Here is a 112,831-nt window from a genome sequence, read left to right as displayed (position 1 = left end):
GCGCACCGCATCATCCTTTTTCCCATCCGAGAAGCTGCCATCCCGGTGCGCAATGATTACGCGTGACGTGTCAGCGTTCTGCGAGAACCCGCCCGCCTGCTGAATGAAGTCATCCAGATCCAGGCTCTTGTCATAGGCAACGGCGTTTGGAAAGAGCACCTCGCCGCTGACCATCACAAGACCATCCTTCACAGGTACGCGCAGAATGTCGCCGTTTTCAAGAAGCAGGTCGTTGCGAGCCGTGGATTTGGCAATCAGCGTCTGGCCGGTCGGCTCAATCTTCTTTGCGCGCTCCACCCACTGCAGCATCAGAGCGGCCTCCTCCTTACGAAGTTGAGCCTCCTCCACCGTTCCGGAGCGGGCTGTCAATACGCTGGATTCCAAGGTCTTCAGCGTCGTGCCGAGCAACGCCTTCTGGCGCTCCTTCACGCTTTGGCGGAATAGCTGGATGCTTTCAGGATCCGATTCCGACGTGAACTGGACCTGGCTGAGCACTTGGCCCATGCGAGTGCCATATGGCAAGACGAATTCTTGCGGGCCAGTGTGTTCGCCCTCAACGCGGACAGTGATGGTTCCTGGCCGCTTGTCAGCCGTAAATTCGATCTCGTCGCCCCCGCGCAACTCGATCTGCTTGCCTTGAGAGATGGGGAAATACTCGACATTCCGGACGGCTCCGGTGTTGCGCACCACCCGCACATTGGTCGCTTCAGGCAGAGGCTTGGCCACGCTAACGATCTGGTCGAGGCGAGCCTGGTCGCCCATGAACTCGAATCGCTTCGCGTTTTCTGCCAGACCGCTGACTTTCACGGTCTTCTTGCGAGACTGGACGAAAATGACGTCGCCATTGTTCAGTTGCCGCGAAGTCAGATCGCCTTTCAGCAGGAAGTCATACAAGTTGACGACTTCCAACGTTTGGTTGGCGCGCTTGATCGTGACGTCGAGGAACGAACCCCGATCGGGATCAATGCCTCCAGCCTGGTCGAGATAGCGCAGGACGCTGTCACTCGACGTGCCGTCGTACATGCCGGGTCGCCGAACGGCGCCCGTCACATAAACGCGCACCGGTTGGGCTGCCAGCAGACTGGCATATATCGACACCTTGCTGGCAAAGACCCGGCGCAGCGCATTGCTGATTGCCGTCTGCAGGTTGCCGTTGGTGATGCCCTGCACGCGGAACGGACCGATCTCTGGCAAAAGGATGGTGCCGCTGGCGTCCACGGTCAGCACCGTGTCGACGTTGTAGCCGTTCCAGATCCGCAACTGGATTCGGTCACCAACCGAAACCACATGGCTTGGGTTGAAGATCGACGCGCTGTCGCGGCTGAAGGCGCCAGTGAAGAGCTGTGCCCCAAAGGCGTCGCTTGCCATATTGGCGGTGTAGTCGTTGTTCTGCGGAGCGCTTTCTGGGATGGGCGTTTCGGTCCGGGCGGGAACCACAGGTACGGCGCCAATCGCAGTTGCCCCAGGAGAGATCGGGGTACCGGTAAGCAACGCGCCGCCCTGGGCTGCAAGGGCTGCGTAATCTGTCGTTCCAATAGAGGACCGTGTACCGGCCTGTGCCGACGCACTATTGAAGGCCGCGAATCCTGCGGCGATAACTGTAACGGTGACGATTCTTCTAAGCATGACTAGTCCCGATGGTCGCGGATGATGGCGATCATCAGTTGCACGACGCCTGCAAGCATCAACGCCATCAGGACAAAGACCACGATGTTGTAAATGCGCCTGGGTTGAAGCGGATACTCCGGTCGTGTCGGGCTTTGCACGACGGCCACATTCTTGAGTTTGCGCGTTGCCTCGATACGCGCTTTTTCCAGCGCGCCGATGGCAGTCTTGTAGATGTCAAACGCAAATTCCGCTGCAGCCTGCAGGCGGTCGTGCTCTTCCACGACGCGGTTCAGGCCACGGCCTTTGGTGGAGACCATCCGCCCGCGCTGTTCCGCCATCTGACGCTCGACCGCCGCGATCTGGGCATCAATCTGCTGGATTGCCGGGGACTGCGGCGTAAAGACATCCTTGAGAGAATTCCGCTTGACATGCAGCTCGGCAAGGGTTGCCTCCGCGTTTGCCACAACGATCGAAAGGCTTTCGACTTCGCCGCGCGGCGATACCAGGCCATTGGCGTTCTGGTAGGCAACCAGTGCCTGGCGTGCCGCCTTCAGGCGCTCGCCCTGGTCGTGTACCTGCTTCTCGATATAGATCACCTGCTCGCTGGCGATGCGGTGCGTCATTTCGTTCATGAAGCGTTCGCCGTCGCGTACCAACTCAGTGCTGATCGCGTGAGCCATTTCAGAAGAGTAGGCCTGGACTTTGATATCAAGTACGCGAGCGAAGTCATCGTATTCGACGCTCACGCGTTTAAGGTAGTAATCATGGAAACGCTCAAACGAAGCATCCTCAAACCACAACCGGGACAACGGGTCTCGGCTGCTGTCTGCGTAGTGCTTGCGCAGGCTGAGCCGGTCGTCGAGCTTCTTGAGCATGTCCGCGGAAAGCAGGTATTCGCGCAATAGCAACAGGTCCTGTGGGGCGGTATTCCCAACCAGCAGCGAGGTGAAGTCGGTCGCACTGGCACCCACGCCGTCGCTGCGCTCAATGACAACACGGGCTTCCGACACATAGAGGTCGGAGGCGATCGCGCTCCAGTACACAACGGCGACAAGACAGATGACGATTGCCACCTGCCAGATGCGGTCAAGTCTGTTCATGCGTGTCAGGCGGCCAATTTTCCCTGCGGCACCCGACGTAATCGTCTTCATCATTCGGTAATGCTTTCCCTGTATTCGCGCAGGGCTTCCTCGACGGAATCGAACCAATGCGCACGGCCTTGATGCAGCCAGACCGCCCCTTGGCAGAAGTTCTTAAGTGTGGATTCGCTATGCGAGACCATCACCAGGCCTGCGCGGTCGGCAAGGTCTTCGAAGGCTTTCTGCGACTTGCGCTTGAACGCTGCGTCACCGACCGCCGTCAGTTCATCCACGAGATACGTATCGAAATCAAACGCAAGCGACATGGCGAAGGCCAGGCGCGAGCGCATGCCGGACGAATAGGTCTTCACCGGGTCATCGAAGGCATCTTTCAGTTCCGAGAACTCGTGGACAAATTCGAGCTTGCTGGCGAGGCCGTCGTTGGCGCCATGGATGCGGCAGACGAACTTGGTGTTCTGCCGGCCGCTGAGCGACCCCTGGAATCCACCGGACAAGCCGAGCGGCCAGGAGACCCTGCAGTTGCGCGCGATGCGTCCGCTGTTGGGCTGGTCGATACCACCCACCAGCCGCAAAAGCGTGGACTTGCCCGCGCCATTCGCTCCGATCAGCGCCACCCGACTCTTTGGCGGGATGCAAAGCGACACGCCTTTCAGCACCCACCTGGAGCCATGGGCGGTCCGATAGCGCTTGTAGACATCATTGATTTCTATCATTGCGCGATCAGCCTGCTTGCGTATCGCATATGCAGGGCCAGGCCAAGGAATACCGTGACCAGTGCCCAGAAGGCCAGGAAACCCATGCTTATATGCGCTTCGCCACGGTAAGCAGCGAACCAGCCCGCGCGCATGGCTTCGAGCCCGTGCGTGATCGGGTTCACCAGCACAGCATCGCGCATGCCCAGCGGCAGGCTGGACACCGAATACATCACGGCGGAGAGGAAGTAGAGCGGCGTGAAGGCGATCTTGATCAGCTTTCCCAGACCTGGCAGAAGAACGCCAATCACGGAAAACACCAGGCCAAGCCCCAGCCCGAAAGCCCATAGCAGGAATGCCGACCACATGACGAGCAGCGGGTCGGCCGGTCGCACGTCGATGTCGAATAGAGCAAGCGCGAACAGCAGCACCGCGCCGACCATGACATTCAGGAATGCCTCGACAGTGGCGCGGACCAACACGGTATCGACCGGCCTCACTTGCCGGTAGGAGAACAACGACTGGTTGGCGCTGATGGCATCCATGCCACGTTGGGCGATGTTGCGCACCAGGAAGAATCCCCACACACCGACAAGCACAAACACTTCTACGTTTGCGTCGTGCCGGACCTGATGGCGGATTACCCCAAAGACCACCATCATGAAAACGATGTGAGCGGCAGGCTCAAGCAGGAGCCAAAGCCACGCTGCACGCCCTCCGGCCACGCGTCCAGTCGCCTCGCGCAGGAAAAGCGCGTTCCATACCGAAATCGCAACAGAAAAGTCCGACCTGACGACCGCCCGGGTCATTGCGTACGGCCAGCGTAGTTGAATGCGCGAACGGCCCTACGGCTCAAGCCCGATACAGCAGACGCATCGCGGCCCATCGCGCTGTGATCGCAATGAATTCCGGTTAAGACATAAAAGTCGGTATTCCTGCTAAAGACGGCATCACGCAGTACCGTTCGTCCCCGCGAAACAACATGGGCGTCCGCCCACATCCTGTTTCCCTGACAGGCCTCCCGAGCCCGCAGCGTACTTATCATCCTTCGAACCCCTTGGTGTACTGCGCGGCATGCTATAGAGACGTTGCTGCCGCTTGGAAATGCAGGCCGCGATGGTAAGCACCCAAAGCGCGCAACGCGCCACTGAACGTGCGACAACACACCCCGAACCTGGCCTTATGCTGCCATTGAGCTAGCACCAATACGTTGACTTGAATCCAAATACGAAGCACAGAGAGGACAAGATTAGCGCCGCCGGCTGTCCGAATCGATAGGGCAAATCCGAAACAATGTAATGATTCGCTCGCCTGGCCTAGCGCTTCCCGATGGCGCCAGCTGCTCCCCCCCACAAAGCAAAAAGGCCCGGACGGCAAACGCCGTCCGGGCCCTTCTCAAGTTTTGGTTGAGGCGAGAGGATTTGAATCTCCGACCACCGCAGCCCCAAGCGCTTTGGCTAGCGCCCTTGCGTGTGAGTTGTCCGGGCATGGGGAGCCGCCCCCGTCTTACGGGACGGACTGGCAGGGCTGCTTGATAATCAGCGGCGTAGCGACAAGGAGCGATTCGACGGACTCCTTGTCGCGCCGCAGGCTTTCCACCACAGGAAGTTCGACGTCGTAAGCGCACCGACTCCGGGGCGTCGCGCTTGTCGTTGAGAGTGATATTAGAGAACTTCTGATATGGACGGCACTCGCGACCCTGCCCCACAAATGAAAAACCCGCTTGGCCTTAAGCCAAGCGGGTCTTGTCTGGTCGGGGCGAGAGGATTTGAACCTCCGACCACCTGCACCCCATGCAGGTACGCTACCAGGCTGCGCTACGCCCCGAAGAAAAAGATTATAGCAGACGCATTTCGCGGATGACCAGCGGTTCCACTGAAATTTATGCCCGCCGCGCGATCTGCTGAAGTTGCGCAAGCAGGTGCTGCACCTCGACGAGTTCACTACGCAAATTGGCGATATCCACCGATGGCACTGCGGTCTCGGCCGCAGCTTGCGCTGGCAATTCCTCTTGCTCCAGACTCGCCTGGTGATGAACGTGCCGGCCCTCGTCGAGACGATTGCGCGCACCGTTGATCGTGAAGCCCTGCTCGTACAGCAACTCGCGAATGCGCCGGATCAGCAGGACTTCGTGGTGCTGGTAGTACCGTCGGTTGCCACGGCGCTTGACTGGCTTGAGCTGGGTGAATTCCTGCTCCCAGTAGCGCAGCACGTGCGGTTTGACCGCGCACAGTTCGCTGACCTCGCCAATGGTGAAGTAGCGCTTGGCTGGGATGGGCGGCAGCGCTACGCGCTCGCTGGATTTGTCCGACATGAGTGTTGGTGACAGGCGTCAGGCCATGCCGGCTGATTTGGGTTGGCGCGCCGACCAGCGCGCCATGAAGCATACAGACGCCCGCTGCGGCAAGCAATCCGCCGTTCGGGTGGTGTCTCCGGTCAACCAGAAACGCTCAAACCGGCGCGCTCTTCTACCTGGCTCTTGAGCTTCTGGCTGGCATGGAACGTCACCACGCGACGTGCGGTGATGGGAATCACCTCGCCGGTCTTGGGATTGCGACCTGGTCGCTGCGGCTTGTCGCGCAACTGGAAGTTGCCGAAGCCGGACAGCTTGACACTGTCGCCCTGCTCCAGCGCTTCACGAATAACGTCGAAAAAGGCTTCGACCATGTCCTTCGATTCGCGCTTGTTCAGGCCCACCTGGTCGAACAGCATCTCGGCAAGTTCGGCCTTGGTGAGTGTCGGCACTTCCGTGCCACGGATGTCCGGCATGGAGTCGTCGTCGCGGGAGGAAGGCTGCCGGTCGCTCATCTCGCCCAAAGCTGCTGCGGTCATGGAGTTCGCGTCTCGATCTGTCATGTCGATCGCTCAAGGAATACTGTCTGGCGATCCGCCCGGGTGCATTGCCCGGGCGCCCTGTCTTGTATGCGTGGTGGCAGGTGCTGGTGGTCAGCCGCGCAGGCGAGCCTGGAAGGCTTCGCCCAGTGCGTCGACCATGCAGCGCACCGCGCTGTCGACGGTCTCGTCCTGCAGGGTCGACCCAGTATCTTGCAAGGTCACCCGGAACGCAAGGCTTTTCTCGTCGTCGCCTATCGAGGCCGACGCAGCCTTCGGACGGAACTCGTCGAACAGCACAAGGCTCTGGCAGAAGCGGCCATAGCCCTGCTTGTCGAGCGCTGCACGCATGGTGTCGAGCAGGTCCTGCACGCGCACCGACTGCTTCACCACCACGGCCAGGTCACGCACGACGGCCGGGAACTTCGAGATCTCGGTGTACGCCGGCAGACCGGTTTCACGCAGCGCATCGAGCTGAAGCTCGAACACCACCGGAGCCTGCGTCAGCTCATACTCCTGCAGCCAACGCGGATGCAGTTCGCCGACCACGCCGACCGGCTTGCCATCGACCAGCACGCGCGCTGCACGCCCCGGATGCAAGGCCGGATGCGCGACCGGCTCGAAGCGCGCCACACGCGGGTGGAACAATGCTTCCACGTCGCCCTTGATGTCGAAGAAATCGACATTGCGCGTGGCGATGCCCCACTGCTCTTCGAACGCCGGTCCATAGGCGATGCCGGCAGCTACCATCGGCTGATGATAGCCGGCAACCGTCAGGCCACCATCCTTCACATCCGCGTCGCGATGGAACACGCGACCGACTTCAAACAGACGCACGCGCGCAGCCTTGCGGTTCAGGTTGTAGCGCACCTTGTCGAGCAGCCCGCCGATCAGCGAGGAACGCATCACCGCAAGCTGGCTGGCGATGGGGTTCAGCAGTCGGATCGGATTGTCGTTGGCCGCGAAGTCGCGCTCCCACTTCTCTTCGACGAAAGCGAAGTTGATGACTTCCTGGTAATCGCGCGCCGCGACCGCGTGACGCACGACGTGCGTGGAGCGGCGGCCTTCGTTGGTCGGACGCATTTCGCTTTCCGCGATGGGCGGACGCGCAGGAATGCGCTCGAAGCCGTAGATGCGCGCGACTTCCTCGATCAGGTCTTCCTCGATCTCGATGTCGAAGCGATAGCTCGGCGGCGTCACCTCGAACACCTCGCCTTCTGCACCTTGCTTACGCGTGAACGGCAATTGCAGGCGCTGGAACACGTCGGCCACCACAGCCGACGACAGTTCGATGCCCAGCACACGCTCCGCCCGTGCCAGGCGCAGGCTCACGGGCTTGCGCTGCGGCAGGTTGACGACATGGTCATCGACCGGACCAGCCTGGCCGCCGCAGATCTCCAGGATCAGCGCGGTGATGCGTTCGATATGCTCAACCGTCGTGGCATAGTCCACGCCACGCTCGAAGCGATGCGCCGCATCGGTCGAGAAGTTGTAGCGGCGCGCGCGACCCTGGATGGCCGACGGCCACCAGAATGCGGCTTCCAGGTAGATGTTGGTCGTGTCCAGCGTCACGGCGGTGCTGTCGCCGCCCATAATGCCGGCCAGGCTCTCGATCTCCTTGTCGTCCGAGATCACGCCAACCTGCTCGTCCACCTCGATGGTGTTGCCGTTCAGCAGCTTGATCTGTTCGCCCTTGCGGCCCCAGCGCACGTCGAGTCCGCCGTGGATCTTGTCCAGGTCGAACACGTGCGACGGGCGGCCCAGTTCGAGCATGACGAAGTTGGAGATATCCACCAGCGCCGAGATGCTGCGCTGGCCGGAACGCTCCAGGCGCTGCACCATCCATGCCGGCGTCGCGGCGTGGGCATTCACGCCGCGGATCACGCGGCCCGAGAAGCGGCCGCACAGATCGGGCGCCGACACCTTTACCGGCAGCTTGTCGTCGATGGTCACCGCAACCGGCTTCATGTCCGGCAACGTCAGCGCCGCACCCGTCAGCGCCGCGACTTCGCGCGCCACGCCGTGGATCGACAGGCAGTCAGCCTTGTTTGGCGTGAGTTTGATAACGAAGACCTGGTCGTCCAGGTCGAGGTATTCGCGGATGTTCTGGCCGACCGGCGCGTCTTCCGGCAGCACCAGCAGGCCGCCGTGTTCTTCCGACAGCTTCAGCTCGCGCGCGGAACAGAGCATGCCGTAGCTTTCCACGCCACGCAGCTTGCCCACCTTGATTTCGAACGGCTTGCCATCGGGCTCCGCCGGCGGCAGCACGGCGCCGACCATCGCGCACGGCACCTTGATGCCGGGCTTGACGTTGGGGGCGCCGCAAACGATCTGCAGCGTCTCGCCGGTGCCGACATCGACCACGCATACGTTAAGGCGGTCGGCGTTCGGATGGCGCTCGGTCGACAGCACGTGCGCGACCACGACCTTGTTGAACGGGGGCGCGACCGGGCCGACCTCTTCCACTTCGAGCCCGGCCATGGTCAGGCTGTGCGACAGCGCGTCGGTGGAAATCTTTTCAGGGTTGGCGAAGGTGCGAAGCCAGGATTCCGAGAATTGCATGGCGCTTCTGATCCGGTAAGTATTCTGTGATGTCTTTGACGAAGGGCTGGGCGGCGCTGCGCGTCAGGCGAACTGGCGCAGGAAGCGCACGTCGCCTTCGAAGAACAGGCGCAGGTCGTTGATGCCATAGCGCAGCATCGTCAGGCGCTCCAGGCCCGAGCCGAAGGCGAAGCCGATATAGCGCTCCGGATCCAGGCCCATATTGCGCAGCACGTTCGGATGCACCTGGCCGGAGCCGGAGATCTCCAGCCATTTGCCGTTGCCGAATGCCATGTCGATCTCGGCCGACGGTTCGGTGAACGGGAAATAAGACGGGCGGAAGCGCACCTGGATATCGTCGCGCTCGAAGAACTTGCGCAGGAAATCGGTGTACACGCCCTTCAGGTCCGCGAAGCTCACGTCCTCGCCAATCCACAGGCCTTCGACCTGGTTGAACATAGGCGAGTGCGTGGCGTCGCTGTCGACGCGGTAGGTGCGGCCGGGGCAGATCACCTTGATCGGCGGCATGGCCTTGCCGGCGTACTTCTCGACATGCATCTTGGCGTAGCGCACCTGCATCGGGCTGGTGTGCGTACGCAGCAGCAGGAGCTTGTCGTCGCTGTCGCGGCCGTCGATATAGAACGTGTCCTGCATCGAACGCGCCGGATGGTTATCCGGGTTGTTCAGCGCAGTGAAGTTCATCCAGTCGGTTTCGATCTCGGGGCCGTCGGCCACGTCGAAGCCGATCGAGCCGAAGATCTGTTCCACGCGCTCCCATGTGCGCATGACCGGGTGCAGGCTGCCGCGGCTGACGGCACGGCCCGGCAGGGTCACGTCGATCGCTTCCGCGGACAGGCGCGCGTTCATCAGCGCGTCGGCAAGTGCCTGGCGGCGCGCCGTCAGCGCGGCTTCGACTTGCTGCTTCACCTGGTTGATACGCGCGCCTTCGCTCTTGCGCGTTTCCGGGTCGAGCTTGCCGAGGCCCTTGAGCAGTTCGGTCAGCGCGCCGGTCTTGCCGAGGAACCTGGCTTTCTCGTTTTCGAGCGTGGCGTTGTCGTTGGCGGCGGCGAAAGCGGCCTGGGCGTCGGCGACGATTTGATCCAGATCCTGGGACATGGCGGTCGTGGAAATAGCTTGGCGCCGTGACACGACGTCTGTCGCGGCGCAGGTTGGAGTTCGTTTCGAATGGCGTTTCGGCACTGCCCGTGCGGGGCATCGGAACAATCGCCGAAGCGGCATTCGAAAATGAAAACGGGGCCCTGTGAGAGCCCCGTTTCAGCAGACCTTGCGGTCGGTGCTTGCCCGGCAACCCCTACGGGTTGCCGCAGCCGGCATCAGGCAACGGTGGCTTTCACCTGGTTGACGATGGCAGCAAAGGCAGGCTTGTCGTGAATAGCCATGTCCGACAGCACCTTGCGGTCCAGTTCAATCGAGGCCTTCTTCAGACCGTTCATGAACACGCTGTAGGTCATGCCATGCTCACGCGTCGCGGCATTGATACGCGCAATCCAGAGCGCGCGGAACACGCGCTTCTTGTTGCGGCGATCGCGGTACGCGTACTGGCCAGCACGCATGACCGCCTGCTTGGCGATACGGTAGACATTATTGCGACGGCCGCGGTAACCCTTGGCAGCGTCGATGACTTTCTTGTGGCGGGCCCGTGCAGTAACCCCACGCTTAACTCGAGGCATTGAATACTCCTTTCGCTGTCGTTAGAGGTTATGCGTACGGCATCATTGCGCGCACCGACTTGACGTCCGACTCATGGACGTCCAGGGTGCCACGCAGGTGACGCTTGTTCTTGGTGGTCTTCTTGGTCAGGATGTGACGCTTGAAGGCCTGGCCACGCTTGAACGAACCGTTCGGACGGGCAGTAAAGCGCTTGGAGGCGCTTTTCTTCGTCTTCATCTTCGGCATGAAAAACTCCAGCTCTATGACATGCATGCAGGTGGACGGCTGTCGCCGACGCTTGCAAGACCCGCATCCACTTGTTTTTGCACGGTTCCCCGAAAGGGTTCCGCGCTACTTCCACGCGACACAACGCCGGAATGCCTTGGCATCCCGGCCGCCGCATTGCGCAAAAATTACTTCTTCTTCTTGGGGGCGAGCACCATCACCATCTGGCGCCCTTCCATCTTCGGCATCTGCTCGACCTGGCCGATTTCCTCCAGGTCCGCCTTCAGGCGTTCGAGCACGCGCGCGCCGATTTCCTGGTGCGCCATCTCACGGCCGCGGAAGCGCAGCGTGATCTTGGTCTTGTCGCCGTCTTCCAGGAAGCGCTTCAGGTTGCGCAGCTTGACGTTGTAGTCGCCGTCATCCGTGCCAGGGCGGAACTTCACTTCCTTGACCTGGATGATCTTCTGCTTCAGCTTCGCCTCGTGCGCGCGCTTGGCTTCCTCGTACTTGAACTTCCCGTAATCCATGATCCGGGCGACGGGCGGAGTCGCGTTCGGGGCGATCTCCACCAAATCCAAGTCCTTATCCTCAGCCAGGCGAAGCGCGTCCATGAACTTGACGATGCCAAGCTGCTCGTTATCAACCCCTACCAGGCGCAGTTCGGGCGCGAGGATCTCACGGTTGATGCGGTGACCTTTGTCCGTAGCGATGTTCCGTTACCTCAAGAAGACAAAAAAACAAGCCGTGCTTCCGACCCATCAGGCTTTGCTGGCAACGTCATGTTGCAGACGCTCCACAAACGCGGAGACGGGCATCACACCCAGATCCACATTGCCTCGGGCACGCACGGCCACTTGATTTCCATCTCGCTCCTTGTCGCCCACCACCAGCAGGTAGGGAATCTTCTGAAGCGAATGCTCGCGGATTTTATACGTAATTTTCTCGTTACGCAAATCGGCCTTCGCCCTAAACCCTTGTTTTAGCAGCGATTGCACGACGTTTTCAGCATATTCAGCCTGCGAATCCGCGATATTCATGACCACCACCTGCTCCGGCGCCAGCCAGGCGGGCAGCGCACCTGCATGGTTTTCGAGCAGGATGCCCAGGAAGCGCTCGAACGAACCCAGAATCGCCCGGTGCAGCATCACGGGACGCTTGCGCGAGTTGTCCTCGGAGACGTACTCGGCATCCAGGCGCTCCGGCAGGACCAGGTCCAGCTGCAGCGTGCCGCACTGCCACGAACGGCCAATGGCGTCCTTGATGTGGTATTCGACCTTCGGGCCGTAGAAGGCACCCTCGCCCGGCAACTCCTCCCACTCCACGCCACAGGCGCGCAGCGCGAGGCGCAGGCCTTCTTCGGCGTGATCCCAAACTTCGTCGGAGCCGGCGCGCTGATCCGGGCGCAAGGACAGCTTGACCGCCACGTCCTTGAAGCCGAAATCGTCGTACACCGAGAACGCCAGTTCGTTGAAGGCCTTCGCCTCGGCCACGATCTGCTCTTCCGTGCAGAAGATATGCGCATCATCCTGCACAAAACCGCGCACACGCATCAGGCCATGCAGGGCGCCGGACGGCTCGTTGCGATGGCAGGCGCCGAATTCGGCCAGGCGCAGCGGCAGGTCACGGTAAGAACGCAGTCCGTGGTTGAAGATCTGCACATGTCCGGGGCAGTTCATCGGCTTGATCGCGTAGTCGCGCTTTTCCGATTCCGTGACGAACATGTTTTCCTTGTAGTTCTGCCAGTGGCCGGACTTCTCCCACAGCGAACGGTCCATCACCTGCGGCGTACGCACTTCGTCGTAGCCGGCTTCCGTCAGGCGGCCGCGCATGTACTGCTCGACGGCCTGCCACACCTGCCAGCCCTTCGGGTGCCAGAACACCATGCCGGGCGCCTCTTCCTGCAGGTGGAACAGGTCGAGCGATTTGCCGAGCTTGCGGTGATCGCGCTTCTCGGCCTCTTCAAGCATGTGCAGGTAGGCTTCCTGGTCTTCCTTCTTCGCCCAGGCCGTGCCGTAGATGCGCTGGAGCATCTCGTTGTTGGCATCGCCGCGCCAGTAGGCACCCGCGACCTTCATCAGCTTGAAGACCTTCAGCTTGCCCGTCGACGGCACGTGCGGGCCGCGGCACAGGTCGACGAACTTGCCTTCGCGGTACAGGCCGATCTCCTGGTCCGCCGGAATCGAAGCGATGATCTCGGCCTTGTACTTCTCGCCCATCGACTCGAACAGCGCCACCGCCTCGTCGCGGTTCCACACCTCGCGCGTGACCTTCTCGTCCTTGCGCGACAGCTCCGTCATCTTCTTTTCGATGGCGGCGAGGTCTTCCGGCGTGAAGGGGCGCTTGTAGGCGAAGTCGTAGTAGAAGCCGTTTTCGATCACCGGCCCGATCGTCACCTGCGCGTCCGGGTAGAGTTCCTTGACCGCATAAGCCAGCAAGTGGGCCGTCGAGTGGCGGATGACATCAACGCCGTCGGCATCCTTGTCCGTGATGATGGCCAGCGCCACATCACGATCGATCGAGTAGCTCGTATCGACCAGGTTGCCATCCACCTTGCCAGCCAGCGCGGCCTTGGCCAGGCCCGTACCGATGCTCTGCGCCACTTCGGCAACCGTTACCGGGCCGGGAAACTCGCGACGGGACCCATCCGGCAGCGTGATTGCGATCATTTCGACTCTCCAGGATTCCACCCCGGCGCCTGACGCTCGCGGGCGGATCAAACTGCATCTTTTGTAGCACCGGCCCACCCTGAAAAAGGCGGCGTGCCGGCAACGTTCTTGGTGCTGCCCACAGCAGGCGGCAAGCTTATCAGGCAGCTGGCAGATGACCGACGAGAAAGCAGACGAAAAAAAACGCGGCCAAGGCCGCGTTTCTCTTTGTCAAATCCGGATTCAACCGGGACGGAGGCGCACCTCGACTACTGTCGCTTGCCAGCGGTAGTAGTTCGCGGTGTCATGAACATGATGCCTTTCCGTTCCTTGTGAGGTTGAATCGGACTTGCCGCACTGTGTTGTTGTACTGCCGTACTGCAATTCGTTGGTAGGCTCGATTGGACTCGAACCAACGACCCCCACCATGTCAAGGTGGTGCTCTAACCAGCTGAGCTACGAGCCTAGTGAAGAAGCGATTATAACCTTATTTTCTTCGCGCTTGCAATACCCCCTGCACATCTTCGATCAGGGACAGTGCGCGCTGCAGTTGCGTGGCCTCCGATACCTCAGCCGTGAACTGCATCCGCGCCACGCCCTTGCTCGACAGCGTCTTCACGCCCGTGACGTTGATCTTCTCGCGCGACAGCACTTCGGAGATATCGCGCAGCAGCCCCTGGCGGTCGACGGCCTCGACATGGATATCGACGGGATAGACCGCGTCGCTCTTCTTGCCCCACTCCGTCTGGATGACGCGCTCCGGCGCCCGCGCCGAGAGCTGCTGGAACGTGTGGCAGTTGCGCCGATGGATCGATACCCCGCGCCCGCGCGTGACAAACCCCACGATCTCGTCCGGCGGCGCCGGCTTGCAGCAGCGCGACATCTGCGTCATCAGCGAGTCCACCCCAACCACCAGCACGCCGGTCTTGGCGCCACGCGCAACGCTGGTGGCACGGCTCTTCTTGGTGACGGCGTCTTCTTCGCTGATCGGCGCCTGCACCTCGCCTTCCGGATGCCGCAGCGCGTGTTCCACATGCCGCAGGCTGAACTCTTCCTTCGCCACCGCGGCGAAGAGTTCGTCCGGCGACTTGAAGCCAAGCCGCGTCGCGAGGTCTTCGAGCTTGACAGCGGTCTTGCCCTCGCGCTGAAGGGTCTTGTCGATCAGCACGCGGCCCTGCGCGATAGTCTCCTGCGAGTCCAGCGCGTTGAACCACGCGCGCACCTTCGCACGCGCGCGGCTGCTGGCCAGGTAGCCCAGCTCGGGGTTGAGCCAGTCACGCGATGGCCCGCCCTGCTTCACGGCGATGATCTCGACGGTCTGGCCGTTCTTCAGCGGCGTATTCAGCGGCACCATGGTGCCTTCGACACGCGCGCCGCGACAGCGGTGGCCAAGGTCGCTGTGCAGGTAGTAGGCGAAATCCAGCGGCGTGGCGCCCTGCGGCAGCGCGATCACGCGCGCCTGCGGCGTCAGCACGTAGATGTGGTCGTCGATGGCCGCGTGCTTGAGCTGTTCCCACGGAGATTCATCGTGGGTCACGCTATGGTCGGCATCGTCCTTCCACGCCAGCAATTGCCTCAGCCACGCGATCTTCTCGTCGTAGCTGTCGCTCGCGGCGAACTGTCCGCTATAGCCCTTGCTGCCCGCCTCCTTGTAGCGCCAGTGCGCCGCCACGCCGTACTCGGCGAAGTGGTGCATTTCCTGCGTGCGGATCTGCACCTCGAACGCGCGGCCGTCGTCGCCGATCACCACCGTGTGCAGCGACTTGTAGCCATTGGACTTCGGCCGCGAGATGTAGTCGTCGAACTCGCGCGGAATCGGCTGCCAGATATGGTGGACGATGCCGAGCACCGTGTAGCAGTCCTTGATGTCGTCCACGATCACGCGGAACGCGCGCACGTCATACAGGTCGGCAAAGTCGAGCTCCTTGCCGCGCATCTTCTTCCAGATGCTGTAGATATGCTTGGGCCGCCCGCTTACCTCGGCGCGGATGCCAGCCTCGGCCAGCTCCGCCTGCAGGCGCGCGATGGCGCTGGCGATATACCCTTCGCGCTCGATGCGCTTTTCGTCGAGCAGCTTGGCGATGCGCTTGTAGGTGTCGGGCTGCTCGAAGCGGAAGGCCAGGTCCTCCAGTTCCCACTTCATCTGCCAGATACCCAGCCGATTGGCGAGCGGCGCGTAGATGTCGAGCGTCTCGCGCGCCAGGCCCGGCAGCGGCTCGCGCTTGTGCTGCGCCAGCCAGCGCAGCGACTGCAGCCGCGACGCCAGGCGCACGAGCACGACGCGGATATCCTGCGCGAATGCCAGCAGCATCTTGCGCAGCGCTTCCACCTGTTCGTGCCGGGCCTGCGCCACGTTGCGCGAAGCCTCCTGCACGTCGTGGCCGCCGGCGATGGCGCCGATGCGTAGCAGCTGTCGCACGCCCTTCACCATCCTGCTTACGTCTTCGCCGAATCGCGCTTCGATGTCCGCTTCCGCCGCCGGCGCGAACTCGGCCAGCGGGAACAGGCAGCAGGCGGCGCGCGCCGCGTCGTCCACGCGCAGGCCGTCCAGGATGCGCAGCATCCCTTCCGCATGCGAAAGCACCGGCTCGCCGGTCGGCAGCAAGGCATCGCCCGCCTGCTCGCGCACGTACGCCAGCGCACGTCCGACCATGTCGGCGTCCGGGACGCCGGCAACCTGGCCGGCCAGGTCGGTAGACGTCACCATAGGGTCACCATGTCACGACGCCGTCTTCAGTTGAGCGCAGCGGTCACCACCACTTCGATCAGGTAGTCGGGATTGGCCAGCTTCGCTTCGACGGTCGCGCGCGGCGGCGTGTTGCCCTGCGGCACCCACGCGTCCCACACTTCGTTCATCGCACCGATCAGCCCGATGTCGGTCAAGAAAATCTGGCACGACAGGATGCGCGTCTTGTCGCTGCCGGCCTCCGCCAGCAGGCGGTCGATGTGGCCCAGCACTTCGCGTGTCTGGCCGTGGATATCGGCCTTCGGGTCGACTTCGGGGACTTGGCCAGCCAGATAGACCACGCCGTTGTACACCGCGTATTCGGACAGGCGCTTGCCCACGTGGGCGCGCTTCAGTTCATTGCTGCTCATGACAAATCAAACGCATTCAGGTTGATACAACCGATCCGGCGTCGCGCCGCTCACGCACCGTCCAGGAAAAACTGGCGGGCCACGGCGATCTGCGCCGGATCGACAAAAGTCGGTGCATGCCCCACATCGGGCATTTCCACCGAACTGACATGCTTGCCACGCGCCACCATGTCCGCCACGGTGTCGCGCAGCAGCAGATCCGATTGCGCGCCACGCACGACGAGCACCGGCGCCGTGATGGCCTCGAACATATGCCACAGGGCGGCCTCGCCCGCGGCAAGCTGCTCCGGCGTGGCAGCGCGAAACGGCACGGCCAGTGCCGGATCGTAATGCAAGCCCCATTCCAGGCCCTGTTCGCCTTGCACCGGCTTGAGAATCGCGCCATTCAGTTCGCGCCACTGTTCCGGTGTATGGCGTCCGAATGAAGCGCTGATGGTCTGCAGGTAGGCCAGACCTTCCTCAAAGGTCTTGAAGCGCACCGGCAGCCCGAGATAGGCGCCGATCCGCTCCACGGCCGAGGCCGTGATGCGGGGCCCCACGTCGTTGAGCAGCAGCTTGCGCACGGGCGAGTTGGGCAACCCCGCCAGGCCCATGCCGATCAGGCCGCCCATCGAGGTGCCGAACCAGTCGACCTTCTCCACATTGAGCCTGGCGATCAGCGTCACCATGTCCGCCACGTACTTCGGCACCACGTAGTTGCTGGGGTCGGGCAACCAGTCGGAACGCCCGCGGCCCGCCACGTCGGGACACACCACGCGGTACTCGCCGCACAGCGACTGGGCCAGCATGTCGAAGTCGCGGCCCGTGCGCGTCAGGCCATGCACGCACACCAGCACGCGAGGATTGGCCGGGTCGCCCCATTCGTGATAGGCCATGCGGTGCAGGCCCGCCGGACTGATGCACTGAACAAAGCCGAGGCGCGGACTGGCAGACATCTGAACTCCCTGACGAACCGGCCGCCGCACGGGCGTTGCCGGAGGTTGAGCAAAGCAGGATTGTACGCCGCAGCGGTTACAATGCCACAGCACTACGCGCGCTACGACGCACGCCGCCGCCCTGCCTTGCGCAGCCACACGCGCAGCGTCGCATGGCACGGGCGGAGCGGTTCGGCCGGCCGTGTCCGGCCATCCATTCTCTCGACTCTCGATCTCAACGGAGGCTTACATGCTCAAAGGCAAGACAGCACTGGTGACTGGCTCGACCAGCGGCATCGGACTCGGCATCGCGCAGGCGCTGGCAGCGCAAGGCGCCAACATCATCGCCAACGGCTTTGGTGACGTGGAGGACGCAAAGCGCGAGATCGCGCAGGCCGGCACCGGCATCAAGGTGGGCTACCACGGCGCGGACATGAGCAAGGCGGCCGAGATCGAAGACATGATGCGCTATGCCGAGTCCGAATTCGGCGGCGCCGATATCCTGGTCAACAATGCGGGCATCCAGTTCGTGGCGAATATCGAGGACTTCCCGACCGATCGCTGGGACGCGATCATCGCCATCAACCTGACCTCGGCCTTCCACACCACGCGCCTGGCGTTGCCCGGCATGAAGCAGAAAAACTGGGGCCGCATCATCAATATCGCCTCGACCCACGGGCTCGTGGCATCGGCGCAGAAGTCTGCCTATGTCGCGGCCAAGCACGGCATCGTCGGCCTGACCAAGGTCACGGCGCTCGAAACCGCGCAGACCGGCGTGACCGCCAATGCCATCTGCCCGGGCTGGGTGCTGACGCCGCTGGTGCAGAAGCAGGTCGACGCACGCGCGCAGAAGGAAGGCATCCCGGTCGAACAGGCCAAGCGCGAGCTGGTGATCGAGAAGCAACCGTCGGGCCAGTTCGTCACGCCCGAAGAACTCGGCGCGTTGGCGGTGTTCCTGGCTTCCGAGGCGGCGCGCCAGGTACGCGGCGCGATCTGGAACATGGACGGCGGTTGGGTCGCACAGTAAGTCCGGCCCGCCTGAACGAAAAAGCCCCGCTGCGAAGCGGGGCTTTTTCGTTCAGGCGGCGACGCTTACAGCAGCGTTGCGCCGGTCTTGCTCTGGATTTCCTCGCGGCTCACGCCCGGAGCGGTTTCCACCAGCTTCAGCCCGTCCGCCGTCACGTCGATGACGCCGAGGTCGGTAATGATGCGGTTGACCACGCCCAGGCCGGTCAGCGGCAGGTTGCATTCCTTCAGGATCTTGATGTCCTCGGTGCCGTCCTTCTTCTTGGCGGTGTGTTCCATCAGCACCACCACGCGGCCCACGCCGGCGACCAGGTCCATCGCGCCGCCCATGCCCTTGACCATCTTGCCCGGGATCATCCAGTTGGCCAGGTCGCCCTTCTCGCTGACCTGCATCGCGCCCAGGATGGCCAGGTTGATATGGCCGCCGCGGATCATCGCGAAAGAATCGGCCGACGAGAAAATCGACGAGCCCGGCAGCGTCGTCACGGTCTGCTTGCCGGCGTTGATCATGTCGGCGTCCACTTCGTCCTCGGTCGGGAACGGGCCGATGCCGAGCAGGCCGTTTTCCGACTGCAGCCACACTTCCATGCCTTCCGGCACCCAGTTGGCCACCAGGGTCGGCAGGCCGATCCCCAGGTTCACATAGAAGCCATCCTGCAACTCGGTCGCGGCGCGCGCGGCCATTTCGTCACGTGTCCATGCCATGATGTGTCTCCCTCTTACTTGGCGGCACGCACGGTGCGCTGCTCGATGCGTTTCTCGGGGTTGGTGTTCAGCACCAGGCGCTTGACGAAGATGCCGGCCAGGTGGATTTCATCGGGGTCCAGCTCGCCGGTTTCGACGATCTGCTCGACCTCGGCCACGGTGAATTTGCCGGCCATGGCGCACATCGGGTTGAAGTTGCGCGCGGTACGGCGGAATACCAGGTTGCCGGCCTTGTCGGCCTTCCAGGCCTTGACCAGCGACACGTCGGCGGTCAGCGAGCGCTCCATGACGTATTTTTCGCCATCGAATTCGCGGATTTCCTTGCCTTCGGCCACGATCGTGCCGACGCCGGTCTTGGTAAAGAAGGCCGGAATGCCCGAACCGCCGGCGCGCAGCTTCTCGGCCAGCGTGCCCTGCGGCGTGAATTCCAGCTCGAGTTCGCCGGCCAGGTACTGGCGCTCGAATTCCTTGTTCTCGCCCACGTAGGACGAGATCATCTTCTTGATCTGGCGCGTGGCCAGCAGCTGGCCCAGGCCGAAGCCGTCCACGCCGGCGTTGTTCGAGATGCAGGTCAGCTGTTTGACACCGGTGTCGCGCAGCGCGGCGATCAGTGCCTCGGGAATGCCGCACAGGCCGAAACCGCCCACGGCGATCGTCTGGCCGTCGCGGACGACGCCTGCAAGCGCCTCCGCGGCGCTGGCGTAGACCTTGTTCATGCTTCGCTCCTTCCTCGGTAGTCCCCTGTCGCCTGGCCCGCCGCCGGGTTGTGCGGCGGACGACGCAAGGAAATTGTAACGGTACAATCGGCGGCGGGCGCCGCGCTCTCGTCCGACCGAAAGGATACGCAACCCGCGCCAGCTACGCCATTACGTAAAAATACATAAGCAGATGCCCGCCATCGATTACCAGACCGCTTTCCAGCTCGCCCCGGTGGGCCTGGTGCTGTCGCGCGAACGCATGATCGAGGACTGCAACGACGAGGTTTGCCGCATCTTCGGCACCACGCGGCAGGCACTGATCGGCGAATCGTTCCAGGTGCTATACCCCACGCCCGACGAATTCGAGCGCACCGGCGCACGCATCGTACCGATCATGAACAAGCGCGGTATGTACTCTGACGAACGGATCATGAAACGGGCCACTGGCGAACTGTTCTGGTGCCACGTCACGGGCCGGTCGCTGGATCGCTCGCAGCCGCTCGGGGCAGGGATCTGGACGTTCGAGGATTTATCGCAGAAGCGGCAGGTCACGGCCGAGTTGACGGCGCGCGAACGTGATATTGCAGCGCAGCTCGTGGAAGGCAAGACCAGCAAGCAGATCGGCAAGCTGCTGGCGATCAGTCCGCGGACGGTCGATATCTATCGGGCGCGACTGATGAAAAAATACGGGGCGAGTACGTCGGTGGATCTGGTGCAGCGGCTGGTGAACCACTGAGATAGCGACTGAGGTGGGTTGCTCCCCTCTCCCGCTTGCGGGAGAGGGGTTGGGGGTGAGGGCCGGCGCTTCCACGAAGTCAGGCCTGTCGCATCGAGATACGCCAACCCTCACCCCCGGCCCTTCTCCCATGCATGGGAGAGGGGGGACGTGTCAGGAATTTCGTGTGCTGAGGTCGTTGTAAGAAATCTCAGCCGATGGCGTTGGTGAATCGCTCGCCAAACAGAATGGCGAACTGATTGACTGCCTGCCGCCAGGTGATAGGCGGCATCTTCCAATCCTTTTCGATGTTGCGCAAGGCCAGAAACAACAGCTTGCTGGCCGCTTCGTCGCTGGGGAAGTGGCCTCGATTCTTGACGATCTTGCGCAACTGCATGTGCATGCTTTCAATGGCGTTGGTCGTATATATGATTCTGCGTACTTCCGGTGGATAGGCAAAGAAGGGAATCACTTGCTCCCACTGGCGTTGCCACATGGCCGCGACGGTAGGGAATTTACGACCCCATTCGCCTTGGGAGAAAGCCTCCAGCGCCGCTGCTGCCGCATCGGCCGTGGCGGCCTGATAGATCGGCTTGAGCGCCGCAGCGAGCGGCTTGCGATCCTTCCAACTCGCCAGACTCAGCGAATTGCGGATCAGATGCACAATGCAGGTCTGGATCTGGGCATCCGGATAGACCGCTTCGATCGCCTCGGGAAAGCCGCGCAAGCCATCGACCACTGCGATTAGGATGTCGTTCAAACCGCGGTTCTTCAATTCGTTGAAGACCTTCAGCCAGAACTTGGCGCCCTCGGTTTGCTCGATCCACAGGCCCAGTACTTCCTTGCGGCCGTCGGCCCGAATGCCCAGCGCCAGATAGACCGCCTTGTTCTTGACCGTGCCTTCGTCGCGAATCTTCAGCCGGAGCGCGTCAAAGTACACGATCGGATACATGGCCTCGAGCGGCCGTTGCTGCCATTGCTCGACGTCGGCCAGCACCTCATCCGTGACCGTGGAAATCAGATCGGGCGACACCTGGAGCCCGTATAGCTCCAGCAGATGGCCCTGAATCTCGCGCACGCTCATGCCGCGCGCATACATGCTGATGACGTGGTCGTCGAAGCCTGGAAGCCGGCGTTGATACTTGCCAACCAACTGCGGCTCGAACGTTGCCTGCCGATCGCGCGGGATATCGAGCGTCAGCTCGCCGTTGGGCGTAATGACTGTCTTGGGGCTCTTGCCGTTGCGGTGGTTGCCGGCTTTGCCTTGCTCCGCCTCGCTCTCCAGGTGATGAGTCAGTTCGGCCGCCAACATTCGCTCGGCCAATTGCTTCTTCAACTGCCCAGCCAGGCCTGATTCGCCGAGGATCGACTCGGCATCTTTGTTCTGGACCTGCGCCAGCAGTTGATCGATCAGTTCATCAGGGAACAGCTTGGGTGCCTTCGGGCTCTTGCTCTTCTTGGTCACTGTTGTGTCGGTCATAGGACGTTTCCGTAATCGTCTCATGACCTCGTCACACTAAAAATCTGACAGGCTCGAGAGGGGAGAAACCCGCTCCGTCGCAAGATTCGTCGTTCAGTCCTCAACTATCGTCCGGATCTCCGCCGGCACCGGCACCGACTTCTCCACCGCATAGTCGCACCACACCACCTTCGCCCCGCCTTCGGCCCACACCACATCGGGCATATCGGTACGCACGATCTCCATGCGCGTCTCGAAGCTGGTTCGCCCGAGCTGCCCCGCAAAAACGCGGCATTCGATCGTGCCGGGATAGCGCAACTGCTTCAGGAACGTCATGTGCGCATTGATGATGACCGGCCCCTGCCCCTTCGGATCCTTGCCGCCGCGCCCCAGCGATGCAAACCACTCGATGCGCGCCTGCTCCAGGTACTGGAAGTAGACGGTGTTGTTGACATGGCCCATCGCGTCCATGTCGCCCCAGCGGATCGGCATGACCGCCGTATAGACGTGCTTCATCACGGTCTCCAATGCAACAGGCCCGCCATTCCTGGCGGGCCTGTCCGATGATTTAGCGCTTGGCGATCGAGGCTTCCGCCTTGGTCACCAGGTCCGCGCCGATCTGCTTCTTCCACTTGTCGTAGACCTTGGCGGTCGCCTTGCGGAAGGCATCGTGCTCGGCCGGCGTCAGGTGCGTGACCTTGACGCCGTGGCCTTCCATGTCCTTCCAGGCCGGCGCGCCCGGCTCGGACAGGCCCTTGCGGGCCAGCGCGATTTCCTGCTTGCCGGCGTCGATGGCGGCCTGCTTGACGATCTCGCGGTCAGCCGGCGTCCAGCTTTCCCAGATCTGCTTGTTGACGACGAAGATCAGCGGGTCGGCCACATAGCCCCACGTCGTCACGAACTTCTGGCCCACCGTGTACAGCTTGGCGGCGGCGAACACCGACTGCGGGTTCTCCTGGCCGTCCACGGCGCCCGAGGCCATGGCCGGCTGCGCATCGGCCCAGCTCATCTGGGTCGGGTTGGCGCCCAGCGCATTGAAGGTCTCGATGTACAGCGGCGAACCCACCACGCGCAATTTCATGCCCTTGAGGTCATCCGGCTTGCGGATTTCCTTCTTGGAGTTGGAAACTTCGCGGAAGCCATTCTCGCCCCAGGCCAGCGGCACCACGCCAGCCTTTTCCAGCGTCGTGAAGATCTGCTTGCCGACTTCGCCCTGCGTCAGTGAATCCAGCGCCTTGTAGTCGGGCATCAGGAACGGCAGCGAGAACAGGTTCAGCTCCTTGACCTGCGGCGACCAGTTGATGGTCGAGCCCACGGCCATGTCGATCACGCCCTGGCGGATCGCCGAGAACTCGCGCGTCTGGTCGCCGGCCACCAGCGACGTGCCCGGGTACAGCTTGATGTTGATGCGGCCGTTGGTGCGCTGTTTGACCAGGTCGGCCCAGATCTCGCCGCCCTTGCCCCACGGGAAGGCCGGGCCGAGCACCAGCGACATCTTGTACTCGGGCTTGTAGGTCTGCGCCATGGTGGCGGCGGGCGCGAAGGCGGAAGCGGCGATCGTGGCAGCGATCGACAGCATCAGGGCACGGCGTTTCATCAGGTCTCTCCTCTTGGATCGTTGTTGGTTGCGTGTTGCTTGTTGTTCGTAGTGGCTACGCTTGAATCAATAGCCCAGGTAGTTCGGCAGCCAGGTCGCCAGCGGCGGATAGGCCAGCACCATCAGCATGGCGACGAACATCGCCAGCAGCATCCAGATCACCCAGGGCACGGTCTCTTCCATGCGCACCCGGGCAATCCGGCACGACACCATCAGGTTCACGGCCAGCGGCGGCGTGAACTGGCCCAGTGCCACCTTCAGCGTCAGCACCACGCCGAACCACACCGGGTTCCAGTGGAAGGCGTTGGCGATCGGCAGCAGCAGCGGCACGAAGATCAGGAAGATCGAGATCCCGTCCAGGAACATGCCCACCGTCATCAGCAGCAGCACGATCAGCGCCAGCACGCCGTATTCGCCGAGCCCGGAGTTGGCGATGGCGTGCGCCAGCGGATCGATCACGCCCAGCGTCGACAGCGCATACGCGAAGATGCCCGCCAGCGCGACCACGAGCAGGATCACGGCCGACGTTTCGGCCGCTTCCTGGAAAATCACGAACAGGTCCTTCATGCCGATGCTGCGGTAGATCACCATGCCCACGAACAGGCCGTAGACCACCGCCACCACCGCGGCTTCGGTCGGCGTGAACCAGCCGGCGCGCATGCCGCCCAGGATCAGGAACGGCGCCACCAGGCCCCAGGCCGCCTCGCGCAGGCTCTTCCAGAACGGCGGTCGCGGCAGCGAGGCTTCGATCGCGCCCATATTGTGCTTGCGCGCCAGCCACACCGCCGGCACGATCAGCGCCACGCCGGCGAGCACGCCCGGGACCATGCCGGCCGCGAACAGCGCCGGCACCGATGCGCCCGGCACCAGCACGCTGTAGATGATGAAGGCCACCGAGGGCGGGATCAGGATGTCGGTCGCCGCCGCGGCGCCGACCACCGCCGCGCTGTACGAGCCCGGATAGCCGGCCCGCGACATCGCCGCGATCATCACGCCGCCGACCGCGGCCGCGTTGGCGGGGCCGGAGCCCGAAATGCCGCCCAGGAACATGGCCACCAGGATGGCCACCAGCGGCAGCATCCCCGGCCCGCGCCCGACGATGGCGATGGCAAACGTCACCAGCCGCTGCGCCACGCCGGAACGGTCGAAGATCGAGCCGACCAGCACGAACATCGGAATGGCCAGCAGCGGATACTTGGCCAGGCCCGCGTAGAAGTTCTGCGGCACGGCCAGCAGGCCGAACATCTGGGTATCGAGATTGGACAGGCCGATGGCGATCAGGCCGCCCATCCCGAGCGATACGCCAATCGGCGCGCCCAGCAGCATCAGGCCAATGAAGACCACGAACAGGATGATGGCGATCAGCGTCATGGCTTCTGCCCCTGTCCGTTGCGGCCGGCATGCAATGCCTTGAGCGCGCGCGCATTGCGCAGCATCAGGCCGAATGCGCGCAGCGCAATGCCCGCCGACAGCAACGGCAGCCAGACCGAATACCACCAGCTTGGCACGCCAATGCCCGGCGAGGTCTCGCCGTAGGTGTACTCATCCCACGTAATGCGGGCGCCCAATATGGCCAGCGCGATAAACATCACGGCGACGACCAGCGCCGACAGGACCGCCAGCCGTTTCTGCCGCGCCTGGCTGCCGCGCTCGAAGAAGAACTCGATACGGATATTGCGGTCGCGCGCCACCGCGGCGCTGCCGGCGACCAGCGCCAGCACGATCATCAGGAAAACCGAAAATTCCTCGGTCCAGGCAAATGACTCGTCGGTGAAATAGCGGACCACCACGTTGGCGAAGGTGATGCAGACCAGCAGCACCATCACGACCACGCCGATCCAGTCCTCGATGCGGGGCGAAACCCGGAATTCGGCGTCTTGCGCCTCGTCTGCCGCCTGCGGGATCACCGCGGAATCGACGACGTGTTGCGGCACGGCGTCGCGCCGTGCCTGCTCTTGTTGCTCCATCTCCCCGGCCTCCGGTCCGGGCTGCTCGGGCCGGACGGCCACCACAGCTTATTTGTATGTAAAGACTTAATCTGAAAACATGGCGGATTATGCCAAGACTGGCGCGCGCTGTATCGGGTTTTATTGCCACCTGCGTGGAAGCCGCGCTCGAATATCGCCCAAGGGGACCGGATAAGCCCTGGGCGATGCCAAAACAAAGCGCTGCCCTTCGGCTTTTGGCCTTGGGCAGCGTGTGCCGGCGCGGTGCCGGACGGCCGTCGATCCGGCTCAGACCATGCCGTCGTCGGCGGTAATGACTGCGCCGTTGATGAACTGCGACTGGTCCGAAGCCAGCAGCAACAGCAGGCCGTCGAGGTCTTCAGGCTTGCCCAGGCGCTTGCGCGGCAGCATCTGGATCAGCTTCTGGCCGGCATCGGTGTCCCAGTGATGGTGGTTGATGTCGGTGTCGATATAACCGGGGCAGACCGCGTTGACATTGATGCCATGGCGCGCCCATTCGAGCGCCATGGCCTTGGTCATATGCACCACGGCCGCCTTGCTCATGCAGTAGATGCCGATCTGCGACAGTACCTTCAGGCCCGCGACCGACGCGACATTGATAATGCGCGCCTGCGGCAGCGGGTTGCCGTTTTTCTCGGCTCCCTTGGCGCGCGCCATCATGCGCTTGGCGACTTCCTGTGCAACGAAGAAGGCGCCACGGGTATTGGTGTCGAAGACGAAATCGAAGTCTTCGGCGGTGACATCCGTCAGCTTCTGCGTCGTCGAGACGCCCGAGTTGTTGACGAGAATATCGATGGCGCCCGCCTCGGTTTCCGCGTGCGCAACGGCCGCGCGGATGCTGACCGGATCGGTCACGTCCAGGCGCACCACATGGGCGCTGCCGCCTTCAGCCTCAATCGACGCGCGCAGCTCCTTCAGGCGCTCCGTGCGGCGCGAAGCCAGCACCACCTTGGCGCCGGCGGCCGCGAGAACCGTTGCAAAACGCGAGCCGAGCCCGCTTGAAGCCCCGGTCACGAGCGCGACCTTGCCTTCCAGATTGATCGACAAACCCATATCTACCCCGCGTGCTGGCGTGACCGTGTGGCGCACCCTGCCCAATGAGAATCGGAAGGCAGAATACCAAAAAAAGAACGACCGTTCCAAAAAAATCCTTGCCTGAGGGTGACGAGTCCCGGACAATGCCGGAGATTCTAAGAACTTGGCCCGTAAAGGGAAAGAGGGAAAACGCGCGGAACGGCGCGTCCTGGCGACCTTTCGATGCAAGCCGGTTCATTCGAACAAACAAGGCATTTCCCACAATTGCAGGCAAGGCGCCAAGAAACAGAGGGTTAGAGACAATGGATCAGCAGCAACTCCTGGAGCAGTTCGGGCCACGCGAGGCCATGGAATACGATGTGGTCATCGTCGGCGGTGGTCCCGCCGGCCTGGCCACAGCCATCCGCCTGAAGCAGCTGGCACAGGAGAAAGGCAACGACGTCAATGTGTGCGTGCTTGAAAAGGGCTCGGAGCCCGGCGCGCACATCCTGTCGGGCGCCATCATGGACCCGCGCGCGCTCACCGAACTGTTCCCGAACTGGAAGGAACTGGGCGCGCCGTTGAACCAGCCGGTCACCGAGGACAAGTTCCTGTTCCTCAACGAAGGCGGTTCCAAGGGCACCCCGAACGCGCTGTTGCCGGAATGCTTCCACAACCACGGCAACTACATCGTCAGCCTGTCCAACGTCACGCGCTGGCTCGGCCAGCAGGCCGAAGCGCTGGGCGTGGAAATCTTCCCCGGCTTCCCGGCCGCCGAAGTGCTCTACAACGAAGACCGCTCGGTCAAGGGCGTGGCCACGGGCAATATGGGCATCGGCAAGGACGGCGAGCCCACGGACAACTTCCAGCTCGGCATGGAACTGCATGCCAAGTACACCATCTTCGCCGAAGGTGCGCGCGGCCACCTGGGCAAGCAGCTGATCGCGAAGTACAAGCTCGACGCCGGCAAGGATCCGCAGAGCTACGGCATCGGTATCAAGGAACTGTGGGAAATCGATCCGGCCAAGCACCAGCCTGGCCTGGTGGTCCACACGGCCGGCTGGCCGCTCGATCCGGCTACCTACGGCGGTTCCTTCCTGTACCACATGGAAGACAACAAGGTCGCAGTCGGCTTCGTCGTGGGCCTGGACTACACCAATCCGTGGCTGTCGCCGTTCGAGGAATTCCAGCGCTTCAAGACCCATCCGGAGATCCGCCAGTACTTCGAAGGCGGCAAGCGCCTCAGCTATGGCGCGCGCGCCATCACCGCCGGCGGCCTGCTGTCGCTGCCCAAGACCGTGTTCCCGGGCGGCGCGCTGGTCGGCTGCGACGCCGGCTACCTGAACGCCTCGCGCATCAAGGGCAGCCATGCCGCGATCAAGACCGGCATGATGGCCGCCGAAGCCGCCTACGACGCGCTGCAGGCCGGCCGCCAGGGCGACGAACTGACTGCCTACCCGGCTGCGTTCGAGCAGAGCTGGCTGTACAAGGAACTGCTGCAGGCCAAGAACTTCAAGCAGTGGTTCAAGAAGGGCCGCACCACCGCCACGCTCATGACCGGCATCGAGCAATGGCTGCTGCCGAAGCTCGGCATCCGCAACCCGCCCTGGACCATCCACCGCACCAAGCCCGACCACGTCTACCTGAAGCCGGCGGCCGAGTGCGAGAAGATCGTCTACCCGAAGCCGGACGGCAAGCTGACCTTTGACCGCCTGAGCTCGGTGTTCATCAGCAACACCAACCACGAAGAAAACCAGCCGGCCCACCTGACGCTGAAGGACGCCAGCGTGCCGGTCAACGTCAACTGGGAAAAGTTTGCCGGCCCCGAAAGCCGCTACTGCCCGGCCGGCGTGTACGAGTTCGTGCAGGACGAGACCTCGGGCAAGGAACGCCTGCAGATCAATGCGCAGAACTGCGTGCACTGCAAGACCTGCGACATCAAGGACCCGACGCAGAACATCGTGTGGGTCACGCCGGAAGGCGGTGGCGGTCCGAACTACGTGAACATGTAAGACACCCGCCCGGCCATGCGCCGGGCACCATGCAAAAGAGGCACCTTCGGGTGCCTCTTTGCTTTGGCTTGTACGGTAAGGCTGCGCCGCGCTAGACCGACAGGCCGCTGCCAAGCAGCAATTGCTCGTAGATATAGCACTGCAGCAGCGTCATCTCGCGTTCGGCGAGCACATCGAAGGCAATGCCGAACGCCGGGTAGTCGGCGTCCCCGTGGCTCTCCGCCACGACCAGGGCATCGGCAAGGATCTCGCTGTCGATCGACGTGGTGCGCAAGCGAAAGCGCAGCTGGACCCGGCTGCCGACCGCCGGCGCCGGCCCGGCTGCGTGGACCAGCGCGCCGCCGGTGCTGAGATCCGACACAATCACCAGGCGCGCGGCGCCGTTCGCAAGTTCGCCGGAGAACGCATCGTGGTCACCCTCCTGCGACTGCGTCATGTAGGCAGCCAGCCGGGTCGGCACGCGGGCGGCCTTGCGCACCGGCATCTGGTCGAGCTGCGCCGGCGCCGACAGCACCAGGTAGCGGAACGGACTGCGGCACACCGCCGTGATCGTCGAAGTGAAGCTGTGGATGACACGCCCGGAAAAGCCACGCAGCAGCAGCGTGTCGCCGGCCTGCACCGGCAGGTCCCGGCCGCCCAGCTGGGGCCACGTTACGAACAGGCCTTGCTCGACGAAGCCGATCAGGCGGCTGGCCGCGGCCCGGCTGTTGTCCCCCGGCTGCTTGACGTGCAGCAGCGTCCCGACTTGCAAGCCTAGCGGCCCTGGCGGCGGCAGGTCGGCCGGCGGATGCTCGCCCGAGTCAGCATCCTGACGGCACAGCTGACCATGGCGGAACACCAGCGCCAGGTCGCGCGAGTCGGGGATCACGTTGCCGATGCCCAGCACCAGGTTGCCGCCGCCGTCCAGCAGCGACCAGGGCAACGGCGCCCCCACGGGGAGATCGTTGGGAGAGAGATGGATCATGATGGCTCCGGCATGGTAGGCGGGCAAGGACTGGTCTTTGGTCTGGCAGCTCACTGCTGGGCAGTATTCGCCATCTGATTCATATCGACGGATATCGGCAAACTTTGAGCGGCTTTTTTCAAGCCTTGACGCGCCTACGGTTGAACGGCAAAATTCACCAAAATCTGTCTGACAGCCTGACATCTCAATACCATGGTGGACGTCCTTCCACGCCCGGCCTCGCTGGCCACCCGGATCGCCCAGTCACTGCGCGAAGACATTGCCGCCGGCCGCTTCCTGGCTGGTGCACGGCTGCCAGCCGAATCCGCGCTCGCGGGCACGTTCGGCGTCAGCCGCCCGATCGTGCGCGAAGCCATCGCCCTGCTCAAGGCGGACGGCATTCTGGTGACGCGCAAGGGCGCTGGCGCCTACGTGTCCGAGACGCCGGGCGGCCAGGCGTGGCGTGTCGCGAGCGGGCCGGACGGCGGTCCCAGCCTGCCCCAGTTGTTCGAACTGCGCATGGTGGTGGAGACCGCCTGCGCCGAAATGGCGGCGGCGCGCCGCACCGACACCGACCTGCGGCAGATCCGCGAGGCGCTTGCCGCCATGCAAGATCACGCCGCGGATTTCGCTGCGGCGGCGGCCGCCGATATCGCCTTCCACCATGCCATCGCCCAGGCAGCACACAACCCCTGCTTTACGGGGCTGACCGACTTCGTCAGCCAGCAGATGCTGGCCGCTCGCCAGCGCGCCTGGGAAAACACGGCCCGGTTGCGGGCCGAACATGGCACCGCGCGCGCCGCCGATGCCGAACACGCGGCATTAGTCGAAGCGATCGCCAGCGGCAGCCCGCCCGCAGCGCGGGAGGCCGCGCTTCATCACCTGAGTGCCGCCGCACAGCGGCTGGGCCTGCCGCTGGCCTGATCGAGGCCGGGCGGCAACCGGATACAGCATCAACCAGAATCGAGGAAAGAACATGGAGAACGTGGATTGCGTGGTGATCGGCGCGGGTGTCGTCGGACTGGCCGTGGCCAGGGCACTGGCGATGAGCGGACGCGAAGTCATCATCCTGGAGGCCGAGAACGCCTTTGGCACCATCACGAGCGCGCGCAACAGCGAGGTCATCCATGCCGGCATCTATTACCCGGCCGGCTCGCTCAAGGCCGCCCTATGCGTGCGCGGCAAGGAAATGCTGTACGAATACTGTGCCTCCCACCATGTCGAGCACCAGCGCTGCGGCAAGCTGATCGTGGCGACCAGCGAGGCACAGGTGGCCACGCTCGAAGGCATCCGCGCCAAGGCCGCGGCTAACGGCGTCCATGACCTGCGCTTCCTGACGCGCGCCGAAGCCCAGGCGCTGGAGCCGCAGCTGCAATGCCACGCCGCGCTGCTCTCGCCGTCCACCGGCATCATCGACAGCCACGGGCTGATGACGGCGCTGCTCGGCGATGCCGAAAACGCCGGCGCGATGCTCGCGGTGCAGTCACCCGTATTGCGCGGCGCGATCACGCCCGCAGGCATCGAACTGGAAATCGGGAACGAGGACGGCGGCAGCACTACGCTGCTGGCCCGGACGGTCGTCAACGCAGCCGGCCTGACCGCGCCCGAACTGGCGCGCCGTATCGATGGCATGCCCGAGGCCCATATCCCCCCGCAGTACTACGCCAAGGGCTGCTATTTCACGCTGGCGGGACGCGCGCCGTTCTCGCGGCTGATTTATCCGGTGCCCGAAGCGGCCGGGCTCGGCGTACACCTGACGCTCGACATGGGCGGCCAGGCGCGCTTCGGCCCCAATGTGCGCTGGATCGACGATATCGAATACAGCGTCGATCCCGCCGATGCCGACAGTTTCTACGACGAAGTCCGCCGCTACTGGCCCGGACTGGCCGACGATGCGCTGCAGCCGGGTTATGCCGGCATCCGCCCCAAGATCAGCGGCCCGCATGAAACTGCCGCGGATTTCCGCATCGACGGCCCCGCCACGCATGGCGTGCCGGGACTGGTTCACCTGTTCGGCATCGAGTCGCCGGGGTTGACCTCGTCGCTGGCCATCGCCGAGCGCGTGGCCGCCGAACTGGCCTGAGCCGCGCCCGGCACGGCCGGGTTGCGAAAACTCATCAGCGCGCAGACCGCGCCCGCTGCTGCGGCGGCCGCCGCCAGGCCGAAGGTATGCGCGGGTGCCAGCACCTTCCACGTCCAGCCCATTACCAGTCCGCCGAGCGTGCCGCCGACGCCGTAGGAAATCCCCGTGTACAGCGCCTGCCCCCGCCCCTGCAGCGGCCCCGCGAACCAGTGCTGCAGGCGCTTGAGGCTGGCGCTGTGGTGCGCCGCGAAGGTGGCCGCGTGCAGCACCTGCACGGCGGCCATCAACCACAAGACTTCCGGGAAGTAGCCGGTCAGGCCGAATCGCACCGCGGCCAGCACGAACGTGCCGGCCAGGATCGTCGCGAGCGGCACACGCGCGAACAGCCGGCCCTGGAAGTAGAAGAACACGATCTCCGCCACCACGCCGATGGTCCACATCACGCCGATCGCGAACTTGCTGTAGCCCAGCCGCTCCAGGTAGAGCGAATAGAACACGTACAGCGCCGCGTGCGCGAACATCATCAGGAAAGCGGAAGCGAAGAACCAGGCCACGTCCGGCCGGCGCAGCAGCGGCAACGCGGGCGGTGGCCGCACGCGCGGGCCTTCGTCGGGCGCATCGCGCATGCCGAACACCATCGCCATCAAGATCGCCAGCATGGTGCTGGCCACCCATGGAAAGGCCTGCATGCCGAGCTGCTGGAACAGCGCGCCGCCCGCCAGCACGGCGGCAATGAAGCCGACCGAGCCGAACATGCGGATGCGGCCGTAGCGGTGGTCGAAGGCGCCATAGCGACGCAGCGTGGAAATGGTCAGGGCATCGCCAAGCGGCGACATCGCGCTGGTGATGAGGCTGATGGCGACCATCATCGCCATCATGCCGCCGTAGCTCTCCACCGCTGGCAGCGCCAGGAATGCCACAAGAGCGCCGACCGCCGTCAGCCGCAGGATGCGCACGCGCGTGTGCATCGTGTCCGAGAGCCAGCCCCACAGGTAGGGGCCGAGGATGCGGCTGAACTGGAACGACGCCATCAGCACGCCGATCTGCACGGCCGTGAAGCCGCGCGCCGCGAAGAACAGGCTCACGAACGGCGAGATCACGCCGACGTAGCCGTAGTACCCGAGGTAGAAGAGACCGAAGCGGCCGTAGTCAGGCCGCGCCGGAACGGCGGTGACGGTCTCGGGCGCCGCGCCCAACTCAGCCCGGCTGGCCAGGGGCCTGCGCGGCAATGCGCGGCGTGTCCACCTTGACGTCGCCGCACTGGGCGCGGTGGCGCAGCGCGTGGTCGACCAGTACCAGCGCCAGCAGCGCCTCGGCGATCGGCGTGGCGCGGATGCCCACGCACGGGTCGTGGCGGCCGAAGGTCTCGACGGTCGCCGCATTGCCCGACTTGTCGATGGACTCGCGCGGCGTGCGGATGCTGGAAGTCGGCTTGATCGCCAGCGACACGGTGATGTCCTGGCCCGTGGAAATGCCGCCCAGGATGCCGCCGGCGTTATTGCTGCGGAAACCCTGCGCGGTAAGTTCGTCGCCATGCTCGCTGCCGCGCTGCGACACGCTGTTGAAGCCGGCGCCGATCTCCACGCCCTTGACTGCGTTCAGGCCCATCATGGCGTGCGCGATATCGGCGTCGAGCCGGTCGAACAGCGGCTCGCCCAGGCCCACGGGCACATTGCTGGCGACCACTTCGATGCGCGAGCCGACCGAATCGCCATCGCGGCGCAGCGCATCCATATACGTTTCGAGTTCCGGCACGATATCGGCATTCGCGGCGAAGAACGGGTTCTCCGGCACCTGCGACCAGTCGCTGAACGGCACTTCGATTTCGCCCAGTTGCGACATATAGCCCCGGATCTCCGTGCCGAAATGTTCGCGCAGCCATTTCTTTGCCACGGCGCCCGCGGCCACCACCGGCGCGGTCAGGCGCGCCGACGAACGGCCACCGCCGCGATAGTCGCGGATGCCGTACTTCTGCCAGTAGGTGTAGTCGGCGTGCCCCGGGCGGAAGGTCTCGACGATATTGCCGTAGTCCTTGCTGCGCTGGTCGGTATTGCGGATCAACAGGCAGATCGGCGTGCCGGTGGTCTTGCCTTCGAACACGCCTGAGAGGATCTCGACCTGGTCCGGTTCCTTGCGCTGTGTGACATGGCGCGACGTGCCGGGCTTGCGGCGGTCCAGGTCGCCCTGGATATCGGCTTCGGTCAGCGCCATGCCCGGCGGGCAGCCATCCACCACCGCGCCGATGGCGGGCCCGTGCGATTCGCCGAAGGTAGTGACTGTGAAGAGCAGGCCAAGGGTATTGCCGGACATGATGGAAACCGCACAGGAATTGGGGACGGCCTACATTGTAAGGCCAATGCCCGCCCTTCTGCGCCCGGCCTGGCGCTCAGCGGCGCGGCAGTTCCCCCTGCTGCGCGGCTTCCGGATCGAAATCCGGATAGAACTCCTCGCGCATGCGCGCCACGTAGGCCACGAGGTTGGCATGTCCTTCGGCAGCGGTGCGGATCGGCGTGTCGAACAGCGGGCACAGCAGGCTGCCAGCGAAGGCGAACAGCGTGGCATCGGCGCCGCACGGCCGATCTCCCATCAGGTACGGACGGTCGCCAAGAATGTCGGCAATCGACGTCACGCCCTTGCCGGCCAGCGCAACCAGCTCGTCTTCGCTATGCCGGCCCAAGCCCTGGTTCCAAAGCGTGCGGCGCACCTTGTGACGCACCAGCCGCTCCGCCAGGCCACGTACCGGCGCCGGCACCGCGCGAAAGAACTGCGCCGGGCCACGCTTGAAGTTGGCTTCGTCAAGCCAGCGTATGCGCGCCACGGCCCAGTACAGGTTGTCTTCCATGAGCTTTTCCGCCGCCCAGGCGATGCCGCAATCCGCAGGTGTCAAGCCGGCGTCGAAGTCGATGTGGTACGTCTTCTCGATATGCCAGCGGATCAGCGTGGAGTCCGCCACGATGCGGCCCATGTCGTCCAGATACGGCAGCTTGCCCTTGGGCGCGCGCCGCAGGCTGCCTCGCCGGGTCTGGTAAGGCAGACCGGCCAGCTTGAGCAGCATTTCGGCCTTGGTGACGAAAGGGCTGGCGTCGGGCAGGCCGAAAGCGGGGCCAAAGGTGTAGAGCGTGAGCATGGCAGTACGCGAGCGCGCGCTAGCGCCATTCACCGCGCAGGGCGGTGACCATCTGCTGCAGGCCTTCCGGCGTGGCCTGGTCCGGCGGCACCGGTTCGCCGACGACCAGCTCCAGACGGCTCAGGACGCCGCGCCGGAACGGCCGCGTCATGGCCGACCCGCCCTTGCGCGAGAAAAAGCTGCCCCACAGCCCGCGCAAGGCCATCGGCACCACGGTTACCGGCGTGCGCTGGATGATCTGCTGCACGCCCTGCTTGAACGCGTTGATCTCGCCAGTCGCCGTGATCTTGCCCTCCGGAAAGATGCAGACCAGATCGCCGTCCCGCAACGCAGAGGCCACGTCGTCATAAGCCTTCGCCAGCAGCGCGGGGTCCTCATGGGCGGGCGCGATCGGAATGGCGCGGGCCTGACGGAAGAACCACGACATCAGCGGCACCTTGAAGATGCGATGGTCCATCACGAAGCGCACCGGGCGCGGGCTGGCGGCCATCAGCACCACGGCGTCGGCAAAGCTGACGTGGTTGCAGACCAGCACGGCCGGGCCATCGGCGGGAATCCGCTCGGCATTCACGCGCCGCAGCCGGTAGACCGTATGCACCAGGATCCAGGCCACAAAGCGCAGCAGGAACTCCGGCACCAGCGAATAGATGTAGATCGCCACCAGCGCATTGAGCAGGCCCACCACCAGGAACAACTCGGGAATGCTGAAGCCCGCCTGCGCCATCGCCACGCCCAGCAGCGAAGCGCCGATCATGAAGAAGCTGTTCAGGATGTTGTTGGCGGCAATGATGCGCGCGCGATGCGTGGGCGCACTGCGGCTCTGGATCAGCGCGTACAGCGGCACGCTGTAGAAGCCGCCGAACATGGCCAGCAGCAGCAAGTCGACCAGCACACGCCAGTGGCCCGGCCCCGCGAGGAAGCCGCCAACGCCGGTCAGCGTGCCGCTCGCCTGCCCGTGGCTGGCAAAGTACAGGTCCACCGCGAACACCGTCATGCCGATCGAGCCGAACGGCACCAGGCCGATCTCGACATGCCGGCCCGACAAGCGCTCGCACAGCAGCGAGCCGATGCCGATGCCCACCGAGAACACCGCCAGCAATAGCGTCACCACGTTCTGGTCGCCGCCCAGCACGTCCTTGGCAAAGCTGAAGAACGAGGTCAGGAAGGTCGCGCCCAGGAACCATAGCCACGAAATCCCCAGCAGGCTCAGGAAAACCGTGCGGTTCTCGCGCGCCAGCATCAGGTTGCGCCAGGTCTCCGTGAACGGGTTCCAATTAATGCGCAGGTCGGGCTGCGGCGCAGGCGACACCGGCACGCCGCGCGACACCACGCGTCCGGCCACGGCAAGGCCGACGCAGGCCACGCCGACATAGAGCGGCCCGATCAGCTTGCCGCCCTGCTCCAGCCCGGCCAGTTCGCCACCGAGCAGCGTGCCAAGCAGGATCGCGACAAAGGTCCCCATCTCGACCAGCCCGTTGCCGCCAACCAGTTCGGATTCCTCGAGATGCTGCGGCAGGTAGGCGAACTTGACCGGCCCGAAGAGCGTGGAATGCAGGCCCATCAGGAAGGTGCCCGTGTAGAGCAGCGTGGCGTTGTGCCAGGCGAAGCCGGCGCAGCCGAGCGCCATGATGGCGATCTCGAGCGACTTCACCAGCCGGATCAGGCGCGATTTTTCGATCTTGTCGGCGATCTGCCCGCTGGTCGCCGAGAACAGCACGAACGGCGCGATGAAGACCGCCGAGATCAGGAAGGCGGCGCTGCGGGCGTCCACGCCCTCGAACAGCGCCGTGTGATAGGTCACCAGCGAGGTGAAGGCGACCTTGAAGACGTTGTCATTCATCGCCCCCAGGAACTGGGTCCAGAAGAACGGGGCGAAACGGCGCGCGCCGAGCAGTCGAAACTGGCTGTTTTGGCTCATGTTGGCAGGCTTGGGGCCCGGATGGGTTGGCCCCGGGATTCTGCCGGGGCGGCGTTCCGGCCGCCATCATGCCATCACGATGGCCGGACTGCACCTAGGCCGAGACACACCCGGCCCGGCGTTGCTCAGTCTGCGCGTTCCTGCTCTTCGGGCCAGTCGCGGATATAGGCCTTGAGCATCTTGTTTTCGAAGCTCTGGTCTTCCACCACCGCCTTGGCCACGTCGTAGAACGAAATCACGCCCATCAGCGTGCGGTTGTCGAGGATCGGCAGGTAGCGGGTGTGACGCTCCAGCATCATGCGGCGCACCTCGTTGACGTCGGTCTCCATGGTGCAGGTGAGCGGCGCATCGTCCATCACCTTGCGAATGCTGGTGTTGCCGACACTGCCGCCGTTCCTGGCCAGCGTCTCGATGATCTCGCGGAAGGTCAGCATGCCGACCAGGTCGCCGTACTCCATGACCACCAGCGAGCCGATGTCGTGCTCCGCCATGGTGTGGACGGCTACCAGCAAGGCGGTGTCAGGCGTCACGGTGTAGAGCGTATTGCCCTTGATCTGGAGGATGTCGCTGACTTTCATGTGTGTCTCCGCTACCGGTGCCTGCGGCATGGCGCCCTGCCGGAAACGGGGGGGGCCGAATGCCTTTTTATCTGTTCATGGGATGTCCGGGCAGGGGTTGCCCGTGCGCCGATGCTAGCCCAGATCGCCCGGATAAGTAAAGCACAGGCCGGTTTCCGGGCGGATGACCCCATCGCCGCACGGGCGATGCTACGATGCAGCCCGGAGACAACTCTCGCTCGAATCCCCATGTCCGGTACCCGTTTCGACACGCTGGCGCTGCACGCCGGCGCCGCGCCCGACCCCGCCACCGGGGCCCGCGCCACGCCCATCCACCTGACCACCTCGTTCGTGTTCAAGGACAGCGAGCATGCGGCGTCGTTGTTCAATATGGAACGCGCGGGCCACGTGTACTCGCGCATTTCCAACCCCACCGTGGCGGTGCTGGAAGAGCGCATCGCCGCGCTGGAGAACGGCGCGGGCGCCGTCGCCACCGCCTCCGGGCAGGCCGCGCTGCACCTGGCCGTGGCCACGCTGATGGGTGCCGGCTCGCATATCGTTGCCTCCACCGCGCTGTACGGCGGCTCGCACAACCTGCTGCACTACACGCTGCGCCGCTTCGGCATCGAGACCACGTTCGTCAAGGCGCGCGACATTGACGCGTGGCGCGCCGCCATCCGTCCGAACACGCGCCTGCTGTTCGGCGAGTCGCTGGGCAACCCCGGCCTCGACGTGCTCGACATCCCGACCCTGGCGCAGCTCGGCCAGGACAACGGCATTCCGCTGCTGGTCGATTCCACCTTCACCACGCCCTACCTGCTGCGCCCGTTCGATCTTGGCGCGGGCCTGCTCTACCATTCGGCCACCAAGTTCCTGGGCGGTCATGGCACCACCATCGGCGGCGTGCTGGTCGAAGGCGGCACGTTTGATTTCGAAGCCTCGGGCCGCTTCCCGGAATTGTCGGAGCCGTACGAAGGCTTCCACAACATGGTCTTCACCGAGGAAAGCACGGTCGCGCCGTTCCTGCTGCGCGCGCGGCGCGAAGGCCTGCGCGACTTCGGCGCCTGCATGAACCCGATGGCCGCGTGGCAACTGCTGCAAGGCGTGGAAACGCTGCCGCTGCGCATGGCGCGCCATGTCGAGAACACGCGGCGCGTGGTGCAGTTCCTGGCCTCGAACCCGATGGTCGAGTCCGTCGCCTACCCGGAGCTGGAGTCGCACCCCGACTATGAACTGGCCAAGCGCCTGCTGCCGCGCGGCTGCGGCGCCGTGTTCAGCTTCAACCTGAAGGGCAACCGAGAAGCCGGCAAGCGCTTTATCGAAAGCCTGTCGCTGTTCTCGCACCTGGCCAACGTCGGCGATGCGCGCTCGCTGGTGATCCACCCGGCCTCGACCACGCATTTCCGCATGGACGCTGCGGCGTTGCAGTCGGCTGGCATCACGGAAGGCACGATCCGACTGTCGATCGGCCTGGAAGACGCCGACGACCTGATCGAGGACCTCAAGCGCGGCCTGAAGTCCGCCGAGAAGGCCATGAGCGGCAAGGGAGGGCAAGCCTGATGGAACTGAAGATCGCTGGCCAGCCGGCCTACGCCTACACCGGCGGCAAGCCGTTCGACCCCGCCCTGCCCTGCGCCGTGTTCGTGCATGGCGCGCAGAACGACCACAGCGTCTGGGGACTGCAAACGCGCTGGTTCGCCAACCATGGCTTCTCCGTCCTGGCGGTGGACCTGCCCGGCCACAACCGCAGCAAGGGCGCACCGCTGGCAACAGTCGAAGAGATGGCCGACTGGGTAATGTCGCTGGTGGCCGCTGCCGGCGTGACGGCGCCGGTACTGGTGTTCGGCCACAGCATGGGTTCGCTGATCGCCCTCGAATGCGCGGCGCGGCATGCGCCGTCCGTGCGCGGCATCGCCATGCTGGCAACGGCCTATCCGATGAAGGTATCGGATGCGCTGCTCGACGCCGCGCTCAACCGCGAAGGCCAGGCCATCGCCATGGTCAATGCGTGGTCGCACTCGAGCCTGGCCAACAAGCCGTCATCCCCCGGGCCTGGCGCGTGGATGCAGGGCGGCAGCCAGCGGCTGATGGAACGCGTCGCGCGCAACAACCCGTCGGTCCATGTCTTCCATAACGACTTCACCGCCTGCAACACCTACGCGCATGGCGAGGAAGCCGCGGCGGCACTGTCCTGCCCCGCACTCTTCATCACGGGCAGCAAGGACATGATGACCCCGCCCAAGGCCGCACAGGCACTGGCCGCGAAGATGTCCCATGCCAGCATGGTTTCGGTCCCGTGCGGCCACGCCATGATGGGCGAACGGCCGGACGAAGTCCTCGATGCACTGTCGGGCTTTGCGCGCAAGGTCGTAGCGGCGCGCTGAGCCGTCGCACCGGCGGACGGCCCGCGTGGCGCCGTCCGCGGCTTTTGGCAGTTGCGTCTGGCACTCGTCCCCAGCGCGGGGCCGCGGATGAACGAGAACAGCAAGCGGTCATTGCGGCACAGCGTCACGCGGCAGCCCAGAGCAGGCTATTGAATCGGCCACCGCATTTCGATGACGGAGATAGAGGACCTGTGATTCTCTGACGGCGGTGGTCTGTTCCCGGCCATCTACGGACGTTGGTCCGCACGTGCACTGGGACATTCAAATGTCGATTCCGCAGCAGACAGCGGCCACTCAGGCGGCCCTAGCCAAGTACGTCGGTATCAGTGAAGGCACGCCATAGTCCAGGGCCAGGGGAAAATCCATGGTAAAAATCACTGCGAGGAAAACAGTTCGGTGTTATTCAGTTGTCCTCGGCAAACCAACGCAAAAGCAACTGATTGACTTCCTCCGGGCGTTCGTATTGCACCCAATGCCCAGCGGCTGGCACAAGACACCACTCCCGATTCGGTGAATCGCCTGCAATCTTCTGCGCTGCCTCGACGGGATTTGCCGTTACGTCGTGCTCGCCCCAAATGAGAAGCGTGGGGCCTTGATAGCTATCGAGGGCCGGCTCAAGCAGCGCGCCCCGCGAGATGGCCTTGCTACGAAAACGCGTGGCGAGGCAAGTGTGCTCATGCACGCTCATGGCGAGCGCGTCAATGTTTGCTGCGTCGTGCAGCATGAGCGCCGCAAGGTTATGCCTCAACCCATGCAACATCTGCTCGCGATCTTCCGTACGCCAATTGATCATTTCCATTTTTTGGCGCCGACTTCCTCCGTGCCCCGCCGAGCCCAGGAGCGCAAGCTTGCCAACATTCGGCAATGCTGCAGCCAGACGCGCGGCAACAAGGCCACCAAAGGAGAAGCCTGCCAGCCCGAAATCGTCGGCAGTCCCGAACCATTCTTCGAGACTGCGGGCGACAGTTTCAACAAGCCGCTCAAGGCGGTCGGCAGCGTGCGGATCCCCATCCAGCGCCGCAGAGTCCCCGAAGCCTGGCAGGTCCGGCAACAAGAGCGTGTGCTGCTGGCTGAGCGCTTCTATATTGCGCACCCAGTGCATCCAACTGCCGTGACCGCCATGAATCAGCACCAGCGGCGCCCCCTGGCCGACCTCTCGCCAGACGATCTCGGTGGGTCCCGAGCGGTCCCTGCGGAGCGTCGTCATCGCGCTGATCCGACCGAGGATCTCGTCCGGCCCTGCTGTGGAGGGCACCGCTGTTGTCATCATCATGCCTGCAGGACTAGCGCATCGACCGCCAGCACGCCCTCGCCTTCCGGGAGCACCATGAGCGGATTGACCTCTGCTTCGGCGATGCGAAGCTCAGGCTTCACGGCGAGTTGGGACAAGGCTGATACGGCATTCGCCAGCGCCTCGAGATCGCCCTTTTGCTTGCCACGGAGCCCGGAGACCGTCTTCAGCGCCTTCACTTCGGCGATCATTTCCCGTGCCACGTCAAGCGTCACTGGCGCAAGACGGATGCTCCGGTCACGCGCAACTTCTGCCCAGATGCCGCCAGCAGCAAGCATCACAATCGGACCCGCTTCCGGATCGACGCGATAGCCAACGAGGACTTCGGTCAGTCCCTTGGTCATCGGCTGGACAAGCACCTCGTCACAGCGCTTGTCGCCCGCACGCTCCCGGAGGTTTTCACGCAGCGTCGACAAGGCCGACTCCAGTTCGAGCTGCCCATTGATTCCGAGGACCACGCCGCCCACCTCGGTCTTGTGAGGAATTTCCGGGGAGCACACCTTGGCGACGACCGGGAATGCAAACGGCAGTTGACTCGCCGGACCTGCCAGGGGCATGGTCACCGCCTGTGCATGCGGAACGCCTACCTGGTCGAGAATGGCGTATGCCTGCGCTTCGCTTAATGGCTTCGCATCGGTCAGATCTCCGGTGGCAAGCGGTTGCTTTCCCGGCGTACGGCGCGCAAACAGGGATGCAATGGCATCGGCGCAAGCTTCCGGTGAACGGAAGCAAGGTACACCTGCCTCCGTCAGCGAACGCAGGGCTTCCGGGGCGTCGGGCACAAGCATCGCCGCCAGTGGCTTACTGCTGGAGGCACTGTCGATAATCGGCTTGACAGCCAGGTGCGGTTGGAAGCGAGCGGATGAACCCACCACTGCCAACACGACATCGAATTCGGGCGCTTCGAACATGATGTCGAGAGCGCCCTTCATGACGCTGTAGTTAGTACCAGCCAGGGTCAGGTCCAGTACCCTGCCCGGCGATACTGCAATACCGGCGGCTTCCAGTTTGGCCAACGTTTCCGCGGAAGCAGGCTCTACGACCACATCTCGGATGCCCAGTTGGTCCACCGCCATTGCTGCACCGCCGCCGGTAGTCGTCACAACACCAACCCGGCGCAGCGAAGCATCCTTGGTCGGTAGCGGGATTCGCTTGGCCAAGGGGAATGTCTCCAGCAATGCCTCCAGGATGCCGACACGAGCAATGCCGAGGTCCTTGAGGAAAGCGTCTGCAATGTCATCTTCACCGGCGAGCGCTCCGGTGTGAGTGGCTGCCATCTCCGCTGCGGCAGCAGAGCGACCGAGCTTGTAGGCAATGACCGGCTTGCCGCGCTTTGCCGCCTCAACTGCAAACGCGCGCAGTTGGTCGCCATGACGCAGGCTTTCGAGGAACAGGAGATAACCCTCGATCGAGGGGTCGTCAAGCGTTGCCGAGCAAATTTCGCCAACGCAGAGATCCGCCTCACCGCCAACAGACACGAGACCCGCAAAGCCCACCCCGCGCGCTTTACCACGGGAAACCAGCGAGCCGATCATGCTGCCGCTGTGGGAAGCGACGAACACCTTGCCACTCGGCAGCTCCGGCTCGGCAAATGCGGCATTGGCGGTCAGAACCAGCCCTGCGCTCGGGTTGATGACACCCAGGCTGCTTGGTCCCAGCACGCGGATGCCCGTGTCCTTGCTGAGTTTGCGCAGCGCTTCCTCGCGCGCCGCGCCTTCCGGCCCCGACTCGGAGTACCCGCTGGCCAGGATAGTGACCACCTTCACGCCCAACCTAGCACATTCCGCGACGGCTTCGAGCACCGTGCTGGTCGGCGTCAGAATGAAGACGTGGTCCGGAACCTCCGGCAGCGCAGCCAGGCTTTCATAGGCCGTCTCCCCCTGAACCGTACGACGGTTCGGGTTGATGGGATAGATCTTTCCTTGGAATCGCGCCGCACGCAGGAACTTCAGCGGCCGGCCTGCCGTCTTCCCGGCGTCATCCGAGGCACCATACAGCGCCACACTTTTGGGAGCCAGGAGCGCTTGGGCCAAAGCTGCGTCTGCATGGGTCGAAGCGGAGGTGTTCATACTCAATCCAGTGTCTCTTACATTCTTCTGTTCACACTGCGCGCCGCAAGTATCGGCGTGCAGCCTACTGCGCTAGTTCGGCAACGATCTGCAGCGCTCAACCGGCCTTCGGCGGACGTTGCGAGAAGGTTCGCTCGAACACGCCTTCCGCGATACGGTTCTTCAGCATCTCAATGGAGCCACCGGCAATCATCCAGCCGCGGATGCGACGCAGGCAGTACTCGACGATGGATTCCTGGCTGTAGCCCATGCCGCCCATGATCTGCAGTGCCTCGTTTGCCACGTCCCAGCCCGCCTGATTGCAGGCAAGCTTGGCCATCGCTGTGCTATGCGCCGAAGGCAAGCCATGCTCGCCTTCCATCGCAGCACGGTACAGAAGCAACTGCGCCGACTCGAGTTTCAGCGCCATCTCGGCAAACTTCCACTGGATGCCCTGGAATTCGCACAGCTCGCGACCAAACTGCTTGCGGATCTTCGCGTGTTCCTTGGCGACATTGAAGCAATGACGGCCTAGAGCCAGCGAGCGCGACGAATTGCCCAGGCGCTCGACGTTGAATCCCGAGATCTGCCGCTTGAAACCACCTTCGCCCAGCAGCAAGTTCTCCTTCGGAATACGGCAGTCTTCGAAGTAGAGCTGGCACCACTCTTCGCCACTCATGAATTTCGAAGGCTCGCCAACCTGGAAGCCGGGGGCACCGCGCTCGACCAGAACAGAGCCGATACCACCAACACCCGGACCAAACCGCACGTAAATGAGAAAGAGCTCCGCCTCGGGGCTGTGGGTCGAGAAGATCTTGCTGCCGTTGATGACGTAGTGGTCAACATCAAGGCGTGCGGAGGTCTTGAGCTCAGTCACTGCAGAGCCAGCTTCCGGCTCGGTCATGCCGAGTGCGATCAGCTTCTTGCCTGCCAGCAGGTCAGGGAGAAAGCGTGCCTTTTGCTCTGCGGACGCATACTCGACGAAGGTACGAATGGGGCCAAAGTTGCCCGCCTGCACGATGTCCGCGCTCTTCGGGCAGACAAGGGCTACCTCCTGAATTGCGATCACAGCGTGCATCAGGGTGCCGCCTTGACCACCATCCTCTTCCGGAAACGCGATGCCCAGGAGACCCTGCTCTGCCAGCATCCCTGCAGCATCCCACGGGTACTGAGCCGAATGCGCTCGCTCCAGTGCTCCCGGCGCCAGCTTGTCTTGGGCAAAACGGCGAACGGATTCTGCAAAGGCCTGATGTTCTTCGCTAAGTTCGAAATTCATTTCTGTCTCTCTCGTTGGATTCTTGACAGGTGTCAGGATCGCCCATCGAGGTCGAGTTGAGAACTTCGCGTTTGGATTTTAGCTAGAACAAATTGGAATGCCTGTATTCACGACTGGGACTCGCCGGCTTCCTTGGCCACCGTCTCCAGCAACCAATCGCGGAACGCCACGATTTTTCGCGACTCTCTCTGCACATGAGGACGGACGAGGTAATAGGCTTTTTCCCTGCGATAGGGCAGTTCGAAAGGCCGAATCAACCGTCCGGACTCGAGCTCGGATTTCAGCATGGCCGTCTGACCGATTGCGATGCCAAGCCCGTCAAGGGCAGCCTGCCATGTCATCACGGAGCTACCGAAGCTCATCCGCTCCGTGTCCTGGGCGACGTCAGTCAATTGCGCGAATGCAAGCCAATCATCCCAATCGGCGCGTCGGTAGTGCGACACCAGAAGCCGATGCTTTAGCAGTGACTGCAGCGCCTTGCCCCGCGTTCCTTTGTGGCTTTGGAGGTAAGCGGGCGTGCAAACCGGCTCGATTTCGTCGCCAAACAGCATATCGCTGCTGACCCGAGGCCAGTGGCCGTCCCCAAACTGAATGGCGAGGTCTGCCGGATCCCGGTCAAAGTCCACGTCCGGAATGGCATTGTCGATCCGCACTTCGATACTGGGAAACTGGGCCTGAAAATCCGGCAACCGTGGAATCAGCCACTTGGCTGCGAACGTCGTGTAAGTGCGCACGCGCAAGGCGCCCTGTGAGGTGCTCCTGAGCAGCCGCGCCGTCGCAGTGGCCACAGCGTCAAATGCCGGGACGACTTCATCCGCATAGCTTTGACCCGCACGCGTCAAGCTCACGCCATGGCGCTCCCGACGAAACAGCTCGACGCCAAGATACATTTCAAGGACCGCGATCTGACGGCTGACCGCGGACTGGGAAACGTGCAGCTCCTGCGCCGCGAGCGTCAGGTTCTGCGTTCTGGCCACGACTTCGAAGACCCGCAATGGATTCATCGGAGGAATGCGTCGCGCCATGTCACAGAACCTTGAGGGATGATTTTTTATTATATCTGACCATGCTTGCAGAGTGCATACGCCAAGGCGGCGAGCGCCTGTAATCCTCGCTCTCGATTCACATAAGTGAGTTCTGGCCTTTTTTCCCGGCAGCGCTCTGAACCATTATTTGGCTCATCCGGACGGCAACCACCGCCGACCAGTTTCAGAGGAGTACGTATTGTCAGCGCTGGCCAACGGGCCTGGATGCGCGGCGGACAGATTGCCGGGATTGGCCTTCGCGTAAGCGACGAAATCCTTGAGCGCCTTGTAGGGGCTGGCGGTTGGTACTTCAAGCACCAATGGCGTGATGGCAATCATGCCGACGCCAACAAAGTCGGCCGCGGTAAACGGTCGACGACCAGGCGTAAGGCGAGGCGTGACCGCGAGCTGGCCGGATCAGATCGGACGACGCATCAATGCTCCGCCGAGGCGCGTGACCGGGAAAACCAGCCGAAGATTCGTAGACGGCGCGTCGTCGCCCAGAACAGGGCGCGAAGCGCGGGGCAGTCGCCCGCCTTGTGATGGGCATGCTTCAGGCGATCCAGTGCGAGCGGCGGGCAGATTTCAGCGGCCGCAGCGAACGCGATAAGGCACGTTCTTGGGTGCGCATCTTTCAGATGCAATCGCAGAGCCGCCTCAATCAATGCGGTGTGGTCAGCATCTTGGCGGCCGGCTTGCAGGGCTGCGTCGGCCCGCAGGCATTTCGTGAACGTGACGACTTCGCAGCGCAGCAGTGAAAGCTCTGCAAGGAGCGGCATGGTTGGGGCGCTAGATCGGAGGCCGGTGCCCCAACAGCGCCGCGCGGCATCTCGGCGTTTGGCTTGCGCGGCATCGGCGCGGCAGAACCCCCGTATGTCGTTCGCCCAGTTCGTTCATGGCAACGACGACGCCGTCTCGAGCGTCCACAGACGTTGAAGCAACGCCTTCGTCGCGGCGCCACCCAGGACAGGCCCGGCGAGCTCAAAGAACTTCTCGTTCAGATCCTCATCGCTGAGCGGCTCCTCGGGGTCTCCCTTGCGATTCGGCTGCAGGTATTCAAGCTCCCGACCATCACGCAGACGGACAGCCACACGTGCCGCGCGCTTTCCAGGAAACGCTGCATCGATCTCCGGATCCACCTGAAGGTCGATGCGTTGCATCAATGCACGCACCGATGCATCGGCCAACCGCTCCGGCGTGAATGCCGCCAAGCGCACGCTACCGTGAATGAGCGCGTTCGACACTACGTACGGTAGGCTGAAGCGCCCTTCTGCCGCGGTCTGCGGATTCGGATTGCCAGCGACCTCGAGGGCTGGGCGATACGTCGCCACGCGAACGCTTTCGATTTCGTCAGCGGAAAAGCCATGCTGTCGCTGAAGGATCTGCGCACCGTCGATTGCTGCGAAGGTGTGTCCGCAGCAAGCGTGGTTCTTGAAAGTCATCTGGGTGATGTTGTATTCGCGCCCGAGCGTCGCCGCCGCCGCTTGCCAGTCTGGGCCATTGCTCATTGCCCGTCCGATGCCCGCCTCACCGTCGATAACATCCAGCGAGCCTGTAACACCTGCCTCGGCGGCCAAGGCCGCCAGAACACCGCCCTCTGCCGCGCGGCCGGAATGCAATGGCTTCGACATCGAATCCATGCGGAATGCCTGCTGCAGGCCCGCCGCGAACGTTGCGCAGGTTGCCAAGGCATGAGCGGTCCGTTTGGCATCAAGCTTCAGGACGGCTGCCGCCGCCGCAACGGCGCCAAACGTGCCGACCGTGCCGGTGTTATGCCAATACTTGTAATGCGTCCGACCCATGGCTGCGCCAATGCGAGTGGACACTTCATAGCCGATGATGACCGCACGCAGGAATGCCTTGCCGTCAATATTGCGCGCCTGGCCAGCCGCCAACGCGGCCGCAATGGTTGGAGCCCCCGGGTGGTAGATGGCGTGCTTGTAGATGTCATCCACCTCGACGGTGTGGGCTGCAGTGCCATTGATCAGCGCCGCCGTCCTGACCGTCGCCTTGCGTCCCAGCGCCAAACGTGCGTCGCCACGATCCAGGTCCTCGGCCAGCGCCATCTCCAGCAAGGTGCCAGGAGTCGCCACCGCCCCGGGAATCAACGCTGCATACCAGTCGACGACCGCGCGCTTGGCGTGGTGAATGACTTCGCTCTCGGCGGCGCCCGATCCCGGGTTTTCTGCATAAGCGGCAAATGTCTCGATGATTGTCATGGACTTTAGTGGCGACGTGCGCACATTCAGGTTCGGCTGACTCTGTATGTTGGCTCACGCCGATGCATGTGACAACTTCCAATTCGGGACGGAGCCATGAGTTTTTCGAAGCCCAGGGACAGCGCCTAATAGCCGCCTCTTAGCGATGACTTTTTGTCATGCCACAGGACGGAATGGGTATTTCTCCCGCGACAGGAAATCGCCCACTATTGCGACTAAACGGACCCGTCGTGTCGTGCGCAAGTTCGAACGCTCGCGCTCAAAGAGATGCGCGCCCAATCCATGGCGACAACGTCCGAAGGTTTCTTGGAGACAGCAATATGCAATTCCCTCGTCCACTCTCGGGCGTGGCAGCGGGCGTCCTTCTGACGCTTGGCGCCGCCCTTACTGCAACCCCCGCCAATGCCGCAGGCCCCTATCCTTCGGCCCCCATCCGGATCGTCGTTGGCTACCAGGCCGGCGGTCCGACGGACTTGACGGCGCGCCTGATTGCGGCCGCCATGCAAGCATCGATGGGGCAACCCGTGATCGTGGAGAACAAGGTCGGTGCAGGGTCCAATATCGCATCCGATTACGTCGCCTCATCCCCGCCTGATGGTTACACGCTGCTTCTGGCTGCAGCGCCAATCACGATGACGCGTTACCTCTACAAGAATCTGAAGTTCGATGTCCTGAAGAGCTTTGAGCCCATTGCCAACGTGATGAACGCACCGGCAGTACTGGCCGTGTCCAAGACGCTACCTATCACCGATCTGAAGTCGTTGATCGCGCTGGCGAAGAAAAAGCCTGGAACTCTTTCGTTCGGTTCTACCGGCCCAGGCGGGTCGCAACACCTTGCCGGCGAACTGCTGAAGCAAAAGGCCGGGATCGACCTGCTGCATGTGCCCTATAAGGGCGCATCGGGCGCCTTGACAGACCTGATGGCAGGAAACGTCGACATGGTTTTCATGACCTCGATGTCTGCACTGCCGGCGCTGAAGTCAGGCAATCCGCGTCCATTGGCTGTCGCTTCGAAGAAGCGCCTGCCGCAAATGCCCAATGTCCCCACCATGGATGAATCGGGATTGCCGGGATTCGAAGCTGACTCCTGGAATGGGTTGTTGGCTCCGGCAGGCACGCCTGCTCCGATTCTTGATCGCCTCAACGCTGAGGTGAACAAGGCGCTCGCCTCACCCGCCGTTCGCGACAAACTCGAAGCACAGGGCGCAGTGGTCGTCGGCGGCTCCCGCCAGGACTTCAAGAAGTATCTGCAACACGAAGTCGATCGCTGGGGCACGGTCTTTAAGACCGTGAAAATCTCTCTGTGATCTCGCTATCCGGCGGCACCACGCCGCCGGTCTTCCGACGTCTGCATCACGAACCGAGGGACATCATCCATGCCACGCCTTCGTGCGCTTCAATTTGCTGTCTGTCTTACCGTATGACTGACATCATCCGTTGGGTAGAGTCGACGCCCTACTCCCCCCGGACCATCCGCGCTTGTATCGCCGCTGCAAGCTCCATCAGTGGCTGGGCCAGCGCTTCCTCGACAGCGCCGGCATCCTGTTGCGTGGATACGCTGACGTTCAGTACATGGACGGCATATTCGTCAAAGCGCATTGGTGTTGCCATGGCCACGACCTGAGGCTGCCATGACGCAACGCAGTAGCCCTTCTCATGCACGTAACACACCGCAGCATCGATTTCCCGTCGCAGTGGGCCCCAGCCGCGGCCGCGGTTCTTGTCGGCCATGACCCTCATCATCGTGCTGAAGGCCTCTGGTGACAGCGTTGCCAGGTGCGCGCGGCCGAGAGAGGTCAGCGCCATCGGGATGCGCTGTCCGCTCACCACCGTACGCAGTGACTGGCGCCGGTTGTAGCGGAACGACTCCAGGTAAATCATCTCGTCGCCCTCCGCCATCGCCAGTCCGACATTGATCTTGTGACGCATGGCAACCTCGGCCATCATCGGTCCTGCGACCCGGAGGATCTGCGAGCCGTCGCGCATCGCATGCGCCATACCGAGGATCGGCACACCCAGCCGGTAGGCCCGGAACTGCGGGACATACTCGAGCATGCCGGTCTCTATCAGCGACTGCGTCAGGCGGCTGACTGTGGAGCGGGACAAGCCGGTGCGCTCGGCAATTTCGCTGTTACCGAGCATGGACGAGCCGGCGCGAAAGGCGCGTAGTACTGCAATGCCACGCTCTAGCGAGCGGTTGGGCGTCGCCTTGCCTTGGCCTGGTTTGATCCGTTCGATGTTGACGATGCTGTTCGGCATGGCAGGGAATCACTGCGGGCCAGTGACCGTTCTGGAAGTCGGCTCCCGGCGCATGCGCATGTTGGGTTGCAGGCAATGCTACTCGAAGCGGATCTCCTTGTCCTTCACCACTTTTAGCCAACGGCTGACCTCCTGCTCGGCAGTGGTGCGAAGATCCTGTGGCGAACCAATGCCGCCCACCACCCCTTCGCGCGCCAGCCTGTCGCGGAACGCGCCACCGGCAGATGCCTGGGCGATGGCTCGATGCAGCGCGACGACCACCGTCGCCGGCATCCCCTTCGGTACGAAGACGCCGTACCAAACCTCGGCGCTGTAACCTTTGACGCCAGCCTCCGCGACGGCAGGCACCTCCGGGAAAGCCGGGGACCGCGCGGGCGAGGTCACGGCCAGCGCCCGCACGCGTCCGTCGCGGATCAGCGTTGCGGCGCTGGCCATCGTCGCAAAGGCGACATCGATATGGCCGGCCAGCAGGTCGGCGAACTGGGGCGCCGAGCCACGGTACGGCACGTGCACGAGCCGGATGCCCGCCAGGGACTGGAAATACTCGGCTGCCAAGTGTACCGACGTACCGTTACCCGCCGAGCCATAGGTCAGCTTGCCCGGAGCGGCCTTGGCCTCGCGCAGCAAATCTGCCGCCGAGCGGATTCGGCTATCGTTGCGCACCAGCACCACATTTGGCGCCCGGCCAAGCAGCGCTACCGGCTCGAAGGCCTGGATGCCCCCGTATGGCAACTTGATGCCAATGCTGGCGACGATAGAAAAGGCACTGGTTGTAAGGAGCAGCGTATAGCCATCCGCCGGGCTCTTGGCGACCAGGTCATTGCCCATGACCGAGCCGGCGCCGGGCTTGTTCTCAACGATGAAGGGCTTACCCATTCCGCGCGACAGTTCGTCGCCCAGCGAGCGCGCGATCACGTCAGTACCCCCGCCAGCCGGGAATGGCACGATGATGCGAACCGGCCGCGCCGGGTACGGCTGCGCATGCGCGGCCAGGGGAATGATCGGCGACGCCGTCACCAGCATGGCGAACAGCAGTCGACCTATGGCAAGAATGCTAAACATGATCCTCATCTCCTCGGCGCTGGCCGCCATTAGTCAGCCAAACAGGCTGACCTCCGGCTGCGTCTCGATGTGCCAGATCTTCTGCGCCAGCCAGCGCGCGCTATCGGTACCTATCACCGGCGATGCCAGTTCGATCAACTTGCCGTCAAGGTCGTCGTCGGACAGCGGATCCTCCGGATCACCCTTGCGATTCGGCTGCAGGTAGTCTGCCGTGGCACCGTCCCGGGTTTCGATCTCGACCCTGGCGGCGCGCTTGCCAGGAAACCGGCCGTCGATCTCAGGGTCGACCTCGACAGTCATGCAGTCCATCAGCCGGCGCGTCTCGCTGTCCCACAGCCGTTCCGGCGTGTAAGCCGACAGGCGCACGCTGCCATGCACCAGGGCGGCGGCGACGATGAATTTGAGGCTGAACTTGGCTTCGTTCTCGCTCTTGGGGTCGAGATAGCAGGCGATATCCAGCGCCGGACGGTAGGTGGCGACGCGGAGGCGACGGATTTGGGCCGTTTCGATGCCCAGCTTCGCTTTCAGCGCCAGCGCGCCGTCGATTGCCGCAAAGGTATGGCCGCAGCCAATGTGGTTCTTGAAGGTCAGCCGGCAAATATGGAAGTCTTTCCCAAGCGTGGACGCCAGCCCGTTCCAGTCAGGGCCATCCGACATCGCATGCCCCATGCCGGTCTCACCGTCGAGCACATCGAGCGAACCGGTGATGCCCGCGATGGCGGCGCGGGCGGCGAGCAATCCGCCCTCCGCAGCGCGGCCCGCGTGCAGGGGCTTGGACATCGAGTCCATGCGGAACGCCTGCTGCAGTCCGGCGGCGAAAGTGGCCGCAGTCGCAAGCGCGTGGGCAAGTTTCTCCTCGTTCGCGCCATAGATGAACGCCGCGGCTGCCGCCGCGCCAAAGGTGCCGACGGTGGCGGTGCTGTGCCAGAAGCGATAGTGCGCCCGGCCCAGCACGACGCCGATGCGCGTTGACACCTCATAGCCGACGACGATGCCCTTCAGCAACGTCTCGCCGCTGGCACCCACATCTTGTGCGGCAGCAATCGCGGCGGCGATGGTAGCGGCACCGGGGTGGTACATCGCATCACGGAAACTGTCGTCGATCTCCGCAGCGTGGGCGGCAGCGCCATTGAGCAGCGCCGCGGCGCGCGCCGTGGCACGTTGCCCCATTGGCAGCGTCGCGTTGCCGCGGCCAAGCTCTTCTTCCAGCACGCTTTGCAGGCGCTGGACCGCATCGGTGCCGATGCCCGGAAACAGCGCCGCATGCCAGTCGATCAGCGCGCGCTTCGCATGATGCAGCACCTCGGCGGGCAGCGGCCCGGTCTTGACTGTGCTGAAGAACGGCCCAAAGGCCTCGGTTGCGTTCAAGATGGGTTCTCCTCAGCCGGCCTGCGCCGGCGTGTGGGGGGACTGCTGCAGCCAATCCTGCAGCAGCCCATTGACTTGTTGGTGGGCCTCGTACTGGACCCAATGCCCGGCGCCCGGCACCACGCTGACACTGACTTCCGGCGCGGCGGCTGATGCGTCCCGCGAGTCACGGGCGATCCCGGCAATCGATGCCGGCGACATGGTCACATCGGCTTCGCCCCAGATCATCAATACCGGGCCGGGAAAGCGCGCAAGCGCCTGTTGCAATCCGCCCGCGCGCGAGATCGACTTGCTATGGAAGCGCGTCGCGCGACAGGCACGCGTGTGGATGGCCACGGCTTCGCTGTCGATGGCGGCTCGATTGGCGATCATGAATGCCGCCAGGTTGTGGCGCATCGCCACCTCAAGCGCCTGCGGCTGCTGGCAGCGGCGCCAGTCGACCAGCGCGTGCGCCATGCGGCGCGGACCGCCGTGGCCAGCCGGCCCGACCAACGCCAGGCGGCCGACTTCGATTTCGCCAAGGCCCGCATGGGTCGCAAGGTGCGCCGTCACCAGCGCGCCAAAGGAAAACCCCACCAGGTCGATACGGTCCAGCGGCTGGTCCACCGATAAGCGGGCCAGCGAGCGGGCCAGGACATCGACGAGTCCTGGCAGATCGGCGCCCGGTGCCGCACCGGAATCGCCAAAGCCCGGCATGTCTGGCACCAGCAGCCGGCGCTTCCGGGACAACGGCCCGATATTGCGTACCCAGTGCTGCCAGTTGCCATGGCCGCCATGCAGCAGCACGGTCGTCGGGCCATGGCCAAAGCTTCGCCAGGTGACCTCGCAGCCATCGATCGATGTGACCAACGTACCGTCGCGCTCGTTGCACATGCGAGGGACTTGTCAGGGCTTGTCGTTGCCGGCCAGCACCGCCACGCCATCGGCGGCCACCACGCCCTGCCCTTCGGGCAGCACGAACACGGGATTGATCTCCGCCTCGACCAGACGGTCGCCAAGCGAGGCGACCATGCGCGAGAACGCGACGATCGCGTCGGCCAGCGCGTCCACGTCTGCCTTCGGCCGGCCCCGGAAGCCCTGCAGCAGTGGGGCCGTTTTCAGGCGTCCGATCATTTCCAGCGCGGCTTCGCGGGCCAGTCCGCGTTCGCCAGGCAGCAGCCGCAGCGTGGTATCGCCGAACAGCTCCGCGGTCACGCCGCCCATGCCGAGCAGGATCGCGGTGCCGAGCGCGTCGCGGTGCATGCCGAGGATCACTTCGACGCCGCCCCTGACCATTTCCTGCACCAGGAAGCGCTGGGGCGCGATCCCGGTGGCCGACTGCACATCGCTTGCCATCCTCGTCAGCCGGCTCGCAACGTCCGCGGGCGGGACATTGACGGCCACGCCGCCGACATCGCTCTTGTGGGTGATTTCGGCCGACAGAATCTTCAGCACGACATTGCCGCTGAAGGCTTGCGCCGCCGCCATCGCTTCGGCGCCATCGGCAACGACAATCTCCTTCGCAACCGGTACGCCGAAACCGGCGAACAAGGTCTTGGCCGCGGCTTCGTCGATCGAGCCGGTGCCATAGGCGGCGAGATCCGGCAACGGCAGCGGCGGGGTGCCCGCTTCGTCGGCCGCGCAGAGCTTGCCCGCACGCAGCATCGCATCGATCGCCACTGTGCACGCCTCCGGCGCGGAAAACGCCGGCACGCCACGACGATTGAGCAGCGATGCAACTTCCGGCGCATGCGGGCTCACGTACGCAATCACCGGTTTGTCGCTGCCGGGCAGGCAGTCGCGGATGGCATTGGCCATCAGGTCCGGCATGGCCAGGCTGGACGAGCCCACGATTACCGCAACCGCGTCATAGCTCGGGCTGTCGAGCAGGATGCGGATCGCGGCGCGGAGCAGGTCAGGCTGCAGCCCGGCCAGGGTCACGTCGATCGGGTTGCGGTCCAGAGCCGCGTGGTCGCCCTGCTGTAGCGCGCGCAGCTTCGCCGCGGTTGCCTCGTCCGGCGGCGGTGTCTCGAAGCCGGCCACGCCCAGGCTGTCGGAGACCAGCGTGCCGGCGCCGCCGGTCGAGGTCAGGATTGCAACGCGGTTGCCGGTCAGCTTGCGCCCGGTGACCAGGGCGGCGGGCATGTCGAGCAGGTCCGAGAAGGTCTGCGCGCGAATCACGCCGACCTGTTCGAACAGCGCGTCGTACATGCGATCCGCACCGGCCAGTGCGCCCGTATGGGACACCGCGGCGCGCGCGCCGCTTTCGGAGCGGCCGATCTTGAATGCCACCACCGGCTTGCCAGCGCGGGCCGCCTTCAGCGCCGCACGTCGGAACGTTTCCGGGTTGCGCACGCTTTCGACATACAGCGCGATCACGCGGGTCGCCTCGTCATCGGCCAGGTAATCGATAAAGTCGGCCAGATCCAGATCGACTTCATTGCTGGTCGAAACCAGCTTGGACAAGCCGATACCGCGCGCCGCGGCGCGCGACAGCAATGCGCCGAGGATGCCGCCGCTTTGCGAGACCACGCCGATGCTGCCGGCCGGGAACTGCTCCATTTCCAGCGCCCCGCTCGCCGACAGCGGGATGTTGTCAGTCAGGTTGACCAGCCCGATGGTGTTGGGCCCCAGCAGGCGCATGCTGCCGGCCGCCTCGATCAGTTCGGCCTGGCGCCGTGCGCCTTCAGGGCCGGTCTCGGTATAGCCGCTCGCCAGCACGATGGCCGCGCCAGCGCCGCGCGCCGCCAGGTCGCGCACCGCCAGGTGCGCACGCTCGGCGCCAAGCAGCACGATGCCGACGTCCGGCACTTCGGGCAGCGACGCGATATCGGGATAGCAACGCAGCCCGTCGATCGACTCGACCTTGGGATTGACCGGGTAGATCGCCCCGCTAAATCCATGCTTGCGCAGATAGGAAACCGGGCGACCGGCGGTCTTTGCGGGATCGGCGGATGCGCCAATCACGGCAACGCTGCGCGGCGAGACAAGTCGTTGGATAGCATTCATGGTGTCAGGCCCTGGCTGCGGTCTTGTTCAGGAAAGCCAGCACGGACTCGCGATGCTCGGTGCTGGTGTAGCAGATGCCCTGCGCCTGGCTGCCCTGGGCAAAGACCTGGTCGGCGGGCAGTTCGAAGGACTGGTTCATGATGCTCTTGCCCAGCGCGATCGCGGTGGCCGAGCCCTGGCTCAGTTCGGCCGCCCAGGTCAGCGCATCGCCGATCAGCGCTTCGGGCTTGCTCAGGCGGTCCGCGATGCCGAGGGCCCTGGCCTCCTGCGCCTCGACTTTGCGGCCCGTGAAGACCAGTTCCTTTGCCGCCGACAGCCCGACGCGGCGCGGCAGGAAATACATGCCACCACCGTCCGGGATCAGGCCCCGGTTGATATAGGACCAGGAGAAAGAAGCCGATTCAGACGCGAGCACGAAATCGCAGCACAGCGCGGTATCGGCACCCAGCCCGGCCGCGGCACCGTTGACCGCGGCGATGGTGGGCTTGGGCATGGTGTGGAGCAATTTGACGGTGTGATGGACGCGTTGCTGGCGGCTCCAGCCGTTGAAACCCACCTCGCCCTGCGGCGCTTCCATGCGGCGCTGCATGCCGGCCACGTCGCCGCCGGCGCAGAAACCCTTGCCGTTGCCGGTGAGCACCAGGGCGCGGATCGCGTGGTCCGCCGCCACACGCTCCAGCGCGTGGATGAATTCCGAGCGCATGTCGTCGCTCATGGCATTGCGCTTGTCGGGGCGGTTAAAGGCGAGCAGCGCGATGCCAGATTCAATCTTCAGTTCAATCAGGGAATAGTTGTCCATGGTCCTGTCCGGTTCTGTATGTGCGATCCGTTCTGTACGCGTGCCGCGCTCAGTCGGCCGTGATGTTGGCGTCCTTGATGACCTTGCTCCAGCGCTGGCTCTCGGCCTTGACGTAGCGGTCGAACTCGTCTGGCGTGCCGCCACTGATGGCAAGCCCTTCCTGCTCGGCGCGCTTGCGGAACGCATCGGTGTGCACGGCCTTCTTCGCCGCGGCGTTCAGCCGCGCGATCACCGCCGGCGGCGTGCCGGCCGGCACGAACAGGCCATACCAGCTATCCGCCGCGTAGTTGGGCACGCCGCTTTCCGCAATCGTCGGTATCTTGCTCAGTGCGGGCGCCTGCGAGCGCTGCGCGGTCGTGACCGCCACCGCGCGCAGCTTGCCGCTCTCCAGGTGCGGCGCAACGGCGGCTGCGGTGGCGAACATCACATCGACCTGTCCGCCGAGCAGGTCCGTGATCGCCGGCCCTGCGCCGCGATAAGGAATGTGGTTCATGTCGACCTTGGCCATGCTCTTGAACAGCTCGCCAGCCAGATGTGCCGAGGTGCCTGCGCCTTGGGACGCGTAGTTGAGCTTGCCCGGCCTGGCTTTGGCGGCCGCGATCAGGTCCTGCACGGTCCTGATGGGACTGTCCGGCTTCACCACCAGCACGTTAGGGGAGCGGCCCACCAGCATGACCGGCGCGAACGCCTTCTCCGTATCGAATGGCAGCTTCTTGTGCAGGCTCGGGTTGACCGCGTGGGCCATCGTCGCCATCACCAGCGTGTAGCCGTCGGGCGCGCTCTTGGCCACCGCATCGGTGCCGATGATAGTGCTGCCACCCGGCTTGTTGTCGACGATGACGGGCTGGCCGAGGTCCGCGCCCATGGTGATGCCCATCGCACGTGCCACCAGATCCGTGCCACCGCCGGGGGCGAACGGCACCACCATGCGGATCGGCTTGTCGGGGAAGGCTGCGAGCGCGGGCAAGGGCGCTGCCGCGGCCATGAGGAACGGGATGGCTGCCTTGGCAAGCCGGCGGAAGAAGCCGGTACAGAACGGATGCATGCTTTGTCTCCTGGAACGAGTCGGAACGCCGCGGCCATCAGACTGCGTGCACCGGGCGCGTTTCTTTGTTAGAGACAGCTTAGGGCTTGCCGGGCGATTCCACACCCCCACAATTCCATTGCATGGAATTAGAGGTTCGGCGGACATTCATTAGAAAAAAAGAGGCCCTGCAGAGTGCACAAACGCTGCAGGGCCAACCCCTATTCCCCCAACCAGTCCCAGATCGCCAGTCCGGGGAATCCAGGACTGCAAACCGACGCCGGGCCCGGACCCGGCGAGCACATTTACTCAGGCTTGACGTTGCGCTGCGCAATCAACCTGGACCACTTGTCCCCGTCCGCGCGAATCCGGCCGGCAAATTCCGCAGCAGTCGACGGTGCCGGCGTCAGGCCCATCTTTGCCAGATTTGCCTTGACGTCCTGGTTCTCCAGCGTCTTGCGGATCGCCTCGTTCAAGGTCTGCACAACCTTTGGCGGCGTACCTGCGGGCACCATCATGCCGTACCAGTTCTCCGCATGAACGCCCTTGATGCCGCTTTCATCCAGCGTCGGCACGTCCGGCAGGTATGGCAGGCGCTTGGCCGTCGTCACGGCGATGGGCTTCAGTTTCTTGCCCTCGATGAACGGCACCAGGCCAGACGCATCGCCGAAGAACGCATCCACTTGCCCGCCGATCGTATCGGTGATAGCCGGCGCCGCGCCCTTGTACGCCACATGCAGGAACTCGGCCGAGGTAGAAGCCTTGAACAGTTCGATCGCCATGTGGGGCATGCTGCCGATGCCGGATGACGCCAGCGACACCGGGCGGCCGGCCCGGCTCTGCGCCACCAGGTCCTTCGCCGAGCCAATTTTCGACTGCAGCGGCACCACCAGCACCTGCGGCGTCGTGACCACCAGCGATACCGGCATCAGGTCTCGCTCCGGGCGGTACGACAGGTTCTTGTACAGGGACGGATTGATGACGATGGCCCCGGCACTGGTCAGGAAGAATACCGAGCCATCCGCCGGTCCCTTTGTCACCGCGCTGACGGCGATGGCGCCATTAGCCCCGGGCCGGTTGTCGATGATGACGGTGCGCTTGAGTTCCGCCTCAAGTTGCCTGGAGATCGCGCGCGCCAGCGCGTCCGCCGGCCCGCCCGCGGGGAATGCCACCACCATCCGCACCACGTCGCCGGCCATGGCCGCCTGGCCGAATGAGATCGCCAGCACCGCGGCCAGCGCACCCCTCAGGAAAGTCCTTCTCATGTTGCAATGCCTCCTTCTGTGGGGACTGGCGGTCAGCCGCCGGCCGCACCTTGCGTATTGACATAAAGCGCATAGATCGACGTGCAGGACGCCATGAACAGCCGGTTGCGATGGCGTCCGCCAAAACACAGGTTGGCGCAGCGCTCTGGCAGGCTGATATGCCCGATGGGTTCGCCATCCGGGGCAAAGATGCGCACGCCGTCGAGTTCGGGCGTCCCCATGCCCCAGCCGCACCACAGGTTGCCGTCAATATCGACGCGAAAGCCATCGGGGGTGCCGGGTCCGGCGTCGACCAGTACTCGGCTGTCGCCCAGCGCCTGGCCGCCTGCGCTGACCTGGAAAGCGCGTATGCGGCGAGGCCGTGTGCGCGACTCGATCACGTACAGCACTTCCTCGTCAGGCGAGAATGCCAGGCCATTGGGCCCGCTGACGTCATCGGCGACAATCTCAAGACGGCCGCTGACCGGATCGATACGGTAAATGCGCTCCGGCAGTTCCGAAGTCGCCTTCTCGCCCTGGTAGTAGCCGGCGATGCCGAACGGCGGATCGGTGAACCAGATTGAACCGTCCGACTTCACCACCACGTCATTGGGCGAATTCAGCGGTTTTCCGTCATAGCGGTCCGCCAGCACGGTGATGCTGCCGTCATACTCGGTGCGCGTGACGCGCCGGCCGACATGTTCGCAGGTCACCAGCCGCCCCTGCCGGTCGCGGGTGTTGCCGTTGGCATGGTTTGACGGGCTACGGAAGACGCTGGTGTTACCGGTCTCCTCGTCCCAGCGCAGGATCCGGCCGTTCGGGACATCGCTCCACAGCAGGTAGCGGCCATCCCCGAACCAGACCGGGCCTTCGGCCCAGCGGCAGCCGGTGGCAATGCGATCGATCGCGGCAAGGGGCAGGTGGTACTTCTCGAAGCGCGGGCTCAGTGCCTGGACGCGCGCATCCGGGTAGCGCACCGGCTCGGCCGGTGCAAGAAAAGAGTACAAGGTCATCGTTCAGACCGGAGGATCCGGAAAGAGGGTTATCCGTAAAGACGGGAGGGGTTATCCGACAACACTGCGCGCAGCAGTGAGTCATCGCCGGCCGCAGCTTGCAGCCAGCCCAGCAGCGCACGGTCGTCCGGCACCGGATAGGACAGGTTCGGATGCGGCCAGTCCGTGCCCCAGATCGCGCGGGTGGGCGCCGCCGCCAACAGGTGCTCCAGTACGGTGCGCGCCCACGGTGCCCCGAGGTCACCCGCAGTGATGCGGTCGACGCCCGAGACCTTGATCCACACCGAGTCATTGCGCAGCAACGCGCAGACATTGGCGATCTGGCGCGCCAGCCCGGCCTCGGAGACCGCAACCCGCGCCATATGGTCGATGACGAGCCGGGTGCCGAGATGGCCCACGGCTTCGACCGCCCGGACCACATCCGCCGGCGTGCCATGGACCAGCGCGTGCCAGCCATACGGCCGGATGCGCTCGACCATCGCGCGCACGCGACCCGCATCGAACGCATTGCCGAGATGGCTCATCAGGCCGATGCGTACGCCCCTGACACCCCGCGCCGCCATCTGCGCCAGCAGCGTCTCGTCCATGTCCGGCGCAATCACGGCGATGCCGCGATACGCGCCCTCGCCCGCATCGAGGGCGGCCAACAGCGCGCTATGGTCGCTGCCATAGCAGGCCGCCTGCACGATCACGCCGTGCGTGATGCCGAGCGATCGGTGCATGGCGCTCAAGGCGTCAAACGGTGCTGCCTGCGGCGCATACACGGCGTCGTCGGGCAGCGGGTGCCGGTCATAGGGTCCATAGATATGCGTGTGGCAGTCCCACACTGCCGGCGAGGCTGGCATCCCGCCTTCGTCGCTGGCTGCCATCAGTTCGCCGTCGCGCCGGTGTCTTTCACCACCTTGGTCCAGCGGGCGTACTCGCCGTGGATCAGGTCACGGTACTGGGCGGGCGTGCCGCCGGCAGGCTCGGCGCCTTGCGCCTCCAGCGCCTTGACCACCTCAGGCGCCTTGAGCGTGGCGTTCAGCTCGCGGTTGAGCCGTTCGACCACCGGCGTTGGCGTGCCCTTTGGCGCCACAATGCCTTGCCAGGTGCCGGAATCGAATCCCGGGAGGACCGACTCGGCCAGCGTTGGCACATCCGGCAGCACCGAAACTCGCTTGGCCGTAGTGGCCGCGACCGCGCGCAGCTTGCCTTCCTTGATGAACGGCAGCACCGCGTTCAGGCTTCCCGACATCATGAAATCGATGCGTCCGGCAAGTAGATCCGGCAGTGCCGCGGCATTGCCTTTGTACGGGACGTGGTTGAACCTGGTCTTGGTCTTGTCGGCAAACACCACGCTGGTCAGGTGATCGATGGTGCCGTTGCCGGACGAGCCGAAGTTGAGTTGCCCCGGCTTGGCCTTCAGCAGCTTGATGAAATCGGCCGGCGTCTTCACCTGCGATTCGGCGTTGACGATCAACACCAGCGGCACAGTGGCCGCGTAGCCAACGGGCGCGAAGATCTGATCCGGATTGAGTTTGGTGTTGTTGAACAGCGCCGGCGAAATCGCAATCGACGAGCTGTTGTACAGCAGCGTGTAGCCATCGGCCGGCGCTTTCGCCACGAACTCTGCGGCAATATTGCCACCGGCGCCGGGACGGTTGTCGACGATGATCTGCTGACCCAGCCGCGTGCTCATATCGCGTGCGATCACGCGGGCGAGGATGTCGGTCGGTCCGCCCGCCGAGAACGCCACCACCAGACGGATTGGCTTGTCCGGGAACGTCGCGGCGTGCACGCCGGATGCCAGCGTGCCGAGCATGACGCCGGCGATCAGGCCCAGCGCCTGGCGGCGCCCGATGCCAAGGGAAGACTTCATTTGCAACTCCAGAGCTCTGCCTACAAATTCTGCGCTTGATGCTGCTCAGTCGCAGCGTACGCTCATGCCACCGTCGACCACGATCTCCGTACCGGTGACAAAGCGCGCTTCATCGGATGCCAGGAACAGCGCCGCATTGGCGGTATCGCGGCCATCGCCCATGAAGCCGAGCGGAATACGTGCCTGGCGCTGGGCGAGCAGCGCGTCCACGTCACCCCCTGCGCGTTGCCCGGCAAGGCGCGCCTCGACCATCGGCGTATGCATCTGGCCAGGGATCACCGTGTTGACGCGAATATTCTTCTTGGCGTACTCGACCGCGACCACGCGCGAGAGCTGGATGATCGCCGCCTTGGCCGAGGCATACCCGACCTGGGCCGAACCGGTCCAGCGGATGCCCGAAGTCGACGCGGTATTGACGATGGCGCCGCTGCCCTGCTGCTCCATGTGCGGCAGTACGTGCTTGCAGGTCAGGAAGACACTCTTCAGGTTAAAGTTGAGCTGGCGGTCCCAGTCTTCTTCGCTGAGTTGCACCGGGCCGCCCTTGGACGAACCGCCGACGTTGTTGACCAGCACATCCACGCGCCCGAAGCGCGCCACGCAGGCATCGACCATGGCCTTGACCGCCGCGGTGTCGGTCACGTCGCACAGGTGCGAGTCGAACTCTGCGCCTGCGGTCTCTAGCCGCTCCAGCGTTTCACGCATCGCATCAGCGCTCTTGTCGACGGCAAAAATCTTTGCGCCTTCCTGCGCAAAGCGCACGGCAACGGCGCGGCCATTGCCCCATCCGGGGCCGACGCAACCCGCGCCGGTAACGATGACAACCTTTCCTTCGAGACGGCCAGACATATGAAAATCCTTTTGTGTTTCGGGGTAGCGGTTTGAACGGAAATCAGGCGCACACCAGTTCCGGCGCGCTGCCGTCCGGGGGCACGACACCAAAGACATTGATGGTCATCGAGATCAGCGTGTAGTAGCCCGCCAGGCCAACGAGGTCCACCACCTGGTCCTTGCCCAGCACCGCCATCGCGCGCTGGTACAGTTCGTCCGGCACATTGCGCGTGGCATGCAGCACTGTCAGGAACTCATGGATCACGCGTTCATCCTCCTTGACGAAGGCCGGCTCGCGCCCGGTGCGGATCGCCTCGACCACGTCTTCGGCCACACCCGCCTTCAGCGCGGTAGGCTTGTGCGCCCACCATTCGAATTCCGACATCCACGTGCGGGCAATCACCAGGATGGCCAGCTCCGACAGCCGGGGCGGCAACGACGAGTCATAGCGGCAGTACTGGCCCAGCGCCTGCGCGCGGTTGGCCAGGCCGGGGCGGTGCAGCCACATCGCAAGCGGCCCGCGAACCTGTCCGCGCGGACCGGCGGCAATCGCCGCGTGGACTTCCTGCTGCTCGGGCGTCAGTTCTTCGGGTTTCAGTGGCTTGAGGCGTTCCATGCGCTTGCGCTCCGTGTCGACGGTTGGAAACGGAACGCAGGCCAGGGCACCGATGGGGCGCGATCCGACGGGGGGTCGGCCGGGCTGTCTCCGCTTCATTGTTGGTTTGATGGAAGCTATTCTGGTCGCGGTCGACGATAGCGTCCAATACAGTTTTAGGAAGAGACTGATTCCGTTCTAGAATAAGTCGACTTCGCCCCTGCCCTTTCTTCAGCACACGCACCATGCTCGAACTCCGTACCCTCCGGCTCTTCCTCGTTCTCGCCGAGGAGCTTCACTTCGGCCGCGCCGCCCAGCGCCTGCTGATCTCGCAGCCGCCGCTGACCAAGCACATCCAGCAGCTCGAAGAAGACCTCGGCGTGCTGCTGTTCGACCGCAACCGCCGCACCGTGCGGCTGACGCCGGCCGGCTCTGCGCTGGTACGCGAAGCGCGCCGCATGCTTAACCAGCTCGACGCCACCGTGGAGGCGGTGCGCAAGGCCGAGCACGGCGAGACCGGCCACTTGCGCATCGGCTTTGTCGCGGCAGTGCTGTACATGAACGTCGAGCGCATCGTGCAAAAGTTCGAGCAGGATATCGGCGAGATTGACATCACCTGGGAGGAGACCAGCACCGCCGAGCAGGTCGATGCGCTGCAGCGCGACCGTATCGACCTGGGGTTCGCGCAAATCGGCACGCCCCCGGGCGAACTACGCGCCCATGTCATCCACAAGGAGCGGCTGGTGGTGGCTTTGCCGGCCTCGCACCCATACGCCAGGCGCAAGCGCATCGACCTGGTCCGGCTGGCCGAGATGCCCTTTGTCACGATCCCGCGCGACAGTGCGCCGGCCTACTTCGACCTGGTGACTTCCACCTGTGTCCAGACGGGATTCAGCCCGCATATCCGGCATTACGCCAAGCACCTGCTGTCGGTGGTGAGTTTGGTCGGGCTGGGTCGCGGCATCGCGCTGGTACCGGCCACGCTCGCCAAGGCTTCGCTGCCCGGGGTGGCCTTGCGCGACCTCACCGGCGAGCCCGCCATCGCCGAATACTCGGCGATCTGGAATCCCGACAACAGGTCCCCAGTGCTGCAGCGCGCGCTGCGTTCGCTCGGGGTGCCACTGGCGTAGCCCGGCTTCAGGCGACGGATTCGGCGGCGGCAAGGATGTGGCGCACCGGCGTCGTCGCCAGCTTGCCGAATGCGTCAATCAGCGCCTCCGCCTGTCCGGGCGTAAGCGCGTCCGCCGTCAAGGCGCGGAACTTGTCCCGGATGGCAGCCAAGCGCGCCGGATTTTCCGCCGAACCCGACGGGTTGGCCTGGTACGCGCGCAGCGGCTCGCCGTCCTTCGACATCAGTTCCACCCAGCCACAGAAGCTGGCGGGATACAGCGCGTCGAGTTCGGGGTCGCGTACGATCTCGATCGCATTGGCCAGTGCGACAATCCTCCGGTCCGCCAGGCGGGCCTGCCCGAACTGCCCAGGCAGTACTTCGCCATCAAGCAGCGCCACCGCCAGCGCGTAGCGGGCGCTCATCTGTGCGTTCAGCACGCTGCCCGGCGCGTAACGGTAGCCGCATTGCACATCGACAACGGTCGGCATGCCGACGCGAATCGGCCCCTGCCCCGCCCAGTCGGCGCGCAGCCGCAGCGCGCAATCGACATGCGCATGGGCACTGCCGCAGCAGGCGTAGGGCTTGAAGTTGGTGCGAGGCATATGCCAGTCACTACCCAGCCCTTCCAGCAGCCTTTCCGGCCTGGGCGACTCCGAGAACGCATTGAGCCAGCCGCCGTCCCCGGTCTCGAACAACTGCGTCGGGCCGGTCAGGCCGCGCGCCGCCAGCTCGGCAGCCATCACCCCGGCTTGCGCGCCGCGCCCGGGGTGGAAGCGCTTGGAATCCGTGCCGTCGCAAGCGAACGCAAACAGCCCGCCCGACTGCGTGCCGGCAAGGCCCAACGCCCACGCGGTGCGTTCGGCGTCGAGCCTCAGCATGACCACCGATGCCGCTGCCGCGCCCAGCGGCGCGCACACGGCGGTCATATGCCATCCCTTCATCCTGGCCAGCGCAGGCTGCAGAGCCAGCGAGCAGCGGATCATGGTTTCGTAACCGACGGCAATAGCGGTCTCGACCCGCTCGGGTGGCACCTCGTGCGACTCTGCCAACGCGAAGACCGCCGGCAATACGACCGCGCCGAGGTGGACCTTTGCATTGTGGAAGTCATCCAGCTCGTAGGCGTGCGCAGCGGCGCCATTCACCAGCGCGGCATCCGCGGCCCGGTACGTACTTCCCGGTCGGCCCCATGCGCGTGCCCCGCCCCCGCGCGGAGCGAGGCAACCATCGTCCGCCCAGCCACGGATGGCCTGCGACCAGGGCTCGTCATGGCCGGTCAGGCCGGCGCCGAAGGTATCCAGGGAGAGTCCGCCAACTGCCTGCCGCACCGCGTCGGGCAGGTCGGCATTGCAGATGCCGGCGATCCATCCCGCCAGTTCCCGCGTGATGGCCACCGATTGCGATTGCTGAGGCATGCTTGCTTGTCCTTGTCTCTGTCCTTCGCTCAATCGATACGGATGCTGGCTGCCTTGACGATGCCCGCGACCTTGTCGATCTCATCCTTGATCACCACCTTGAACTGCTCAGGCGTGGACTTCACGGTTTCAAAGGCGAGGTCGTCGAAGCGCGCTTTCAGGCTGGCTTCGCGCACCGCCTTGTTGACCTCCCGCGACAGCTTGCCGGTGATGTCGGCAGGCAGGTTGGCGGGACCCCAGAGCCCGTACCACGACAGCAGCTCGAACCCAGGCAGGCCACTCTCCGCAACGGTCGGCACGCCCGGAAGCTGCGGGATCCGCTTGCTGCTGGTGACCGCCAGTACCTTCAGCCGCCCCGCCTTGACGAACGGATACGCGCCTGGCATCGGCGACACCGCCGCCGACACGTGACCGCCCATCACGTCGTTCAACTGCGGCACGGCACCCTTGTAGGACACGATATCCATCTCCAGCTTGAACGCGTGGCGGATCATTTCCTCGGCCAGGTGGCTGGTGGTGCCGAGACCGGAGGTGGCCCAGGTGTAGGTCCGCGGCTTGGCTTTCGCCAGCTTGACCAGGTCGCGCAGCGAGCTGGTGGGGAGGCTGGTGTTGGCGACGACGATCAGCGGCACGTGCCCCACCTGTGCGATCGGCGTGAAGTCCCTGATGGCGTCGTATGGAGCGTTCTTCGCGACCAGCGGCAGGTAGACCTGGCTGGACGCATTGAAGAGCAGCGTATAGCCGTCGGCCGAGGCCTTCGCCACAGCTTCGGACCCGATCATGCCCGACGCGCCCGGCCGGTTCTCGATAACGATCGCCTGCCCAAGCTGACGCTGCAGTTGGGCAGCCACCAGGCGCCCGACGGTATCTATTGAGCCGCCCGGTGTGTAAGGGATGATCATCTTGATTGGGCGATTGGGATACGGCTCACTCGCGAACGCCACGGGCTGCACTCCAACCATCATTGCCAGCGCGCCGATCACACTGAGCGCCGCACGCCGCCCCGTCCTGCTAGTCCTGTTCATGGCTGTCTCCTTGGTTGTTGCGCGCTTTCCAGATCTTCCGGACCCTACTGTCCGCGCCCGGTGCCGCGCTATGGAGGCCACTGTAGGGACGGGCCCGCAGACCGTCCAATACTGTTTCGCTCCATGAGTTATAGGGCTGGCGTATGACACGGCACCGCGCCACCCTGCGTCGCTTGCGGCTATCCTAGTGCCCTGTCCCGCAAGGAAATCAGCACCATGGAACTCCGGCAACTGCTCTATTTCGTGACCGTCGCGGATGAGTTGAACTTCAGCAAGGCCGCGGTGCGGCTGCACATGTCGCAGCCCCCGCTCTCGCAACAGATCAAGGCGCTCGAAGACGAGATGGGCGTGGAACTGCTGGTGCGCAATCGCCGGGAAGTTCGCTTGACGGACGCGGGCCGTGCCTTCCAGGCGGACTGCCGCACCGTGCTCGAACAGGTGCGCGTAGCCGTGACCACCGCCCGGCGCACCGCCGCCGGCGACATCGGCACGCTGCAGATCGGCATGGTGACGTCAGGCATCTTCCATGTGCTGCCCACCATCCTGACGCGCATGGCAGAGCGTTTTCCCGGACTGCATATCGCCGTGACCGACATGGGCTCGGCGGACCAGGCGCATGCAGTGATGCAGGGCAAGCTCGATATCGGCATCGTGCATTCGATCCCGACGCGCAGCGGCCTCGGCAAGGCGCCGATCTTCACCGAGCATTTCACTATCGTCGTGCCCGAGGACCACGAACTCGCCACCAGGCCTGCGCTGGCGCTCAGCGACCTGGAGGGCGTGCCGCTGGTGGCATTCTCGCGTGAGCATGCGCCGGCGCTGTTCGACGGCATGATCGCTTCGTGCCTGCATGCAGGCTTCAGTCCAATCATTGCGCATACGGCGCGCAATCCGCTGACCACCTTCCAGATGGTCAAGCTCGGCCTGGGCGTCGCACTGGTACCGCGTTCCTACGCCCGTGCCGGGCTGCCAGGCGTGGTGTTCCGCGAGATCGGCCAGACTGCTGGCCACATCCAGCTCTATGCAATCTGGCGCGAGCAGGCGCCCAGCGATCTAGTCACGCGGGTCGTGAGCGAAGTGATGAGCGAACCGATCGGGGACTAAACTGCATCACGGCACCTTCATGCCACATTCAAGCCACAGCGCTTTGCGCCGGAGACAGCGCAGCCATATAGTCAATGATCGCCTCCACAACTTCCTCCAGGCGCTCCGGCAGCAAGGCATGCGCGGCATCGCGGATGGTGAGGTTGGTCACGCGCTCGCCAAGGTAGTCACGCAGTACATTCGCATAGCGCTGCGGTGCAATTACATCATACTCAGCCTGCACGTTCAGGATTGGCACGTTGCCGGCAGCGAAGAAATCATCAACAGGTGTGCGCTTCTGTGCCAGCGTCTGCATCGTCATCAGTTCGGTGTTCCAGCCCTGCAGCCACGGTGTAGGATCGTTGCACGAGGCGAAGAACACGGCGTGCAGGCTTTCCAGGCGCACTGCGTCCGGCAGGCTGGTATCGCCGCAACGCTCGATCTGGGCGCGTACCTCCGCCGGTATCGGCACGGCATCGACGTCCTTCGGCACCTTGCCCGCCGATCCGGCCAGCAGGACTAACGCGCGAACTAGGTCAGGCCGGTCGCTGGCTACGGTGCGTGCGATCCAGTTGCCATGGGCATGCCCCACGATGACGACCGGCGCCTGGCCGGTGTGCTCGATCACGGCCGCGATATCACCTGCCCAGTCGTGCAACGTCTTGTCGGCAAGGGGGCCGATGCTGCGGCCATTACCACGTGGCTCCGGACAGAGCACTCGATAGCCGGCCGCCGCAAGCGGCTCAGCCAACTCCAGCATGTCCTTTGCGCCACGGCCGAGCGACGGCAGCAAGACGATGGCTGGGCCGGAGCCCAACTCATAGACCTCAATGGAGATCGTCGTCGAGCGCTGTACCTGGTAGCGCCGCACTGCACCTTGTTTTTTGCCGACGCCCAATATCGCGTGCGCTTGTTGCTCCGTATTGCCTGGCATGGCTGGGGCTCCTCAGTGTTCCAGTCAGGACAAAGCGTCCTGCACCTTGTCCAGCCAACTGTACCGAGGCGACCCTGCAAATGCCAATATGGAATCTGACTGACAGTTATAGGGCTGTGGTGGAGCACCGGCAGCCCTTCTAAGCTCAGTCAGGCTTGATCCCGAGCTTTGTCACGATCGCAGACCAGGTCTTTACTTCGCGGGCAATCAGCGCAGCAAACTGCCGCGGCGTGCCACCTGCCGGAGCGGCGCCATCAGTGGCGAACTTGGTTGCGGTCTCGGGCTGTGCCAGGATGCGATTCACTTCACCATTGACGCGCTTGACAATATCAGCCGGCATCCCTTTGGGACCGACAATGCCGTACCAGAGCGTAACGTCATAGCCAGGCAGGCCGCTTTCAGAGACGGTCGGCACCGCGGGCAGGGCGGGCAAGCGTTCCGAAGACGTCACCGCATAGGCCTTCAGCTTGCCGGCCTTAATCAGCGGCAGCGCGCTGGCGCTGGCGGCAAAGTACAGATCGACCTGCTTCGAAACCACGTCATTCAAAGCCGCGCCGCCACCTTTGTACGGAATATGGCGCAACTCCACCTTTGCATTTGCACCGAAGCGCTCCCCCGCGAGATGGATCACGCTGCCGGCACCAGACGAGGCGAAGGTTAGCGCACCAGGCTTGGCGCGAGCCAACGCGATGATCTCTGCGACATTGCGCGGCGCGAAGTCCGCATGCGAGACCGGAATCAGCGGCCCCTTCGAAACCTGAACGATGGGAGTCACGTCGGCCACAGGGTCGTACTTGAGGCTGTACAGTCCTGGATTCACGGTATAGCTGGAAGAAATTAGGGTTAGCGTATACCCGTCGGGAGCCGAGGCCCTGCCCGCATTGACACCGATCTGTCCACCGGCCCCAGGTCGATTCTCGACAATCACCGGTTGGCCCAGCGAGCGCGACAGCTTATCTGCAATGTAACGCGCGACAATATCTGCACCACCACCCGGAACAAAGGTGACGATCAGGCGGATAGGCTTGTCGGGGTATGGCGCCGCAAACGCGACAAGCGGCTCAGCGACGAGCGTCAGGCCTGCGAGAAAAGTGGTTACCGTGCCTCGGCATCCTGCCATGGTTGTCTCCTTTTTATTCAAGTCGGTAATGCTGAAGACAATGATCTCCCGGCAGAAGACGCAAGGCCAATACCGATTCAGAAAGACAATGATTCCGCTGCGCTATTGATCGGCATGTGCAATGCTCGCGCAAGCGGATCGCTTTCCGCCCCCATGCCTCTCAGCGATGTGAATGCGGGCGCCGAAGGCATCGTCATGTTCTCGCGCGCGTGGACGACGGTGCCGCTCAAGAGTCGAGATCAAGAAATGTCTGAAAGTAGTCCGAAAACAGACACTGGCTCCTGCGATATTCACTGACTGCTTCGGGTCGACAACGGCCCTATGCGGACCGGTCGAGCAGGACCGCTCGGCCCTGCCCGGCTTCGGGCCGCACCCCGGCAGTTTCGGACCTTTAGCGCGCACCTCTCTACACACAATTACTGACGGCCCGTGCCCCGCAGAATGTCGTTTGCGGTCGCTTCGGACTAGTCTACTTTCGCACCATAAGCAACCAGCAAATCTGCTGCCAGCTTTCCCTCGCGTTCGGCGAATCGCTGAAATTCGGCCGGCGATTCCGATACGGAAACTTCGTCGCCCTGGTTGATGAATTTCTTCCGCAGGCCTGCGTCGCTCATTACCTTGCGGCTAGCGGCGAACAACTTCTGGATGACTTCTGGCGGCGTGGCCGCCGGCGCGAACAGCCCGTACCAGGCAGACATGTCATAACCCTGGAGTCCGCCCTCGGCGATAGTCGGTAGTCGAGGATGCGCGGGCGAGCTGGCAGCGGACGTCACCGCGAGCGCCACCACCTTGCCAGCGTCGATCATCGGCCTGACCGACGGTGCAGTGCCAAACGTCAGCTCCACATCGCCGGCGGCAACGGCCTGGGCGGACTGCGCACCCCCCTTGTAAGGGACATGCGTCATTTGGACGCCCGCCCGTCTCGAAAAATAGAGGCCCGCCACGTGTGTGAAAACACCGTTTCCGGAGGACGAGTAGTTTAGCTTTCCCGGCTGTGCCCTGGCCCGAGCAACAAGCTCGGCTACGCTCTTGATGCCTGTACTCTTGTTGACCACAAGTATCATCGGCGCCGCGACCAGCCGCGTGATCGGTGCGAAGTCCTTTGGCTGGTACTTGATGTTCCTGAAGAGGACCTTGTCGCTACCCATGACGCTGGCGGTTCCAAGGTAAAGCGTGTATCCGTCAGCAGGCGCCTTGGCGACCATGTCCGCCGCGATGGTGGTTCCTGCACCAGGCTTGTTCTCAATGATGACCGGTTGGCCGAGCTCGCGCGCCAGCGCGTTGCCATAGAGACGCGCGGTATTGTCAGCGCCCCCGCCCGCGGGGAACCCGACCACGAGCCGGATTGGCTTGGTCGGATAGACCTCTTCAGCGCTGCCGTGGGCCGCGTGTGGCAGCGCGCTGATGCCCAGCAAGATCAGGAATGTCCAAGTTGCTTTCATGAATATGGTCTCCTCAGTTGTGTTATTTCTACCTTCCCTTGAACACCGGTCGCCGTTTCTCCTTCCACGCCGCGGCGCCTTCCTGCAAATCCGACGACGACTGCGATCGACGCAGATCGCTTTCCAACGCGCGTAGATCTGGCGTGCCGCGCGCGATGTCGTTGAGGTGCTTTTTCATGCCGAGCAGTGCGATCGGTGCCATGCCGGCAAGCTGTAACGACAAGGCGTCGACGCGTGCATTCAGTGTTTGCTCAGGAACAATCTCGGTGAGAAAGCCGATATGGAGCATCGCCTCGGCATCGAGTCGGTCTGCGGTCAGGAACAGCCGCTTGGCATGGTCGAGCCCCAACCGCGATATGTAGCGCTCCATACCCCCCTGATAAAAGTGCAACCCCAGACGAACCGCCGGCATGAACATCTCGCACCCGGGCACGCCGACACGGAAATCGCAGGCAAGGCAAAGATCGGTGGCCCCGCCGTACACCCCGCCGTTTACCGCGGCGATGGTGACGGGTCGGCAGGCCTCCACGGTGTCCATGACCTCGCCGAAGTCCAGAGCGCCTTCGCCGGAGCTGCCCGCAAGCGCACCAATGTCGTACCCGCTGCAAAAGTACTTTCCGGTACTGGTCAGACGGAGCACCAGCACTTTCTCCATGTCGTTGACCCTGGCAATGTGGTCGCGCAGGACTTGAAGGTCGGCCGGGCTAATGCGGTTAGCCACCTCCGGTCGACGCAGGGCAATGGTGGCAATGGCGCCATCTGTGGTGAGATCTGGGGCGTGCGGGTCCATGTCGGGGTTTCTCTCAAGCAGTCGGAAGTTTGATTTCAAGGGTTATGCGCAAAGGGATCGCCGGGCGTGGGACGACGATCGCTACGGTCGGTCGGGCCGTCTCGCCGGCAGACAGGGCGGATCAGCCGACCATCGCGCGTATGCAGATCGGCGTGCCGACCATTACGAGACCGGTCACGCTTGGAACGCTGCTTTTTGAGTCAAGAGCGCATCGATCGACGCGACACCTGCTTCCCGCAAGATTTCCAGCGTGTGTTCGCCAAGGTCTGGCGGAGGCCTGCGGGTCATGCGGTGCGCCACAGTCGTGTCCCGCGCGTATGTGGAAATCGGCGTCACTACTTGCAACAGATTGCCCAGCAAAGGGTGATCGACCGCCTCGACCAGTCCGCAACTATCGAGTTGCGGATCTTGGAACACTTCGGCCGGCGAATGGATCGGCCCGGCAGGTATGCCCTCGGCAACGAGAAGCTCGGTCCATTCGCGCTTGCCGCGGGTCTTCAGGCGTGCTTCGAGAATGGCTTTGAGTTCGGTCCGATTGCGGGCACGTAGCTCATTCGTCAGGAATCGCGGATCCTCCGGCAATGCAAGCAGATCCAGTAGCTGACACAGACGAACCCACATGTCAGTGGTGATTGGTGCCAGATTCAAGGGGCCATCAGCCGTCTCGAAAACGCCATAGGGAGCGATCACGGCATGCTGGTTGCCGGTCCGATTCGGCACCTCGCGCAGGCTCAGGTAGCGCTGTCCGTGGACGCTCAGCAATGAAACCAGGCTTTCGAACAATGATGTCCCGACGCGCTGGCCACGCCCGGTACGCTCGCGCTCGTAGAGGGCGCCGAGGATCGCCATGGCGAGCCACATGCCCGAGCTCAGATCACCAATAGCGGTGCCGGTCCTGGTTGGCTCCCCTTCGGGGAAGCCTGTCAGGCTCATCAGCCCGGAATAGCCCTGCGCAATCTGATCGAATCCGGGCGAGCCGCTCAAGGGGCCGGACGGACCGAAGGCACTGATGCTTCCCATGATCAGACGCGGGTTCCGCGCGCTCAGGACGTCGAAACCAAGCCCCATGCTCTCCATCGTGCCCGGCTTGAAGTTCTCGATCACAACATCGGCGCCGTCGACAAGTTTCAGCAGCGCCTCGTGCACGAGGGGGTGCCGGAAATCGAGGCAGACGCTGCGCTTGTTGCGGTTGCAGGACAGATAGTATGTGCTGACACCACGGTCGAACGGTCCCCATGTCCGGCTCATATCGCCCTTGGGGCCTGCCTCAACCTTTATGACGTCGGCCCCGAGGTCAGCCAGCACCATCGCGCAAAACGGGCCGGACAAAGCCCGGCTGAAGTCGACGATCCTGATCTTGTCTAACGCTTGCATGTAGAAGTCTCCGCCCGCGGTGTCATGGATAAATGGAGTACAGGCGGGATCTGTCGCCCCGACTTGCGATAGCCGCGGTGGCGCCCTTGGGAATTGGCGGCGCGCCCGCCGCTTTGCCAAAAGGCCTGGCGTCATATTCGCTGGGACATCGCGCCATCGCCGACCATCTGGAAACGTAGTGTACGAAGCCGTTTCATATTAAAAAAATATGATATTGTTATCACGGCATACAAAACGCTTATGGTGGAGAATGGATCTCCGGCAGCTTCGGTACTTCGCCAAGGTGGTGGAACTTGGCAACGTCACACGCGCCAGCGAAGCGCTGCATATCGCGCAACCGGCAGTGAGCCAGCAGATGCGTGCCCTCGAACGCGATCTCGGCATGCAACTGCTCACACGCAGCGTCCACGGGGTGATGCCGACACCGGCCGGGCGCACGCTCTACCGGCACGCGCTTGGCCTGCTGATGGAAGCCGACCGGACGCGCGAACTACTGCGGCAGGATGCCGAAGAGCCCGCAGGCCGCGTATCGGTCGCCATGCCGTCGAGCACAGCGCGACTGATGGCAATACCACTGGCCCGCCGAATCCGGGATCGCCATCCCGGCATCACGCTGGAACTGATCGAGGCGCCGACCGCCGATCTCCCGCAATTGGTAGACAGCGGGCGCGTGGCACTGGCTGTCATGGCCGATGCGGACAGGAGCCGATCGACGGTCGTCCAGCCACTGCTCACCGAGGAGCTTTATCTTGTGGCGTGGCCGGAATTTCCACTGGAAGCCGAGGTGGTGTCGCTATCGCGCCTTGCACAAATGCCGCTCGTCATGCCAAGCGCGCCCAATACAATCCGCAGGCGCGTCGAATGGGCACTGCGCGAAGAAGGCGTCGAATGGAACGTTTTGTTCGAAGCGAGCTCGACGGCGCTGCTGTTCGCTGCAGTGCTGGAACGGCTTGGCGTCACCATCCTGCCGTGGTCGGCGGCCTACCTTGAGATCGAACAACGAAAACTGAAGATTGCCAGGGTCGACCACAACTTGTTCGCGCGGGAACTGTCCCTGTGCTGGAAGGAATCGGGACTCATCAGCAACGCTGTGGTGAAGGTAAAGACCACTATGCTCCAACTTTTTGAGGAGTATGGGAGCCGCCCCGGCTGGACGCATGCTCCGTCAAATTGACGTCTGGCACCACATCAAATCCTTCGACACCCTATGCTGCCGCGTGAGAATCACGCAACGTTCCCGCGCGGACCGCGCGAGATTCACACATACGGGATGTGCAACTTGAGCAGTAGATCGTTTGGCGAAGTAAAGGCGCTAGCGTAGCGTTTCCCTCAGCGCAACCCGCAAAAATTCCCGCAAGCTTTGCGTCTGCGGGTCTGCTCCGGCGTCGAGCCGCCAGATCAATCCGACGTCCATGGACGGCACCCTGTCGGAAAGGCCGCGCCGCAGGATGCGCTGCCCTTCAAGCGACCAGGGTCGATAAACGAGATCGGACAGGATGGATACGCCGCGCCCCGACGCCACCAGACTGCGCACGGCCTCGATGGAACAGCTTTGCAGCCGCACGCTGGGCGAAAGGCCGTACTGTCCCCAATACCTGATCACGGTGGCGATATGTTCGTCCATGTCGAGCAAGATATAGTCGTGCTGCGCCACGTCGGACAGGCTTATCTCTTCCTGCTGCATCAGCGGATGGTCCGGATGCCCCCAGAGCTGACGCGCCGAGCGCAGCAGCGTTTCGCAGCCAACGTGCTGCATTTCAGGCAGGTTGGAAACCAGTAGCAAAGCGAGGTCGAGCTTGCCTGTCTGGATATGCGCCTCGATATCGCCGCGCGGTCGCTCCAATATCTGCAGTTCCAGTTGCGGAAACTTCTGTTCGAGGGCGGGCAACAGCTTGGGCAGAACGTATGCCGTGATGGTCTCTGTGACGCCGAGGCGGACGACGCCTGTCAGCGCCGCAGGGGTGACCGCGGCCGCACTGACTGCCTCGCGCACAGCCACGTCGATCTGCTGCGCATGCCGCAAGAAGCGAATGCCCGCAGCAGTCAGCTTTACCCCGGCGGCGTGCCGCGAGAACAGCGGCGCGCCCACGACATCCTCCAGCGCCTTTAGCGATGCCGTCATCGAGGACTGCGAAACGTGGCAGCGCTGTGCGGCGCGCGACACCTGCCCCGTCTCGGCAATGGCAACAAAGTGCTGTATCTGTTTCAGTGTCGGCAGCATCGATTTTTTCGATATTGCAATGTCAGAACTATGAATTAGCTATAACGCTCCATGCTAGCTAGCATCCAGCTCGAACACAAGTTGTCGGGATCGGGCGATGAGCGAAGTAGAAAAGAAGGGGTTCTGCACGTTGTGCCGTTCCCGTTGCGGTACGGTCAACGTCGTCGACGGCGAGACGCTGGTCGCGGTCCGCCCCGACGGCGATCACCCCACTGGCAAAGCGATGTGCCTGAAGGGCAAGGCTGCCCCGGAACTGGTGCACAGCGCCGATCGGATCCTGTACCCGATGCGCAGGACCCATCCGAAAGGAGCGGACGATCCGGGCTGGGTACGCATTTCCTGGGACGAGGCGCTCGATGAAATCGCCGCGCGCCTTCTGCACGCGCGCGCCACGCGCGGCGCCGAGTCCGTCGCGTTCGCGGTGACGACACCCAGCGGTACAGCGCTGTCGGACAGCATCGACTGGATCGAGCGCTTTGTCCGCCTTTATGGCAGCCCGAACATTTGCTACGCCACCGAGATCTGCAACTGGCACAAGGACTTCGCACACGCCTTTACCTTCGGCTGCGGGATGCCGACGGCGGACTACCGCAATGCCGAGCTGATCTTGCTGTGGGGGCACAATCCGACCAATACGTGGCTGTCGCAAGCCGAGGCAATCGGCGCCGGTCGGGCGGGCGGCGCCCGGCTTATCGTGGTGGACCCGCGGCAGACAGCCCTCGCGGACGACGCCGACCAGTGGCTGCGCGTCAAGCCCGGCAGCGATGCTGCGCTGGCCATGGCGCTGGCCAACCTGATGATCGAAGCCAATGCTATCGATATCGATTTTGTCAGGCGCTGGACCAATGGCCCGTTGCTCGTGCGCCAGGACAACGGTGCCTTCCTCCGTGGGGGCGACATCGGCCTGACGGATACGGATGCCTTGCTGGTCTGGGACGCGCGCCAGCGCATGGCGGTGCCGGCCGGCAAAGGCGTCGACGACGCGCAGCATATCGCACTGCGCGGTACCTTTTCCATCCCGCGGATCGGCGGCGGCGAGCGCGAGTCGCTGCTGTGCCAGCCGGCCTTCGATTTGTATGCCGCGGAGTGTGCACGCTATACGGTCGAGCGCGCGGCCGCGCTCACGTGGATCCCAGAGGGCGATATCCGGCATGCGGCGAGCCTGATCGGTGCGGCGGGCCGCGTCGCGTATCACGCGTGGTCCGGGGTCGGTCAGCATGAGAACGCCACGCAGACGGAGCGAGCCATTGCGTGCCTGTATGCGTTGACGGGCAGCTTCGATCGCCGCGGCGGCAACCGTGTCTATCGCAAGCCGCCGTTCAACGCGGTAAGCCGGTTCGACTTGCTGAGCCCGGATCAGGCGCACAAGGCGCTGGGGCTGGATGCGCGGCCGCTCGGTCCACCGGCGCAAGGCTGGGTCACGGCGCCGGACCTCTACCGCGCGATCACGGACCGCGCACCTTATGCGGTCACGTCGCTGATTGCGTTCGGCACCAATACGCTGTTATCGCAGCCCGATGTGGCCAACGCAGAGCAGGCCCTGCGCGAGCTGGAGTTCTACGTGCATTGCGACCTCTTCGAGAACCCTAGCGCCAGGCACGCGGACATCCTGCTGCCAGTGAACACGCCCTGGGAACGCGAAGGTCTGCGAATCGGCTTCGAGGTGTCCGCCGATGCCGAGCAGCTCGTGCAGTTGCGCCAGCGCATGGTTGCGCCGCGCGGCGAATCCCGCTCGGACAACGACATCGTGTTCGCACTGGCTGCGCGCATCGGACTCGACGAGGCCTTCTTCGGCGGCAGCCTTGAAGCCGGCTGGAACCACATGCTGGCGCCGACGGGCCTGACCGTGGCGGCGCTGCGCGACGCCCCCGAAGGGATACGCGTGCCGGTCGAGGATGTGGAGATGAAGTACGCGGCCGGCACCGACGGTCAGCCTTTCAACACGCCGACGGGGCTGGTCGAGCTCTACTCCGAGCGCCTGCTCCGTCATGGCTATCCGCCGCTGCCCGGCCTGCCAGAATCAGCATGGAACGATGCAGGACAGCCCAGCGCATCGTTTCCCTATCTGATGACGTCGGCGAAGAACGGCTACTACTGCCACAGCCAGCAACGCGGCGTGGCGTCCTTGCGCCGCAAGGCATTGCTGCCGCAGCTCGATATCTCCAGCGATATCGCCGCGGCCAGGAATATCCGCACGGGAGATTCCGTCCGGGTGTCGACGCCGGCCGGCAGCGCGCTATTTACCGCGCGCGTCCAGCCAGGCCTGCATCCCGCCGTGCTGGTAGGGGAGTATGGATGGTGGCAAGGGTGCGACCCCATGGGGCAACAGCCCACCGCCGTGCTTGGCACGGACAGCGCAAACTTCAACGCACTGATCGATGCGACCCGGCAGGATCCGGTTAGCGGCTCCTCGCCGCTGCGATCCTGCCACTGCAACGTGGAACGCAACGCCATGCTCGATATACGACGCAGGCGCTGGGAAGGATATCGACCGTTCCGCATCGTCGGGCTGCGCAAGGAGGCAACCGATGTGACTGCTGTGGACGTGGAGCCGGCCGACGGCGGCCCGCTGCCGGACTACCTGCCAGGCCAACACGTGACCATCAGGCTCTGTGTCGACACGGGCGAACAGGAGGTGGTTCGCTCGTACTCGCTGACCGGGCCCGCGGTCGTCGCCGACCGCCGCCGCTATGCGATCGCCGTGCGGCATGCGAGGGCGCGGCTCGCCAGTGGGGAGGTCGTGTCCGGCGTCGCCTCGTCCTTCATCAACACGCGACTGGCGATCGGCGACACGATCGCGCTGCGCGCACCCGCTGGCACATTCGTCATGCCAACGCGTACAGCAAGACCGTTGGTCCTGCTTGCCGGGGGCATCGGCATCACCCCGTTCATCAATCTGCTGGAATCGCTCGTCGGTCAACAGGAGCCGCCCCGGATGCTGTTGCTCTATGCGAACCAGAATGGCACCACGCACGCTTTCAGGGACCGGCTGCGCGAACTGCGAGCGCTGATCCCCGCACTCACGGTGATCAATTTCTATGACGCTCCCGCGGATGGCGACATCCTCGGCAGCGACTTCCAGGTGCATGGGCGCGTCACTGCGGCGGCTGTGCCGGACGCGCTGCTGGCTTCGCGTCCGCTGGTCTACATGTGCGGGCCCGACGCCATGATGACGGCGTTTGCCGCCGGGCTGGCCGCGAGAGGCGTGCCGCGCTTCGATATCCACAAGGAAGTTTTCCGCTCGCCAACGGTGCGGCGGATCGAGGCGGGTCAGGCCTTCCAGGTTCAGTTCCGCAGGTCTGACATCACGCTTTCGTGGCGCTCCGAGCATGGCCCCCTGCTTGGCTTCGCCGAGGCGCTGGGCATTCGGCTGCCCAGCGGCTGCCGCGTCGGCCAGTGCGAGAGCTGTGCCGTCCGGATCGTATCCGGGACCGTACACCACTTGCATGGCGAGGTGCCCGATGACCCCGGCGTATGCCTGGCGTGCCAGGCGGTGCCTGCCAGCGACCTCGTCATTGACGCATGAATCGCCATTCCCATTTTCTTGAAGAGTTATCGCCATGCTGAACATCGATGCGCCCACCACGCGGGCGTCCCTGCCATTCGACCGCCTTGTCACAGCCCTGAAGAACGCGTTCGCATCGGGTTGCGAGGCGCCGCTTCGGCACAGCCATACGGTCACGGCCACGCCGGGCGAGCCAGGCACGCTTTTGCTGATGCCTGCGTGGAATGCGGCAAGCGGGTACATGGGCGTCAAGACAGTGTGCGTTTATCCCGGCAACCCCGGGCGCAAACTACCGGGGCTCTATTCGACCTACATCCTGTACCGTGCGGAGACAGGCAAGCCGCTGGCGTTGATCGATGGCAATGAGATTACCTCCCGACGGACGGCCGCGGCGTCGGCCCTCGCGGCGTCCTTCCTGTGCCGCGCGGACGCGAGTTCCATGCTGGTGCTAGGCGCCGGCCGCGTGGCCAGTCTGCTTCCCTATGCCTATCGCACCGTGCGCAAAATCCGGCGCGTCGCGGTGTGGGATATCGACACGGACCATGCCCATCGGCTCGTTGCCCGCTTGTGCGCCGACGGCTTTGATGCCGAGGTGGTCGCCCGGCTCGATGGAGACACCTGTGCCGTGGATATCGTCAGCGCGGCAACGTTGTCCACCGAGCCGCTGATCCGCAGGGAATATCTGCGCCCCGGCACCCACGTCGACCTGATCGGGGGCTTCACCCCTGCCATGCGAGAAGCCGATGACGCGTGCTTCGATGGCACGTCGGTGTTTGTTGATACGGACGAGGCCTGCCGCAAGGCCGGTGACTTGCTGTCGCCTATCGCCAACGGCGTGATCGGCCCCGAAGGGATTCTCAGCGACCTGGCCGGCCTGTGCAGGGCCGAGCATGCCGGAAGGCGCTCGGCGCAGGAGATCACGGTGTTCAAGGCGGTGGGGACCGCACTGGAAGACCTGGCCGCGGCCGCCATGTGTTTCGAAGCCGCGACGAACCATTAGAACGATATAGGAAACTGCCAAAGGAGTTCAGCATGAAAGAAACAACAAGCATGACATTCCCAGATGCCGGGAAGCGACAACAAGGCGGACTGGAACGCCTTGCGATACGGGTGACTGACTGGTCCGAGCGGTGGTTCCCGGACTCGTATATTTTTGCGGCCATCGCCGTGGTCGTGGTGGCGTTGGGCGCTATGTTGGTGGGCGCGCCAGCGCAGGCCGTGGCGAAGGCCTTTGGCGACGGCTTCTGGAGCCTGATTCCTTTCACCATGCAGATGGCCGTGGTCGCGATTGCCGGCTACGTGGTGGCGGTGTCGCCGCCGGCAGCCATGCTGATCAACCGTCTGGCAGCCTTGCCGCGGACAGCGCGCGGCGCCGTGGCTTTCGTCGCACTCGTGAGCCTGTCGACGTCCCTGCTCAACTGGGCAATCAGTTTGATCTTCAGTGGCTTGCTGGTACGCGCAATTGCCAGGCGGCGCGGCTTCCGTGTCGACTACAGGGCAGCCAGCGCGGCAGCCTACCTTGGCATGGGGGCAACCTGGGCACTGGGACTCAGCTCCTCCGCCGCGCAGCTACAGGCAAATGCCGCCAGCCTGCCCAAATCCCTCCTGGATATCACCGGGGTCATCCCGTTCTCCGATACGATCTTTCTTTGGCAATCCATGGCAATGACCGCCGTATTGATCGTCGTGTCCTTGGCGGTGGCGTACTTCTCGGCCCCTACCGAGGCGCGTGCTCGCACGGCGGCCGATATGGGGGTTGACCTGAACGATGCCGATGAAGCGGTCGCGCGGCCATCTCGGCCAGGTGAATGGCTGGAATACAGCCCGATCCTGACGTTGGTTCTGGTCGCCATGGGCGCGAGCTGGCTCTATCAGGAGTTTTCCACCAAGAATCCGATTCTCGCCATCTCCAACCTGAATACCTACAACTTCCTGTTCCTGCTGCTCGGCATGCTGCTGAACTGGCGTCCGAAGCGCTTTCTGCGCGCCGTCGCGAAGTCCGTGCCGTCCACGGCCGGCGTCCTGATCCAGTTTCCGCTGTATGGCGGCATTGCCTTTATCCTGACCAAGGCTATCGGCGGCGACGGCGCCCCGCTGTCGCACCATCTGGCGTCAGCCTTTGTCTCCATGGCGACCACGGAGTCGTTCTCGGCGGTCATGGGGGTGTATTCCGCTGTGCTGGGCTTCTTCGTACCGTCCGGCGGCGGAAAGTGGATCATCGAAGCTCCTTACGTGATGCAGGCCGCCAACGAACTAAAGGTCCACCTTGGCTGGGCAGTACAGGTCTACAACGCCGCTGAAGCGTTGCCGAATTTGATCAATCCTTTTTGGATGCTGCCGTTGCTCGGTGTGCTCGGCATCCGGGCCAAGGACGTGGTCGGCTTCACCTTCACCCAGTTGCTGGTGCATACGCCGTTGGTTCTGTTCATGTTATGGGCTTTCGCCGCAACGCTTTCCTACAATCCTCCGGTGATGCCCTGACAGCGCCTGGAAATGGTGCTTGCCGTGTATGCGCGCGGGGATATCACTTCGCAGGTCAGCGATAAGCATTCGATCGCCATCTCCAGGGAGGCCGCTGGGCGAAGGCAGCTAGCGGCCAGAAACAGTCTCTCGGAGCGAAATAATGGGTGGCGGCCCTCGGCCTGAAAGCGGCCGCTCAGACTTGAAGCCTGCCACTCGGCCGCCCCGCCGGGCACACGATTATCGGTGTCCGGCGATCCGGCCGCTCTCCCATTCCACACTACTCACCGAATGGCCTTCACCGCATCGCGCGTGAAGACGCCCTCCACCAGCCGCTGAATACCCAGCGGGTTGGCATCCCGCAGCGCTTCCGGCAACAGCGCATCAGCCACATTCTGATAGCAGACGGGGCGCAGGAAGCGGTCGATCGCCAGTGTGCCGACCGAAGTACCGCGCGCATCGGAAGTGGCCGGATACGGGCCGCCGTGCACCATCGCGTCGCACACCTCAACGCCGGTCGGATAACCGTTGATCAGCAACCGCCCGACGCGCTCCTCCAGGACCGCCACCATCGGCGCGGCCACTTCGAGGTCAGCCGGGTCGGCAATCAGCGTCGCGGTCAACTGGCCTTGCAGCGCGGCCAGCGCCGACAGCAAATGCGCTTCGTCGTCGAGTTCCACAACCACGGTCACCGGGCCGAATATCTCATGCTGGAGGATCGGATCGCCGTCGGTCAGCAGCGACGCATCGGCGCGCCAAACCTGCGCCTGCGCCTGTTCGCCCGCCTGCGGTGCGCCCGCAAGCTGCGTGATGCGGGGGTGCTGCGACAGCGCGGCCACACCTTCGCCATAGTGATGCAGCCCCGCCGCGTTGAGCATCGTCTGCGCCGGTTGCTCGTTGATGCGTGCGCAGAGCCCTGCCAGGAACGCATCGAAGGCCGGCGATTTCACCCCCAGCACCAGACCCGGATTCGTGCAGAACTGCCCTGCCCCCAACGCAACCGACGCCGCCAATTCCTGAGCGATGGTTTCACCACGCTGCGCCAGCGCGTGGGGCATCAGCACCACCGGGTTGACGCTGCTCATCTCCGCGAACACGGGAATCGGCCGCGGGCGCGCCGCCGCCATGTCGCACAGCGCACGCCCACCGCGCAGCGAGCCGGTAAACCCGACCGCGCGAATCGCGGGATGCTTGACGAGGCGTTCGCCAACGCGGTCACCGAAGATCATGTTGAACACGCCAGCGGGCATGCCGGTCGTGCGGGCGGCACGCTCGATGGCCTCGGCCACCGCTTCCGCGGTGGCCATGTGCCCCGGGTGCGCCTTGAAGACGACCGCACAACCTGCTGCCAGCGCCGATGCGGTATCGCCGCCGGCGGTCGAAAACGCTAGCGGGAAATTGCTGGCGCCGAACACGGCTACCGGGCCGATGCCGATTCGGTACTGGCGCAGGTCGGGCCGGGGCAGCGGCGTGCGCTGGGGTTGCGGCAGGTCGATCCGCGCGCCGAGGAAATCACCGCGCCGCAGCACGGTTGCAAACAACCGCATCTGGTTGCTGGTGCGCGCGCGCTCGCCGCGAATGCGTGCGGGCGGCAGCGCGGTCTCTTTGCAGACGATCTCGATGAACGTGTCATCGAGCGCGTCGATCTCGGCGGCAATGGCGTCCAGAAACGCTGCCCGCGCCGCCGGCGACGTTGCGCGAAATGCAGGATAGGCGCGAGCGGCAGCCTGCGCGGCGGCGTCTACCTCGTCCGGCGTCGCTTCGATAAAGCGGCGCGGCAACAGCTCGCCGCCGGTGGCGTCCACGCTGTGCAGCACGGTCGTGCCGGCGGCGCGGCGCTCGCCGCCAATGAACTGGTACCCCGATACATCGATGGACACAGTGGTCTCCCTCCATATGAACAATGTCAAAAAAAGCTATAGTCGCGGCTTTGGTTCCGTCGTCACCATGAAGCCGCTGGCTGTCCCTTCCCTCGCCAACATCGCATCCCGCCTGCGCCTCAAGCAGTTGAGGCTGCTGATCGCGCTCGAAAACCACGGCTCGCTGCACAAGGCCGCCGAGGAAATCGCAATCTCGCAACCGGGCGCCACCAAGGTGCTGCGCGAGATCGAAGACATCCTGGGCATGCCGCTGTTCGAACGGCAGCCGAAAGGGCTCGTCGCCAATGACCTCGGGCGCTGCGTCACGCGCTATGCCCGCCTGATCTACAGCGACCTGGAACACCTGCACGCCGAAGTCTCGGCCATCACGCAGGGGCACGGGGGCCATCTTGCCGTCGGTGTCATCATGGGCGCGGTGCCGCTGCTGACTCGCGCGTTGACTGACGTGCGCGCTCGCCAGCCGCATCTTTCCGTCGAGATCGTTGAAAGCACCAGTGCCAGCCTGCTGGCGCTGATCGACGAGGGGCGCCTTGACCTCGCCGTGTGCCGCAGCGGCAGCAGCCGGCGCCCGGAGGCTTACGACTACGTGCCGCTCGAACCCGAACCGCTGGCCGTGGTGGCTGCGCGAGCCCATGCCCTCGCCCGTCGGAAGACGCTCGCGCTGCGCGATCTGGCCGACGCGCCGTGGGTTGCGTATCCGGTCAACACGCCGATGCGGTTCGCACTGGAACGCGCACTGGCGGATGCCGGCGTGGACGTGCCGCGGTACCCGATCGAAACCGCATCGACGTTCGCGATGCTGACCATGCTGCAGGAGAACCCCGAGCTGGTGGCGGTGATTCCGCGCGAGGTGGCGGCGTTTGGCGAGCAGTTCGGCCTGCTGGCCCGCCTGCCCGTCACGATCCCGCCCCTCGACGAGCCCTACGGCGTGGTGACCCGCGCCGGCGCGCACCTCTCGCCAGGCGCGCGGCTGCTGGCCGAGGCGCTGCAGGAACACTTCACCTGATCGGCGAGAACGCGGCCGGCCTCAACAGCTTGGACTCCATCTTCTCCAGCATCGGAAAGGCCACGGGGACGAACTTCTCGAGCCAGTCGCGATCCTCATACAGCGCCGTGCGCCGCGCGATGCGGTCATCCAGGCTTTCGTACGCCCAGATGTGCACGACCTGGTTCAGCTCACCGATTTCGGTGTACCACCAGCCGACGAGCGTCGCGTAGCGGGAGATCACCGGCAGTCCTTCCTTTTCGAAGTGCTGGAGGTATTCCTTCATCTTGCCGATCTGGACTGTGTAGGTCCGCATTTCGTAGTACATGGTGATTCCTGGTTGAGATGACGTAGGGTTGTCGCCGGATCACAGCTTGCCGGCGTGCGCGGCAACGATGATGGCTTCCACGTCGCGCGCGGTAGTCAGGCGCGGGTTGACCAGCACATTGCCGCTGCGCATCGAGTCGGCCACCATCTGCGGCAGGTGATCCAGGTCGACGCCGAGTTCGCGGATATTGGAAGGAATGGCCAGCGCGCTGTTGAGTTCGACGATTGCGCCCACCAGACGGCGGGCGGCGGCTTCCGCATCGAGGCCCGCCACATCAACACCCAATGCCTCCGCGATGTCGCGGAAACGCTCGGGGCAGGCCGGCACATTGAACGCCACCACATACGGCAGCAGCGCCGCATTGGCGATGCCGTGAGGGATGTTGAATACGCCGCCCATCGTGTGCGAGATCGCATGCACGTTGCCCAGCTTCGACTGCGAGAACGCCACGCCGGCCAGGAACGAACCGAGCAGCATGTCTTCGCGGGCCGCCACGTCGGCGCCCACGTAGAATGCCTTGCGCAGGCTGCGCCCGATCAAGCGCACCGCGCCAAGCGCCAGCGACTGGCTGACTGGATTGGCCTGCTTCGATACATAGGATTCGATCGCGTGGGTGAGTGCATCCATGCCGGTGGCGGCGGTGATGGGCGCAGGCAGATTCAACGTCAGTTCGGCATCGAGAATGGCCAGTTGCGGGAAGATCTTCGGGCTGACGATCACGGTCTTGAACAACGTCTCCTTGTTCGTGAAGACGGTCGATGCGGTGCATTCGCTGCCCGTGCCCGACGTGGTCGGGATGGAGAAGATCGGCAACGGCGCGTTGGGAATCTTGTCGTAGCCCTCGTAGTCGAGGATGGAGCCTTCGTTGGTGGCCATGGCAGCCACGCCCTTGGCGGTGTCGATGCTGCTGCCACCGCCGACGCCGATCACCGCCGTGCAGCCGTGGTCTTTCAGGAAGTTCAGTGCGCGCTCGAGCACCGTCGTGCTGGGGTTGGCCTCGACGCCCGAGAACACGTCGTAACCGAGATCCGCAGCTTTCAGGGAGGCGAAGAACCCCTCCAGCACGCCGCTCTTGAGCAGGCCTTCGTCGGTCACCACCAGCAGCCGGCCGCTGAACAGCGGCTTGAGCAGCGCGCCGGCCTGGTTGGCAAGGCCATTGCCGAACTTCAGGGTGGTCGGGAAGAAATATTGGAATGCGTTCATGGGGCAGTTCTCCGTTCGATGTCTCCGGCCTGAACAGTACAAAGCCCCCGGCCGATTCCGGTAATGAAAAAACTGGATTGACCGATAACGGCCGCTTATGCGCCCCATCCCGACGATTCGCCTCGATCCGGTTGGTTATCACGTAATCACGAAGCGTCATTAGGCAAGACCTGCGGGCAGCCCTACAGTCGCCCCCTGGGACGACCCGATCGCCCTGCACAACCACAACGACGCGGAGACCACCATGCCTTCCTTAGACTCCCCTGCCCTGTCGTCGCCCGCGCTCAGCGGGGCGGCGCGGCCTACCACCGTGCGCTGGCGCATCTTCGTGATCATGCTGCTGCTCACGGCCATCAACTACATCGACCGTGCCTCGCTGTCGGTCGCGCTGCCGATGATCGGGCCGGAATTCAACCTGTCGCCGGCGCTCGAAGGCCTGATGCTGAGCGCGTTCTTCTGGTCGTACGCGCTGGCGCAGATTCCCGTTGGCCTGCTGCTGGACCGGTATCGCGCACGCGGCATCATCGCCGTGGCCACGGTGGCGTGGGGCGCATTCCAGGCGCTGGGCGCGGTGTCCCACAACTGGATCGTGCTGATGCTCACACGCATGGGGCTCGGGATTTCCGAGTCGCCCATCTTCCCGGCCGGCGCCAAGCTGATCGGCCTGTGGCTGACGCCGCATGAGCGCAACCGCGGCGCGGTGTTGATCGACGGCGGTGCGGCGCTGGGCAGCGCGCTGGGCGCCATCCTGATCTCGGGCCTGATCGCCTGGCTCGGTTCGTGGCGCATCGCGTTCATCATTGCCGGCCTTGGCACCATGCTGGCGGGCGTGGTGGCGTGGCGCTATATCCGCAACCACCCGTCGGAGCACCCGGCGGTCAACGCGGCGGAACTCGAGCACATCACCAGCGGCAATGCCCGCCCCAGCGCTGCCGCCGAGCGCGTGCCTCTGCGCGAGCTGGTGAAGGATCGCTCGGTACTGGCCATGTTCAGCGGCTACGCCTGCATTCTCTCGGTGTTCTATGGCCTGTTGACCTGGATGCCCAGCTACCTGCACAAGGCGTTCAACTTCAGCATCACCACCACGGGCGGCGCTACGTTCCTGATTTTCATGGCGGGCTTCGTGGGTGAACTCATCGGCGGCACCATCGGTGACCGTTGGAAGGCCACCGGTGCCTCACCCAACATGGTCATGCGCACGATGTTCGGCGTGCCGGCGCTGATCGCGGCAGGCTGCATCCTCACTGTGGCCTACCTCTCCGACGCCGGCACGGCCGTGGTGTTGCTGTGCGTGGCGATGTTCTTCCTGCGCTTCTGCGGCATGTACTGGAGCCTGCCGGCCATCATCGGCGGCCCTGAGCGCGCGGGTGTTCTGGGCGGTGCGATGAACTTCTGCGGCAACATGGCCGGTGTGGTGGTGCCGATCCTGATCGGCGTGATCGTGCAGTGGTCGGGCTCGTATTTCCTGGCACTAATGTTCTTCGTTGTCATGGCGGCACTGATCGCGGTGTTCTCAAGCCTGATCGACTACCGGCAACGCGCACACATCTGACCGTGACATGGCCTGGCTTCCCGCAGGCCTTCCCAAGGAACGCAAAGCCGCCCGGCCGAGGCCTGAGTGGTAGCTGTATGCGTTGTCCCGCGCCAGTCGCGCCGCAGCCATATCCGGCGGTTGTATCAGGACCGGCGATGCGCTCGTTGTCCTGAAGTGCTTCATCAGCGGCCTCATTGCGTGAGTGGAGTAGTTCGCATCCGCAGCCGATTCCACGCTGACACAAGAATTTGGCAGGGTTGCTGCCAGCCAGGCCCTTCGCCTCGGCTCCGACGGACCTTCTTACAAGGTCGACTGGTTCTTACCATGGCAATGTCGCGCAAGCGCTGCCGGCAAGCGTCTCGGCGGTGGAACGGAAGTTGCGGCGACCAGGGTGGTCAGCCATTCGGAACAACATTGGAGAGACGATGAAACAAAGCAAATCTGATACTTCAGGCAATCCTGCGCTCGACAAACGTCAAGGGCTGGATGATCGCGAGTTGAACGAAAACGCGGCAAAGAATCAACGTGCCCGCGAACGTGCCGCTACCGACTGGGAGCATGCCGCGTCGCATCGCAGGGATGATGAACGGCCCGAATCAGGCGATAAGGAACGAACGGCCAATAAGGAGGCCGGGAAGGAAGGTGAATCTCCCTCCGGCGTTGGTCGCAGCACGGATCGATCCCGACAGCCGTAACCCGATGTGCCAACTGCTATCAACCGCTCCTGTCTTCCCAATGGCGTCGCACTATGGCGTTGGTGGGCAACGCAAGCTGAGGAGTAAAGATCATGAAGCTGTACTACGCCCCAGGCGCGTGTTCATTGTCAGCGCGCATCGCGCTGCTAGAGGCTGGATTGCCGTTCTCCACGGAGCGCGTCGACTTGCATCGCGAGCCGCACATGACCGAGAGCGGCGAGGAATACAGGAAGATCAATCCCAAAAACTACGTGCCCACCCTTTCGCTTGACAACGGCGATCGTCTGACTGAAGCCGGAATAGTTCTGCAGTACATTGCCGACTGCGCGCCAGGGCGAGACCTGGCGCCTGCCTGTGGCAGGTTCGAGCGTTACCAACTGCAGGAGTGGCTGAACTTCATCTCGGCCGAATTGCACAAGGGCTTCGCGCCATTCTGGAAGCCGGACACATCGCAGGAGGACAAGGACGCGGCATGGACGCGCCTGTCGCGGCGATTTGACTGGCTAGAGCAGCAGCTCACAGACAAAGATTACTTAATGGGACAGTTCAGCGTCGCCGACTCGTACTTGTTCGCGATCCTCCGTTGGACCGACCATTTCAAGCTGTCGCTTGGGCGCTGGCCGGCGCTGAAGAGGTATGTGTCGCGAGCCGCCGGGCGTCCGTCCGTGCAACAGGCGCTGAAGGATGAAGGGCTCAGTTGACGGCTGGATAGGACGTTGCACACACGACGATCGCAGGATCCACCATCGCCTCTTTTCAGATTTGCCTAAGTCGCCCATGGCTCGAACGCTCCGGCAGAGCAGGGAGACATTGCTTGCCCAAACGTGGAAGCTTCGGAAGAAAAGTCAAGCCAGGACAGAAACCACCACGACTTAGGAACCTCAATGAATATCGCAATAAGGAACGAGACGGCTGCCGACGCGAATGCCATTGACGCAGTCACCACCGCGGCCTTCCTGGCTGCGCCCCATGCTTCCCATACCGAGCAGTTCATCGTCAGGGCGCTGCGCAGGGCGCGGAAATTGACGATATCCCTGATAGCGGAGGTCAACGGGCAAGTGGTCGGCCATGTGGCCGTATCTCCTGTATCCACATCCGATGGGGCTGCCGACTGGTATGGTCTCGGCCCGGTTTCAGTGGCGCCGAGCCATCAAGGGCAGGGAATCGGCTCGCGCCTCGTGCGCGAAGCCTTGTGCGCGCTGCGAGAAAGCGGGGCCGCCGGTTGCGTCGTACTCGGCGAGCCGGCCTACTACGGCCGCTTCGGCTTTCGAGCCGAGCCCGGCCTTGTTCTGCCGGATGTACCGCCGCAGTACTTTCAGGCCATCTGCTTCGGTACAGCCATGCCATGCGGCAACGTGGCGTACGACGATTCGTTCAATGCGCGTGCCTGACGGCGGGATGCCGGTGACCTAAGCCGGCCTGCTGTCAACTATCCCCGTTTCCTCCTTGCCGATTCGCGGGCGAACACTGTATATTTATACAGTTGTCGCACGCATCGGGGAAAGCTGGCTCCTGAAGCCAAGCCCGTGCTGCGCGCTTTCCCTCCCCCACCTCGCAAGGCAATCATGTTCGTGGACCGCACCGAAATCATCAACGCCGCCAAGGCACTGCGCGCCAGCCAGGAAGAATCCAGGTACAGCAAGCTCGTCGCACTCGCCAACAAGCAACTCAAGGCAATGCAGACGGCAATCCAGCGGGGCAAGGAAGAATTCGAGACCAGCCTGGTCCTCGACATCAACGAAGACAATCCGCAAGCAGCGCTGGAAGCACGCGCGCAACGGCTAGCCGACGACCTCAGGGCACAGGGCTATACCGCAACGGTGACCACGTTTGCCGAGGCCAGCACCGACCGCAAGAACTGGACGCCGAATATCACGGTGGCCATCGGCCTGGGCGACCTGGCTTCCGAAGCCGACAGCGAGATTGCGGAAAGCTCGGTGACCGACGAGGCCGAAGCCGCGCTGACTGGCGAAGCTGTCAGTGAAATGGCCTGACACGGCAGGCGGGCAATCCGGGATAAGACAGGGCATCCACGGGGCTTCGCGGCCTCAGTGAGTAGTCGACCTTCGAGTTTAAATTCTCAAGTATTCTGGAAGCTCACTGCGACACAGGCTTGCCAGAACAACATTCGGAGACAGCCATGGCCCGGGCCCACGCGCGCGAATTCGAAAGTTTCGCGGCTTTCTATCCCTACTACCTGAGCGAACACCGCGACCGCACTTGCCGGCGGCTGCATTTCGCCGGCTCGACCGTAGCGTTGCTTTGCCTGCTGATGATCGTCATCACCGGCAATGCATGGTGGCTGCTGGGTGCGGTGGTGTCAGGCTATGCGTTTGCCTGGGTCGGACATTTCGGCTTCGAGAAGAACCGGCCCGCCACCTTTCGCCATCCGCTCTACAGCCTGATGGGAGACTGGGTCATGTATGCGGATATCCTGCGCGGGCGGATTCCGTTCTGAACGGTCGGCCCTGGCTTATCCGTGCCGCCCCGGCGGCACCATCTCCAGCGCCGGCCTCGACGCTTCAGCCGACTCGGCCGCCGCGGGATCGGCAGCGCCCTGCTCCCTGAACACGACCTCCAGCGGCTGATCGAGCTGCGGATTGATCAGGATCGATTTCAGCGATTCCGCTCCTTGCAGTTGCTGCGCCAGCGCCGTGCGTGGCAAGCGCGGCAGGTTGAGCACCAGCCGGTCGTACAGCGTGCGCAGCGTCACCTGCGACGGGTCGCATAGCAGCGCCCAGTGCGCCTGTCCGCGATCCTGCTGCAGCTTGCCAATCAGGTGCATGGCCTTGAGCTTGCCGAGCAGCACGGCAAGGTAGTCGGCCTCGACACGAAGCTTGCGACCCAGGTCCAGTTCCCCGACGCTGCGCGGCACCTCCTCGCGCGCCTTGTACAGCAGCAGCAGCACGCCCAATGCATCGAAGAACTCGCTGCCTGCAAAGGTGCGCCGGCGCCAGTGCCCTTGCCGCACGACCGGCAGGTTCGCGGCGATGGTGGCGCCCAGCAGCGTCACCAGCCAGCTCAGGTAGATCCACAGCAGGAAGATCGGCAGCGCCGCGAAGGTCCCATAGACCGCCGTGTAGGTCGGGATATGCGTGATGAAATACCCGAAGCCGCGCTTGGCGAATTCGAACGCGATGGCGGCGACAAGGCCCGCGGCAATCGCGTCGCGCCATTCGACATACGCGTTGGGCACCGCGGTATAGAGAAACGCGAACGCCAGGGCCGACAGCACAACCGGCGTGGCACTCACGAGCAGTCCCAGGCCAATCGGCATATTGCCGACATAGCCCGCCGAGACCGAGATCAGGTAGGAGCTGATCGACAGGCTGGCACCGATCAGGACCGGACCGAAGGTCAGCACGGCCCAGAACACCAGCACGCGCTGCGCCAGCGGCCGGCGCTGCTTGACGCGCCAGATCCCGTTGAGGGCGTCCTCCACCGTCAGCATGGTCAGCACCGACGTCAGCATCAGCCCGCCCAGGCCCATCGCGGTCAGGCCGCGCGCGCTCTTGGAAAACTGGCCGAGGTAGCGCGAGATCGATTCGCTGACATTGCCCGGAATCAGGTTCTGGAACAGGAAGGCCTCGATGTCCGCGCGGAACTCCCGGAACACCGGGAACGCGGCCAGCAATGCGAACGCCACCGTCAGCACCGGCACGACCGACAGGAAGGTGGTGAAGGTCAGGCTGGCGGCAACCTGGGGCAGGCGGCCCTCTCCCGCGCGCCGCAGCGCATAGCGCGAGAGGGCGCGCAGTTTCTGCAGATTCCATTCCCTGCGCAGGCGGGCAAGGCGGGTTCCATACATGCTGCGGGGGACTCCTGTGATGGGATGTGGCTGATCGTTCGGGGGCCGCTGAGGTGGCGGGGGCACAACTATAATACGCGGATTGTTCCGGCCCCATTGCCGGGCCCGATTGTTCCGGACCTCATGCCGCCCATCGCAGGCACGGGCCGCCATCTCGCCTCATGATCGACATCCTCGTCCTGTATTACAGCCGCCACGGCAGCACCCGCAAGCTGGCAGAACTGATTGCCACCGGCATCGACCGCGTCCCCGGCGCCCAGGCGCGCTTGCGCACGGTGCCGCCGGTCTCCACGGTATGCGAGGCCACCGCGCCCGATATCCCGGCCGACGGCCCGCCCTATGCCGAACTGCGCGACCTGGAGGAGTGCGCCGGCCTGGCGCTGGGCAGCCCCACGCGCTTCGGCAATATGGCCGCGCCGATGAAGTACTTCCTCGACGGCACGGTCGCGCAGTGGCTGTCGGGCGCGCTCACCGGCAAGCCGGCGTGCGTGTTCACGGCTACCGGCAGCCTGCATGGTGGCCAGGAAACCACACTGCTGTCGATGATGCTGCCGCTGCTCCACCACGGCATGCTGATCATGGGCCTGCCCTATTCCGAGAAGGCGCTGATGACGACCACGGCCGGCGGCACGCCCTACGGCCCGAGCCACCACGCGCACGGCGACAACCGCGGCCCGGTCACCGACGACGAAGCCGCCCTGGCCATCGCCATGGGCAAGCGGCTGGCAGAAGCGGCGCTGCGCCTGGCGGGAGACCGCGCATGAGCGCCGCGCCGGCCGACAGCAACCACAGCGACAGCGCCTTGCACAACGCCAAGCTATACCGCCTTAGCGTGGGCAGCCTGATCGCACTGATGGTGCTTTGCATCGCGTGGGAATGGTTCCTGGCACCGCTGCGTCCCGGCGGGTCGTGGCTCATCATCAAGTTCCTGCCGCTGCTGCTGCCGCTGCGCGGCGTCCTGACGCGCAACCGCTACACCCTGCAGTGGTCATCGATGCTGATCCTGCTGTTCTTCACCGAAGGCATCGTGCGGGCCACCAGCGACCGCGCGCCGTCTTCGACGCTGGCCTGGGTCGAGGTGGCCCTGACCCTGCTGTATTTCTTCAGCACCATCCTTTATCTGCGCCCGTACAAGCGCCGCGCCAAGGCGACGAAGACCGCCTCATCCGGCAAGTAGCCGCATTCCAGGACCCGACATGCCCGCTTCGCACCACGACTCCTTCCTCGATCTCTGCCGCGCGGCACTCGGCCCCCAGCATGTGCTGACCGACGCTGCCGACAAGGCGCCCTACCTGACGGACTGGCGCAAGCGCTACACCGGCGAGGCCATCGCCGTGCTGCGCCCCGGCAATACCGAGGAAGTGGCGGCCGCCGTCCATGCCTGCCACGCGCACCGGATCGCCGTGGTGCCGCAGGGTGGCAATACCGGCCTGTGCGGCGGCGCAACGCCGGCCACTTCGGATTGCGTGGTGATTTCGCTGCAGCGGCTGAACCGCGTGCGGCAGGTCGACCCGCTCAACAACACCATCACCATCGACGCCGGCGTGGTGCTGCAACACCTGCAGGACGTGGCGCACGAACACGGCCGGCTGTTTCCGCTGAGCCTGGCGGCCGAGGGCAGCTGCACCATCGGCGGCAACCTGTCCACGAATGCGGGCGGCACCGCGGTGCTGCGCTATGGCAATACGCGCGAGCTATGCCTGGGGCTCGAAGTCGTGACGCCCAAGGGCGAGATCTGGCACGGCTTGCGCGGACTGCGCAAGGACAACACCGGCTACGACCTGCGCGACCTGTTTATCGGCGCGGAAGGCACGCTGGGCATCATCACGGCCGCGGTCATGAAACTGTTCCCGCTGCCGCGCGCCAGCGTCACCGCGCTGGCGGCCGTGGCGAGCCCGCGTGCGGCGCTTGCACTGCTGGCCATCGCGCAGTCGCATGCAGGGGCCATGCTGACCGGCTTCGAACTGATGTCGGCACTGAGCATGCAGCTCGTCACCACGCATTTCCCGCAGTTGCGCTACCCGTTTGCCGAGGTGCATCCGCAACTCGTGCTGATGGAACTGTCCGACAGCGAAGGTGAAGACCATGCGCGCGCCATCTTCGAAAAGCTGATGCAGGTCGCCTTCGACGCCGGCGTGGCCATCGACGCCGCGGTGGCGGAATCCGTGCAGCAGTCGCGCGATTTCTGGAACCTGCGCGAGCACATTCCGCTTGCGCAGGTAGAGGAAGGCAAGAACATCAAGCACGACATTGCGGTGCCCGTGTCGCGCGTGGCCGATTTCATCGAGACCACCGACGCGCTGCTGCAGGTGTCGTTCCCGGGCGCGCGCATGGTGACATTCGGCCATCTCGGCGACGGCAACCTGCACTACAACGTGTCGCCGCCGGACGGCGTGGACCATGACGCGTTCCTGGTCAACCAGGACGCCGTTAACCGCGTCGTCCATGACAGCGTGCATTCGCATGGCGGCTCGATCTCCGCCGAGCATGGCCTGGGCCAACTCAAGCGCGACGAGAACCGTCTCTACAAGAGCGAAGTGGAGCTGGCCATGATGCGCGCGATCAAGCAGGCCCTGGATCCCCAGGGCCTGATGAACCCCGCCAAGGTCATCTGAGCGCGGCCACCTCCGCGCGCACATACGCCGCCACGGCTTCCAGCATCTGGTCGAGGTGTCCGCGCAGCGTCGCAAACCCCGCGTTGCGCGCAAAGCGGTCCTCGTCCAGATAGAGCGCGCGGTTCACCTCGACTTGCAGGCTGTGCCGCCCGCGCGCCGGGTCGGAGTAGGCACGGATGAGTTCCGCGCCCTTGTAAGGCCAGTTGACCGACACCGTGTAGCCCAGCTGGCGCAGACTTCCCGCCACGACCTCGATGAACGCCGCCGAGCAGGTTTCGCCATCGCGGTTGCTGACCACGAAGTCGGGCCGCATGTTGCCGTTGTCGATATTCATCGCATTGCCGCGCGACTTCATCGAATGGCAGTCGATATGCCAGACCGCGCCGAAGCGCGCGTGCTGCGCGTCGATCAGGCGCGCCATGGCAGCGTGGTAGGGATCGTAGTACCGCTGCAGCAGTTGCTCGGCGAAACTCGCCGGCAGCTTGCACGCATAGACGGGCACGCCCGGCAGCGCCAGCCGCCGCAGCACGCCCATGCCGCGCCACGCCTTGTCGCTTGGCCGCAGCGGATACGGCAAGCGCCCTTCCAGCAGATCCGGATCGAGATCATCGCGCGCACGGTTGGCATCGACCAGCCAGCGCGGAAAGCGCGCGTGCAGCAGCGAGCCGCCCACCTGGGGCGCATGACCGAACAGCTCGTCGACATAGGCGTCCCAGCCGCTCAGCAACTCTTCTGGCGTGGCCGACATCGGCAGGATTTCGTCGTGATGGAGGCCACTGTGCGGAGAATCCACCACCAGAGGCAAGGCCGTGACGGCAGGTTCGATGAGGGTGTAAGGATCAGACATGGAACAGGCGGGCGGAAACGAAATTGGGGGCGCAGCAGGCGGCAGCAGGCGGCGGTAGGCGGCGGGTCAGAACTTGTGCTGGATGCCGATGCCGTAGGTGATCACGGTATCCCCCGACTTGCGGCTGTTGCCATCCTCGTAGTCGACGAAGACATAGGGCAGCGTGCGCTTGCTGAGCCGGTAGCCGTAACCGGCCTGTGCCTTGCGCAGCTTGCCGCTGGTGCTGTTCTGCACGTCGCGTTCCATGTAGTTGACGGTCAGGCTGTGCGGCCCGTAGGGGACGGTCAGGCCCGCCAGCCAGTAGCGCACGTCGGTGCGGGTGCTGGCCGTGCCGACATAGCGGTCGCGCCCGTACACGCCGTACACGTTGACGACCTTGAAGTCATAGGCGGCCGTGGCCTGGATCTTGTCGCGGAAGTCGTTCGCGACCAGTCCGCCGGACTTGGCATCGCGCGAGTAGCCGAGGCCTGCCGAGAAGTTGCCCGAGGCATAGTTCAGTCCGGTGTCGTACTGCCGGAAGTCATCCTCCGCCTTCACCGGCGAATTGACATTGGGCGTGGCGGGGTCCGGCCCGGCCAGGTTGACCCGGGCGCGCAGCGAGAAGCCGCCGAAGTCCGGCGTCACGTAGCCCAGCGCGTTCGACACGCGGTTGCGCGCGTTCAGCACCTTGGTGCCGATGGCCGTGGCGCCCGCATCGTGGATGACGAAATCCACGTTCTGCGTGATCTGCGAATAGATCGGGGAGCCGACCGGGGTCGCGGAGTCCAGCCGGCCCAGCGCAAAGGCACCGAAGACGCCGCTCAGGCCCACAAAGGCATTGCGGAACTGCGGATTGGTGGCGACGCCGTTGTCGGCCTGGAAGCCCTGCTCCAACCCAAAATGCGCACGCAGCGAGCCCCCAAGGTCCTCGTTGCCGCGCATGCCCCAGCGCGACGCGTTGTCCACCATCTGCCCGGCGTTGCCGCGCGGGCCACGCTGGTATTCGATATCCGTGTCGAGGCGGCCGTAGAGCGTCAGGCTGGCCTGCGCGCCGGCCGACGCCGCGAGCAGCGCGCCGCCCATGCACGCTCGCCCGATAAGACTGAATGACTTCATGCTGTTCTCCTTCTCCTCTGCGAAACACCCGCCGCCATGCGCCCGTGCGAAAAAAGTGCGAGCGCCGCCCTCCGCGCCGTGGACCGGAGCGGATGCCATGCGGCTATCCCGTGGTAAAGCGCCGCCCCTGGCGGCGCGCGATCAGGCCGCCGTCATCTGGCCTGTTTCATTGAGGTGGCACGCCGACAGGCGGTCGCCACCGATATCGCGCAACAGCGGCACCTCGGCCGCGCAACGCGCGCTCGCATGCGGGCAGCGCGGATGGAACGCGCAGCCGGATGGCGGCGCCAATGGACTCGGCAGTTCGCCCTGGATCGGCTGGTGGCTCGCGGAACTGCCGTCGAGCCGCGGCGCATCGGCCAGCAGCGCGCGCGTGTAGGGATGGCTGGGCTCGGCGAAGACCGCGCGCGCATCGCCCATCTCGACCACGCGGCCCAGGTACATGATGACCACGCGGTCCGACATATGCTCCACCACCGCGAGGTTGTGGCTGATGAAGACGTAAGTCAGGTCCTGTTGCCGGCGCAGGTCCATGAACAGGTTGATGACCTGCGCCTGCACCGAGACGTCGAGCGCGGATACGGCCTCGTCGCAGACCACCAGGCGCGGCTGCAACGCCAGTGCCCGGGCAATGGCCACGCGCTGGCGCTGGCCGCCGGAAAATTCGTGCGGATAGCGTTCGGCATAGGAGGCATCAAGACCGACCATCGCGAGCATCTCGCGCGCGAACTCCGCAGCCTGCGCGCGCCCGATCAGACCGTGATGCAGCGCGCCTTCCGTAATCGTCTGCCCGATGCGCAGGCGCGGATTGAGCGACGCGTACGGGTTCTGAAACACCATCTGCACCGCAAGGTGATACGACGCGGCGGCTGTATCGGCACGTTCGCCTTCCCACAGCACGTCGCCGTTACTGGGGGCAAGCAGGCCCGCCAGCATGCGGCCCAGCGTGGATTTGCCGCAGCCGGATTCGCCCACCACGCCCAGCACTTCGCCTTTGCGGACTTGCAGCGAAACATCATTGACGGCATGTACCGCCTGACGTGCGCGCGGCTTGCGGGCCATGCGGTCAAGCAGGCCCGGCTTCGGGGCGAATTGCTTCTGCAGATGGCGTGCTTCGAGCAGGACAGTCATGCCGCCTCCAGTGGGTGAATGCAACGCAGCAACCGGCCGCGCACGGAAACTTCAAGCGGTGCCTGCGCGCAACGGTCGCTGGCTCGCGCACAGCGCGGCGCGAAAGCGCAGCCCGGCGGCAAGGCCGACAACGCCGGCGCCGCGCCGGGGATCGCCCGCAAGGTGCGCCCGCGCGTGTCGTGCGCGGGCAGCGAATCGAGCAGCCCGCGCGTATAGGGATGCATCGGCTGGCGGATGACGTCCGCCACCGGCCCTTGTTCGACCACGCGGCCGGCGTACATCACGCAGACGCGGTCGACCAGGTCCTTGACCACGGCCAGGTCATGGCTGATCCAGATCACGGCCGCGCCGGTCTCGCGCACGAGCTGCTTCATCTCGAACAGGATCTGCGCCTGGATGGTCACGTCGAGCGCGGTGGTGGGCTCGTCGGCGATGATCAGGTCGGGCTGGTTCACCAGCGCATTGGCGATGGCCACGCGCTGGCGCATGCCGCCCGACAGTTCATGCGGATAGGCCTGCATGCGCTCCTGCGGCGCGGGAATGCCGACCTTCTTCAGCGCATCGACAGCGCGGTCATGCGCTTCCGTGTGCGAGCAGCGATGATGCACGCGCACCGTCTCGATCAGTTGCGCGCCGATGCGCATGACCGGGTTGAGCGACATCATCGGATCCTGGAACACCATCGCGATGCGGTCGCCACGCAGCGCCTGCCACTGGCGCGGCGTACACCTGCGCAGGTCCTGCCCCTTGAAGCGGACTTCCCCATCGGTCACCCGGCCCGGCGGGTCGAGCAGGTTCATCAGCGAGAACGCCGTCACCGACTTGCCCGATCCAGACTCGCCCACGATGCCGAGGATCTCGCCCGCATCGAGCGAGAAGGAAACATTGTCGACCGCGGTGACCGCGCCATGCTCCAGTGCGAAGCGCGTAGTCAGGCCATTGACTTCCAGCAGTGCCATGGTTCTCTCCTCAGCCCTCGTTGCGCGGGTTGAGCACGCGGCGCAGCCGGTCGCCCACCAGGTTGATGGCGCCGATCAGCAGCACCAGGGCCACGCCCGGAAAAATGCTGATCCAGTATTTGTTCGACAGCATGTATTCGAAGCCATTGGCGATCAGCATGCCCAGCGACGGCTGCGTGCGCGGCAGGCCGATGCCGAGGAAGCTCATGGTGGCCTCCAGCGTGATGGCGTGCGCGATCTGCAGCGTGGCGGTGACCACCAGCGGCGCCATGCAGTTGGGCAGGATATGCCGGAACATCACGCGCCACGCGGGCAGGCCCTGGCCCAGCGCAGCTTCGACATAGTCCTTGCGCCGCTCCACCTGCGCCGACCCACGCACCGTGCGCGCAAAGTAGGCCCACTGCACGATCACCAGCGCCATCAGCGTCTTGTCCACGCCCTGCCCCAGCACCGCGAGGAGGATCAGCGCGACAAGGATCGCGGGCAAGCTGAGCTGCAGGTCGACGATGCGCATGATCACCGCGTCGACCGCGCCGCCGCAGTAGGCGGCGACCAGCCCGATGGCGGCGCCGACCAGCAGCGCCACCACGGCGCTGATCACGCCGACGGCGACGCTGATGCGGATGCCGTAGAAGATGGCGCTGACGAGGTCGCGTCCGGCGCCGTCGGTGCCGAGCCAGTAGTGCATCTGGCCGTCATAGCCGACCGCGCCGGGCGGCAGTTCGGAATCGATCACGGACACCGTGGCCAGGTCGTAGGGATCCTGCGGGCTGATCACGCCCGCGAACACGGCGATCAGCATGAGCACGAGCAATAGCGTCAGCGCGGCCGCCGCCACGCGATTGCGCGCGAAACGTGCGAGGAAGGACGGACGTCGCGGCCGGCTCGGCGGCGCCGTGCCCTCTGGGGGCGCTGAGGCCAGCGGTGTAGCCGAGGCGCGCGGTTCAGTAACGGGAAGGGACATCGGGAAACTTGGCGAAAGTCAGGTTCAGGATGAAACGACGGAAAAGTTCAGGCTGCCTTGTGCCGCAGGCGCGGATCGAGCACCACGTAAAGCAGGTCGACGATCAGGTTGAGCACCACGAACAGCACCAGCGTGACCAGCAGGTAGGCCACCACGACCGGGCGGTCCAGCGCGAGTACCGAGTCGATGATCAGCTTGCCCATGCCGGGCCACGAGAACACGGATTCGGTCACCACCGAAAACGCGATCAGGTGGCCGAATTCAAGCCCCACCACGGTCACGATCGGAATTAGCACATTGGGCACCACGTGGCGCAGCACCAGCCGCGCGCCGCCCACGCCCTTGGCGCGCGCGAACTTGATGTACTCCTGCCCGGCCACCTCGCGCGTGCCGGCCTCGGTCAGGCGCGCCACCAGCGAGATCTTGAACAGCGACAGCGTCAGCGCCGGCAGCAGCAGGAAGCGGATGCCCTCCCAGCTCGTCACGGACAGCGGCATGCCGAGCACCGTGCTGACCGGCCCGCGGCCGCCCGACGGCAGCCAGCCCAGGTTCACCGAGAACACCAGGATGCCGATCATGCCGATCCAGAACGTCGGCATGATCACGCCGCCGAGCGAACACGCCATCAGCAGCCGCGACAGGCGGCTATCGGGCTTGAGCCCCGCGAAGATCCCCATCGGGATGCCGATCGCCAGCGACAGCAGCAGCGCGGTCACCGCCAGTTCCAGCGTCGCCGGCACGCGGCTGACGATCAGTTCGATGGCGGGCCGGTTGTAGATGAAGGAGTCGCCGAGATCGCCATGCAGCGCGCCCTGCACGAAATGCAGGTATTGCTGCTGGACCGGCTGGTCTAGCCCGAGGGAATGGCGCGCTTCGGCAATCTCCTGCTCGGTCGCCGTCGGGCTCACCAGCAGGTGCACCGGATCGCCGATCAGGTTGACGGCGCAGAAGGTCAGGACCGACATGATCCAGAGCACCACAATGCTCTGCAGCAGCCGTTTGAGTAAGGTTTCCAGCATGGAGGCTTCCGGAAGGGGAATAGCGGACGCGCGTCAGGGGCGTGCGGCCGGTCGAATATTGGTGGCGTAGGTGAAACCGTCGCTGCGCGGCTTCACCAGCAGCCCGTTGCGGTAGGCCCACGTGGCGCGCAGGTGGTGCAGCGGCACCACGCCGACGTCTTCGGCCAGGGTGATGGCCGCCTGGCGCTGCACCTGTTCACGCGCCGGCGGCGCCATGGTGCGCATGGCCTCGTCGACCAGCGCATCGACCGCGCGATTGGCGTAGCCGCTGCGGTTGTTGGCGCCCAGGCCGGCCTTCTTGTCCTGCGAATGCGCGGCCGCCACCAGCGGTTCGAGCGAATCGCCGCTGACCGCGCCGATGCCGAGCATGAACGCGCTGAACTCGGGCTTGCCGCCCTCCCCGCCCGAGGTGGCGCGCGTGATGTACACCGAATAGGGCAGCGTGCGCACCTCGGTCCGGATGCCCGCTCGGGTCAGCATCTGTCCGATGGCCTCGCAGGTCTTGGCATCGTTCAGGTAGCGGTCATTAGGGCAATGCAAGGTCAGGCGGAAGCCCGACGGATAGCCGGCTTGCGCCAGCAGCCTGCGCGCGTGCGTGGCATCCCCCTGCGGCGGCGCCACGGCACGCGCAAAGCCGAAGAAGCCTTGCGGCACAAGCTGGCCGGCGGGCACGGAATCGCCCTTGGTGACGCGCGCGGCGATCAGGTCGCGGTCTATCGCCACGCTGATGGCCTCGCGCACTTTCACGTCGCGCAGCGGATTGGCGGCCAGCGGGCGCCCTTCGTTGTCGCTCACGTACGGCGACACCTGCCGCGCCTGATCGAGCTGCAGGTAGTTCAGCATGTAAGACGTGGCCGATACCGTGCGGATGCGCCCTTCGGTGCGGGCGAAGGCATCGGCGATGTTCGCCGACGAGGCGTCGATCACGTCCACCAGCCCCGACAGCAGCGCCGACGCGCGCGCGGGTTCCTTGGCGATGAACTGGAACACCACGTGGTCCCACGGCTCCGGTGCGCCCCAGTACGTCGCGTTGCGCGCAAAAGTCAGCTGCTGGCCGTGCTCCCACGCGACGAAGCGGTACGGCCCCGTGCCGATCGCCGCGCGGCCCGTGGCAAAGTCCGCCTCCTTGACCTTGTCGCCGAGCGAGCGCGGCAGCATGGCCACCAGTCCCCGGTTCTGCGGCAGCACCGGGTTCGGCGTGCGCGTCACCACACGCAACGTCAGCGGCCCGGTCACCTGCACTTCGGCAATCGATTTCAGGTAAGTGCGGAAAGTCCGTGCGCCGGCAAGGTGGCGCGCGCGCTCGATCGAGTACCGCGCGTCTTCCGCCGTGAACGGCTCGCCATCGCTGAAGCGCACGCCGGCGCGCAGCTGGAATTCCCACGTGCCCGGGTCGACCTGGCGCCAGCCGGTAGCGAGCTGCGCCACGGGGCGCAGGTCATTGTCCAGGCCGACCAGCGTCTCGTAGACGTGTCCCCAGAGATTGCGCCCGGCGGCGTCGAGCACATGCGGGTCGGCCGCGCTGATTTCGGCCTTGTAGCCGATGCGCAGGTCCGCCGCGCGTGCCGCGCCGGTGCCGGTCAGCGCGAGCAAGGTGGCAAGAATGAGCGCGGCCGCCGGATGGCGGCGGCCTCCTGCAGGGGTCGTAGTTTTGGTTTGCTGAAACATTGTTTCGTTCAGTGATACCGTGTATCGAAGAATAAGACAAAGCCGTGTCACGGGTAAGCAGGGTTTACCCGCCATCCCGCCATGCGAAGGACAAGAAGCGATGGCCGCGCTGTCACGGCGCAGGTCAGCCACAAGGCGTGACGGCACGCCTGCGGCGATCCGTTGCCGGCTCGGAAGGAAAAATTCGGGGGGACGCGGGGAAAGAAGTTGCCGCGGACGCGGCAACCCGGTGGCCTGGCGGCCGGAGTATCAGGCGCCCGTGTGGCCGAGCGAGCGCGACAACGCGGCCGCCTGTTCGACGACCATGGCCACGTGGCGGTCCAGCACTTCCTGCGTGGTACGGCTGGCCGGACTGGCGATGCTCAGCGAGGCCACCGTGGCGCCGGTATGGTCGCGCAACGGCGCGGCCGCCGACACGGCATCGGCTTCGCGCTCTCCAAGCGAAACCGCATAGCCGGCCGCGCGGATCGTGGCCAGCTCGTCGCGCAGCGCCTGCGGCTCGACGATGGTCTTGTCGGTAAAGCGCTGTGGCGCGGTGCGCAGCACCGCATCCAGCAAAGCGTCTCCGCCAAACGCGAGCAACAGCTTGCCCGATGCGCCCACATGCAGCGGCCGCCGGTTGCCGACCTCGGTATGCACGCGCACCGATTGCGAGGACTCGTGGCGCGCCACGCAGACCGATTCCAGCCCATCGCGCACGCGCACGATCACGTTTTCGCCGCAGGCAGCGCCCAGCGCGGCCAGGCTCGGCGCCACCAGCTTGATCAGGTCGAGCTGCTCGCGCGCGGCATTGCCGACCAGCAAGGCGTTGTAGCTCAGCTTGTAGACCGCCGCCGGCGCCTCGCGCGCGATCATGCCGCGGTGCTCCAGCGTGCTCAGCAGCCGGAACGCGCGCGCCTTGGTCAGATCGGCGCGGCGCGCCAGCTCGGTGACGCCCAGCGACGGATGCTCGGCGACCAGCATCAGCAGGCCCAGAGCCTCGTCTACGGCATCGACGATGTAGGTCGTCGGCTTGGTGTCTTGCACAGTTTCAGAAACGGAGTTCATGGCGAAATTGTAGCGGCCTTGCACGCCAGGGCGGGGACGCCGCACCCCGGGGCGCGCAATGTAACGCAATGCGCATGATTTCGCCAGTTCGCGGGCATGGCCCCGGCCCATCATCGCAAGGTGGCGGAACCATGACATCGCGCCAACCTCCAACAAGGTACCGGGCCCGGCCAGTGCATTGGCCCGTGCCATTCCCGCACCGACAAGACCCAGGACTGCCGTGGCTGCCTTGATCGAGGACTACGCACTGATCGGCGATTGCGAAACGGCTGCACTCGTCTGCCGTGATGGCAGCATCGACTGGCTGTGCCTGCCGCGCTTCGACTCCGCCGCCTGCCTGGCCGCCCTGCTGGGCACGCGCGATCACGGACGCTGGCGCATCGCGCCGGCCGGTCACGGCGGCAGGAGCCGGCGCCACTACCGTCCCGGCAGCCTGGTGCTCGAAACCGTCTTTGTCCATCCGGAGGGCGTCGTCACCGTGATCGACTTCATGCCGATCCGCTATGGCATGGCCAACTCCGGCGAGCGCTCGGATCTTGTCCGGATCGTCTGCGGGCGTAGCGGCAAGCTCGACATGAAGATGGACCTGACGCTGCGCTTCGACTACGGCGCGACGGTGCCATGGGTCACCCGGCTCGAGGAAGGCAACGGCATCCGCGCCGTGGCGGGCCCCGACATGGCCGTGGTGCGCTCGCCCGAGCCGCTGCGCGGAAAGGATCTCGCCACGACTTGCGAGTTCACGATCGAGGCCGGCGAGATCAAGCCCTTCGTGCTGACCTACAGCCCTTCGCACCTTCCCGCGCCGCCCCCGGTCGATGCCCTGCAGGAACTCGAACGCACCGAGCGCTGGTGGTGCGACTGGTCCGACCGCTGCCAGGCCGGCGCTGACTGGCGCGGGCCGGTCAGGCGTTCGCTGGTGACCCTCAAGGCCCTGACCTACTGGCCCACCGGCGGGCTGGTCGCCGCGCCGACCACATCGCTGCCCGAAGCACCGGGCGGCGTACGCAACTGGGACTACCGCTACTGCTGGCTGCGCGACGCGACCCGCACCCTGCTGGCGCTCATGGCCGCCGGCTACTACGACGAAGCCCAGGCCTGGCGCGCCTGGCTCACGCGCGCGGTCGCCGGCAGCCCCGAGCAGGCCCAGATCATGTATGGGGTCGGCGGAGAGCGGCGCCTGTGGGAATGGGAGCTGGACTGGCTGCCCGGATACAAGGGCGCCAGACCGGTACGCGTGGGCAATCTTGCCGCGACCCAGCTCCAGCTCGATGTCTATGGCGAGGTCATGGATGCGCTGTACCAGGCGCGCGTGGGCGGCCTGCCCCGCGATCCGGACTCGTGGGCGTTGCAGCGGGCGCTGGTCGACCACCTGGCCTCCATCTGGCAGCAACCGGACGAGGGCATCTGGGAAGTACGCGGCGGACGGCAGCCGTTTACCTTTTCGAAGGTCATGGCCTGGGTGGCGCTGGATCGGGCCATCAAGACCGTGGAGATGCATGAATCGCCGTCCTGCGCATCGCGCTGGCGCAAGGTGCGCGACGCTATCCGTGACGACGTGCTGGCCAACGGCTTCAACAGCAAGCGCAACTGCTTCGCGCAGGTCTACGGCGGCAGCACGACCGACGCCAGCCTGCTCCTGCTGCCGATCGTCGGCTTCATCGACGGCAAGGATCCGCGCATGCTCGGCACCATCAAGGCCGTCGAAGAAGAATTGCTCGTCCACGGGCTGGTGCGCCGATACCTGCCATCCCGCACGGAGGACGGCCTGCCCGGCGACGAACCGACCTTCCTCGCCTGCAGCTTCTGGCTTGCGGACGCCTATGCCGCGGCCGGACGCCGCGAGGAGGCTTGCGAACTGTTCGAGCGGCTTCTGCTGCTGCGCAACGACGTCGGCCTGCTGTCCGAGGAATACGATCCGGCCACGCGCCGCATGGCCGGAAATTTTCCGCAGGCGCTGTCGCATATCGCCTTGGTCAATACGGCCCTGCTGCTCGACAAGGGCGTCAAGCGGGCATAAGGCCGGTCATCAAGTACGTCCGGACACGTCGGACACGTCCTAGCGTGTCGGCAGGCTGCCAATCTCGTTGCCCGGGCCCTTGCCCATCTCGATGCGCGGATCGCGCCGTGCCGGCACGATGCCGTCATCGGCAAGCCGTTGCTGCAGGTCGTTGTTGCCCAGCTGCCGATAGTCCTTGTCGAGCTCGTGCGTCACCACGTTGCAGACCGATTGCGGCAGCGCCTTGCGCAGCAAACCAAGGAAGCGCGGCGGCGCGATGACGACCAGTTCGTCGAAGCGCCGCTTGTTGCGGGCGTCTTCAAGCATCTTCGCCACCCGGCGCGCAAACAGTTGCGCTTCCAGGTGGATTTCGTCCTCGCCCGCGGAGGACGTGACGGTTGCGACCCGGCCCGCGTGCGCGCCCGGATGGCCCGCGTCGCCTTGCATGCTGGCCTGTGTCCGGCGTCCATAGGCATCGTGCCGCAGGTCGGCGTTATGCGCGTGCGCTGCGGCGTCCGTGATTTTCTCGACGTCTTCCAATGGCGTGGTGCCGCCTTGCGAGGCAAGCACTCGTGCAATCCCCTCATCCGCAACAAGGATCCAGATTGTCTTCATGAGTTCTCTCCGTTCGTTGGCCCGGATACCGGATACCGGACTGTGTGGAGAAGACCTGCAAGCCGCACGCCATCGCGCCGGTCGATGTGCCGGCGCAGCGCCATGTGGCGCAGGGCTTGCGTGATTGCAGCTTTGACGCGAAGCGCTGCAAGTATTGCAAGGCGTCAGCGCGGCGTACTGGCGTCCGGAGCGCCCCTGCCGGGCGAGGTCGTGCCGCCATAGGAATCGGCGCCACCGCCCGCGTTGCCCTGTCCGGTTTCCAGGCCGCCGGCATAGCTGCTGGCCGAAGATCCGGTGGCGCTACCGCTGCTGCTCACGCCGCTCACGTGCCCGGCGCCGGCTACGTTCTGGCTCGCCGTTTGGCCGGCTTTGCCCAACTGTCCGGCCAGGCCCTGTGCTGTGGCCCGGGCATACGGATCGTCCGGGCGAGACACGCGGATGCGATTTTCGACATGCGTGACACCGAGTACGTTGTCCGCGATCTCTTCGATGCAGTACTTCTGCCAGCGGTCCTGCACGGTCCCGCTGAGCGCCACGACGCCCGCATTCACGGCCACCTCGACGTCACGTACGTCGAGCCGGTCGGAATAGGCCAGGCGGCCACAGACATCGTCGTGAATACGCTCGTCCGAGCGTACATAGCCCTTCGGACCCGCGCTTCGCTGTTCGTGTTCCATACGTCCTTCTCCGGTCTGGGTGGGTCGCGCCGTGCTCGGCGCTCACCAAGGGCCGCAAGGAATGTGCCGGTGTGCGGCATGCCGGCCGGCATGATGGGAGTTCAGGTCCCCGACACGCCACCGGATCACTTCAGCGTCCGGCGGTGGACATCGCTTGTTGCCCTTGCGTCTCTTCAAGGAAGCCGCTTGTCGGTGAACTGTGGCCGGCGCTTCTCGACGAAGGCGCTCACGCCCTCGCGCCCGTCGGCCGAGACCGTGCAGCGCAGCAGCGCCTGGCGCTCCAACTCCAGGTGGGTGCGCAAGTCGTGCGCGGGCGCGCCGTCGCAAAGGCGCTTGATGCCGCCGAGCGCAGCGCTCGCACCCCGTGCAAGATCCACGGCAAGCTGGCGCGCGGCATCGGCCAGCGCGTCGGGCGGATGCAGTTCGTCGACCAGCCCCCAGCGCAGGCATTGGTCGGCGCCAATGGTGCGGTTGGTCATCAGCACGTACTTGGCGCGCGCGGCCCCGGCACGGCGCGCCAGGTAGAAGGAGGCACCGAGGTCCGGGCTCAGGCCGATGGCCGAGTAGCCGCCGCGCAGCTTCATGGCGCCGGAGGCCAGCACGATGTCGGCGCACAACGCCACTGCGATGCCGGCGCCGCCCAGCGGCCCTTGCACGGCCGAGATGACTGGCAGCGGCAGCGTGGCGAGCGCGTGCATGGCGGGATGGAGCACATCGAGCAAGGCTTGCACCAGCCGGTCCAGCTCGGCGCGGCGCTCGACGAACTCGCGAATGTCGCCGCCGGCACAGAACTGCTTGCCGACTGATGAGATCAGCACGGCGCCGATGTCCGCGCACATAGCGTGTTCCACCGCGCGGCCGAACGCCTGTGCGGTCGCGCTGTCGAGTGCATTGGCCCCATCCGGCCGGTTCAGGATGATGTGGCCGACGCCATCTTCCACGCGCCACAGAACGGGTCCGTGCAGGTCCTTCATCACTCCCATCAAATCACCCCCTTGTCGCGCAATGCCTCGCAGTCCGACGCCGTGAGACCGAGCCATGCGCCGAACACTTCGTCGTTGTCCTGGCCGATAGCACCACCGACGCTGTACACGCTGCCCGGATCATTGCGAAAGCGCGGCACCACGTCCGCCATCCGGACCGAGCCGAAATCGGCATCCGGCACCCGGCGCAGGAAACCGCGCGCCTGCACCTGCGCGTCCTCGACGATCTGCTGCGCCGAATAGATCGGCGCCAGCGTGCCGCCGTGCTGCGCGAAGCGCTGCAGGATTTCGTGCAGGTCGTGTTCGGCGAACCATTGGCCGAACAGGACATTGAGTTCGGCCGCATGGCCGCAGCGCGCCAGGTTGTTCGAGTAGCGAGGATCGGCGACAAGGTCCTCACGCCCGATCGCCCGGCAATTGGCCGCAAAGAGCGCGTCCACGCTGCCGGACAGCGACACCCACTGCCCGTCGCGCGTGCGGAATACTCCTGTCGGCGCGGCGTACTGGCTGGTGTTGCCGGAGCGGCCATGGCTCTCGCCGAGCAGGTCGTACTTCGCCGGCAGGAATTCCATCAGCTTGAGCATCGCTTCGGTCAGCGAGAGATCGATCTCTTCGCCGGGCGCGTCGGGATCGCCCATGCGCTTGCACAGGGCGGCCAGCACGCCGACGGCGCCGAACAGCCCGCCGATGGAGTCGCCGATCGGATAGCCGGCATGCATCGGCTGGCCATCCGCGTCCCCGGTGATGTAGGTCAGGCCACCCATGGCCTCGAAGATGCGCGCGAAGCCGGGCCGGTCCCGATAAGGCCCGTCCTGGCCAAAGGCCGTGGCGCGCAGGATCACCAGCCTGGGCTGCAAGGCCCACAGCGTGTCGCGGTCCAGCCCCCAGCGGTCCAGCGTGCCGGGGCGGAAGTTCTCGACCAGGACATCGAAGCGCGGCAGCAGCTGCTTGAGCAGCGCCACGCCCTCAGGCTTGCGCAGGTCCAGCGACACCAGCTTCTTGTTGCGATTGGTGACCTTCCACCAGAGCGCCTTGCCGTCCTTGTGCGGGGCGAAATGGCGCGAGCCGTCGCCGCTGGGCAGTTCGACCTTCAGCACCTCGGCGCCATAGTCGGCCAGCAGCGCAGCGGTCGACGGCGCGGCGACGATGGTGGCGAGATCAAGCACACGCAGGCCTGCCAGCGGGCCGCGGCCGGGATGGACGGTTTTCATGCGAGGCTCCCTGGTGCGGACTGGGTGTCGAGCGCGACAAAGCGCCCGAGGTGGAACGTCATGTCGCCGAGCAGCGCATCGTTGGCCGACAGGCGCCGCGCATAGTGGCTGATGGCGGTTTCATCCTGGAGACCCACCGCGCCGTGCAGCTGCAGGGCATCCAGCGCGATCGCGCGGCCCGCGCGGCCGGCCATCCACTTGGCGGCGCTGATGCGCTTCCCGCGCTCCAGCGGCGATGCCGTCAGCCAGCCGGCGGCAGCCTGCTCGAGCAGGGCGCGCGCATGGACCCAGTTGCGGAAATGTTCGACCACACGATGCTGCAGCGCCTGGTAGTCGGCCAGGCTGCGGCCGAACTGCTTGCGGGTACGCATGTATTCGACGGTCAGCGCCAGCGCCTTGCGCATGGCGCCGACGCTTTCCGCGCACAGGCCGATCGTGACGAAGGCCTGGGCCTCGTCGACGATCGCGCCGGCACGCTCCGGCCCGGCCACGCGAGCTGCGGGCGGCAAGTGCAGATCCTCCAGCACCAGGTCCGCGGCGCCGCGCCCGTCATGCAGGCGATAGCGCCGCACGGTAACCCCGGGATCATCCACGGCGCAGTCGAACAACGCAAGGCCGCCGGCCTCGAGCCGCGCACTCACCAGCACCCGGCCCGCACTGTCGCCGCCCATGACGAGCGTCTTGTGGCCACGCAGGCGCCAGCCGTCGCCGTCGCGAAGCGCCATGGCCGGCGCGCCGCGATCCGTGCAGGCGAAGGCGATGCGCGCCCCTTCGGCCAGGGCCTCGAGCGTACGGGCACGGCCGTCGAAGCCAGTGGCGTCGAGCAGCAGCTGCATCGGCAGCACCGACGTCCACAGTACCGGATCCAGCACCAAGGCCTCGCCCAGCGCGCCCATAATCGGCAGCAGGTCTTGCAGCGTGCCGCCGAAGCCGCCGTCGCGCTCGGGCAGCAGCAGGCCGCGCAGCCCCATCTCGCCGAAGCCTCGCCAGAACGCGTCGTCGGTGCCGCTTGGCGTGGCGAGGATCTCGCGGCGCCGCTCGAAGCCGTAGCACTGCGCAAGCAGCCGGCGCAGCCCGTCGTCTAGCATCACCTGCTGCGCATCCAGGCCCGCGGACTGTGGCAGTTCCAGTTCGGTCTGTCCGCCGAAGATGGCCTTGGCAACGATGCCGCGCTGCACTTCGGAGGTGCCGCCGCCAAGGGTGATGCCGCGGTAGCGCCAGACGTGCATGGCGCGATTGCCGGCGTGCTCCGGCACGAGCGGCGGGTGGCTCGGCGTGCCGTCCACCGCCTGCGGGTCGAACACCAGCGCGTCGCCTCCGAGCAGATCCAGCTGCAATTGGTGCAGCTCCTGGAGGATTTCATTGCCCTGCAGCTTCAGCAACGAGGACTCCAGCGCCGGTTCCCGTCCCTGCTCCACCGCATGCACGGCGGGCCACCATGCCGCTTCCAGCGCACGCATGCGGATGTCGAGTTCGGCCAGGCGGCGCGCGTAGACATCCTGCGCCAGCAGCGAGGTGCCTCCCGGCCCGCGGCCGTCGGCGAGCCGGCGCGTCGCCTCCAGTTCGGCCCGGCATTCGGCCACGCGCGCCACGAACAGGCGCTCCGTGACGAGCAGGCCCTTGGCCACTGTCCAGCCCGCATGCTCCGCGCCCACCAGGTTGGCCGCCGGCACGCGCACATCGTCGAAGAACATCTGCACGTGCAGCACGCCGCCGTGCATGAAGCGGATCGGCCGCACCGTGACACCGGGCGAGGTCAGGTCCACCAGCAGCACCGAAATGCCCTCCTGCTTGCGCTGTCCGCCCGGGTCGGTACGCGCCAGCAGAAGCACCCAGTTGGCCCAGTGACCGTAGCTCTGCCAGATCTTGGTGCCGCTGAGCACGAAGCAGTCGCCGTCGCGGTACGCCGTGGTCCGCAACGATGCCAGGTCGGAGCCGGCGTCCGGCTCGGAATAGCCCTGCGCCCAGAAATCGTCGAAGGACAGCATGCGCGGCAGGAAGCGGGCCTTCTGCTCGGCCGTGCCATGGCGCATGATGGTCGGCCCGATGGTGTCGATGCCCAGGTTCTCGAAGCGCGGCGCATCGCACGCGGCAAGCTCCTCGCGGTACACGGCCTGCTGCGCCAGGGACCAGCCCGGACCACCGTGCTCGCGCGGCCAGCCGGGCGCGGCCCAGCCTTGCTCATGCAGGATGCGCTGCCAGCGCATGGCCTGCTCGCGCGTGACCAGGCAGTGCGCGCGCACCGCGGCCTGGATGTCTTCGGGCACCGCCCGCCCGAGGAACCGGCGCACCTCGGCGCGAAAGGATTCGAGTTCGGTGGAGGAAAGTTGTGTCGACATGGATGCGTTCTGGAAATCAGGTCAGAGGCCGCTGGCCGGCTTGTCCCAGTCGTAGGCAGGCGCCTCGCCCTCGGCAAAGCGCGAGGCAGCGTCGGCGTGATACGGGGTATGCATGGCCACGCCCTGCGCATAGGCCTCGAACGTGCACATGGCGGCGTAATCGGTTTCGAAGCTGCGGTTGAGCAGCCGCTTGGTCATGGCCGCCGCTTCGCGCGGCCCCTGCGCCAGCTTCTGCGCAAAGGTGCGTGCAGCGGGCAGCAAGGCTTCCGGGGCGTGGATCGCATGCACGAAGCCCAGCGCCTTGCCTTCCTCTGCCCCGACGCGCCGGCCGGTCAGCATGAGGTCCTTGGCATTGGCCAGTCCGACGATGCGCGGCAGCGTGTGCAGCGCACCGTAGTCCGGCACCGCGCCCATGCGTGCAAAGGCCATCGCAAACACGGCCCGGGAAGAGGCCAGTATGAAGTCCGCCTGCAACGCCAGGCCGAAACCTGCCCCGAAGGCGCCGCCATCGACCGCCGCGATCACGGGCACATCCAGCTCGCGCAGCGGCGTGAGCCAGCGGTGCGAGTCCTCCAGCCGGCGGCGCGTGGCGTCGGGCGAATTCATGGCCGGATCGGGGTTGCCGAGCCGCTCCCGCATGCCCTTGATGTCGCCGCCGGAGCAGAAGCTGCCGCCGGCGCCCGTGAGGATCAGCGCACGGATCGACAGGTCGCGCGCGACCCGGTCAATCATCCGGGCATAGTCTTCGCGCAGCGCCATCGACATGGCGTTGCGTGTGCGGGGCCGCTCGTGCGTAAACTCGGCAACCGGCCCGTCGACGCGCAGCGCCGATTCGTCGAATTGGATGACCTCAGCCATTACTGCCCTCCGTTCTTCAGCACCACCTTCAGTTCGCGCGCCAGCCGTTCCGTGCGCTCGCGCTGCTGCGTGAAATACGCCTGGGCCTCGGCCACGGTACCGCCTTCCGTTTCGATGCCAAGCTCCAGCAGGGACCGCCTCACTTCGGACGCCTTCAGCGCATCGTTGACCTCCTTGTTGAGCTGCGCGATCACCGCAGGCGGCGTTCCGACTGGCGCGACCAGCATGAACCAGGGCGTCATGCCGTCAATCTCGCGCGTCAGCCCCTGCTCCCCGCTGGTGGGAATGTCGGGCGTCAGCCCCACCCGCTTCGGCTCGATCACCGCCAGCAGGCGCACATTGCCCCGTTCCACCAGGGGACGGACCGAGGGGTATTCGAGCATCGCGAAATCGACTTCCCCGCCGGCCAGGGCCACTGCCGTGGGAGCGTTGCCCTTGTAGGGCACATCCACGGCCTGAACGCCGAGCGAGCGCACCAGGGCCAGGGCCGACAGGTGCGGATTGCTGCCGGTGCTGCCCTGGCCGAAGCTCAGCTTGCCGCTGTTCGCCCTGGCATAAGCGACGAACTCCTGCACGTTCTTCACCGGCAGCGTGGCACGCACCGCCAGATAGGACGGTGCGCGCCCCAGCAAGGCGACAGGCACGAAATCCCGGCCCGGCACGAATCCAAAGTTATCGAACATCAGCGGGAAGGCGACCGACACGGCGTTGGCGACGCCGAGCGTGTAGCCATCGGCGGGCGCATGGACCACCGCGTCCATCGCGATGCGCGTGCCGGCTCCCGGCTTGTTCTCGACAATGAAAGGCTTGCCAAGGCGGTCCCCCAGCTTCCTGGCAATCTGGCGCGCGAGGATGTCAGTGCTGGCGCCGGCTTGCAGGCCCACCACCATCCGTACCGGACGATCGGGGTAGTCGGCGAAGGCCGGCGCGCTGGCTAGCGGCGCGAGCGCGCACAGCAACGCGCAGGCGCGCATGGCGCGGGCGAGAGTCAAGCGGGGCTGGTACACGGGCTGTCTCCTGGAATTGTCCAGGTATCTTGGCCCCCCTCCACAATCCAGCCCCCCACCCCTGAGGGGTGGGAAAACTCAGCGCCCCAGTCGTTCCAGCACTTCGTCACGCCCGCTTGCGCCCAGCTTGCTGTAGACGTTTTTCAGGTGCCACTTGACCGTGTCCAGGGACAGGTCGAGCGCGCGTGCAATCCTCTTGTTGGACATGCTCTGCAGCAGCAATTGCACGATTTCGCCCTCGCGCGGGCTCAACACCTCGCCGCCCGGGCGCGCCGGGGCCGCGGGCGGAGACACGCCGGCACCCGGGTCGCGCGCCGCGGCATCCAGCCGTTCCGCGTAGAAGCGCAGGACCGGATCGAGCTCGGGATCCGAGATCGCCTCGCGCACCAGTGCCGGTACGTGTTCGTCGGCATCGAGCAAGGTACGCATCAGCCCGAGCTTATGGCCGACGCCAAGCGCCT

102 protein-coding genes and 2 tRNA genes (2 of these 104 cut by a window edge) are annotated in these 112,831 nt (G+C 64.7%); 25 read left to right on the top strand and 79 right to left on the bottom strand.

Going from position 1 to position 112,831, the window contains the following annotated elements; translation table 11 throughout:
• From ACIGJB_RS06535 to ACIGJB_RS06455, 17 genes are all read right to left on the bottom strand, one after another.
• Positions 1 to 1,626, bottom strand: the 5' portion of a protein-coding gene (locus tag ACIGJB_RS06535) for a polysaccharide biosynthesis/export family protein (RefSeq protein WP_483731917.1). The gene continues 120 nt to the left of window position 1, outside the view; only the first 1,626 of its 1,746 coding nucleotides appear in the window; the start codon lies at positions 1,624 to 1,626; its stop codon lies off the left edge, out of view.
• A gap of 2 nt (positions 1,627 to 1,628) precedes the next feature.
• Positions 1,629 to 2,762 (bottom strand): KpsE/RkpR family capsule polysaccharide export protein, encoded by a 1,134-nt coding sequence (locus ACIGJB_RS06530; protein ID WP_483731916.1) that lies wholly within the window; start codon positions 2,760 to 2,762, stop codon positions 1,629 to 1,631.
• A complete protein-coding gene (locus tag ACIGJB_RS06525) occupies positions 2,759 to 3,421 on the bottom strand; it encodes an ABC transporter ATP-binding protein (RefSeq protein ID WP_483731915.1) in 663 nt (220 codons plus the stop codon). Before ACIGJB_RS06525 ends, ACIGJB_RS06530 begins: the two co-directional genes overlap by 4 nt.
• A complete protein-coding gene (locus tag ACIGJB_RS06520) occupies positions 3,418 to 4,059 on the bottom strand; it encodes an ABC transporter permease (protein ID WP_483732266.1) in 642 nt (213 codons plus the stop codon). Before ACIGJB_RS06520 ends, ACIGJB_RS06525 begins: the two co-directional genes overlap by 4 nt.
• Positions 4,060 to 5,150: 1,091 nt before the next feature.
• Positions 5,151 to 5,227 (bottom strand) — tRNA-Pro (locus tag ACIGJB_RS06515).
• A gap of 55 nt (positions 5,228 to 5,282) precedes the next feature.
• A complete protein-coding gene (locus ACIGJB_RS06510; protein ID WP_483731914.1) occupies positions 5,283 to 5,714 on the bottom strand; it encodes a MerR family transcriptional regulator in 432 nt (143 codons plus the stop codon).
• 122 nt (positions 5,715 to 5,836) lie between these two features.
• Positions 5,837 to 6,256: an integration host factor subunit alpha gene (locus ACIGJB_RS06505; protein ID WP_483731913.1), complete on the bottom strand. Its 420-nt coding sequence runs from the start codon at positions 6,254 to 6,256 to the stop codon at positions 5,837 to 5,839.
• Positions 6,257 to 6,346: 90 nt separating this feature from the next.
• Entirely contained in the window at positions 6,347 to 8,794 is a 2,448-nt protein-coding gene (pheT, locus tag ACIGJB_RS06500; protein WP_483731912.1) for a phenylalanine--tRNA ligase subunit beta, read from the bottom strand.
• Between the two features lie 63 nt (positions 8,795 to 8,857).
• Complete coding sequence (gene pheS, locus ACIGJB_RS06495) at positions 8,858 to 9,889, bottom strand: phenylalanine--tRNA ligase subunit alpha (protein ID WP_483731911.1); 1,032 nt, start codon at positions 9,887 to 9,889, stop codon at positions 8,858 to 8,860.
• Between the two features lie 218 nt (positions 9,890 to 10,107).
• Positions 10,108 to 10,464 (bottom strand): 50S ribosomal protein L20, encoded by a 357-nt coding sequence (gene rplT / locus ACIGJB_RS06490; protein ID WP_008650487.1) that lies wholly within the window; start codon positions 10,462 to 10,464, stop codon positions 10,108 to 10,110.
• 28 nt (positions 10,465 to 10,492) lie between these two features.
• Positions 10,493 to 10,690 carry a 50S ribosomal protein L35 gene (gene rpmI, locus ACIGJB_RS06485; protein WP_483711122.1) on the bottom strand — a complete coding sequence of 66 codons (198 nt, stop codon included), beginning with the start codon at positions 10,688 to 10,690 and terminating at the stop codon, positions 10,493 to 10,495.
• A gap of 167 nt (positions 10,691 to 10,857) precedes the next feature.
• Positions 10,858 to 11,379, bottom strand: a complete 522-nt coding sequence (gene infC / locus ACIGJB_RS06480) for a translation initiation factor IF-3 (protein WP_483711473.1) — start codon at positions 11,377 to 11,379, stop codon at positions 10,858 to 10,860.
• 48 nt (positions 11,380 to 11,427) lie between these two features.
• On the bottom strand, positions 11,428 to 13,335 hold the full coding sequence (gene thrS / locus ACIGJB_RS06475; RefSeq protein ID WP_483731910.1) for a threonine--tRNA ligase: 1,908 nt from the start codon (positions 13,333 to 13,335) through the stop codon (positions 11,428 to 11,430).
• Between the two features lie 368 nt (positions 13,336 to 13,703).
• Positions 13,704 to 13,780 (bottom strand) — tRNA-Val (locus tag ACIGJB_RS06470).
• 21 nt (positions 13,781 to 13,801) lie between these two features.
• Positions 13,802 to 16,021, bottom strand: a complete 2,220-nt coding sequence (locus tag ACIGJB_RS06465) for a RelA/SpoT family protein (RefSeq protein WP_483731909.1) — start codon at positions 16,019 to 16,021, stop codon at positions 13,802 to 13,804.
• Between the two features lie 26 nt (positions 16,022 to 16,047).
• Positions 16,048 to 16,410 (bottom strand): RidA family protein, encoded by a 363-nt coding sequence (locus ACIGJB_RS06460; protein ID WP_483731908.1) that lies wholly within the window; start codon positions 16,408 to 16,410, stop codon positions 16,048 to 16,050.
• A 50-nt stretch (positions 16,411 to 16,460) separates the two neighbouring features.
• On the bottom strand, positions 16,461 to 17,345 hold the full coding sequence (locus tag ACIGJB_RS06455; RefSeq protein WP_483731907.1) for an alpha/beta fold hydrolase: 885 nt from the start codon (positions 17,343 to 17,345) through the stop codon (positions 16,461 to 16,463).
• Between the two features lie 229 nt (positions 17,346 to 17,574).
• On the opposite strand from ACIGJB_RS06455, the gene ACIGJB_RS06450 reads away from it, so the two are divergent.
• On the top strand, positions 17,575 to 18,351 hold the full coding sequence (locus ACIGJB_RS06450; protein ID WP_483731906.1) for a 3-hydroxybutyrate dehydrogenase: 777 nt from the start codon (positions 17,575 to 17,577) through the stop codon (positions 18,349 to 18,351).
• Between the two features lie 65 nt (positions 18,352 to 18,416).
• Here ACIGJB_RS06450 and ACIGJB_RS06445 read toward each other — a convergent pair whose 3' ends face one another.
• Positions 18,417 to 19,055 (bottom strand): CoA transferase subunit B, encoded by a 639-nt coding sequence (locus ACIGJB_RS06445; RefSeq protein ID WP_483731905.1) that lies wholly within the window; start codon positions 19,053 to 19,055, stop codon positions 18,417 to 18,419.
• A gap of 14 nt (positions 19,056 to 19,069) precedes the next feature.
• Complete coding sequence (locus ACIGJB_RS06440) at positions 19,070 to 19,771, bottom strand: CoA transferase subunit A (protein WP_483731904.1); 702 nt, start codon at positions 19,769 to 19,771, stop codon at positions 19,070 to 19,072.
• Positions 19,772 to 19,943: 172 nt separating this feature from the next.
• Between ACIGJB_RS06440 and ACIGJB_RS06435 the strand changes: the two genes are divergently transcribed.
• A complete protein-coding gene (locus tag ACIGJB_RS06435; RefSeq protein ID WP_483711114.1) occupies positions 19,944 to 20,489 on the top strand; it encodes a PAS domain-containing protein in 546 nt (181 codons plus the stop codon).
• Between the two features lie 190 nt (positions 20,490 to 20,679).
• Here the strand turns inward: ACIGJB_RS06435 and ACIGJB_RS06430 are convergent, their stop codons facing one another.
• The 6 genes from ACIGJB_RS06430 to ACIGJB_RS06405 form a co-directional block, all read right to left on the bottom strand.
• Positions 20,680 to 21,948: an IS256 family transposase gene (locus tag ACIGJB_RS06430; protein ID WP_483729500.1), complete on the bottom strand. Its 1,269-nt coding sequence runs from the start codon at positions 21,946 to 21,948 to the stop codon at positions 20,680 to 20,682.
• 93 nt (positions 21,949 to 22,041) lie between these two features.
• The gene (locus tag ACIGJB_RS06425; protein WP_483731903.1) at positions 22,042 to 22,443 is read right to left on the bottom strand and encodes an acyl-CoA thioesterase; all 402 of its coding nucleotides are present in this window, start codon (positions 22,441 to 22,443) and stop codon (positions 22,042 to 22,044) included.
• A 52-nt stretch (positions 22,444 to 22,495) separates the two neighbouring features.
• Entirely contained in the window at positions 22,496 to 23,524 is a 1,029-nt protein-coding gene (locus tag ACIGJB_RS06420) for a DctP family TRAP transporter solute-binding subunit (RefSeq protein WP_483731902.1), read from the bottom strand.
• Between the two features lie 66 nt (positions 23,525 to 23,590).
• Entirely contained in the window at positions 23,591 to 24,895 is a 1,305-nt protein-coding gene (locus tag ACIGJB_RS06415; RefSeq protein WP_483731901.1) for a TRAP transporter large permease, read from the bottom strand.
• A complete protein-coding gene (locus ACIGJB_RS06410) occupies positions 24,892 to 25,491 on the bottom strand; it encodes a TRAP transporter small permease (RefSeq protein ID WP_483731900.1) in 600 nt (199 codons plus the stop codon). The genes ACIGJB_RS06415 and ACIGJB_RS06410 overlap by 4 nt, the downstream gene beginning before the upstream one ends.
• Positions 25,492 to 25,758: 267 nt before the next feature.
• Positions 25,759 to 26,544 (bottom strand): SDR family oxidoreductase, encoded by a 786-nt coding sequence (locus ACIGJB_RS06405; RefSeq protein WP_483711109.1) that lies wholly within the window; start codon positions 26,542 to 26,544, stop codon positions 25,759 to 25,761.
• 284 nt (positions 26,545 to 26,828) lie between these two features.
• Here ACIGJB_RS06405 and ACIGJB_RS06400 point away from each other — a divergent pair, with 284 nt between their 5' ends.
• The gene (locus ACIGJB_RS06400; RefSeq protein ID WP_483731899.1) at positions 26,829 to 28,517 is read left to right on the top strand and encodes an electron transfer flavoprotein-ubiquinone oxidoreductase; all 1,689 of its coding nucleotides are present in this window, start codon (positions 26,829 to 26,831) and stop codon (positions 28,515 to 28,517) included.
• Between the two features lie 91 nt (positions 28,518 to 28,608).
• Here the strand turns inward: ACIGJB_RS06400 and ACIGJB_RS06395 are convergent, their stop codons facing one another.
• Positions 28,609 to 29,481: a flagellar brake protein gene (locus ACIGJB_RS06395; RefSeq protein WP_483731898.1), complete on the bottom strand. Its 873-nt coding sequence runs from the start codon at positions 29,479 to 29,481 to the stop codon at positions 28,609 to 28,611.
• Between the two features lie 195 nt (positions 29,482 to 29,676).
• Here ACIGJB_RS06395 and ACIGJB_RS06390 point away from each other — a divergent pair, with 195 nt between their 5' ends.
• Together ACIGJB_RS06390 and ACIGJB_RS06385 are read left to right on the top strand one after the other, a co-directional pair.
• Complete coding sequence (locus ACIGJB_RS06390; RefSeq protein ID WP_483732265.1) at positions 29,677 to 30,384, top strand: FadR/GntR family transcriptional regulator; 708 nt, start codon at positions 29,677 to 29,679, stop codon at positions 30,382 to 30,384.
• 52 nt (positions 30,385 to 30,436) lie between these two features.
• Entirely contained in the window at positions 30,437 to 31,543 is a 1,107-nt protein-coding gene (locus ACIGJB_RS06385; RefSeq protein WP_483731897.1) for an NAD(P)/FAD-dependent oxidoreductase, read from the top strand.
• Here ACIGJB_RS06385 and ACIGJB_RS06380 read toward each other — a convergent pair.
• From ACIGJB_RS06380 to ACIGJB_RS06360, 5 genes are all read right to left on the bottom strand, one after another.
• A complete protein-coding gene (locus ACIGJB_RS06380; RefSeq protein WP_483732264.1) occupies positions 31,465 to 32,739 on the bottom strand; it encodes an MFS transporter in 1,275 nt (424 codons plus the stop codon). The genes ACIGJB_RS06385 and ACIGJB_RS06380 overlap by 79 nt on opposite strands.
• A 1-nt stretch (position 32,740) precedes the next feature.
• On the bottom strand, positions 32,741 to 33,853 hold the full coding sequence (aroC, locus tag ACIGJB_RS06375; RefSeq protein WP_483731896.1) for a chorismate synthase: 1,113 nt from the start codon (positions 33,851 to 33,853) through the stop codon (positions 32,741 to 32,743).
• A gap of 76 nt (positions 33,854 to 33,929) precedes the next feature.
• Positions 33,930 to 34,670: a glutathione S-transferase C-terminal domain-containing protein gene (locus tag ACIGJB_RS06370; protein ID WP_483731895.1), complete on the bottom strand. Its 741-nt coding sequence runs from the start codon at positions 34,668 to 34,670 to the stop codon at positions 33,930 to 33,932.
• 19 nt (positions 34,671 to 34,689) lie between these two features.
• The gene (locus ACIGJB_RS06365; protein WP_483731894.1) at positions 34,690 to 36,588 is read right to left on the bottom strand and encodes an MFS transporter; all 1,899 of its coding nucleotides are present in this window, start codon (positions 36,586 to 36,588) and stop codon (positions 34,690 to 34,692) included.
• Positions 36,589 to 36,713: 125 nt separating this feature from the next.
• A complete protein-coding gene (locus ACIGJB_RS06360) occupies positions 36,714 to 37,166 on the bottom strand; it encodes a CBS domain-containing protein (RefSeq protein ID WP_483711102.1) in 453 nt (150 codons plus the stop codon).
• Positions 37,167 to 37,394: 228 nt separating this feature from the next.
• Between ACIGJB_RS06360 and ACIGJB_RS06355 the strand changes: the two genes are divergently transcribed.
• Both ACIGJB_RS06355 and ACIGJB_RS06350 read left to right on the top strand, forming a co-directional pair.
• Entirely contained in the window at positions 37,395 to 38,705 is a 1,311-nt protein-coding gene (locus tag ACIGJB_RS06355) for an O-acetylhomoserine aminocarboxypropyltransferase (RefSeq protein ID WP_483731893.1), read from the top strand.
• On the top strand, positions 38,705 to 39,529 hold the full coding sequence (locus ACIGJB_RS06350; protein ID WP_483731892.1) for an alpha/beta fold hydrolase: 825 nt from the start codon (positions 38,705 to 38,707) through the stop codon (positions 39,527 to 39,529). Before ACIGJB_RS06355 ends, ACIGJB_RS06350 begins: the two co-directional genes overlap by 1 nt.
• A 403-nt stretch (positions 39,530 to 39,932) precedes the next feature.
• Here the strand turns inward: ACIGJB_RS06350 and ACIGJB_RS06345 are convergent, their stop codons facing one another.
• The 7 genes from ACIGJB_RS06345 to ACIGJB_RS06315 form a co-directional block, all read right to left on the bottom strand.
• Positions 39,933 to 40,802, bottom strand: coding sequence for an alpha/beta fold hydrolase (locus tag ACIGJB_RS06345; RefSeq protein ID WP_483731891.1), 870 nt, complete (start codon positions 40,800 to 40,802; stop codon positions 39,933 to 39,935).
• Entirely contained in the window at positions 40,799 to 42,889 is a 2,091-nt protein-coding gene (locus tag ACIGJB_RS06340; protein WP_483731890.1) for an acetate--CoA ligase family protein, read from the bottom strand. Before ACIGJB_RS06340 ends, ACIGJB_RS06345 begins: the two co-directional genes overlap by 4 nt.
• A gap of 97 nt (positions 42,890 to 42,986) precedes the next feature.
• A complete protein-coding gene (locus ACIGJB_RS06335; protein WP_483731889.1) occupies positions 42,987 to 44,144 on the bottom strand; it encodes an acyl-CoA dehydrogenase family protein in 1,158 nt (385 codons plus the stop codon).
• Positions 44,145 to 44,251: 107 nt separating this feature from the next.
• Positions 44,252 to 45,169: a transcriptional regulator GcvA gene (gene gcvA / locus ACIGJB_RS06330; RefSeq protein WP_483731888.1), complete on the bottom strand. Its 918-nt coding sequence runs from the start codon at positions 45,167 to 45,169 to the stop codon at positions 44,252 to 44,254.
• A 153-nt stretch (positions 45,170 to 45,322) separates the two neighbouring features.
• A complete protein-coding gene (locus tag ACIGJB_RS06325; RefSeq protein WP_483731887.1) occupies positions 45,323 to 45,508 on the bottom strand; it encodes a tripartite tricarboxylate transporter substrate-binding protein in 186 nt (61 codons plus the stop codon).
• Positions 45,509 to 45,603: 95 nt separating this feature from the next.
• Positions 45,604 to 45,948, bottom strand: coding sequence for a hypothetical protein (locus ACIGJB_RS06320; protein ID WP_483731886.1), 345 nt, complete (start codon positions 45,946 to 45,948; stop codon positions 45,604 to 45,606).
• Positions 45,949 to 46,062: 114 nt separating this feature from the next.
• Entirely contained in the window at positions 46,063 to 47,388 is a 1,326-nt protein-coding gene (locus ACIGJB_RS06315) for an MmgE/PrpD family protein (protein ID WP_483731885.1), read from the bottom strand.
• Positions 47,389 to 47,708: 320 nt separating this feature from the next.
• Here ACIGJB_RS06315 and ACIGJB_RS06310 point away from each other — a divergent pair, with 320 nt between their 5' ends.
• Entirely contained in the window at positions 47,709 to 48,695 is a 987-nt protein-coding gene (locus ACIGJB_RS06310) for a Bug family tripartite tricarboxylate transporter substrate binding protein (RefSeq protein WP_483731884.1), read from the top strand.
• Between the two features lie 148 nt (positions 48,696 to 48,843).
• Here the strand turns inward: ACIGJB_RS06310 and ACIGJB_RS06305 are convergent, their stop codons facing one another.
• From ACIGJB_RS06305 to ACIGJB_RS06245, 13 genes are all read right to left on the bottom strand, one after another.
• On the bottom strand, positions 48,844 to 49,647 hold the full coding sequence (locus tag ACIGJB_RS06305; RefSeq protein WP_483731883.1) for an IclR family transcriptional regulator: 804 nt from the start codon (positions 49,645 to 49,647) through the stop codon (positions 48,844 to 48,846).
• Between the two features lie 78 nt (positions 49,648 to 49,725).
• Positions 49,726 to 50,709 (bottom strand): tripartite tricarboxylate transporter substrate binding protein, encoded by a 984-nt coding sequence (locus ACIGJB_RS06300; RefSeq protein WP_483731882.1) that lies wholly within the window; start codon positions 50,707 to 50,709, stop codon positions 49,726 to 49,728.
• Between the two features lie 33 nt (positions 50,710 to 50,742).
• A complete protein-coding gene (locus tag ACIGJB_RS06295; RefSeq protein ID WP_483731881.1) occupies positions 50,743 to 52,077 on the bottom strand; it encodes an MmgE/PrpD family protein in 1,335 nt (444 codons plus the stop codon).
• A 12-nt stretch (positions 52,078 to 52,089) separates the two neighbouring features.
• Positions 52,090 to 52,950, bottom strand: coding sequence for an alpha/beta fold hydrolase (locus ACIGJB_RS06290; RefSeq protein ID WP_483731880.1), 861 nt, complete (start codon positions 52,948 to 52,950; stop codon positions 52,090 to 52,092).
• Positions 52,951 to 52,962: 12 nt separating this feature from the next.
• Entirely contained in the window at positions 52,963 to 55,065 is a 2,103-nt protein-coding gene (locus tag ACIGJB_RS06285) for an acetate--CoA ligase family protein (RefSeq protein WP_483731879.1), read from the bottom strand.
• 4 nt (positions 55,066 to 55,069) lie between these two features.
• Positions 55,070 to 55,864 carry an enoyl-CoA hydratase/isomerase family protein gene (locus ACIGJB_RS06280; protein ID WP_483731878.1) on the bottom strand — a complete coding sequence of 265 codons (795 nt, stop codon included), beginning with the start codon at positions 55,862 to 55,864 and terminating at the stop codon, positions 55,070 to 55,072.
• Between the two features lie 49 nt (positions 55,865 to 55,913).
• The gene (locus tag ACIGJB_RS06275) at positions 55,914 to 56,909 is read right to left on the bottom strand and encodes a tripartite tricarboxylate transporter substrate binding protein (RefSeq protein WP_483731877.1); all 996 of its coding nucleotides are present in this window, start codon (positions 56,907 to 56,909) and stop codon (positions 55,914 to 55,916) included.
• A gap of 284 nt (positions 56,910 to 57,193) precedes the next feature.
• The gene (locus tag ACIGJB_RS06270) at positions 57,194 to 58,153 is read right to left on the bottom strand and encodes a Bug family tripartite tricarboxylate transporter substrate binding protein (RefSeq protein ID WP_483731876.1); all 960 of its coding nucleotides are present in this window, start codon (positions 58,151 to 58,153) and stop codon (positions 57,194 to 57,196) included.
• A 32-nt stretch (positions 58,154 to 58,185) separates the two neighbouring features.
• Complete coding sequence (locus ACIGJB_RS06265) at positions 58,186 to 59,145, bottom strand: SMP-30/gluconolactonase/LRE family protein (protein WP_483731875.1); 960 nt, start codon at positions 59,143 to 59,145, stop codon at positions 58,186 to 58,188.
• Positions 59,146 to 59,174: 29 nt separating this feature from the next.
• Positions 59,175 to 60,014 carry an amidohydrolase family protein gene (locus ACIGJB_RS06260; protein WP_483731874.1) on the bottom strand — a complete coding sequence of 280 codons (840 nt, stop codon included), beginning with the start codon at positions 60,012 to 60,014 and terminating at the stop codon, positions 59,175 to 59,177.
• On the bottom strand, positions 60,014 to 61,006 hold the full coding sequence (locus tag ACIGJB_RS06255) for a Bug family tripartite tricarboxylate transporter substrate binding protein (protein ID WP_483731873.1): 993 nt from the start codon (positions 61,004 to 61,006) through the stop codon (positions 60,014 to 60,016). Before ACIGJB_RS06255 ends, ACIGJB_RS06260 begins: the two co-directional genes overlap by 1 nt.
• A 45-nt stretch (positions 61,007 to 61,051) precedes the next feature.
• Positions 61,052 to 61,852, bottom strand: a complete 801-nt coding sequence (locus ACIGJB_RS06250) for an SDR family NAD(P)-dependent oxidoreductase (RefSeq protein ID WP_483731872.1) — start codon at positions 61,850 to 61,852, stop codon at positions 61,052 to 61,054.
• 43 nt (positions 61,853 to 61,895) lie between these two features.
• The gene (locus tag ACIGJB_RS06245; protein WP_483731871.1) at positions 61,896 to 62,450 is read right to left on the bottom strand and encodes a carboxymuconolactone decarboxylase family protein; all 555 of its coding nucleotides are present in this window, start codon (positions 62,448 to 62,450) and stop codon (positions 61,896 to 61,898) included.
• Positions 62,451 to 62,674: 224 nt separating this feature from the next.
• Between ACIGJB_RS06245 and ACIGJB_RS06240 the strand changes: the two genes are divergently transcribed.
• Positions 62,675 to 63,559, top strand: coding sequence for a LysR substrate-binding domain-containing protein (locus ACIGJB_RS06240; protein ID WP_483731870.1), 885 nt, complete (start codon positions 62,675 to 62,677; stop codon positions 63,557 to 63,559).
• Positions 63,560 to 63,566: 7 nt separating this feature from the next.
• Here the strand turns inward: ACIGJB_RS06240 and ACIGJB_RS06235 are convergent, their stop codons facing one another.
• Positions 63,567 to 64,952 (bottom strand): MmgE/PrpD family protein, encoded by a 1,386-nt coding sequence (locus ACIGJB_RS06235; RefSeq protein ID WP_483731869.1) that lies wholly within the window; start codon positions 64,950 to 64,952, stop codon positions 63,567 to 63,569.
• Between the two features lie 29 nt (positions 64,953 to 64,981).
• Positions 64,982 to 65,977, bottom strand: coding sequence for a Bug family tripartite tricarboxylate transporter substrate binding protein (locus ACIGJB_RS06230; RefSeq protein ID WP_483731868.1), 996 nt, complete (start codon positions 65,975 to 65,977; stop codon positions 64,982 to 64,984).
• Positions 65,978 to 66,193: 216 nt separating this feature from the next.
• Here ACIGJB_RS06230 and ACIGJB_RS06225 point away from each other — a divergent pair, with 216 nt between their 5' ends.
• Positions 66,194 to 67,081: a LysR family transcriptional regulator gene (locus ACIGJB_RS06225; protein ID WP_483731867.1), complete on the top strand. Its 888-nt coding sequence runs from the start codon at positions 66,194 to 66,196 to the stop codon at positions 67,079 to 67,081.
• 28 nt (positions 67,082 to 67,109) lie between these two features.
• Here ACIGJB_RS06225 and ACIGJB_RS06220 read toward each other — a convergent pair whose 3' ends face one another.
• From ACIGJB_RS06220 to ACIGJB_RS06200, 5 genes are all read right to left on the bottom strand, one after another.
• Positions 67,110 to 67,994, bottom strand: a complete 885-nt coding sequence (locus ACIGJB_RS06220; protein ID WP_483731866.1) for an alpha/beta fold hydrolase — start codon at positions 67,992 to 67,994, stop codon at positions 67,110 to 67,112.
• A gap of 145 nt (positions 67,995 to 68,139) precedes the next feature.
• Entirely contained in the window at positions 68,140 to 69,114 is a 975-nt protein-coding gene (locus tag ACIGJB_RS06215; RefSeq protein ID WP_483731865.1) for a tripartite tricarboxylate transporter substrate binding protein, read from the bottom strand.
• Positions 69,115 to 69,578: 464 nt separating this feature from the next.
• Positions 69,579 to 70,556 carry a tripartite tricarboxylate transporter substrate binding protein gene (locus ACIGJB_RS06210; RefSeq protein ID WP_483731864.1) on the bottom strand — a complete coding sequence of 326 codons (978 nt, stop codon included), beginning with the start codon at positions 70,554 to 70,556 and terminating at the stop codon, positions 69,579 to 69,581.
• Between the two features lie 28 nt (positions 70,557 to 70,584).
• On the bottom strand, positions 70,585 to 71,346 hold the full coding sequence (locus ACIGJB_RS06205; RefSeq protein WP_483731863.1) for an enoyl-CoA hydratase/isomerase family protein: 762 nt from the start codon (positions 71,344 to 71,346) through the stop codon (positions 70,585 to 70,587).
• A 174-nt stretch (positions 71,347 to 71,520) separates the two neighbouring features.
• Complete coding sequence (locus tag ACIGJB_RS06200; protein WP_483731862.1) at positions 71,521 to 72,720, bottom strand: CaiB/BaiF CoA transferase family protein; 1,200 nt, start codon at positions 72,718 to 72,720, stop codon at positions 71,521 to 71,523.
• A gap of 250 nt (positions 72,721 to 72,970) precedes the next feature.
• On the opposite strand from ACIGJB_RS06200, the gene ACIGJB_RS06195 reads away from it, so the two are divergent.
• The gene (locus ACIGJB_RS06195) at positions 72,971 to 73,894 is read left to right on the top strand and encodes a LysR substrate-binding domain-containing protein (RefSeq protein WP_483731861.1); all 924 of its coding nucleotides are present in this window, start codon (positions 72,971 to 72,973) and stop codon (positions 73,892 to 73,894) included.
• Positions 73,895 to 74,032: 138 nt separating this feature from the next.
• Here ACIGJB_RS06195 and ACIGJB_RS06190 read toward each other — a convergent pair whose 3' ends face one another.
• The gene (locus ACIGJB_RS06190; RefSeq protein ID WP_483731860.1) at positions 74,033 to 74,941 is read right to left on the bottom strand and encodes a LysR family transcriptional regulator; all 909 of its coding nucleotides are present in this window, start codon (positions 74,939 to 74,941) and stop codon (positions 74,033 to 74,035) included.
• Positions 74,942 to 75,038: 97 nt separating this feature from the next.
• On the opposite strand from ACIGJB_RS06190, the gene ACIGJB_RS06185 reads away from it, so the two are divergent.
• Genes ACIGJB_RS06185 through ACIGJB_RS06175 form a run of 3 tightly spaced genes read left to right on the top strand, consistent with a single transcriptional unit; the run spans position 75,039 to position 80,927 of the window.
• Positions 75,039 to 78,467 (top strand): molybdopterin-dependent oxidoreductase, encoded by a 3,429-nt coding sequence (locus ACIGJB_RS06185; protein ID WP_483731859.1) that lies wholly within the window; start codon positions 75,039 to 75,041, stop codon positions 78,465 to 78,467.
• A 34-nt stretch (positions 78,468 to 78,501) separates the two neighbouring features.
• Positions 78,502 to 79,446 carry a bifunctional Delta(1)-pyrroline-2-carboxylate/Delta(1)-piperideine-2-carboxylate reductase gene (gene lhpI, locus ACIGJB_RS06180; protein ID WP_483731858.1) on the top strand — a complete coding sequence of 315 codons (945 nt, stop codon included), beginning with the start codon at positions 78,502 to 78,504 and terminating at the stop codon, positions 79,444 to 79,446.
• A 32-nt stretch (positions 79,447 to 79,478) separates the two neighbouring features.
• Positions 79,479 to 80,927, top strand: coding sequence for a short-chain fatty acid transporter (locus tag ACIGJB_RS06175; RefSeq protein ID WP_483731857.1), 1,449 nt, complete (start codon positions 79,479 to 79,481; stop codon positions 80,925 to 80,927).
• Between the two features lie 263 nt (positions 80,928 to 81,190).
• Here the strand turns inward: ACIGJB_RS06175 and ACIGJB_RS06170 are convergent, their stop codons facing one another.
• The gene (locus tag ACIGJB_RS06170) at positions 81,191 to 82,786 is read right to left on the bottom strand and encodes an aldehyde dehydrogenase (NADP(+)) (protein WP_483731856.1); all 1,596 of its coding nucleotides are present in this window, start codon (positions 82,784 to 82,786) and stop codon (positions 81,191 to 81,193) included.
• Between the two features lie 67 nt (positions 82,787 to 82,853).
• On the opposite strand from ACIGJB_RS06170, the gene ACIGJB_RS06165 reads away from it, so the two are divergent.
• The gene (locus ACIGJB_RS06165) at positions 82,854 to 83,792 is read left to right on the top strand and encodes a LysR family transcriptional regulator (RefSeq protein WP_483732263.1); all 939 of its coding nucleotides are present in this window, start codon (positions 82,854 to 82,856) and stop codon (positions 83,790 to 83,792) included.
• Here the strand turns inward: ACIGJB_RS06165 and ACIGJB_RS06160 are convergent.
• On the bottom strand, positions 83,785 to 84,099 hold the full coding sequence (locus tag ACIGJB_RS06160; protein ID WP_483731855.1) for an NIPSNAP family protein: 315 nt from the start codon (positions 84,097 to 84,099) through the stop codon (positions 83,785 to 83,787). The two genes, ACIGJB_RS06165 and ACIGJB_RS06160, sit on opposite strands and share 8 nt — an antisense overlap.
• A 39-nt stretch (positions 84,100 to 84,138) precedes the next feature.
• Positions 84,139 to 85,302 (bottom strand): iron-containing alcohol dehydrogenase, encoded by a 1,164-nt coding sequence (locus ACIGJB_RS06155; protein ID WP_483731854.1) that lies wholly within the window; start codon positions 85,300 to 85,302, stop codon positions 84,139 to 84,141.
• 244 nt (positions 85,303 to 85,546) lie between these two features.
• On the opposite strand from ACIGJB_RS06155, the gene ACIGJB_RS06150 reads away from it, so the two are divergent.
• The 6 genes from ACIGJB_RS06150 (at position 85,547) to ACIGJB_RS06125 (ending at position 89,989) form a co-directional block, all read left to right on the top strand.
• Positions 85,547 to 86,854, top strand: coding sequence for an MFS transporter (locus ACIGJB_RS06150; RefSeq protein WP_483731853.1), 1,308 nt, complete (start codon positions 85,547 to 85,549; stop codon positions 86,852 to 86,854).
• A 407-nt stretch (positions 86,855 to 87,261) separates the two neighbouring features.
• Positions 87,262 to 87,531 carry a hypothetical protein gene (locus tag ACIGJB_RS06145; RefSeq protein ID WP_483731852.1) on the top strand — a complete coding sequence of 90 codons (270 nt, stop codon included), beginning with the start codon at positions 87,262 to 87,264 and terminating at the stop codon, positions 87,529 to 87,531.
• Between the two features lie 92 nt (positions 87,532 to 87,623).
• A complete protein-coding gene (gene gstA / locus ACIGJB_RS06140) occupies positions 87,624 to 88,232 on the top strand; it encodes a glutathione transferase GstA (RefSeq protein WP_483731851.1) in 609 nt (202 codons plus the stop codon).
• 183 nt (positions 88,233 to 88,415) lie between these two features.
• Positions 88,416 to 88,922 carry a GNAT family N-acetyltransferase gene (locus ACIGJB_RS06135; RefSeq protein ID WP_483731850.1) on the top strand — a complete coding sequence of 169 codons (507 nt, stop codon included), beginning with the start codon at positions 88,416 to 88,418 and terminating at the stop codon, positions 88,920 to 88,922.
• Positions 88,923 to 89,096: 174 nt separating this feature from the next.
• Positions 89,097 to 89,525, top strand: coding sequence for a hypothetical protein (locus ACIGJB_RS06130; protein WP_483731849.1), 429 nt, complete (start codon positions 89,097 to 89,099; stop codon positions 89,523 to 89,525).
• A 146-nt stretch (positions 89,526 to 89,671) separates the two neighbouring features.
• Entirely contained in the window at positions 89,672 to 89,989 is a 318-nt protein-coding gene (locus ACIGJB_RS06125) for an Mpo1-like protein (RefSeq protein ID WP_483731848.1), read from the top strand.
• 15 nt (positions 89,990 to 90,004) lie between these two features.
• On the opposite strand, the gene ACIGJB_RS06120 is transcribed toward ACIGJB_RS06125, so the two are convergent.
• Complete coding sequence (locus ACIGJB_RS06120) at positions 90,005 to 91,339, bottom strand: YihY family inner membrane protein (protein WP_483731847.1); 1,335 nt, start codon at positions 91,337 to 91,339, stop codon at positions 90,005 to 90,007.
• A 161-nt stretch (positions 91,340 to 91,500) separates the two neighbouring features.
• On the opposite strand from ACIGJB_RS06120, the gene wrbA reads away from it, so the two are divergent.
• The 3 genes from wrbA to ACIGJB_RS06105 are packed head-to-tail and all read left to right on the top strand — an operon-like array spanning position 91,501 to position 93,954.
• Positions 91,501 to 92,103 (top strand): NAD(P)H:quinone oxidoreductase, encoded by a 603-nt coding sequence (gene wrbA / locus ACIGJB_RS06115; protein WP_483731846.1) that lies wholly within the window; start codon positions 91,501 to 91,503, stop codon positions 92,101 to 92,103.
• Positions 92,100 to 92,516 carry a DUF2069 domain-containing protein gene (locus ACIGJB_RS06110; protein WP_483731845.1) on the top strand — a complete coding sequence of 139 codons (417 nt, stop codon included), beginning with the start codon at positions 92,100 to 92,102 and terminating at the stop codon, positions 92,514 to 92,516. The genes wrbA and ACIGJB_RS06110 overlap by 4 nt, the downstream gene beginning before the upstream one ends.
• Positions 92,517 to 92,535: 19 nt before the next feature.
• Entirely contained in the window at positions 92,536 to 93,954 is a 1,419-nt protein-coding gene (locus tag ACIGJB_RS06105; protein ID WP_483731844.1) for an FAD-binding oxidoreductase, read from the top strand.
• Here ACIGJB_RS06105 and ACIGJB_RS06100 read toward each other — a convergent pair.
• The 8 genes from ACIGJB_RS06100 to ACIGJB_RS06065 form a co-directional block, all read right to left on the bottom strand.
• Entirely contained in the window at positions 93,947 to 94,801 is an 855-nt protein-coding gene (locus ACIGJB_RS06100; RefSeq protein WP_483731843.1) for an N-formylglutamate amidohydrolase, read from the bottom strand. The two genes, ACIGJB_RS06105 and ACIGJB_RS06100, sit on opposite strands and share 8 nt — an antisense overlap.
• A gap of 66 nt (positions 94,802 to 94,867) precedes the next feature.
• A complete protein-coding gene (locus ACIGJB_RS06095; RefSeq protein ID WP_483731842.1) occupies positions 94,868 to 95,896 on the bottom strand; it encodes a porin in 1,029 nt (342 codons plus the stop codon).
• Positions 95,897 to 96,037: 141 nt separating this feature from the next.
• Positions 96,038 to 97,027, bottom strand: coding sequence for an ABC transporter ATP-binding protein (locus ACIGJB_RS06090; RefSeq protein WP_483731841.1), 990 nt, complete (start codon positions 97,025 to 97,027; stop codon positions 96,038 to 96,040).
• On the bottom strand, positions 97,024 to 97,986 hold the full coding sequence (locus ACIGJB_RS06085; RefSeq protein WP_483731840.1) for an ABC transporter ATP-binding protein: 963 nt from the start codon (positions 97,984 to 97,986) through the stop codon (positions 97,024 to 97,026). The genes ACIGJB_RS06090 and ACIGJB_RS06085 overlap by 4 nt, the downstream gene beginning before the upstream one ends.
• Positions 97,987 to 97,996: 10 nt before the next feature.
• Positions 97,997 to 98,950, bottom strand: a complete 954-nt coding sequence (locus ACIGJB_RS06080; RefSeq protein WP_483731839.1) for an ABC transporter permease — start codon at positions 98,948 to 98,950, stop codon at positions 97,997 to 97,999.
• A gap of 47 nt (positions 98,951 to 98,997) precedes the next feature.
• Positions 98,998 to 99,969 carry an ABC transporter permease gene (locus tag ACIGJB_RS06075; RefSeq protein ID WP_483731838.1) on the bottom strand — a complete coding sequence of 324 codons (972 nt, stop codon included), beginning with the start codon at positions 99,967 to 99,969 and terminating at the stop codon, positions 98,998 to 99,000.
• A 33-nt stretch (positions 99,970 to 100,002) separates the two neighbouring features.
• Positions 100,003 to 101,637, bottom strand: coding sequence for an ABC transporter substrate-binding protein (locus tag ACIGJB_RS06070; protein ID WP_483731837.1), 1,635 nt, complete (start codon positions 101,635 to 101,637; stop codon positions 100,003 to 100,005).
• 249 nt (positions 101,638 to 101,886) lie between these two features.
• Entirely contained in the window at positions 101,887 to 102,684 is a 798-nt protein-coding gene (locus tag ACIGJB_RS06065; protein ID WP_483731836.1) for an IclR family transcriptional regulator, read from the bottom strand.
• 220 nt (positions 102,685 to 102,904) lie between these two features.
• Here ACIGJB_RS06065 and ACIGJB_RS06060 point away from each other — a divergent pair, with 220 nt between their 5' ends.
• Positions 102,905 to 104,701, top strand: coding sequence for a glycoside hydrolase family 15 protein (locus ACIGJB_RS06060; protein ID WP_483731835.1), 1,797 nt, complete (start codon positions 102,905 to 102,907; stop codon positions 104,699 to 104,701).
• Between the two features lie 39 nt (positions 104,702 to 104,740).
• On the opposite strand, the gene ACIGJB_RS06055 is transcribed toward ACIGJB_RS06060, so the two are convergent.
• The 8 genes from ACIGJB_RS06055 to ACIGJB_RS06020 form a co-directional block, all read right to left on the bottom strand.
• Positions 104,741 to 105,295, bottom strand: coding sequence for a host attachment protein (locus ACIGJB_RS06055; RefSeq protein WP_483731834.1), 555 nt, complete (start codon positions 105,293 to 105,295; stop codon positions 104,741 to 104,743).
• A gap of 164 nt (positions 105,296 to 105,459) precedes the next feature.
• A complete protein-coding gene (locus ACIGJB_RS06050; RefSeq protein ID WP_483731833.1) occupies positions 105,460 to 105,972 on the bottom strand; it encodes a BON domain-containing protein in 513 nt (170 codons plus the stop codon).
• A 173-nt stretch (positions 105,973 to 106,145) separates the two neighbouring features.
• On the bottom strand, positions 106,146 to 106,955 hold the full coding sequence (locus ACIGJB_RS06045) for an enoyl-CoA hydratase/isomerase family protein (protein ID WP_483731832.1): 810 nt from the start codon (positions 106,953 to 106,955) through the stop codon (positions 106,146 to 106,148).
• Positions 106,955 to 108,166 carry a CaiB/BaiF CoA transferase family protein gene (locus ACIGJB_RS06040; RefSeq protein ID WP_483731831.1) on the bottom strand — a complete coding sequence of 404 codons (1,212 nt, stop codon included), beginning with the start codon at positions 108,164 to 108,166 and terminating at the stop codon, positions 106,955 to 106,957. Before ACIGJB_RS06040 ends, ACIGJB_RS06045 begins: the two co-directional genes overlap by 1 nt.
• Entirely contained in the window at positions 108,163 to 110,505 is a 2,343-nt protein-coding gene (locus tag ACIGJB_RS06035) for an acyl-CoA dehydrogenase family protein (RefSeq protein ID WP_483731830.1), read from the bottom strand. Before ACIGJB_RS06035 ends, ACIGJB_RS06040 begins: the two co-directional genes overlap by 4 nt.
• Before the next feature lie 21 nt (positions 110,506 to 110,526).
• A complete protein-coding gene (locus ACIGJB_RS06030) occupies positions 110,527 to 111,363 on the bottom strand; it encodes an enoyl-CoA hydratase/isomerase family protein (protein WP_483731829.1) in 837 nt (278 codons plus the stop codon).
• Positions 111,363 to 112,370 carry a Bug family tripartite tricarboxylate transporter substrate binding protein gene (locus ACIGJB_RS06025; protein ID WP_483731828.1) on the bottom strand — a complete coding sequence of 336 codons (1,008 nt, stop codon included), beginning with the start codon at positions 112,368 to 112,370 and terminating at the stop codon, positions 111,363 to 111,365. The genes ACIGJB_RS06030 and ACIGJB_RS06025 overlap by 1 nt, the downstream gene beginning before the upstream one ends.
• A gap of 78 nt (positions 112,371 to 112,448) precedes the next feature.
• On the bottom strand, positions 112,449 to 112,831 hold the 3' portion of the coding sequence (locus ACIGJB_RS06020; RefSeq protein WP_483731827.1) for a winged helix-turn-helix domain-containing protein. The gene runs 2,296 nt beyond the window's last position; 383 of the gene's 2,679 nt are visible here — the last part of the coding sequence; its start codon lies beyond the right edge, outside the window; its stop codon occupies positions 112,449 to 112,451.

This window comes from Cupriavidus sp. C2SS-8b, assembly GCF_057073745.1.
The sequence above is the reverse complement of the archived record's forward strand: the minus strand, read 5'-3'. Positions and strand labels throughout refer to the sequence as shown.

Excerpts from the sequence above, each read along its gene's own strand:
- gcvA (WP_483731888.1), bottom strand. The coding sequence starts at position 45,169 with ATGGCGCGACGCATTCCTCCGATGAATCCATTGCGGGTCTTCGAAGTC.
- ACIGJB_RS06045 (WP_483731832.1), bottom strand. The coding sequence starts at position 106,955 with ATGGGAGTGATGAAGGACCTGCACGGACCCGTTCTGTGGCGCGTGGAA.
- ACIGJB_RS06275 (WP_483731877.1), bottom strand. The coding sequence starts at position 56,909 with ATGCATCCGTTCTGTACCGGCTTCTTCCGCCGGCTTGCCAAGGCAGCC.
- ACIGJB_RS06065 (WP_483731836.1), bottom strand. The coding sequence starts at position 102,684 with ATGAACTCCGTTTCTGAAACTGTGCAAGACACCAAGCCGACGACCTAC.
- ACIGJB_RS06205 (WP_483731863.1), bottom strand. The coding sequence starts at position 71,346 with ATGGACCCGCACGCCCCAGATCTCACCACAGATGGCGCCATTGCCACC.
- ACIGJB_RS06510 (WP_483731914.1), bottom strand. The coding sequence starts at position 5,714 with ATGTCGGACAAATCCAGCGAGCGCGTAGCGCTGCCGCCCATCCCAGCC.
- ACIGJB_RS06355 (WP_483731893.1), top strand. The coding sequence starts at position 37,395 with ATGTCCGGTACCCGTTTCGACACGCTGGCGCTGCACGCCGGCGCCGCG.
- ACIGJB_RS06305 (WP_483731883.1), bottom strand. The coding sequence starts at position 49,647 with ATGCCGAACAGCATCGTCAACATCGAACGGATCAAACCAGGCCAAGGC.
- ACIGJB_RS06320 (WP_483731886.1), bottom strand. The coding sequence starts at position 45,948 with ATGCCGCTCCTTGCAGAGCTTTCACTGCTGCGCTGCGAAGTCGTCACG.
- ACIGJB_RS06225 (WP_483731867.1), top strand. The coding sequence starts at position 66,194 with ATGGAACTCCGGCAACTGCTCTATTTCGTGACCGTCGCGGATGAGTTG.
- ACIGJB_RS06260 (WP_483731874.1), bottom strand. The coding sequence starts at position 60,014 with ATGGCAGCCAGCGACGAAGGCGGGATGCCAGCCTCGCCGGCAGTGTGG.
- ACIGJB_RS06080 (WP_483731839.1), bottom strand. The coding sequence starts at position 98,950 with ATGTCCCTTCCCGTTACTGAACCGCGCGCCTCGGCTACACCGCTGGCC.
- ACIGJB_RS06150 (WP_483731853.1), top strand. The coding sequence starts at position 85,547 with ATGCCTTCCTTAGACTCCCCTGCCCTGTCGTCGCCCGCGCTCAGCGGG.
- ACIGJB_RS06050 (WP_483731833.1), bottom strand. The coding sequence starts at position 105,972 with ATGGAACACGAACAGCGAAGCGCGGGTCCGAAGGGCTATGTACGCTCG.
- ACIGJB_RS06220 (WP_483731866.1), bottom strand. The coding sequence starts at position 67,994 with ATGCCAGGCAATACGGAGCAACAAGCGCACGCGATATTGGGCGTCGGC.
- wrbA (WP_483731846.1), top strand. The coding sequence starts at position 91,501 with ATGATCGACATCCTCGTCCTGTATTACAGCCGCCACGGCAGCACCCGC.
- ACIGJB_RS06435 (WP_483711114.1), top strand. The coding sequence starts at position 19,944 with ATGCCCGCCATCGATTACCAGACCGCTTTCCAGCTCGCCCCGGTGGGC.
- ACIGJB_RS06365 (WP_483731894.1), bottom strand. The coding sequence starts at position 36,588 with ATGAGCCAAAACAGCCAGTTTCGACTGCTCGGCGCGCGCCGTTTCGCC.
- ACIGJB_RS06370 (WP_483731895.1), bottom strand. The coding sequence starts at position 34,670 with ATGCTCACGCTCTACACCTTTGGCCCCGCTTTCGGCCTGCCCGACGCC.
- ACIGJB_RS06100 (WP_483731843.1), bottom strand. The coding sequence starts at position 94,801 with ATGTCTGATCCTTACACCCTCATCGAACCTGCCGTCACGGCCTTGCCT.
- ACIGJB_RS06240 (WP_483731870.1), top strand. The coding sequence starts at position 62,675 with ATGCTCGAACTCCGTACCCTCCGGCTCTTCCTCGTTCTCGCCGAGGAG.
- ACIGJB_RS06155 (WP_483731854.1), bottom strand. The coding sequence starts at position 85,302 with ATGAACGCATTCCAATATTTCTTCCCGACCACCCTGAAGTTCGGCAAT.
- rplT (WP_008650487.1), bottom strand. The coding sequence starts at position 10,464 with ATGCCTCGAGTTAAGCGTGGGGTTACTGCACGGGCCCGCCACAAGAAA.
- ACIGJB_RS06445 (WP_483731905.1), bottom strand. The coding sequence starts at position 19,055 with ATGGCATGGACACGTGACGAAATGGCCGCGCGCGCCGCGACCGAGTTG.
- ACIGJB_RS06285 (WP_483731879.1), bottom strand. The coding sequence starts at position 55,065 with ATGAATGCTATCCAACGACTTGTCTCGCCGCGCAGCGTTGCCGTGATT.
- ACIGJB_RS06035 (WP_483731830.1), bottom strand. The coding sequence starts at position 110,505 with ATGTCGACACAACTTTCCTCCACCGAACTCGAATCCTTTCGCGCCGAG.
- ACIGJB_RS06055 (WP_483731834.1), bottom strand. The coding sequence starts at position 105,295 with ATGAAGACAATCTGGATCCTTGTTGCGGATGAGGGGATTGCACGAGTG.
- ACIGJB_RS06350 (WP_483731892.1), top strand. The coding sequence starts at position 38,705 with ATGGAACTGAAGATCGCTGGCCAGCCGGCCTACGCCTACACCGGCGGC.
- ACIGJB_RS06090 (WP_483731841.1), bottom strand. The coding sequence starts at position 97,027 with ATGACTGTCCTGCTCGAAGCACGCCATCTGCAGAAGCAATTCGCCCCG.
- ACIGJB_RS06525 (WP_483731915.1), bottom strand. The coding sequence starts at position 3,421 with ATGATAGAAATCAATGATGTCTACAAGCGCTATCGGACCGCCCATGGC.
- ACIGJB_RS06310 (WP_483731884.1), top strand. The coding sequence starts at position 47,709 with ATGCAATTCCCTCGTCCACTCTCGGGCGTGGCAGCGGGCGTCCTTCTG.
- ACIGJB_RS06270 (WP_483731876.1), bottom strand. The coding sequence starts at position 58,153 with ATGAGAAGGACTTTCCTGAGGGGTGCGCTGGCCGCGGTGCTGGCGATC.
- rpmI (WP_483711122.1), bottom strand. The coding sequence starts at position 10,690 with ATGCCGAAGATGAAGACGAAGAAAAGCGCCTCCAAGCGCTTTACTGCC.
- ACIGJB_RS06410 (WP_483731900.1), bottom strand. The coding sequence starts at position 25,491 with ATGGAGCAACAAGAGCAGGCACGGCGCGACGCCGTGCCGCAACACGTC.
- pheS (WP_483731911.1), bottom strand. The coding sequence starts at position 9,889 with ATGTCCCAGGATCTGGATCAAATCGTCGCCGACGCCCAGGCCGCTTTC.
- aroC (WP_483731896.1), bottom strand. The coding sequence starts at position 33,853 with ATGTCCGGCAATACCCTTGGCCTGCTCTTCACAGTCACTACCTTCGGC.
- ACIGJB_RS06280 (WP_483731878.1), bottom strand. The coding sequence starts at position 55,864 with ATGGACAACTATTCCCTGATTGAACTGAAGATTGAATCTGGCATCGCG.
- ACIGJB_RS06265 (WP_483731875.1), bottom strand. The coding sequence starts at position 59,145 with ATGACCTTGTACTCTTTTCTTGCACCGGCCGAGCCGGTGCGCTACCCG.
- ACIGJB_RS06300 (WP_483731882.1), bottom strand. The coding sequence starts at position 50,709 with ATGTTTAGCATTCTTGCCATAGGTCGACTGCTGTTCGCCATGCTGGTG.
- ACIGJB_RS06215 (WP_483731865.1), bottom strand. The coding sequence starts at position 69,114 with ATGGCAGGATGCCGAGGCACGGTAACCACTTTTCTCGCAGGCCTGACG.
- ACIGJB_RS06455 (WP_483731907.1), bottom strand. The coding sequence starts at position 17,345 with ATGTCTGCCAGTCCGCGCCTCGGCTTTGTTCAGTGCATCAGTCCGGCG.
- ACIGJB_RS06405 (WP_483711109.1), bottom strand. The coding sequence starts at position 26,544 with ATGGGTTTGTCGATCAATCTGGAAGGCAAGGTCGCGCTCGTGACCGGG.
- ACIGJB_RS06095 (WP_483731842.1), bottom strand. The coding sequence starts at position 95,896 with ATGAAGTCATTCAGTCTTATCGGGCGAGCGTGCATGGGCGGCGCGCTG.
- ACIGJB_RS06160 (WP_483731855.1), bottom strand. The coding sequence starts at position 84,099 with ATGTACTACGAAATGCGGACCTACACAGTCCAGATCGGCAAGATGAAG.
- ACIGJB_RS06530 (WP_483731916.1), bottom strand. The coding sequence starts at position 2,762 with ATGATGAAGACGATTACGTCGGGTGCCGCAGGGAAAATTGGCCGCCTG.
- lhpI (WP_483731858.1), top strand. The coding sequence starts at position 78,502 with ATGCTGAACATCGATGCGCCCACCACGCGGGCGTCCCTGCCATTCGAC.
- ACIGJB_RS06245 (WP_483731871.1), bottom strand. The coding sequence starts at position 62,450 with ATGGAACGCCTCAAGCCACTGAAACCCGAAGAACTGACGCCCGAGCAG.
- ACIGJB_RS06460 (WP_483731908.1), bottom strand. The coding sequence starts at position 16,410 with ATGAGCAGCAATGAACTGAAGCGCGCCCACGTGGGCAAGCGCCTGTCC.
- ACIGJB_RS06235 (WP_483731869.1), bottom strand. The coding sequence starts at position 64,952 with ATGCCTCAGCAATCGCAATCGGTGGCCATCACGCGGGAACTGGCGGGA.
- ACIGJB_RS06420 (WP_483731902.1), bottom strand. The coding sequence starts at position 23,524 with ATGAAACGCCGTGCCCTGATGCTGTCGATCGCTGCCACGATCGCCGCT.
- ACIGJB_RS06345 (WP_483731891.1), bottom strand. The coding sequence starts at position 40,802 with ATGATGATGACAACAGCGGTGCCCTCCACAGCAGGGCCGGACGAGATC.
- thrS (WP_483731910.1), bottom strand. The coding sequence starts at position 13,335 with ATGATCGCAATCACGCTGCCGGATGGGTCCCGTCGCGAGTTTCCCGGC.
- ACIGJB_RS06290 (WP_483731880.1), bottom strand. The coding sequence starts at position 52,950 with ATGTGCAACGAGCGCGACGGTACGTTGGTCACATCGATCGATGGCTGC.
- ACIGJB_RS06210 (WP_483731864.1), bottom strand. The coding sequence starts at position 70,556 with ATGAAAGCAACTTGGACATTCCTGATCTTGCTGGGCATCAGCGCGCTG.
- ACIGJB_RS06085 (WP_483731840.1), bottom strand. The coding sequence starts at position 97,986 with ATGGCACTGCTGGAAGTCAATGGCCTGACTACGCGCTTCGCACTGGAG.
- ACIGJB_RS06185 (WP_483731859.1), top strand. The coding sequence starts at position 75,039 with ATGAGCGAAGTAGAAAAGAAGGGGTTCTGCACGTTGTGCCGTTCCCGT.
- ACIGJB_RS06395 (WP_483731898.1), bottom strand. The coding sequence starts at position 29,481 with ATGATCCATCTCTCTCCCAACGATCTCCCCGTGGGGGCGCCGTTGCCC.
- ACIGJB_RS06335 (WP_483731889.1), bottom strand. The coding sequence starts at position 44,144 with ATGAATTTCGAACTTAGCGAAGAACATCAGGCCTTTGCAGAATCCGTT.
- ACIGJB_RS06145 (WP_483731852.1), top strand. The coding sequence starts at position 87,262 with ATGAAACAAAGCAAATCTGATACTTCAGGCAATCCTGCGCTCGACAAA.
- ACIGJB_RS06450 (WP_483731906.1), top strand. The coding sequence starts at position 17,575 with ATGCTCAAAGGCAAGACAGCACTGGTGACTGGCTCGACCAGCGGCATC.
- ACIGJB_RS06440 (WP_483731904.1), bottom strand. The coding sequence starts at position 19,771 with ATGAACAAGGTCTACGCCAGCGCCGCGGAGGCGCTTGCAGGCGTCGTC.
- ACIGJB_RS06360 (WP_483711102.1), bottom strand. The coding sequence starts at position 37,166 with ATGAAAGTCAGCGACATCCTCCAGATCAAGGGCAATACGCTCTACACC.
- ACIGJB_RS06340 (WP_483731890.1), bottom strand. The coding sequence starts at position 42,889 with ATGAACACCTCCGCTTCGACCCATGCAGACGCAGCTTTGGCCCAAGCG.
- ACIGJB_RS06385 (WP_483731897.1), top strand. The coding sequence starts at position 30,437 with ATGGAGAACGTGGATTGCGTGGTGATCGGCGCGGGTGTCGTCGGACTG.
- ACIGJB_RS06325 (WP_483731887.1), bottom strand. The coding sequence starts at position 45,508 with ATGATTGCCATCACGCCATTGGTGCTTGAAGTACCAACCGCCAGCCCC.
- ACIGJB_RS06255 (WP_483731873.1), bottom strand. The coding sequence starts at position 61,006 with ATGAAGTCTTCCCTTGGCATCGGGCGCCGCCAGGCGCTGGGCCTGATC.
- ACIGJB_RS06315 (WP_483731885.1), bottom strand. The coding sequence starts at position 47,388 with ATGACAATCATCGAGACATTTGCCGCTTATGCAGAAAACCCGGGATCG.
- ACIGJB_RS06465 (WP_483731909.1), bottom strand. The coding sequence starts at position 16,021 with ATGGTGACGTCTACCGACCTGGCCGGCCAGGTTGCCGGCGTCCCGGAC.
- ACIGJB_RS06190 (WP_483731860.1), bottom strand. The coding sequence starts at position 74,941 with ATGCTGCCGACACTGAAACAGATACAGCACTTTGTTGCCATTGCCGAG.
- ACIGJB_RS06195 (WP_483731861.1), top strand. The coding sequence starts at position 72,971 with ATGGATCTCCGGCAGCTTCGGTACTTCGCCAAGGTGGTGGAACTTGGC.
- gstA (WP_483731851.1), top strand. The coding sequence starts at position 87,624 with ATGAAGCTGTACTACGCCCCAGGCGCGTGTTCATTGTCAGCGCGCATC.
- ACIGJB_RS06430 (WP_483729500.1), bottom strand. The coding sequence starts at position 21,948 with ATGACCGACACAACAGTGACCAAGAAGAGCAAGAGCCCGAAGGCACCC.
- ACIGJB_RS06130 (WP_483731849.1), top strand. The coding sequence starts at position 89,097 with ATGTTCGTGGACCGCACCGAAATCATCAACGCCGCCAAGGCACTGCGC.
- ACIGJB_RS06200 (WP_483731862.1), bottom strand. The coding sequence starts at position 72,720 with ATGCAAGCGTTAGACAAGATCAGGATCGTCGACTTCAGCCGGGCTTTG.
- ACIGJB_RS06040 (WP_483731831.1), bottom strand. The coding sequence starts at position 108,166 with ATGAAAACCGTCCATCCCGGCCGCGGCCCGCTGGCAGGCCTGCGTGTG.
- ACIGJB_RS06030 (WP_483731829.1), bottom strand. The coding sequence starts at position 111,363 with ATGGCTGAGGTCATCCAATTCGACGAATCGGCGCTGCGCGTCGACGGG.
- ACIGJB_RS06175 (WP_483731857.1), top strand. The coding sequence starts at position 79,479 with ATGAAAGAAACAACAAGCATGACATTCCCAGATGCCGGGAAGCGACAA.
- ACIGJB_RS06125 (WP_483731848.1), top strand. The coding sequence starts at position 89,672 with ATGGCCCGGGCCCACGCGCGCGAATTCGAAAGTTTCGCGGCTTTCTAT.
- ACIGJB_RS06425 (WP_483731903.1), bottom strand. The coding sequence starts at position 22,443 with ATGAAGCACGTCTATACGGCGGTCATGCCGATCCGCTGGGGCGACATG.
- ACIGJB_RS06505 (WP_483731913.1), bottom strand. The coding sequence starts at position 6,256 with ATGACAGATCGAGACGCGAACTCCATGACCGCAGCAGCTTTGGGCGAG.
- ACIGJB_RS06250 (WP_483731872.1), bottom strand. The coding sequence starts at position 61,852 with ATGTCTGGCCGTCTCGAAGGAAAGGTTGTCATCGTTACCGGCGCGGGT.
- ACIGJB_RS06120 (WP_483731847.1), bottom strand. The coding sequence starts at position 91,339 with ATGTATGGAACCCGCCTTGCCCGCCTGCGCAGGGAATGGAATCTGCAG.
- ACIGJB_RS06400 (WP_483731899.1), top strand. The coding sequence starts at position 26,829 with ATGGATCAGCAGCAACTCCTGGAGCAGTTCGGGCCACGCGAGGCCATG.
- ACIGJB_RS06230 (WP_483731868.1), bottom strand. The coding sequence starts at position 65,977 with ATGAACAGGACTAGCAGGACGGGGCGGCGTGCGGCGCTCAGTGTGATC.
- ACIGJB_RS06105 (WP_483731844.1), top strand. The coding sequence starts at position 92,536 with ATGCCCGCTTCGCACCACGACTCCTTCCTCGATCTCTGCCGCGCGGCA.
- ACIGJB_RS06415 (WP_483731901.1), bottom strand. The coding sequence starts at position 24,895 with ATGACGCTGATCGCCATCATCCTGTTCGTGGTCTTCATTGGCCTGATG.
- ACIGJB_RS06070 (WP_483731837.1), bottom strand. The coding sequence starts at position 101,637 with ATGTTTCAGCAAACCAAAACTACGACCCCTGCAGGAGGCCGCCGCCAT.
- ACIGJB_RS06135 (WP_483731850.1), top strand. The coding sequence starts at position 88,416 with ATGAATATCGCAATAAGGAACGAGACGGCTGCCGACGCGAATGCCATT.
- ACIGJB_RS06075 (WP_483731838.1), bottom strand. The coding sequence starts at position 99,969 with ATGCTGGAAACCTTACTCAAACGGCTGCTGCAGAGCATTGTGGTGCTC.
- pheT (WP_483731912.1), bottom strand. The coding sequence starts at position 8,794 with ATGCAATTCTCGGAATCCTGGCTTCGCACCTTCGCCAACCCTGAAAAG.
- ACIGJB_RS06520 (WP_483732266.1), bottom strand. The coding sequence starts at position 4,059 with ATGGTGGTCTTTGGGGTAATCCGCCATCAGGTCCGGCACGACGCAAAC.
- ACIGJB_RS06165 (WP_483732263.1), top strand. The coding sequence starts at position 82,854 with ATGAAGCCGCTGGCTGTCCCTTCCCTCGCCAACATCGCATCCCGCCTG.
- ACIGJB_RS06110 (WP_483731845.1), top strand. The coding sequence starts at position 92,100 with ATGAGCGCCGCGCCGGCCGACAGCAACCACAGCGACAGCGCCTTGCAC.